This window comes from Vibrio sp. RE86 (assembly GCF_013114545.1).
GTDB lineage: Bacteria > Pseudomonadota > Gammaproteobacteria > Enterobacterales > Vibrionaceae > Vibrio.
This window is the reverse complement of record NZ_VTXI01000002.1, coordinates 115,343-230,685: the sequence shown is the minus strand read 5'-3', so window position 1 is coordinate 230,685 and position 115,343 is coordinate 115,343. Positions and strand designations below refer to the sequence as shown.

Genomic DNA, 115,343 nt, shown 5'->3' with positions numbered 1-115,343 from the left:
GAAACCCATAGTTGATGGACCGATGATCGCTACGGTTGTTGGCCCCGAAAATGAAGAAATATACTGTGATGAATTTGGTCGAGTTAAAGTACAGTTCCCTTGGGATAGGTACTCTAACGGCGATGAATACAGTTCATGTTGGATTCGTGTATCTCAATCATGGGCAGGCAGTCAATATGGAACCATCGCCCTGCCTAGGGTCGGACACGAAGTCATTGTCGAATTTCTTAATGGCGATCCTGATCAGCCGATTATCACAGGTAGAACTTACCACGCGACCAATACGCCCCCCTACCCGCTTCCTGAACACAAAACGAAAACCGTTTTACGCAGCGAGACTCACCAAGGCGAAGGGTACAACGAACTAAGCTTTGACGACCAAGGCGGCAATGAGCAAGTGTTTATTCACGCTCAAAAAGACTGGGACAAAGAAATTGGTCATGACTCCACAACGCACATTAAGAACGATGAACACATAGTAGTTGAAAATAACAATTTCAGTCATGTTAAGCGCCATTACCACGAAACTATAGAAGGCGATAAGCGCAACTATACCGCTAAAGATCAGACCTTGATCGTTGAGGGTTCACTCCATCTAAAAACGGGAACTGTGTGGGTAAACGAATCTGGCTCTGAGATTCACATAAAAGCGGGTAACAAAGTCGTGATTGAGGCTGGCTCTGAAATAACCCTAAAGGCTGCAGGCAGTTTTCTTAAAGTAGACCCTGCTGGAGTGCATTTAGTCGGCGCAGGTGTGAACCTAAACTCAGGCGGCAGTGCTGGAAGCGGCAGTGGGTTTGCAGGACAGGCTGCTGAGTTGCCAAAGTGCTTATCCAATGACACTTACGTTGAAGAGATCGATAAGCACGACGTTGTGGCAAGCCAACATACCACTGCATCTAACGTTAAAACTTCCTTTAATGCGCAAAATGAAGTGTTGTTCCCATATCAAAGTAGCTCTATCAGTTCAGTTTTAGAGGTATCGAATGCCATTCTTACCATCGACGAAAATGATCAATCAAAGGGTGAAGCTTTAAGATTAAAATCCCTCTTGCTTAAACAATCACTCACTCTCGATAAACTCGCAAACCGTGAATCTCATTCCTACAAGAAAGGTTCAAATGGGCAAGAGGTTGAATATATTCAACAAGCTCTGTTAGAACTAGGGTTGGATCTAGGCAAGTATGGGGCAGATGGTGATTATGGCTCAACGACCAAACGACAGATCAAACTGTTTCAAGAAAGCTATCAGCCAACCAACACCACACATTTAGCCTATAGCGTTGGCGCCGCAGACGGCATTGTTGGCCAAGGGACTATTTTGGGACTAGATGAAGCACTTGTGGAGGGGTGGAGATACCATCAACTCACTGTTAACTGGGCCGATAGTGAGTTTGGTTTATTTTTGGGTAATGTAGAATCAAACAATGATTACTCCGCTTACAACAAAACAAAAGGTGGATTGCGTTCATTTTATAATACAGACCTCACAAGTATGACTATTGTTCAAGTCCAAGAATTACAAAGAACAAGAGAAGCGTTTGCAGTTGGACGGTTTCAGCTAATCCCGAGTACGCTGGATGCTGCAATTAAACAACTAAATATAGATAAGAAGAAATTGTTCAATAAAACAGTACAAGATACGATTTTTAACGATTATCTAATTAGAGTTAAGCGACCACATATTATTAGTTACCTTGAAAGCGATGGATCATTAGAAGATGCTATCTATGCTTGGGCCAAAGAATTCGCTTCAGCTGGAGTGGAAAAGGGGCAAAAGATAAGTAAAAACAGAATAGCACAAGGTGGGGAATCATATTACTCTGGAGATGGTTTAAACAAGGCTCATATATCTCCTAAAGAAATGAAACAAGTACTTTTGAAATCTAAAATAAAGGCATCAAAATGAGAAAAGCATTGTTGCTTACATTGTTACTTAGCTTAAACGGATGCATGTCTGGAAATGTCTCTGCTTCAATAACGGATATTACCGAAAATGAAGAATTCTCTGATGATTTTAAGCAGGCCTTTATAAGAGTGTATGAGAAAGGGCCTAATTTTAATGCTGACGACTTCGTAATAACTTACCCTTGCGGAGGTGGCGCAATGTGCGGCAGTATTTTCGACTCTTCAAGTCAGCGCTTTATTTCACTTCCCGACGATTTTATTGGAGCCTCAGATAGACAAGAGTTTGATGCCAAATATAACGTTACATCAAATCGACTTTGCATTTGGGGGGAAAGTGCTTACACGTTGAATGTGTACAAAAACGTTTGCTACGAATACGACGGAAACGCCCTGCAGCCTATAAACTAAAAAAGCCTCGCACAGTGCGAGGCTATTAGCAATCAATACAGCTCTTCAAATTCTTCAATTCGCTCTTTGCCACGCAGTAGCAAGAAGTTGAGAAAACGTGAAGTAGAGGTCGAGATGATTTTTTCTTCATCGACTTCGTACTTTTCGAGCAAAGCTTTGGCTAAATCCAATCGTGCTATTTCTTCACAGAAGTGAGCATCTGAACCGGTGGTAAAGTAGACTCCGACCTCTTTGCCTATTCTGACAATCTCAGAACAACGAACGTCACTTCCCTTACGGCTTTTACCTGTCAGTGAGGTGTTATTCACCTCAATCGCCACATTGTGCTCCTTGGCACACTCTAATACGGCTTGAATATCGAATGGAAAGTTCGGATTGCCCAAGTGACCAAGTACATCGACTTTACCGTTTTGAATCACGTTAATGAGCGCTTGAGTGTGCACCTCTTCCGTTGACGGCGGAAACACAGGTTCATGGAAGCTCGCTATCGTCCAATCGAGGTGTTGATATGTTGAAGGAGCCAAATCTAAATCGCCTTCCACATTCAGGGTATTGGCCTCTACGCCTCGTAAAATTCCGACTCCATGTAAAAAACGGGGTAAAACTCTTTGATTGTTGAAAAACCAGTAGTGGGGGGCACCTGGCATTTCTGGAGCATGATCAGTCGTACAAAGAAGTTTTAACCCCTTATCTTTTGAGGCCTGAGCATTCTCAATAATAGTGCTGTAAGCGTGTCCGCTCGCAATTGTGTGTGTATGGCTATCGACGACAATATTCATCACGAGCTCCTACAAAGATTTAGTTAATTTCAAAGATTCACCAGTATTTTACGGTTAACTTATGGCGCTTCAAGAAGCTTAGCGAAGTAATCTAGCCCCAGCAATTCAGCTAGGGCTTTGATAAAACGAAGCTATTTCAGTTTTTATGCGGTCAGTTGCGACTCAACAATGGATTCATTAAGTAATCCAGCGTAAATGCCATTTTGAGCCACCAGCTCCTGATGGTTACCTTGCTCCACGATCTCCCCTCTTTCGAGTACAAGAATCGTATCTGAGTGACGCACGGTACTAAGCCTATGAGCAATAGCGATGACGGTTTTCTCTTTGAATAATCGCTGCATCGCTTTTTGAATAAGATCTTCAGTGATCGAGTCGACAGAGCTTGTCGCCTCATCCAGCATCATAACTTGTCCACCTTGCGCGACTGCTCGAGCAAACGAAATCAGCTGTGTTTGACCCACCGATAGGTTCGAACCGTTTTTATCCAGTTCGAAATCATAGCTATTCGGAAGCTGCTCGATAAAACGATCAGCGTACACATAGCGAGCGGCTTGTTCAATTTGCTCACGGTCGATATCGGCTTTGCCAAGTGCAATGTTGAAACCAATACTTTGTTCAAAAAGATGAACGTCTTGCATCATCATTGAGAATAAGTGCGTCGAGTCTTCAACAGAAATATCTGAAAGCTCTATGCCATTCAGCAAGATGCTGCCTTCATAGTCTTGATAAGTCTTAGAAATCAAACGCAAAATCGTCGATTTGCCAGATCCTGTCGATCCAACAAGGGCAATCTGGTGACCTTTCTCCAAAACAAACGAGACATCTCTTAACACGTAAGGCATGTCCGATTTATAACGGAAGCTCACACTCTTGAACTCTAAGCTTTCGAAAGTTTCTAACTGCTTTTTGACCTTCTCAGTCGGTAGCAATTGTCGACCTTCTTCTTCCGTAGGCTCGACAAACAACTCTTCAATGTGGTCAAAAGCGGCGAATGAACTTTGAATCGAAGCAATCTGAGAAGTAAAGTCTCGAATTGGCACAAAGACCTTCTCTAACGTATTGATGAACGCAATCAGTACACCGAGTGTCAGTGCGCCTTCCAACACTTGCTCTGACCCGTACCAGATCATCAGAGCGATCGTGATGGAAGTAATACCCGAAATAAACGAAAACAAAATCGCGTCGTACTTGTTAATCTTCTTCTGAGCATGAAGAAACTCATCAGTGTAACCTTTGAACTTGGCTTCCACTTGCGCTTCAGCGCGGTAAAACTGGACGGTTTTCGACCCAATCAATGCCTCCTGAAGGTAACCAATTCCGCGAGCTAACGCAGAGCGTGTCGTGAGATGAAGCTCACGAAGGCGGTTACGTACATAGGCCGTCAGAACCATCACTGGTGGCATTACAACAAGAACAATCAGAGTCAATCTCCAATCAATCCACATCATCATCATGATCAATGCGATGGTATTGAGTGTGTCTTTAACTAAACCAACTACTGACTGAACAAACGACTCACCGATGGTTTCTAGATCGCTGGTCAAGCGTGACAAGGTCACCCCTGTTGGCGTGTTGTCGAAATAGCTGCGTGGCAATTTCAGTACGCGCTCAAACAGTACTGAACGCATATCAGTGATCGTATATTGCCCCGTCTTTCTTAGGTTGTAAGCGTACGTCGTGTCTACAATATAGCTTGCGATCAACACCAGAACTAAATACGTGGCATACTCCAATAGCCCATTCATATCACCTTTAGTCAAATGGACATCAATGATTTGGATAATAAGCCAAGGGAACAATAAACTCGTTGCCACCGTCAGCGGTAACATCGCAATGCCGATCAGAGCCGTTCGCTTATACTTCTTGGCAAACTGGAAGAAGTGTTTGAGGTATTTAACATCTACACCTTTTAACATGCTGCTGCCTCCGTTTCATTCTGCTGTAACTGCCAAGTCTCCAGATAATAAGGACAAGTTCTAAGCAGAGTCGAATGGTCACCCTTAGCGATGATTTTGCCTTCATTGAGTACGATGATTTCATCCATGTATTCGAGCGCGTTGACTCGGTGAGAGACCACCAGCACAGACTGATTTTCTAAGCGTTCAAATAGGCCTTCTAGAATCTTACGTTCCGTTTCGTAATCAACGGCGGAGAGTACATTATCCATGATGATCAAGTCCGCGGGCTCCAATAGTGCCCGAGCAATACTCAGACGCTGTTTTTGTCCGCCAGACAACATTATGCCTTTCTCGCCTACCAAGGTTTGATCGCCATTTTCAAAGCGGGTCACATCCCCTGCAAATTGACTCAGTTCCAACACTTCATCAACCTGCTCTTTGGCGATATTGGCATCCTGACTACCGAATCGGATGTTGTCTTCCACAGTCGCAGAGAACAAATAAGGGTCTTGCGTCACGGTCTTGATATAACGGCGCAGGTCACTGCGAGAAAACATCGATACGTCTTTATCACCTAAGTAAACAGCGCCTTCAGGCAAATCCAAATGGTGGTTTAAGCAATTGACCAATGTCGTTTTACCCGAACCAATACTGCCGAGCACGCCGACTTTTTTGCCCGCAGGAATATCGAAGCTAATATCATCCAGTATCAGGCGCTCGCCCTCTTTATAAGCAAAGCTTAGGTTGCGCACCGACAATGTCGCCCCTCTTAGCTCTGCCACTTTCGACTGCTCTAACTCAGTTTCATCGGTCTCTGGCACTTTAGCGTTTAAAATTGTCTGCGCACTTGTGATGCCGACCATACCTCGCTGAAAGATGGTCGCTATTCGGCCTAACTGCATTAGCGGCATCGCAAGCAGCACTGAGTAGGTCAAAAACGCAGTAATCTCGCCCAGTGACAGCTCTTGATTCATCAACATGTAGCCGCCAAGACCCAAAATTAAGATCTTCATTAAGTTGTTGGCATAATCCAGAACAGGCATGAAGAAGACTTGAATACGGGTAATCTTCATTCGACATTGAAGCAACAGTTGATTAAGTTTTTCCGTTTCCGCCCTCACCCACGGCGACATCTGCTGGCTTTTGATTAGATCAATGCCAGACAAGTAACTCATCATTTGCGCAGAGAGGTTTTGTAGGCGGCGCATGTGCTCCATGTGAAGAGTTTTCATGCGAACAAACCCAACGCGGAAAATAACAAACGCAATCAAGATTGGAATCACAGAGTAAAGCGTCAGTTCTGGGGAAATTCGCCACATCCAGATAGGTGTCAAAGACAAGGCGAGTAATGCATTAAAGAACTGCAAGAACCCGACACCGAACATCAAACGAACCCCTTGCAGATCATTATTCATGATGGAGATTAGACGTCCTGATGCAAACTGCGCATGAAAGCTATTCGGCAAGCGATTGAGCTTATTCAATAAGGTGTTTTTTAACGCAGCTTCTGTAATACGACCTGGGTTGAGTGCGTATATTCGAGAGAGTACACGCACACCGATCATCGCCACTGACAATACAACAACCAATGCCACGTAAGTTTTTAGCTGCTCATGCCCTGATACTGAGGCGTCATCAATCAGATCAATGGCTAACTGAATATACCTAGGGATCTCGACTTGTAGCCAGTTCACAAGAAAAATGAACACGATCGCAAGCAGATAAGAGGTGCGATTTAAACGCAAATAGTGCGCGATAAATTGCTTTTTGGTCATAAGACTCTTCTTTTCATTAATTACAACGATTTCGTCGGTCAAACCAATCGTTTTATTTACAGCACAAGTTGCCAGACATCGCTTTGGTTATGCGCTCAAATGTCTGCAAGTCTTGTTCAGAAATGCCATCTGTCAGCTTGTCCGCAACCGCTCGGTCGATCGTCTTAATATGTTCAATCACGCCCTGCCCTTTTTCAGTAATCAACAAACATTGGCTGCGTTTATCATCAGGGTTTGGCGTTTTCTGAACGTAATCCAGCTCAATCAAAGTATTGATAAGACGCGTCACTTGACCTTTATCTCGGTCAAGACAAGTGGCGATATCCATCGCGGTACACACTTCTCTTTTGTTGATGATTTTAATCACCCGAACATGCATTGGTGCGATATCTAAATTGAGCTGCTCTAGCTGCCGATGCACATTACGTTTACACATGTGCATGAGCTTAAACATGCTCTCTAAGGTTTTGAGTTCTGACATCTTCATTTCCTAATCTGGCCACCGACGGCCAGATTAACTAAAAAATATAGTTGCTAATATCAACTAGTGTAACATGAAATATGAAGAGTGATCGCAAGCAGTACGATTTATTTTGGTTTACAAGCGCCCGAAGTAGACGGTGGCAAGGTGATAGATAGACGCGAGACAGTAGATGGGGAATAAAATTAAGCCTCAAGTGACTGAGGCTTAAATGGAACTACAAAGCTAGAACGGCGTTACTCATCAACCGGTAAATCAGCCATTTGTTGAAGACTGTAAGCTGTCACTGGATCGATGGTTTTCACGAGTTCTTCAACTTGCTTGATCGCTTCTACCGATGTGCTCGCTTTACGATAGCTCAGGTAAATAGGGCGATACCAATCCTCAACTCCCGTGACTTTATGCAGCTGCCCACTCGCAAGGAATGGCTCTACCAATGATGCTGGCAAATACGCACTTCCGCCTTTCTCGAGAATGAAATCTAACGCGATACGAGCCGTTGATGTGCGAAGATAAGGGGCTGGAATTTTTGGATGTCGTTCAGCATGTTCAGACGCAAATTTGGTTCCCCAATCGACATACACATACTTCTCTTGAAACACGGTTTCCAAGCTTTCTTGCTGCGTTGAGACCAGAATAAGTACCACGTCCGCCACTTTCTTACAGTTGAGCTCGTCTGCTTTAATCTGATCAAAAGCGAAAGCCATATCTAGGGTACGTTCATGCAAATTACGTGTTAGCGCCTCACGCCCCATGATCTCAGCCATAAAGCCGTAACCTTCGAATTCATCGGTCACCAAACTTAAACAGTTTTGTAAGTACGCATCCCACACGTTCGGCGTACCACCTAACGTCAGTTGAAGCGCCTTACCACTTTCAAGAGACAGTTCTAACTTAGCTTGCTGAAGTGTACTGACCATTACCTCTGCATAGCCAATCAAGCGTTCACCTGAAGAGGTCAATTTTATGTTGTTGCGATCACGGATAAACAGTTGAGTATCAAAGTAACTTTCAAGCTGTTTGATACGCGCACTGACAGCCGCCTGAGTAATATATAGATTTTCTGCGGCCTTTCCGAAATGTCTCACCTGAGCCAATTCCAAAAAGGTTCTAAAGACTTTTACGTCCATTGGATTTCCTCTACCGACGATCTTGTAAGATTAGCAAGTGCGGCGAAATTTTATAATCTTCAAGTCACTAAAGTGTTATCTAAATTTAATAAAACTATTCAATAGTGAAGATAAAAAGGTTTTGTTTTTCTTTTATGAATTTTCCGCCTACTTTTCGCTCTAGATTCCCATGTAGGTTTTTATAGAGGCTACCAAAATGTCTGACACTCAATTTCGTCATGGCAAAAAACGTTTTTACGACAACACTAAGTTTCCACGTGGCTTCGCCAAGTCTGGCGATTTTACTTTGGCTGAGGAAGAAATCCTAACGCTTTATGGCGACACAATGCTGGGCTTGGAGTCTGGTGATTTGCTGCCTGAAAACGCGGAAGAGAAACACTTCATCAAGGTGATTGCTCATCCGGGTAAAGCGAAGTCAAAGCTAGAACGAGTTTGGCTTAAGTATGTTCAGCTTGCTCGTGGTCGTAAGCGATTCCATACATTGAATGGTCGCACAAAACCTGACGCTAGCAGCATCGAAGACTACTCAGAAGATGCCAGCCTAGTCGGAGAAGACTAACACCTAAGCCCCTGATAATCTTGACTCAGTTGTCGGGGGCTTTCTTTATCGATTGAAGCAACATTTGAAGTCACTCGTAAGACTCTGCTGCCTAGGAAGCAGTACGACAAAATAGTTTGGGGGCGTCTTTTACTCTAACAATCCCCACCGCAAATGCTTTTATTTATTCGCATTCATCCGGCTAATTTTATTGTGCAAATAATTGAATGACCATTATTTGAACGATTTATCAGCCAAATTTAAGGATGAATAATGAAAGTAAAAGTGATCTCCCCTCTGATTGCAGCAACGACTCTTGCCGCCATCAGTTCATTTAATGTTTCTGCTCATGGTTGGGTAGAGTATCCAAACGCTCGTCAGAATATCTGTTATGAAGATGGCGGCTTTTGGACCAATGAAATCCCAAACCTTGCCTGTCAAGCAGCTTACGATATGTCAGGGGCATACCCATTTGTTCAACGTAGCGAGACCGCTGCGAACGTTCCAAATTATCGCGATATGGCGCATGTACAAGCGATTGTACCAGACGGCCAACTCTGCTCGGCTGGCGATGGCGCTAAAAAAGGCTTAAGTATTGCTTCGCCGCATTGGCAAAGAACCAATGTCGCGTTAGATGAGAACAATCAAATCGATTTTGTCTTCTTCGGCAAAGCACCTCACAACCCTTCTTACTGGGAGTTCTATCTAACCAAACCGAATCATGATTTTTCAAAGCCTTTAACTTGGGCGGATTTAGATCTGATCGACACGGCTGGTGACATCGCGGTTGATGCAGAGAAACGTTACCGAATGAAAGTCACCTTCCCAGCTGACCGCTCGGGAGATGCTATCCTCTACACTCGCTGGCAACGTATTGATGTGGCGGGTGAGGGTTTCTACAACTGTAGTGATATCACTTTAACGTCAACCGGTACAACGCCACCGACAGACCCAGGCGAACCAACTGATCCTGTTAATAATCTCACTTCACTTGGCTACTATGTTCCACAAGGTTTTGGCCCTGTCGAAGCTGGAGACACCATCCGCTTCCGCACATTTGATGCTAGCGGTACTGAAATTGTTGACTTAAGTCTGCCGATTTCAGCCACCAATACACAAACTTGGCCAGCGGAAATGGCCGATCAATTTAATGCTCAGCAAACTGGCGACTGGTACGTAGGTATTTGGCATCAAGAGATGAACCACTACATGTTTGATACCAACAACATTTACGCCAACCAAGTCTTTGCTCTAGATAACTCCTTTAGCTATGCCCTATCTCTAATTAAAGGGGATACCCCACCAATTGACCCCGTTAATTTATGGGATCAAGCTGCAGTCTATAACACTGGCGATGTTGTCACCCACAATGGTAGAGAGTGGACAGCGCAATGGTGGACAAAGGGCGAAGAACCAGGGACTACCGGTGACTGGGGCGTTTGGCGTTAATCCAGGGCCAATAGACCTTCCCTTTCAACCTAATTGAAACCAAAGCCGACAATCTATTTGTTGGCTTTTTTAAAATAGACTAAAAAAACTCTTTACCTCAACTTAACTTGAGGTATTAGCATGATTCGTGTTGGCAAGGATAAGAGAAAAAAGGAGATACTTATGATCCAGCTTGAACATGTAAATCTCGTCGTAAAAGATATTCCAGAGATGCTGAAGTTTTACCAAGCCGCTTTCCCACACTGGTATGTGCGTGCTGAAGGTCAGGGTGAATGGAGTGGAAAACCAAGAAACTGGCTGCATTTTGGTGATGACTACCAATATTTGGCATTGAGCGATCATGGCGAGGGTGAAAACCGTGAGCTCTCAGGTCACCAAGTTGGCCTAGCCCATTTCGCTTATGTAACTAATAGCGTTGATGCCGTCATAGAAAGGCTAACTCAAGCCGGTTTCGACATTGCGATTTCAGGGGCTGACGAGCCGTATAGAAAAAATGTCTATTTTATTGACCCAGCAGGCTTTGAAGTTGAGTTTGTTGAATATCTCAGTGATGAGCCAAAACTGCGAAACTTAACTGTCTAACCCATACAAAGAAGCCCGCGTAGAGTACGGGCTTTAGTCATTTGGCAAGTTGCGCGACTTTCTTTAAAAAACTGTCGCGTAGATGCTCTTGGTCATAATCAAGATGATACGTATTGTGAAAACCCACTTTTAGCTCAACGCCATTACCTCTGAGGTAAACGTTGTAGCCATCGTAATCAGAATAAGCTTCAACACCTTCGTATATTTTCCCATGTTCGGTGGGTGAACCGTTAGTCATCACCATTTCATAGGCTTGAAGAACTTTGGTTGGGTCTAATTCGTTTTTCATACACTGCCGTCCTTAGCTCATTACAAGCAATAACCCATATTGAGAGAGTATGGTTGGCAAGGCACGTTTTAGCCAATTGTTCCCTTGAGTCAAATCAAGCTTTATGCGCTTTTATCGTCTCGAACCAGTTCAGCGAGCGTCGCCAGTCGTTGCTGACTGTTTTTAACATATGGGTTATCTTGATCCCAAGCATAACCAGCCAAAATAGAGCTGATCATCTGCTTGATTCTAGGGTTTGGCGTTTGATAGAAAATCACATCTTGAAGCATGCCGTTGTACCAACCTTCAACGTAGGTCCTGAACGTGTTCACACCGACCATTAGAGGCTGGGCATACTCTTGCTGCCAATCGACCTCTTCACCATTTAACTGTTTTACGACGCATTCAGCCGCATATTGCGCAGACTTCATTGCAATCGTAACGCCAGATGAAAACACAGGATCTAAGAACTCCCCTGCGTTACCAAGCAGCGCATAATGTGGTGTCGCGAGATGCTTAACGTTCGCCGAATAGCCCCCTAGTTCTCCGACCGGATTCGGGTACTCTGAATTAGAGAGTAAAGTCGCTAAGCCTGGTTCTTCATTAGCAATTTGTTTTAAAGCAGCTAACTTATCATCTGGGTAGTTTTCGAAGAACGATGGTTCGCCAACAACACCAAATGAGCACACACCATTTGAAAATGGGATCAGCCAGTACCAAACGTCATTATTCTCTGGGTGGACAGAGATGAGTATTTTGTCGCGGTCGTACTCAATGGCTTGCGGGTCAATGTTATCCACTATATGGGTGAAGATCGCTTTACGTGGAGGCAAACATGACGGCTCCTCAAGATTGAGCATACGTGGTAGAACTCGGCCAAAGCCACTCGCATCTAGCACATAATCGGCTTCAATCTGGTAGTTCTCGCCATGTGCACTCTTAACCGTTAAAAGTGAACGCTCGCCAACAAACTCCAGTTCAATTAGCTCATGCTGATAACGAATTGGTACGCCTTGTTCCGCCGCACTGTCTGCAAGCACTTTATCAAAATTGCCACGCTGAACTTGGAATGTCGTTCCTGGGCCTTCAGTAAACTTATCGGTAAAATTAAACTGGGTGTAAACCCCGTTGCGACGAAATGCAGCACCATCTTTAAATTGGAAACCATAATTATTAACCGCTTCCAACATACCCGCTTGCTCAACCACTTCCATACAGGCAGGAAGTAAACTTTCTCCAATCGAGAAACGAGGAAAAAGCGATTTTTCAATCACAACAACATCAATGTTCTGCGCATGTAGCAAGGCAGAAACAGTAGAACCAGACGGGCCTGCGCCAACAACGACAACTTGGGTATTTTCTTTTTTCATGATTACTTCAACTGCTTTGGCCTCAGGTATCCCCTAGCCACTGATCATTATTTTAATTTTAGTAGTGTGTGTCCAAGACCAATATTATCGGTTCGCTCTTCTACGACAAGCCCTGCAGCTTCGATAATTTCGAGGAAATCATCACTACGATAAAAACGGCTGTTGCCATTAGCTAGGCAAGTAAAATAGAGCGAAGTTGCATTCAAACTATAAGACGCCGCTTCGTATTTTTGAGCATCCCAGAATAACTCTAAAATGTAGATGGAATCACCCTCGCGAAGCTGATTCTTCACTCGCTTCAAAATGCTTAGGATTTCCATAGGAGAGAAACAATCTAAAAACTGACTCATCCACCAAATATTGGCCGAGTCAGGAAGCGCTTGCTGTTTATCCAACATGTTGGCCGGAAAAGGATGCACACGTTCAGAGTGTCCATGCTCTGCAGCGTTCTTCATTGCCATTTCAAGCTGCTGAGGAAGGTCAACGATCGTCACTTCGACATCAGGGTTATGATTACAGCACTGCATCGCCCACTTACCCGTGTTACCACCAATATCGACAATCGTCTTAGGGCTAGACTTAAACACTTCTTCTAATAAAACTGGAAACGAACGATCGGAATAGAAGTGATCGAAATTAAACCAGCTCTGTTTCGCCTGTTCAGGCAGTTGAGACAACCCTTGATAAATCGTCTCCCACTCACCAAGCTCTTTAAGGCCAGCAGGCTTACCCTCTAAAATCGCTTCGGTTAAGTGCATCATCGCGGCGTAACAAACGTCCGCGGTAAAATCCATGTTCGCTTTGGTCATCCCATCATAAAGCAGGAAAAACCCAAGGTTTGCGAGCGAATAGTTAGGCTTGTCCCACAACACGATATCGGCGCTGATTGCCATATCGAGCAAGACTTTAACACCATACTCTGAAACACCAGTTTCTTGTGCGATTTGCTCTGCGGTAAGGCCTTGACTGCCCGCTTTATCTAACGCAGCTAACACACCAATATCACGTAATGTTCTGGCTGTATGGAATACGATTGGAGCAAAAGAGAGCTTTTGAGCTTCTGTTTTTGCTTCCAATGCATTGAAGGGATCTCTGTTTTTATCTCGCACGAAAAACCTAACTATTCATCATTTATGGAGTTACTTAGATGCCGCTACTAACGACAACTGACGCTTAATATCTACATTCAGGTTGTTAACCCAACGATTGTAGTTTCGATGGATTTTGCCACCTTCCGCTTTCAAATTATCTGAGTTGAGATAATAAATTGAGTAAAATTTCTCGTTATATGGAATTTTTACTTCCGCATAATGCGAGCGAACATGAATTTTTGCATTCAACTCAGAGTCATTAACCTCTTCAACAACCCAACCACGATTCGTCGCTGCTTGCATAATCGCCATCTTCACCTGTTTGCTTTGAAGATTATAACCAACTGGAGTATCCTCAACATTCATTACAGGCTGGACACGACCACAACCAACGAGTAATAAAGCAAGCAATAGTGAGCTAAGTAACTTAAGTGGTGACATTTCGAATAATTCCTTATTTGGTTTATAAGTCAGTAATAGTATTTCGCTGTCAAAATAACAATGCAATCTCTTATGCCAAACTCTAATCTAAACATTTCATTTAATATTGATGCCTGGCTTGCGCATTCTAACGGATTTTCACTGTCTCAGGATTGGGAAAATTGGGCAAACGACTTGCATTGGCCGGAAGAAAGCAAACTCATCACCTCTGCTATTCCTGCAATGATGCGCCGCCGAATGAGTAATTTGTCTAAGCTTGCCGTTCAAACCGCAATTGAACTGTTAAATGAACATGAGGTGGATTACTTAGTGTTTGCTAGCCGTCACGGTGAACTTCATCGCAGCATGGGGCTGATTAAAGACATTCTACAAGGCGAAGAAGCGTCTCCGATGGCCTTTTCTCAGTCGGTACATAACACCGCTGCCGGCCTTGCGACAATCGCGACGAAAAAAGCCTTACCTTTAACTTCCATCGCAGCCGCAGAAAACACGTTCCACAGTGCTTTGTTAGACGCTTGGATCTACTTGGCTGATAACCCTGAACACAAAGTGCTTGTGATTGATTTTGACGAACCTCTTCCTGAACCTTACCAGCAATTTGAAACGCAGAACTATCGCGGCTATGGATTAGGTTTGGTTTTATCTAGCGGTGACAATTATGCTGTGTCTCAAGAGCAGAATAACGATGGCTATCAAGCAGAACTCCCGCAAGGGCTAGATTTCATTCGTCATTTCTTATCCAATAATAACGACTGGACTTTGCAATCTGAGCGTCAGTTATGGAAATGGACGCGCAAATGAAAACGTTCGATCAATATTGGCGTATTTTCGCGACTGGATTCTGTTTTACTACCTTTGGTTTAGGCGGCTTATTTTTAAGCTTTGTCATCATTCCTTTAATCCGTTTATTCACCAAAGGGAAAACCGCGACCGAATATCGAGTTCAAGGTGCCATTCAGCATTCATTTAATACTTTTTGTCAGTTAATGAAGTTTACGGGCGCCATTGATTACAAAATTGTCGGTGCAGAGATCTTAAAACAAGACCGAAATTGCCTGATTGTCGCCAACCACCCGAGTTTGATTGATTACGTGCTCATCGCCTCACAATTAGAACGATGCGACTGTTTGGTGAAATCAGCAATTTGGGCGAACCCTTTCATGAAGCATATTGTCAAAGCCGCGGGGTATATCCCAAACGAAACGCCTGACGACTTGCTGTCGATATGCGAGCAACGCTTTGACCAAGGTAATGTTCTTCTGGTTTTTCCTGAAGGGACGCGCACAACGCCCGGTATTGAGTCAAAGTTGCAGCGTGGCTCTGCACAAATTGCCGTCAGAACAGAGCGTGATATGCGCGTCGTGCACATTACCGTTTCTCCGAGCTTTCTCACAAAAGAGAAAAAGTGGTATCAAGTACCCCCAACAAAGCCTTTTTTCCTTGTCGAAGTTAAGGATAAAGTTGAGGTTGCGCCCTTTATAGAGCAAACTACGTCTCCAACATTGGCTGCGCGCCGATTACAAAAGCATTTAGCTGAGACACTCTTTCCAGAAAACCAATAGTCAGAAGTAGGTAAAAGTGGAAAAACTACATAACGAAATTAAGCAACTGATCATTGATGCTCTTAATCTAGAAGATCTAACCATTGATGATATTGAAACAGAAGCGCCACTGTTTGGTGATGGCTTAGGTTTAGATTCTATCGATGCATTAGAACTGGGTTTAGCCATTAAGAAAAAGTACAACATTGTGATTGATGCAGATGACTCAAATACTCGTGAGCACTTCGCATCTGTTAGCAATCTTGCGAACTATATTTCTGCACAAACTGGCGAATAATTGGTAGGTAATTTCATGTCTGATGTAAACAAAGAACAGGTATTCAAACAGGTAAAAAGCGCCCTTGAGGAGCTGTTTGAAATTGATGCCGCTGATATTGTTCCTGAAGCTCACCTATACCAAGATCTTGATCTCGATAGTATTGATGCCGTTGACCTCGTCGTTCATCTTCAAAACGTGACTGGCAAAAAAATTAAGCCAGCAGAATTCAGCACAGTTCGTACCGTCGACGACGTTGTTAATGCTGTAACAGAGCTTCTAAAGGAAGCCTAATGCGCCAATTGCTGACAGTTCTGTCTGCAGTTGTTCTGCTTGCCTATCCCTTTGCCATCTTTTTTGGCATTGAGCGATACGGACTCTCTTTGGTGGGAGTACTGCTTATTCTCGCCTTAGGGGTCCGACTGCTCTCCGTTCAGCGAACCCAATTAAAAGAACTCAAATATGTCGCTCAAGTCAGTGCGATAACGGGTATTACTCTTGTCAGTTTAGGCGTGTTGTTCAAGCAACATGGTTGGCTAACTTTCTACCCTGTTATCGTTAACGTATGCATGTTTGCCGTATTTGCCGCTAGCTTTAAACAGCCACAGACGATTATTGAACGTTTGGCCCGATTACAAGAACCTAATTTGCCACAAAGCGGTGTGCTCTACACCCGTAAAGTTACTGCAATTTGGTGCGTTTTCTTTGTGCTTAATGGCTCATTCGCGCTGTATACCTGTTTCCATTCGCTAGAGCTTTGGACGTTATACAACGGTCTCATCAGTTATCTACTCGCAGGCTGTTTATTCGCAGGGGAATGGATCGTTCGTCAGTTTGTTCGAAAGGAAGACTCTCAATAATGCACTCTCAACACGTTGAATTCTGCGCAGTTGAACAACTGCTCAACACAACACGTGACCCTCACTCTATTGTTGCGTTTGATAATCAACACCAGATCAACTGGCAATCATTCCTAAATGATGTGAACCACTACCAGTCGTTGCTTATAAGTCACAGCGCCAAAAGAGTTGCGCTTTGTTTTGCTAACAGCTACTTGTTCTCAGTCGGCTTATTTGCCGCCATTCACGCAGGCAAAGCTTTGGTTCTGCCGGGAAACTATCAACCTGAAGCGGTCAGGGAGTTAACGCCCCATTTTGACGTGTTGCTTCACGACGAGAATATCGAGATCGCCGAAGGCGTGGAATCCCTATCGGTTAAATCTCGCTCATTAGAGCAGTACATTCAGCCGCAGGTGAAAAACCTTAATGCAGACGAAGTAGAGCTCACTCTGTTTACATCAGGTTCAAGTGGTCAAGCCAAAGCTATTCAGAAAAGTCTGACACAACTCGATTCTGAAATTGCCATTTTAGAGTCACTGTGGGGAGAACAACTTCGTTGCAGTCGCATCGAGAGCACAGTGTCCCACCAGCATATCTATGGCCTATTGTTTCGAGTTTTGTGGCCGTTATGCGCTGGTCGCCCATTTGCTATACACAATTTGGAATACCCTGAGCAGCTTGTTCATCATGCGGATAAAGATACCGTTTTGATCAGCAGTCCAGCACTGCTCAAACGCTTAACCCAAGAACATCAAAGCACGCCATTACGCGGGCTATTTTCATCTGGGGGACCACTGCCAAACTCAGCAGCAACCCATAGCGAAGCGTTGTTTGATCATCTTCCGATTGAGGTGTTTGGCAGCACTGAAACTGGCGGTATTGCTTTCAGACAACAACGCACGCCTGATACGAGTTGGAGTCTCTTCCCAGGCGTACAAGCCGAATTGAACCAAGAAAATTGCTTGCGGTTACTTGCGCCACATATCAATGGCAGCGAGTGGTATCAGACTGCCGATGAATGCCACTTTCATGATACAGTTTCATTTGAACTGAAAGGGCGTACCGACCGCATCGTTAAGATTGAAGAAAAGCGAATTTCACTGGTGGAAGTCGAGAAACGTCTCGATCAGCTAGAGTGGATTGAAGAGAGTGCTGTCATTCCTTTGGTGGACGATCAACGCCTTTCACTAAGCGCGGTAATCGTACTATCACCACTCGGTTTGACTGAACTTGAACGTATTGGCAAAGGTAAGTTTTGGATTGCCCTAAGAAAACGACTGCGTGATTGGCTAGAGCCTATTGCTATCCCGCGAAAGTATCGACTTTTAGAAGAGATCCCGCTTAATAGCCAAGGCAAACGCCAAGTTGCTGAAATAGAAAAACTCTTCCAGTAATTCGACACCAAGAAAGAACTTAAAGAAATGGAAAAACGTAAACCCACCATCATCGCAGTCGAGAACAAAGATAACAACGTGACCATCACGATGAAGGTCGACGCTGATATCTTAGATTTTCGCGGCCATTTTACCCATTTTCCGCTGTTACCAGGTGTCAGTCAGATTGATTGGGCACTGCATTATGCCATCGAGCACTTGCATACGCCGCCCACATTTAAAGGCATGGAAGTGATTAAGTTCCAAGAGCCTATCCTTCCTGACTCGACCGTCGATTTGAGCCTTGTCTGGGATGGTGAAAAACAGAAGCTTGCGTTTAAGTACAGCTCTCTACGTGATGAGCAACTGATCATCCACTCATCTGGAAAAATGAAGCTAGGTGAGTAAGTGAGCCAATATAATCCTTGTTTTCTAATCCCTTGCTACAACCATGGCAGCACCATTGCTGCTGTGGTGTCTTCGCTGAACTCTTTTAAATTCCCTTTTCTTTTAGTCGATGACGGTAGCAACGCAGAGACAAAACACGCACTCCAAATCGTTGCTCAAGAAGAGAACGTGACTTTGGTGACCCTTGCTGAAAACCAAGGCAAAGGGGGCGCGGTTATGGCGGGTATTCGCCATGCTCACGATCTTGGGTACAGTCATGTCATCCAGATTGACGCTGACGGCCAACATGATATCGAAGCACTTCCGCAACTCATTGCGCGCTCAAAAGAGAGCCCAACTCATTTAATCTCTGGTCAACCTATTTACGATGACAGTGTACCTAAAGCGCGCTTATATGGCCGCTATGCTACACACATTTGGGTATGGATAGAAACGCTATCATTTGCCATTAAAGACAGTATGTGTGGATTTCGTACGTACCCCGTCTCTTCCACCGTCGCGGTTCTCGACAAATATGACATCGGCACTCGAATGGACTTCGACATCGAGATTTTGGTGCGAATGTATTGGGAAGGCATTGAGATCGACTTTGTTGAAACTCGTGTTATCTACCCTGAAGGTGGCATCTCTCACTTTGATGCGCTCTGGGACAATGTGAAAATCAGTTGGATGCACACTCGCCTGTTTTTCGGCATGCTTCCACGTATTCCAAAATTGCTGGCACGAAAACGCCTTCGCAAAGCCTCTGACAACCAACAACATTGGTCTAAGCGTCAAGAGCAAGGCACCATCTTAGGCATAAAATTGCTCTTAGCTGTGTACAGCTTGCTTGGTCGCGGTGTTTTCAACCTGATCTTGAAAGGGGTAATTCGCTACTACCACCTAACCAGCAAAGACGCCAAACAAGCATCAGAAATCTATCTAGAGCAGTTGAAGCGTCATGCCGAGCAGCAATCTATCGCACTACCAAAGTCGCTCGATAGTTATCATCACCTGCTCTCTTTCGGCCATACCATGCTCGACAAACTGGCGGCATGGAAAGGCGATTTTAATGTCGACAACTTAACCATTCATGGCCAAGAACATTTTCAAGAGATGGTCGACAACAAGCAAGGGATACTGATCCTAGGCTCTCACCTTGGCAATATTGAACTTTGCCGAGCTCTCAGCCGCAGACACACTCATGTCAAAATCAATGCCCTTGTGTTCACCGAACATGCGGAACGTTTTAATACAGTGATGAAAGCAGTAAACCCAAACTCAGACCTGAACTTAATACAAGTCAGCACTATGGGGCCGGATACTGCCATACTCTTACAGCAAAAAATTGAGCAAGGTGAATGGGTCGTGATTGTTGGGGATAGAACCTCCACCAGTAAAGAGAGTCGCTCAGTATGGGCTGATTTTTTAGGTAAGCCCGCTCCCTTTCCGCAAGGACCATTTATGCTCGCCTCCGTATTAAAGGCGCCTGTATATCTACTGTTTGGCCTTCGTGACGACACTAGCGACAAGCCGCACTTTAATGTTTATTTCGAACCTTTTAGCGACAAGATCGTACTTCCAAGAAAAGAGCGCCAGCAAGCGCTTAACGATGTTGTTCAGCGATATGCCACACGCTTAGAGCACTACACTCTACAAGCCCCATTACAGTGGTATAATTTTTTCAATTTTTGGACTTTAAGTAATCAGAAAGATGACGACGCAAAACAATAACACCATTACGTTCGGCGCAGAGGCTCTTACCATCGAAGATGTGGTCGCTATTGCGCAAGGTGCCAACGCCAATTTAAACAACTCACCTGAGTTCACTTCTAAGATTGATCGTGGCGTGGCCTTTTTAGAGCGCTTGCTAAAAGAAGAAGGCGTTATCTATGGCGTAACCACAGGCTATGGTGATTCATGTACTGTGGCCATTCCACCAAATCTGGTCGATGAACTTCCACTGCACCTAACTCGTTTCCACGGCTGTGGACTAGGCGAAGTTCTTTCTCATGAACAGGCTCGCGCAGTTTTGGCCACACGTCTATGTTCATTGGCTCAAGGTGTGTCTGGCGTTACCCATGATTTACTGAATCAGATCGTCACTCTCATCAATCAAGATATTGCGCCGCGTATTCCTCAAGAAGGCTCCGTCGGTGCAAGTGGTGACTTAACACCGCTTTCCTACCTTGCTGCCGCACTGATTGGTGAACGAGATGTGCTTTACAAAGGCGACGTGCGCCCAACCGCTGAGGTGTATGCCGAACTGGGAATCAACCCAATCCACTTAAAGCCGAAAGAAGGCTTAGCGCTGATGAACGGTACATCGGTGATGACGGCCCTAGCGTGTCTTGCGTATAAACGCGCCGAATACCTTGCGCAGCTTTGTACCAAGATTACCGCGATGGTGTCAGTAGGTATGCACGGGAATGACTTCCACTTTGATGAAGCCCTATTTGCTGTTAAACCTCATCCGGGTCAGCAACAAGTCGCGGCATGGTTACGTGACGACCTCAAAGCGGATCGCCCGCCGCGCAATAGCGACCGTCTACAAGATCGTTACTCTTTGCGTTGTGCTCCGCATGTTATTGGTGTGGTGCAAGACTCACTGCCGTGGCTACGCTCAATGATTGAAAACGAGCTAAACAGTGCCAACGACAACCCAATTATTGATGGCGATAACGAACGTGTACTTCATGGTGGTCACTTCTACGGTGGTCACATTGCAATGGCGATGGACACACTGAAAACAGGAATTGCCAACCTAGCCGATCTGCTTGATCGCCAAATGGCACAGCTGATGGACTACAAGTTCAACAACGGCCTACCCTTTAACCTAACGGGTGCAGAAGGTGAGCGTAAACCTATCAACCACGGTTTTAAAGCCGTTCAGATTGGTATTTCCGCTTGGACAGCAGAAGCCTTAAAGCACACCATGCCTGCGAGTGTTTTCTCACGCTCTACCGAATGTCACAACCAAGATAAAGTCAGCATGGGCACTATTGCAGCTCGTGACTGTATTCGAGTGCTAGAGTTAACTGAGCAAGTAGCAGCAGCCTCTCTACTTGCGAGTATTCAAGCGGTTGAGATTCGCCGTCGTCATAACGAGCTTGATGAGCACCACATGAGTGACAACCTCAAAATGATTCGTGATGCGGTTCTGAGTGAATTCGAATTTGTCGTGGAGGATCGTCCGTTAGAAAATGACCTTCGCCACTTTATCGACCGCATTCAGCAACGCCACTGGCCACTTTACCCGGAGGCATAATGGAGCAAGCGATTGAGTTTCCGCTTGAGTCAGAGGTAACGCTGGTTACCTCTTTCCAAGACGCTGACCCTATGGGTGTTATCTATCACGGTAACTACTTCCGCTTTTTCGAGGAAGCACGCCGAGTGATGATGGAAAAGATCAACTATGGCTACCTTGCGATGAATGATTCTGGCTACATGTGGCCAATCATTGATACGCGCGTAAAGTATGTCAAAGCGATTCCTTTCAATCACAAGATTCGTGTCGCAGGTAAGTTAACCGAGTGGGAAAACCGTCTACGCATCGATTTTGTTATCTATGATGCCGAGACAGGCCAGCGGATGTGTAAGGCCTACACAACACAAGTTGCTGTCTCGATTGAATCTCAAGAGATGTGTTTCGCTTCACCCAAGGTGTTTATCGATAAAGTAGAAGAGTGGCACCAAACAGGTCGCATTGGTGAGGAAAATCAATGATGAAGAAGTGGTTCTCTTTATTGCTGCTAATCATGTCCCCACTGGTCAACGCGCAAGTTTCCGACCTAACTGCTTTGCAATCACAGTTATCGGCTAACGACATTGTACGTGGTGATTTTACTCAACGTCGTCATATTGAAATGTTTGCCCAGCCTCTCAGCTCCGAAGGGCAATTTACCTTGAGCAAAGATAAGGGCTTACTGTGGCAACAAACAACGCCGTTTCCGGTCAACCTAGTCCTGACGCAAGATAAACTACGCCAAACATTTGCAGGCCAAGAGCCACAAACCATCACCGCTCAAGATAATCCAATGGCATTTTACTTTAGCCACGTTTTCCTGGCGGTGTTCCACGGTGATACGGACGCACTTAAAGAGCAGTTTGACGTCAGTTTTAGCTCAGATGAAGCCCAATGGACCATTACATTGGCACCGATTCAGGCACCTTTAAACTCTGTGTTTGAAACTATTACGCTCTCTGGCCAAGAAGATATTAACAAACTTGTTCTGCAAGAGCTTCGTGGTGACAAAACAGAAATACTCTTCTCCAACCAAACTCATCAACCCGAAGGACTCACCGATGCTGAACAAGCGCAATTCAGCTTCTAACGAGTTATCCGCTTCGACCAACAAAGTCGCTTTAGCTTGGTTGGTCGTTGTTGTCGTGTTCCTCGTCATGCTTACTCAGCAATGGTTAGGCTCAACACGCTCTCCCATTGAAACCAATATCCTCAAGCTGCTGCCGACAAACCAGCAAAACCCAGTCGCGGAGCAGGCGTTTGAAGCCGTTTCAAACAACCTAAGTGATAAGGTGGTCTTCGTCCTTTCTAGCTCAAATAGCGACAACACCTATGCCGCTGCGGGCGACTTTGAGCAATCCCTGTCAGATACTGGCCTATTCTCCGATGTGATTGGTCAGGTCGATGCGACCCAACAGCAGGAGTGGGCAAGCTACTACTTCTCACACCGTTTTCAGCAGCTCACCGACGAGCAGCGTCAACGTCTAAGCACACAACCTCAAGTCCAAACCCAGCACGTCATCCAGTCGATATACAATCCATTTTCTGGGGTGACCGGCAACGAGCTAAGCAGTGACCCGTTTTTGATTTTTCGAGATTATCTGGCTCAGTTAACTCAGCTCAATAACGCTTTTACACTCAAAAATGGCTACTTGGTGACCGAATATAATGGCCAAGACCACCTGTTAGTAACTGCAACACTCAAGGAATCCCCTTATAGCCTTGCAGCTCAGCAAGGTGTCAGCAAGATTCGTGATATCGAGGCCAAGCTGTCTGAAAACTATCAGGTTGATACCATTCACACAGGTGTACTCTTCTATGCTGAATTTGGCACACAGAGCGCCAAGCAAGAGATCAGTACCATTGGCCTTTTTTCTCTTTTAGGCGTTGTTGTACTGATACTCGCGGTGTTTCGCAGTGCTGCACCACTTAGCCTCGCGCTACTCTCTATCAGCATCGGCCTTCTCGCGGCATTGGCCGTGACCACTTGGGTATTTGGCCGAGTGCACCTATTTAGTTTGGTGTTTGGTGCAAGTCTGATCGGCGTTTCTATTGATTATGCTTTCCACTATCTGACCGAGCGTCTCGCTGCTGGGGAGAAATGGGATAGCAAAAAAGGACTGCAACACATTTTTGCCGCGATCACGATGGGATTAGTGACCAGCTTGATTGGTTATTTGGGGATGATGATTACACCGTTCCCTGGGTTGCAACAATTGGCACTGTTTTCTTCAATCGGTCTGATCGCCGCCTATGTGACCGTTGTGGCTTGGTATCCAGTACTGGCAAGAAAACCTAGCAGCAATCGACCAATACCTGGCAAAAACATGTGGAACGCTTGGCTATCCCTTTGGGCAAAACCTTCGACTCGAATCGCATTACCGGTGCTTTGTCTTATCGCGGCTGGCTACCCGCTAGCCAATCTTCATTACGACGATGACATTCGCCAGCTTCAAGCAATGCCAGAGAGTTTAAAACAGCAAGAGCAGTTCATTGCACTGCTGAGTGGTGTCGAGTCATCTCAGCAAATGTTGGTTGTCACCGCCAACGACGATCAATCACTGCTAGAAAAACTCCAGCAACTCACGCCAAAGCTTGACCAATGGCAGCAAACGGATGTTATCACTGGCTATCAAAGCCTAACCCAATACATCAGCTCTGTGGCTCGCCAAGAAGCCGATCACAAACTGATTGAGCACCTTTATCAAAGCCAGTCTACGGCGCTGTCACAAGCACTGCAGCTTCATCAGCCCCCAGTGTTTGAGCAAGACTTCAAACCCGTCTCTTTGCAAGAGTATCTAGCCAATTCCGTTTCTGAACCTGTGCGTTTTCTCTATATCGGGCAAATCGACGACCAAGTTGCGGGGGTTATTTCTTTACGTGGACTGAGCGACTCTGACGTAGTCAAAAATTTCGTTCAAACAGACAGCCAATTGAGTTACCTAAATAAAGCCGAGGAGATCTCTGTTCTATTTGCTCAATACCGCATAAAAGTGATGGAACTCCTCGGATTGGCGCTGCTGGTCATCGCAACGCTATTGACCAAACGCTATGGCTGGAAGCACACAGTTTATATCCTATTGCCGTCGTTAATTGCCTGTCTTGCGGGATTAGCGGCCGCATCTGCGGTTGGCTCCACACTCAATCTGTTCAATTTACTCGCACTTATTCTCATTATTGGGATTGGCATCGACTACACCCTGTTTTTTGCTGAAAAAGCTCGAAGCTTGAGTACATTACTCGCCATCACTTTATCTGCACTTACAACCCTGCTGTCATTTGGCTTGCTATCACTCAGTCAAACGCACGCAATACACAGTTTTGGCATTACGGTACTCAGCGGTATTTTTGTCGCTTGGTTATTGTCTCCTTTGGCGATTCAAGAGAGGAAATCATGAGTAACTCAATTCTAAAGAAAGCGATCTTGAGAAAAACACTGTTAGCGGCACTGCTTACAAGTGTACTTTCTGCGTGCAGCATGCAGCCTCAAAGTGTCACGCCCAGCGTGAAAATTACCGAACAAGAGAAAGTAAATCTGCCAACACCCAGCTCTCTTGGCTACACTTTAACAGCAAGCCAACTGATTAGCGCCTCATGGGAACAGGGTGAACAAAGTGGAACTCAACAATTGCCGGTTCAATTGCAAGTGGATCAAGATAAGCTTGTCTTGGCTGGGTTTTCGTCTTGGGGTACACGAGTATTATCGCTGTCTTATCAAGGCGATGAGATCTCAACCGAGGTGCTGACAGGTTTGAACAACGTCTTACCTGCGCCAGAACAGGTACTATTTAACCTAATGATCACCCTCTGGCCGAGTTCTGCTTGGGAAGCCCCTTTAAATAAGGTAAGGTGGCAATTAATTGATAAAGGTAATTCTAGAGCGGTTTTTGATAAACAAGGCAATCAGGTTATCGACATACAATACGGCAACAGCGACAAGCTAAAAGGTCAAATCACCTTTCGCCACTTAGTCGACAACTACACCATCGTCATCAATACGCTTGATTATCAAAAGTAGTAGCAACGCCATAGTAAACATCATGTCGACGAACGTATCTAAACCAATTTACATCCAAGCTTGCGGCTTTCACTCCGCGATGGGCGCGAGTGCAACTGACATTCATCAATGTTTGTCCGGCCAACGAAACGCGAATATGGTTCGTGACGATCAGGCGCTCAATACAGGAGCCTCCACGATTGTCGGCAGAGTTGATGATTCGCTACCAAACATCCCAAAGCATTTAAGCCAATTCGATACCCGCAATAACCAACTGGCGTTGTCCGCTCTCAAACAGATTGAGCAAGACGTGCAGCAGGCTGTTTCGCAGTATGGTTCTTCTCGTATCGCTGTCATCGTTGGTACCAGCACATCAGGTATTTCAGATGGTGAAGTGGCTTTCAAGCACAAACTTGATGACGGCGAATACCCTCAAGAGTACCACTACCGTAAACAAGAGCTTGGTAACAGCAGTGAGTTCGTTGCTCAGTATTTTGGTATTACAGGGCCATGTTATTCCATCTCTACCGCATGTTCGTCGAGCGGCCGTGTGTTTATTTCAGCCCAGCGTCTATTAAGAAGTGGACTTGTCGATGCCGTTGTCGTAGGTGGTGCAGACACAATATGCCAATTAACACTGAATGGATTCCATGGTTTAGAAGCGCTTTCGAGCAACTTGTGCCAACCATTTAGCGATGACCGAGATGGGATCAATATTGGTGAATCAGCGGCGTTTATGTTGCTCAGCAATCAACATTCACCCGTCGCGCTACTTGGGGCGGGAGATAGCTCAGATGCCCATCATATCTCAGCACCACACCCAGAAGGCAACGGCGCTGAGCAAGCAATGAATAAAGCGCTCAATGATGCCGGGCTAACCATCAATGACATCGGCTACATCAATGCCCACGGAACAGCGACACCTCTCAATGACAGTATGGAGAGCAAAGCGATTTATCGTCTGTTTGGAAGCTCCGTTCCCGTCAGCTCAACCAAGCCTTTAACAGGACACACTTTAGGTGCCGCTAGTGCGACTGAAGCCGCCATTGCTTGGCACCTTTTAAAACACGATTTACCACTGCCTATTCAGCATTGCCAAAACAGAGCAGAAGACATTCAAGTCAACTTGGTTGAAAGCACAACCAAGCTGCAAGGCAAAGCCATTTTAAGTAACTCCTTTGCATTTGGTGGTAATAACATTAGTCTTATTTTCGGTTACACCCATGACTAACTATCCCCCTATTGGGCACTTGCTGCCTCATGATGAACCCATGATTTTAATCGATAGAGCGATCGATATTCAGCAGGATTCAATTTATTGCCAAGTTGAGATTGGCGAGAAAAACCCGTTTTTCAACGCTGAATCTCAGACGATTCCTGCTTATGTAGGTATCGAGTTTATGGCCCAATCCGTCGCAGCATGGTCAGGCTATCACGCCAAACAGAAGGGTGAAGAACCACCGATTGGTTTCTTACTTGGCAGCCGTCGTTACTCTTCACATTGCGATCGATTCCAAAACGGTCAACTGCTTGATGTGTACGCTGAAAAACTGATGGAAGATAATGGTATGGCTGTATTTACAGCGCGCATTGAATTTGAGCAACAAGTGATGGCGAGTTGCCAGCTCAACGTCTATGTTCCGTCAGAAGAAAAATTAGAAGAAATGAAGATTAGGAGTCAACAATGATCCGACAAGTATTAGTCACAGGCGCGAGTAAAGGGATCGGTAAAGCGATCGCTACTCAACTAGCGACAGATGGATTCACTATTGTTGTCCACTACATGGGCGATGAGAAAGGCGCTCAAGACACTTTAAATACAATCATTGAAAATGGCGGTCAGGGTCGCTTGATTCAGTTTGATATCAGTAATCGCGAAGAGTGTCGCACCAAATTAGAGGCTGACATCGAAGAGCATGGCGCATACTACGGTGTGGTCAATAATGCTGGTATCACACGTGACACCGCTTTCCCTGCCATGACCGAAGAAGAGTGGGATGGTGTTATCCATACCAACTTAGACAGTTTTTACAACGTTCTACACCCTTGTGTAATGCCGATGGTGCAAAAACGCAAAGGTGGCCGAATCGTCACATTAGCTTCGGTATCAGGCTTGATGGGTAACCGTGGCCAAACCAACTACAGCGCAGCCAAAGCAGGTGTGATTGGTGCGACTAAATCGCTGGCACTGGAACTTGCCAAGCGCAAGATCACCGTAAACTGCGTAGCCCCTGGTCTGATTGATACTGGAATGGTCGACGAGCATGTAAAAGAACATGCGATGCCACAGATTCCACTGCGCCGTATGGGTGAACCGGAAGAAGTCGCAGGCCTTGTCAGCTACTTAATGTCGGATATTGCAGGTTACGTAACTCGCCAAGTCATTTCCGTTAACGGAGGCCTAGTATGAGCCGCCGCGTCGTTGTTACAGGTATGTCGGGCGTTACTGCATTTGGTAATGACTGGCAAGCGATTGAACCTAAACTGCGCGCTTGTGAAAATGCCACCCAATACATGCCCTCTTATGAGCAGTACGATGGCTTAAACACCAAGTTGGCCGCACCTGTTGACGATTTTGAACTGCCAAAACATTACAAGCGCAAGCAAGTCCGTGGTATGGGCCGAGTGTCTAAACTGGCTACTGTCGCGACTGAAAACGCGCTTGAACAAGCCGGCCTAATTGGCAGCCCAGTCCTGACCAATGGACAGACAGGTATCGCTTACGGTTCGTCAACAGGCAGTACCGATGCCATTGGCGCATTTGGCGTAATGCTGAATGAAAAAACCACCAAAGCCATCACTGCAACCACTTATGTTCAGATGATGCCACACACAACCGCAGTTAACGTCGGTCTGTTCTTTGGGCTTAAAGGTCGTGTCATTCCAACCAGCAGCGCATGTACGTCAGGCAGCCAAGCGATTGGTTACGCTTTTGAAGCCATCAAGCACGGTTATCAAACCGTCATGGTGGCTGGTGGTGGTGAAGAACTTTGCCCAACAGAGTCAGCGGTCTTCGATACTCTGTTTGCCACCAGCTTAAAGAATGATGCGCCTAAGTCGACGCCTCGCCCTTACGATACGCATCGTGACGGCTTGGTGATTGGTGAAGGTGCAGGTACGCTCGTTTTAGAAGAGTACGAACATGCCAAAGCGCGCGGGGCGACGATCTTTGCGGAAATCATCGGCTTTGCTAGCAACTGCGATGCCGCTCATGTGACTCAGCCACAGATGGAAACCATGCAGATTTGTATGGAAATGGCACTGCAAAATGCAGGCATTGAGGCGGACAGAATCGATTATGTCTCAGCGCATGGTACAGCTACAGACCGTGGCGATATTGCAGAGAGTAACGCAACAGCCAACGCCCTGGGTAAAGTGCCGATCAGTTCGTTAAAGAGCTACTTTGGTCATACGCTTGGCGCTTGTGGTGCGATTGAAGCGTGGTTAAGCCTAGAGATGATGCACACAGGATGGTTTAGCCCAACACTAAACCTAGATAGCCTCGATGAGCAGTGTGGCAACCTAGATTACATTACAGGCTCAGGTCGAGAGCTTAACGTGGAATACTTGATGAGCAATAACTTTGCTTTTGGTGGTATCAACACGTCGATCATCTTCAAAAAGATCTAACCTGAAAGCCTTATCCAATAAGCCCTCAAGTGTGAGGGCTTTTTATTTCTGGCAATAAAAAACCACGCATTGAAGCGTGGCTAAAACAAAAATCAACGGCAGTGGAATGTTGGTTTTTGACTATGCGAAGCTCAAACTGAGCTCCAAAGACTATTCTTAATACGTTTCGAACACACCTGAGTTGTAGTCATGAATGGTTTGTTCGATTTCCGCCATACTATTCATAACAAACGGGCCATAGTGCACAACAGGCTCATCAATGGGCTGGCCAGAGAATACAAGTGCACCGACCGAGTCTAATGCGCTTAGCTCTGCCAACTCCCCCTTGGTCAATAGCGCCATTTCTCCTTGCTTTAACTGCTTGCCACCAATCGTCAATGATCCTTGATGGCTGTAGACCATCATGTTGAACGCTTCTGGTGTCGCAATTGACACCCTCTGACCTTGTTCTGCGCGCCAGTCGGATACGGTGAGATCAACGCCTGTTTTATCTAATGGGCCTTTAACTAACTGACTATTCGCTGTCACTGAACCCGCTAATACTCTCAGTAAGCCGAGCTCTGGCGTGGCATGTTCTGTGATCATTTCAGGTTGAAAATCAAAATATTGTGCGGGCTTCATTTTGTCGCGAGCAGGCTGGTTTATCCAAATCTGGAAACCGTGTAAATCACCCTCTTCCATAATTGGCATTTCACTGTGAATCACTCCACGCCCCGCAGCCATCCATTGAGCGCCGCCAGATCTCAGCTCACCGACATTACCCATATGGTCTTTATGTTGGAAATGGCCTTTCATCATATAGGTTAAGGTTTCAATACCGCGATGCGGGTGAGGAGGAAAGCCGCCAACATAATCTGCTCGCTGATCGGACTTAAGTTCATCCATCATTAAGAAAGGAGAAAATTCCGCATTGTTAAAACCAGCCACACGCTTGATTTTCACTCCATCACCATCGGATGTCGCATGCGCTCGAATGATTTGGTTGATTTGTCTTGAGTTGCTCATAGTAAGCCCCTTAGCTGTGCTTTAACTGAATGAAAACAGTTTAACGCTTCAACCAAGGAACTGGAGCATAGGGATTAGAGCTAGTCGTTCGAAAAAATTGAATAAGTAAAAGCTAACGAGGCAGTAAAGTATTCAAAGATTTAGGCACTATCACTTTATGTACCGGAGCAACAAAAAGCATGTAGATTTTTCCAAAGCGATTTTTGACATGGACGACCGTCGTAGCATGCAAGGTTGCCATGTTTCCCTTTGGCACAAGAAGAAACGACAAACGAACATTAAGGTGCTTATCGCAATCCTCCACCACAACTTCATTATGGCGTAGGCTGACAATAGAAAAGATCCCCACTTGATCGCCAACTTGGTAATCCTCCATAGGTTTCTTATTGTCTACATCCCCCATTCGTCCTAGGTGCTTCAAACCCAGCTTGGACACAATGCGATTACGTAAATCCATCAAGACGTTCACCCATTTAGGCGTGCGATTGACCATCTCAAAATAGATCTCTAGAGCCGACTCTCCTTGATAGGGAAGCTCAATTGAAAAGCTATCAGCAAAGTAAGCTTGCGGAAGGTAAGGATGAATATCGGCTTCAGCGGGTAAATCCATTGGCATTTCTCTCCATTTTTGAAGGTAAAGCCACCTTATCGGTTACCATGAATAAAACAAAGTCGAGGTCACTTAATCCCTCGCTTTGTCTTACATATAATACGAACTCATGATCGAATATGCTGTTGCCAGTAATGGTACAAGCCATCAATGTCTGCGCTGCTTAGTAGTTTCATTGCGCCAGCAAGTTGTTCGTCAGACCAATGCCACCACTGCATGTCACTCAACTTACTGATCTGCTCTGGCGAAAAGCGAAACTTAATATGTTTGGCAGGGTTTGAACCAACCACTTCATAAGGTTTTACATCTTTGGTCACTAACGCTCGACTTGTAATGATTGCACCATCGCCGATCGTGACTCCCGCCATGATCATCGCCTCAGAACCAATCCAAACGTCGTTCCCAATCACCGTGTCACCTGCTCGTTCAAAGCCATCTTCTGCGTCAGAGAAGTGAGTATTGTCTTGGTAAAAAAATGGGAAAGTTGTTATCCAATCGGAGCGGTGCCCTTGGTTGCCCGCCATCATAAAAACAGCGCCTGATCCAATTGAACAAAAGTTGCCAATAATCAGTTTATCGACATCATCCCTCTCTGGTGACAAGTAGCGAGCGCAATCATCAAAGCTATGGCCATGGTAGTAGCCCGAATAGTAGCTGTGACGACCCGCAATAATATTGGGGTTAGTGATTTGTTCGATCAACGATTTACCCGCAAACGGAGATTCAAAATAGTTCATAGTTTCGTTCTTTTAGTTAGATTTAAAGTCCGTGACTCTAGGTGTTTAGGATACGCCGACCTTTGACCGTGGTCACTCAACATTATGCATCGGCATACGCGCACCACAGTTACTAAAACTTACGTTGGTCTGTTAACAGCATCGGGGTAAGATACCCCATCACCACTTCATGGAAGTCAAAACAACAAAATGAATGCTCAAGAATTTATTGATTCCGGCGTAAAGTACACGCCCCACACGTTCCAGCTGCCGCTCGATTACTCAAACCCAAACAAAGGTATTATTGAGGTTTTTGCGCGTGAACTTAGCCTTGTGTCAGACGGCGACAATCAAAAGCCGTGGTTAGTTTATTTTCAAGGAGGCCCTGGCTTTCCTTCTCCACGTCAAAATGGCAACAGTGGATGGGTGAAACGTGCACTGCAAGAGTACCGTGTGCTGCTACTTGACCAACGAGGTACCGGAAATAGCTCTGTCATTACGCATCAAACACTGGCGCACCTGACAGCTCAAGAACAAGCAGAGTACCTGAGTCACTTTCGAGCAGACAACATCGTTCGCGACGCAGAAGCCATTCGTGAAAAATTTGGCGTAACTCAGTGGGCGATTCTAGGGCAGAGCTTTGGTGGATTTTGCTCGCTGACCTATTTGTCACTGTTTCCAGATAGCTTATCTCGCAGCTACATTACTGGTGGTGTTCCATCGATTTCACGTCATCCAGATGATGTTTATCAAGCGACCTTTAAACGTACTCTTGAAAAGAACCAAGCCTTCTTCGAGCAGTTTCCCAAAGCTCAAGAGTTGTGCCAAGACATTGCTGACCACTTAATTAGCAACGAAGAGCTTCTACCAAATGGCCAGCGCTTTACCGCTGAGCAGTTCCAACAAATTGGTATCAATTTTGGTATGAGCGATACGTTCTTACCAACCTACTACTTGCTTGAGAACGCATTTGTCGAAGTGAACGGTAAGCCACAGCTTCGCTACGAATTCTTAAATAGCATGTTGATGGAGCAAGGGTTTCAGACCAACCCTATCTACGCAATTCTGCACGAGTCCATTTATTGCCAAGGTTTTGCGTCACAGTGGAGTGCTCATCGCGTTCGTCAACAACATGAAGCGTTTAACTACCAACCTGGCAAGCCATTCTTGTTCACAGGTGAAATGGTATTCCCTTGGATGTTTGACCAATATGAGTGTTTAAAACCACTGAAAGAAGTAGCCGAACTACTCGCTGAAAAAACCGATTGGACGTCGCTTTACAATGCAGAAGTACTGAGCCAAAACCGAGTTCCTGTAAGCTGCGCGGTTTATGCAGATGATATGTTTGTCGAAATGGATATTAGCCGCGAAACTCTGGCTCTTATTCCGAACGCTAAAGCATGGATCACCAATGAATATGAGCACAACGGCCTACGTGCTGATGGCGAACGTATTCTTAATAAGTTGATTGCCATGGGGAATCAGACTGCGGCAACGCTAGCGTAAATTAAAGCCCAATATAAAATAGCCCCGAGGGTTTCGGGGCTAAACCTGATTATTTGACTTCTTCAATTTTAGTTTTAGCTTTAAGAACTAGGTCTTTAACCTTAGAAAGGTCTGCGAGGTTGTAGTAAGCCGCTACACCACCAATTTTCCCACTTGATACCGCAGCCATCACTTTATCACCAGAACTAAACGTCGAAATTTTCAAGTCACCTTTCGTTGAGTAGTCCGCTTGGAAGTCTTGGAACTGAGTCACCTCTGGATTTATCTTAGAAATGTAATCAATGCCCGCAATAAGAGAATCGATCTCATCATAATCAATAAAAGTAGTATGTGATTTATCGTATCGTCCATCTTCCTTAAACGCTTCGATCGTTATTCCATACTCTTTTTGACCAGTACTGACATTGGTAAACTCTTTGCTCTCAACATTAACCACCGTGCTATATAGCCCTGTTGCTGAGCCAATTTTTTCAAATCCTCGAACAAGAACCACACCTGTTTTGGCACTAAACTGCTCTAACTTCGTTTTTGGCACTGGTACTGTATCTTTTAAATTGCTTGCGAAAACACTACAAGACAAAGTCGCTAATGCAATAATGAATAGATTTCTCATAATAGGATGGTCCTAGTTTATTAAAGGTTGTGGTATACACGTTGATTTCATCGTGTGCGTAAAAGGCAGACTTCACGTTTACCCTATGGTGTTATCGAAATGCATTTAAAGTTATGCATATCGATATATGAATATTAAAACTTACTTAATCAACATAGCAGGTAGCATCAGAAACTCTCACCGAGACCAAAGTAGACCAACCACTCATCAGAATTGTTGTAGGTTACATCCATTCGTATATTGATTCGTTCATCATCTAGAACGCGATAACGCAAACCAGCACCAACCATTGCTAACGTATCAGCATCACTAAAGTTTTGCTCTTTTTGAAGAGGGTTAGCTAAACGCCCATAGGCCTTTCCTACCCCTGTCAATGTCACAAGTGTAAGGCGGTCGATATGTTCATAACCGCTCTCTTCAATGCTGTACCGATACTCCACTTCTAAACTGGTTATATTTGCGGTTGGCATGGTATTACCTACGATAAAGCCTCTTTGAAGATCCCGACCTTGCCGACCATAAAGGCTCAGAGCACTGCTTGGCGCATGCTCTGAGTCGAGTAAGTATCGGTTCAACCATCTTGCGGCTAAAAACTGATTATTCTTGTCGTTGATGCTGTGATAATAACGGAGGTCAGAATCTAACAGAGAGTATGTCGCGTCAGAGTCGTTTCCCATCCATTCTTGGTGCCCTTCATAAGTAATGGAAAACATATAGCCACCGTGCGGGTAGTAGTAATGCTCTCGAGTATCGATCAACAAAGAGATCGACGCTCCAATATCAGAACAATAAGATAGGCATCGATTTGCGGCCAATAGCTGCACTCGGTCACGATAGGTCTTTCCGCTGTATTTTTCTGTTTGGTAACTAACGCCGATGCCCATGAAAAAGGTATCTGTAAACGAATAATAGAGGTCACCAAAAAAGTTAATTTCTTCTTGAATTGCGGATGCTTTATGCCTCGCTTTATCAAAGAACTTCACGTCAAGATCAGAATAGTTAAAACCAAAATCGGTAACTAAACGAAATTTCTCCAGTAACAGATCGGTATTCCCACGCAGGCTATAGCTGTCACTTTGTGTATAAATTAAGGTCGCAGATATGGTCGAAGGGCTAGTTTGTCCATCATATGTATAAAAGCTATACATCGGTATAACTGACACGCCAGTATGAATACTAGGATCATAGAAAGGAATGGCGATTAGCTTGAATTCAGAGTCTATTGGTTGCTCAATATCTTTGCGCTGATCCTCACTCGCCATTATGGATAGCGGTACAGCAGTACAAATCAGTGGAGCAAATCTAACTAGGGACATTTCAGTCTCGCTAAACTTTGATGCTTGCCCTGTCCTCACATAACAACCTAAACATCACCCCATCAAATATCGTTATCCATATCGATATACCAATTAATAATGGTGGGATTATAGACAATCCTATAAACAAGTAAAGATTTAATTCGATTTTACATACGAATTAAATTCTCGTAATAAAATAGAGATGGAGGAGTAACTATTCTTAATCTAGAGCCATTTTAGCTTTTTGGGTCACTCTTGGGTGAAGATCTTTCCTTAGCGATTTTCATGACCGACAACCCCATCAGTTTTTGCAGCAATACTAAACCATCATCTCCGAGTGATTGAGCAACGACTTCTTCAAGGCGCCTTACTCCATAACCCGTTAAATCAACCATGAATGGATCGCTACAGTTGAGGTTGATAAGGAATCGAATAATATTCACGAAGCCATTATCTTCCAACGACTCAACCCATGATTGTTCCAAACTACACAATGAATCAAAGTTGAGTTTGCCGAGAAAATAGGGTTCGATTCTACCTCGTATTGCGGTCACTAGAGTTTCACTTTTGTGATAACTCTGAATGGTCGATTGACGCCAATTCACATAATGAGCAATGTTATAGAACGTAAGCGCATCGTAGCCTTGTTCAAGAAACAGCTGCCATATTCCATCATTCAATTGTTCTAATTTTCTCTGTCTCTCTTCTCTTGAAATCCTAGCCATATGCTACTCCTAAAGGTAATACGATAAATGTTATCCATATCGGTAAATGGAATCAATTGAACTTTAATGTAAAGAGACATACTTGGCAGCAGCCTATAAAATAAAAAGCCCCCATCGTTATCGGTGGGGGCTTTCTATTTTCAGGTATCTAATACCAACCTAACTCATCGAGTGAAGACCAATCATATTACCTTCTGTATCAGACACCATTGAGATAAAGCCGTGTTGCCCGATAGAGAATTTAGGGTGGACGACTTTACCGCCCGCAGCTTCTACTCGCCCTTGTTCTATCGCGCAATCTTCACATGAGAAGTAGACCAAGGTACTATTCCCACCTGGTGAGACCCCTTCCATTTTTGCTAATGCCCCTGCTGCGCCATATTGCTCCATGGATGAAGGGAAAGCCCACATATCAATATCCACTTTAGGCTCGTCACCAATATTTTCTAGCACAGTATTAAACACCTTTTGATAGAACCCTTTCGCACGGTCCATATCTTCGACGTAAATTTCAAACCAACCTACTGGATTCATTTCCATAACACAGTCCTTATTGCCACCAACAGTGATAATAGAAAGCTAGCTCACACAGCACATTTTCGCTCAATTAAAAACCAACTTCCGCTTCCATTCTTGAAGATGATTCAAGGCAGCACACTTTGTTTCGACCTTGCTCTTTAGCCTGATAAAGCGCTTTATCTGCCATTTGTATAACATCTTTCACTGTCAGATCTGGGTGCCCTACACAACTAGCGACACCAATAGATAAAGTGACTCGGTCACCCACTTTCGACGCCGGGTGGCACAAATCAGCTTCTTCTAGCGCGCACACTAATGTCTGTGCTTTTTGGTAGGCTGATTGAACCTCATCCCCCTGTAAAAGGATGAAGAACTCATCACCACCATAACGAAAGACGTCCCCAGAAGCGTCGAATGTATTGTGCAGTAATGCGGATAAATGGCCCAACAGTTTATCGCCCGAACTATGGCCCAATGTATCGTTGTACTGTTTAAAGTAGTCGATATCGATCATGATCATACTCAGTGACTGATCCTTTTGCGCAATATATTGCCCAGCAACCTCGTCAAATGTACGACGGTTGAGTAACCCAGTCAGCCCATCCGTTTTCGACATTTTCTCAAGCTGGCGTCGCTGGGTAATATTATTGATCGCTACTGCGATAAACTGGCCTAGTTGATCCATAATATCGAGGTGATGTTGCTCATAACGATACGTTTTACTATGTTGTAATGACATACAACCTAGCACTTCATCGCCCAAGATGATCGGCGTAAATATTCCTGAAAACGTCATCGTTTCTGTACCGGGAATATAAGTGATATTTTCAGATGCTAGATGAGGTAGATAGTAATAAATCTCTGAAGGGGTGCCTGTATTCAATAAAACAGACTTTCTTGTGCTACAGCAATATGCCGCTATGCTGCTCATGTCCGAGTAGCAGTATGAAAGAGGCGGCAACACACCATCCATCTTAACCTGATAGTCATTGTGCATCATGTCATTTTCTTCATCTAACATTGTCAGAGAAAAATACTCACACGGCAATATACGCTTAACCCCTTCTAGGATATTGGGCAGCACCCAAGCAATATCATCACAAGTTGCGATCATTTGACCGATGCCACTAATAGCGGACATGTACTCTTTCATTTGAAGGTAGTTATGTTGCTTCTGTTCTCGCTCAGTCAGCACAAGCTGCTCACTGACTAGAAAAGCTTTTTCCTCAGACTCTTTCTTTCTTAGTTCATCAAAAAGAGAACGTTGAATCTCAACCTGATTAAAAGCGGCCTCGTTCAGCCCTGTTTCTCGGTAGCACGTATAAAGCAGTTGATGAAGATGCATTTTTAGATGCAAATTTTCCTGAGTGTGACTGTGACCCTCTACATATTCTAATCGCACCAAAGCATCTTCGTAGCGGGCTTGACTGACAAGATATTCCCCATATTCAAAATACACTTCATTTATCGTATGGATCACACTGGTTTTTCCCATCTCACTCATCGCAGAGCGAAAATAGCGCTCTGCGTGTTCATGCTGCTGCTGCGCCACATGCCACTGAGCTCTAGCGAGGCTGTTGTATCCTTTGACATAGTCACTCTCAATCTCGATAGCAAGTGTTGTTGCACTATTAAGATGCTCAAGTGCCGAATCAAACTCACCCAATTTAGTTTGAGCTAGAGCAATATTGTGATGATTGATCGCCATCGCTAGAGGGCGAGACAAGGTATTTTCACTGGTGATCACTTGCTGCCCGCATTCAATCGCATGGGTGTTATCACCGAGCTTCAAATAGATATCGGATAAGAATATTTTGAGAACCATTAAGTAGGATGGCTCAAAAAGGTGCTCATTTCTCTGTGCTTTCATCAAATACTGTAACGCAACCTGATACTCGCCGAGATCACCAAATAAACGACCCAAATTTACGTAAACAACGTTTTCAAGTACTGCCTCATTCTGACTTAGGCAATTCTTTATTAACTGAGAAAACGCATCAATCGCGATGCGGTGAGGTTGAGTCCGATAAGTGTGGCACGCATCAATGAATTCACTGTAGATCGATTTAGGCTCGATATCTGCTTTTGCTGCTATTTCTTTGATTTTACGCTTTGCATCATCAAACGCTGACGGCGAATGATCGTTTTGGATATTAATGGCAGCGTATAAACACTCTTGATGAGCAGCGGTGGATATCATAGTCAAACTCAGTAATAAAATTTCCACCGATTATATAGAATGACATACCATGTAACAACTCAATACCGCGATTCGTACAATCGCCTTTTTATGAGGTACACTGAGCGAGTTTTCATTCGAATAAGTCCGCATGTTAAAAATATCTAACACCGTCACTCTCCAATCATGGGAAATTCAACTCAGTGCAATCCGCGCTCAAGGCGCTGGTGGTCAGAACGTCAATAAAGTCTCATCAGCCATTCACTTGCAGTTTGATGTCAAGCACTCCACCTTGCCTGCGATCTACAAAGAGCGAGTTTTAGCGCTCAAAGATTCTCGTATCTCAAAGGAAGGTGTGATCACGATTAAGGCACAACAGTTTCGCACTCAAGAACAGAACAAAGAAGATGCGCTAAACCGCCTTGCGGAGATGATCCAAGCGGCAATGGTGGTGCAGAAAAAGCGCAGAGAGACTAAACCGACTCGCGCTTCAAAAGAGCGCAGACTTAAAGGGAAAAACATCAAATCTCAGACCAAGTCTTTACGCGGTAAAGTTCAACACTAGACCGCAATATTGTATATGCTTGATGTTCAAGGACTGAATTCACAATGGCAGACATATGGCAGTAGTAAGAGTAAGCACACTTATTTGTTTGTGTTGGTTTTCACTCGAGGGTAGTGCGAACGCTGCTCAGCCTTGGCAATTTGATAGTGACCGAAATGGCATTTCTATTTTCACCCGTGAGCACAAAGATGGATTAGTCGAAATTCGTGCTCAGATGTTTGCAACCACAAGCTACAGTGCTTTTCTGACCCTGCTTGAAGACAGTGAAAATATCCCTAACTGGATTGATAACGCGAGCCATAGTCGTGTACTGACCCAAATTTCGCCAACAGAAAACATTGTTTACACCCAATTTACAGCACCTTGGCCAGCACGAGACCGAGATATGGTGACCTACTCTACATACGCCGTCGATGAGTTAGGGTTAACCCTGACAATAAAAGATGCACCGGTTACTGCGCTTGCTGAGCAAGAGGGTTACATCAGAATTAAGAAAGTCGATGCTAGTTGGACTCTACAAACACTGACGAATGGCTCGACCTTCATCGAATATACCGCTTACGCTGACCCAGGAGGGTTCCTCCCTAACTGGCTCAAGAACAAGCTCTCTAAGCAGAGCGCGCAAACAACCTTTGAAAACCTTCGAGATCAGCTCCCTAGCTACCAAAAGTTCACACACCCTCAAATTCGCGAGTAGCTCTTCCTCGACCGCTCCAAAAAAAAGGTCAGCGATAGACGCTGACCTTAAAGCTATTTGAAGAACAATTTTGCTATTTAAGCTTGTAGAACACGGTTGCCAGAGGAGGAATACGCAGTGACAGAGACTGCTCAAGACCTTCACTTTCTACAGCTTGCGTTTTCGCGCTGCTCACTGTTTCAAAACCGCTGCCATTGTACTTAGCGTCATCGGTATTGAGCAGAAGCTCATACGTTCCTGCCAGAGGGACACCTAAGCGGAAGTCCTCGTGCGGTACTGGCGTAAAGTTAGTGATCACGAGAATGCGCTCACCGCTATCACTTAAACGTTCGTGCGCTAAAATCGATGCTTCAGCCGCATCTTGTAGGCGCCATTCAAAACCGCGAGGTTCGCAATCCAACTCGTGCATCGCTTTTTCGCTGCTGTAGAGCTTATTCAGATCACGTGTCAGCGCTTGTACACCTTGGTGACGTTCAAATTCCAGCAAGAACCACTGCAATTGATCATCATGGTTCCATTCCGCCGTTTGACCAAACTCTGCGCCCATAAAGTTCAGTTTCTTACCCGGCTGCGCATACATGTAACCTAAATAAGCTCGCAGGTTAGCCGTTTGCTGCCATTCGTCGCCCGGCATCTTGTTATGGATAGAACCTTTTCCGTAAACCACTTCATCATGAGAGAGCGATAATACGTAGTTTTCGCTATGCGCATAAACCAACGGGAAAGTAATGGTGTTGTGGTGGTATTTACGGTGTACCGAGTCTTCTTGGATGTAAGAGAGTGAATCGTGCATCCAACCCATGTTCCACTTAAAGCCAAAGCCCAAGCCACCCATGAATGTCGGAGCAGAAACGCCAGGGAACGCCGTTGACTCTTCAGCAATGGTCATCGCATTCGGGAAGTGTTTATATACTTCTTCATTCATCCATTTCAGCGTTGCGATCGCATCATAGTTCTCGTTACCGCCATCGACGTTTGGAATCCACTGATCGTGACTACGTGAGTAATCCAGATACAACATAGACGCTACCGCATCAACGCGAATACCATCAATGTGGAATTGTTCGAACCAGTACAACGCATTCGAAACTAAGAAACGGCGCACATGCTCACGACCAAGATCGTAGATGTATGAGTTCCAATCTTGATGCCAACCACGGCGAGGATCTGGATCGTGGAACAATGGCGTACCATCAAAGTTTGCCAAACCGTGATCGTCTGAAGGGAAGTGTGCTGGTACCCAATCAAGAACGACACCAAGGCCAGCTTGGTGACACTGGTCAACAAAGAATTTGAAATCATCCGGTGAGCCAAATCGGCTTGTCGGTGCGAATAGCCCGACTGGTTGATAACCCCAAGATCCGTAGAATGGGTGTTCAGATACCGGCATTAGTTCAATGTGGGTGTAACCCATATCAACAAGATACGGGATAAGTTGCTCGGCCAACTCACGGTAGTTTAAGAAATCACCGTTTTCGTTACGACGCCAAGAACCAGCATGCAGCTCATAGAATGACAGAGCTTCTTTGCGCTTTTCCGTAATTGGGCGGTTCTGCCACTTCGCGTCTTGCCACTCATAGCGGCTATGATCGTAGGTAACCGATGAGAATGATGGGTATTGTTCAGAGTATGCGCCCCAAGGGTCCGCTTTGTGTGGTAAGCCTTCACCATTTGGGCCCTTCAGTTCGAACTTGTACTGAGTGCCTTCTGGCAAGTTTGGAATGAAAATACCCCAGATACCATAGTCTAGGCGCTGCATTGGTGTACGACGACCATCCCATTGGTTGAATTCACCAACAAGACTACATGCCGTTGCATGCGGTGCGTAAACGAGGAATCGAATACCTGAAATCTGCTTGCCGCCACGCTCTATAGTGACAAACTGTGACCCCATATGCTTGTACATCTCTTTAGGCGTATGAAGATCATCATACTCGGCATACAAGTTGTGGTATTGGTATGGGTCATCGATAAGCTGTTCGGTATCACCCCAGTTCACGGCAAGAAGATAGTGAGTCAGGTGAAGATTTTTCTCTTGCTTGAGAATAAAGCCAGAAGCATCTTCACGCTCTAGTTCAATGCGCTCATCATCAATCACCAACGAAACACTGTCAGCACCCGGCATCCACACGCGTAGCGCGCCTTGCTTTGGGTCGATGAATGGGCCAATAAAGGAAAACGGGTCAGCAAACGACGCATGTGAAAGTTGGTTATATGTCTGTATTGCCTTATCTAACGTTTTTGTTTTCAAGTTAATTCTCTCCCTAACCTAACTTTCATTAGTCCGATTTTATCGGTTGTTATAAGTCGAGGTCTATGACCCCAAAAGCCCGCAAAATGCGGGCTTAAATAATATCCGGTAAGTTTACCGAATTACGGCTTTACTTAGAGTGACCAAGTCGATCATTTTCTATGTACACCATGCAACTCAATGTCTATTTACTCACTTTAGCTCGAACTTCAGTCAGCTTATCAGCGATGCGATTAACACCCGCATGTGCAAAGACTTCATCCAAGTTCATAGACAATTTACGACGCCAGTTCGGATACTCATCCACTGTACCTGGAATGTTGACTGGTTTATCCATTTCTAACCAGTCTTCAAGTTGCACGCTGAGTAATGTTGAAGAACCAGCAGCAACATGAAGCTGCAATGCTTCTGCTAGGTAACTATCCATTGGAACGTATTGAGCGTCACGGCCTACACCTTCAGGTAGGTAACCGTGCCAAGCCACAGAATCTAAGATACCTTGTTTGCACTCAAGACGGTCGGCAAACAAGCCTTTCAGTTGTTCCGCGTCAGGGTACAGACCAATCTCTTCACCCATTTTCAAATCGTCACAGTGCCAGAAGCCACGGAGTGTTGGCATGTCATGCGTACACAATGCAGACATAGACTGCTCTGCATAATGCTTAGGTGAGATAAAGCCACCATCCTCTTCAGACGTTTCGAAGAAGAACACTTTGTATGAGTGAATACCTGCTTCACGTAGGATGCCAACGATTTCATCCGGTACTGTACCCAAGTCTTCACCAATCACACTACATTGGTAACGGTGCGATTCTAACGCAAGAATAGCGAGCATATCTTCCACTGGGTAGTAGACGTACGCGCCTTTTGTCGCGTTTTCACCTTTAGGAATCCACCATAGGCGTAGCAGGCCAAGAACGTGGTCAATACGCAGTGCACCACAGTGCTTCATGTTTGCACGCAGCAGTTTGATGTAGGCGTCATACCCCGTTGCTTGAAGCACTTGTGGGTTAAGAGGTGGCAGACCCCAGTTTTGACCAAGTGGACCAAGAATGTCTGGCGGCGCACCGATGCTTGCATCCATGATTAGGTTGCCTTCATCTGCCCATGTTTCTGAGCCAGAATCCGCCACACCAACCGCAAGATCTCGGTAAAGGCCAACCGACATGCCTTTTTCTTCAGCAAGAGCCTGCGCTTCTTTGATTTGCACATCCGCAATCCACTGCAGGTACATGTACAAGTGAACTTGGTCTTGGTTTTGCTCGATAAACTTCTGAACCGCACTGTTTTCAAAACGACGGTATTGCTCAGGGAATACTGGCCAACCCCAAACGTTCGAATCTTCGTTATGAAGCTTAGTATGCAGCGCGTCGAACGCAGCTTGGTGAACTAGGCTTTCACCACCTTCTTCAACGAAAGCCAAGAATGCTTGTGCACGCTCAGTATTCTTATCAAGGTGACGCTTTTTAAACTCTTCAAACAGTTGTGGTAGAACGCTAAGTTTTAAGTCAGCCACTTCACTGTAGTTTACCCAGTGCGATTCGCGCGCTTTTTGTAGGCGCTGCTGGAAATCCGCACTACCCACTTTTTGCTGCGCTTCAATGCTCAAAGCAAACTCAGGAACAGAGCTCACGTCAATGTATAAGATATTCAACCAACGACGTGAAGATGGGCTGTAAGGACTTGCCCCTTCAGGGTTTGCTGGGAACAGAGAATGGATTGGGTTTAGACCAACGAAATCACCACCACGCGATGCGATATCCGCCACTAATTGCTTTAGGTCACCGAAATCACCAATACCCCAGTTGTGCTGAGTTCTTAATGTATAAAGCTGAACGCTTGGGCCCCACATCTTCTTGCCGCGTTCAATATCATCTTGCTTGAAACACGCTTTTGGCGTCACGATCAACGTCATTTCATAAGGCGCTTTACGACGTTTACGAGTGATCGTCAGTTTGTGGTAACCCCAAGCAATATCGCTTGGTAGTGCAAACACTAAAGGGCCACCCTCTTTGCGCTCATCACGAACGATTTGCGACTGAAGATAGCCTTCAAGTACCTCTCCCTGCTCTGTATCAAGACGCCAGCTAAACTCACTTTCACGAGCACTGACACCTAAATTCATCGCAACTTCTACTGGCTCTCCATCACGGACGACCAGAACAGGATCCAGCACATCTTTCTTGTGCTTTTTCTCTGCCGACTTTAGAAGAGTTTCATCATTGGTTGTGTCATAGCCTAAAGACGAAAGTAGGTGACGAATCGTTTCGTCTTCGACCTTTGCTTCATCTCCCCACGCGCTAACGTAACTGTCGGCGATTTTCGCCATTTCAGCGACTTGTTTTAATGCGTTATTCTCTTTCATCGCTCTCTCCGAAGGACTGCTTACCTTCAAAATTGTAGGGTTATTTATCGTTTAAAAGAGTAGAGCCAAGACCGTTTGGCCTTGGCTTTATTCGTTTGAAATTAGCGTTTAACTGGCTCTAATTTCCAAATGTTGTTTACATAGTCTCGAATTGAGCGGTCCGATGTAAACTTACCAACCAAGGCGGTGTTAAGAATCGCTTTCTTAGCCCAGCCAGCTTGGTCTTTGTATTGCTTGTCCATGTCTTCGTGTGCTTTCACGTAAGATGCAAAGTCCGCTAGACATAGGTAAGGGTCACCGCCATCTAGTAAGCTATCAAACGTTGCACGTAGTAGACCTGGTTGACCCGGAGTGAACTCATCACCCGTTAGTAGATCAAGCGATGCCTTCAGCAGTGGGTCTGCATGGTAGTAGTCGTATGGGTTGTAACCTTGCGCACGAACTTCTTGTACACCATCAACGTCTAAACCGAAGATGTAGATGTTCTCGTCGCCAACTTCCTCACGAATCTCAACGTTTGCACCATCCATCGTACCGATAGTCAATGCACCGTTTAGCGCCATCTTCATGTTGCCCGTACCTGATGCTTCTTTACCCGCTAGCGAGATTTGTTGAGAAACGTCAGCCGCTGGAATGATGATTTCCGCCATGCTTACACGGTAGTCAGGGATGAATACCACTTTCAGCTTGTTGCCAATACGTGGGTCATTGTTGATCTTCTCTGCCACCTTGTTGACTGCAAAGATGATCTCTTTCGCTAGGTGGTAACCCGGTGCCGCTTTCGCTGCGAAGAAACATACGCGAGGCTCACACTCAAAACCAGGCTCGTTTAGGATGCGGTGGTATAGAGACAGAATGTGTAGCAGATCTAGGTGCTGACGCTTGTACTCGTGTAGACGTTTGATTTGAACATCGAAGATTGCATTAGTATCGAGTTCGATACCCATGTTCTCTTGAACCCAATCCGCAAGACGCTGTTTGTTTTGTTTCTTAACAGCCATGAATTCTTTTTGGAATTTCGCATCTGTTGCAAACTGAGCGATGCCTTCAAGCTGCTCTAGCTTAGCTGGCCACTCAGTACCAATCTTCTCAGAGATTAGGTTTGATAGGCCTGGGTTACAGAACTTCAACCAACGACGTGGCGTGATGCCGTTTGTAACGTTAGTCAGCTTGCCTGGGAAGATTTCGTTAAACTCTGGGAATAGGTCTTTCTTAACGAGCTCAGAGTGAAGCGCCGCTACACCGTTCACTTTGTAAGAACCGATCACACATAGGTTAGCCATGCGAACCATGCGGTTGAAACCCTCTTGGATGATAGAAAGCTTCGCTTGCTTCTCACCATCACCCGGCCACATTTTACGAACTTCTTGTAGGAAGCGGTGGTTGATTTCAAAGATGATTTCCATGTGGCGTGGAAGTAGACGTTGGATCAGAGATTCAGGCCATGCTTCTAATGCTTCAGGAAGTAGTGTGTGGTTCGTGTACGCGAATGTATGCGCACTGATTTCCCACGCTTGATCCCAAGTTAGACCTTTCTCGTCTAGTAAGATGCGCATTAGTTCAGGGATAGCAATTGTTGGGTGCGTATCGTTTAGCTGAATCGTTTCTTGCTTAGGAAGGTCTTCTAATGAGTAACCTGCAGCTTCGTGACGACGTAAAATGTCGCGAACCGATGCTGCCGAGTGGAAGTACTGCTGCATTAGACGCAGTGTTTTACCTTTCTCATGGTTGTCGTTCGGGTAAAGCACTTTGGTGATGTTACCGGCATCGATTAGCGAGTGTTGCGCTTCGAAGTAATCACCGTTATTGAAGCTTGCTAGTGAGAATGGTGCAATCGCCTGACATTCCCATAGACGCAGTGGGTAAACGGTATCTGACTCGTAACCTACGATTGGTAGATCCCAAGGCATCGCTTTTACTTCCATACCTGGTACCCAAGTACGCACTTCACGGCCATCAATATATTCCACATTCACATGGCCGAAGAAGCCGATGTTTTGTGCAAGCTCTGGACGAGCCACTTCCCACGGGTAGCCTTCAACACCGCGCCATGCGTCTGGTGCTTCTTTTTGACGACCTTCTTGGAAAGATTGCTTGAATAGGCCGTATTCATAGTGAAGACCATAGCCAACTGTTGGGAATTCTTGCGCAGCACATGAGTCCATGAAACATGCTGCTAGACGGCCTAGGCCACCATTACCCAGTGATGGGTCGCGCTCTTCTTCAAGTAAGTCAGTTAGATTGTGACCAAGTTCTTCCATCGCATCTGTAATCTGCTCATACAGACCCATGCTGATAAGGTTGTTACCTGTCAGGCGACCGATTAGAAATTCTAGAGATAAGTAGTTAACGCTTTTTGCGCTTTGGATTTTAGGATCTTGCTCAGTTTTAAGCAGGTCTAATGTTGTTAGCTCAGCAAGAGCACGACCCATTGCAAGATACCAATCACGCGGTGTCGCGGTTGCTTCAGTCTTAGCGTACGTAGTGGATAGATGTTGCTTAACGCTTGCTTGGAACGAAGCTTTATCAAATTGTTTTTGTTGCGTAGGTTTCATAAGAGAAATCTCACTTATTGGTTCTAATCCATTTGAGACATATCGTGCATTGATATGGCGTGCGTAACATCCTCCTACCTAGACGGCGTATTGGGAGGAGGACATAGGGCGTAGAGGGCGTACAACCAGACGCTCAGTGATCTAACTCTCATTAAACTTTCAACACGACTGAGCTCTGGTGATTAAGATCACACCGCCAACGAAATTACCCTATACCTGATGTATTAAACTTAGGTTTCGAACAAAATAGTTAATTGAAGAATATGCATACTCGATCACATTAAGATTTTACTTACGCTGCAATTTTCATAATATTTGGTGCAAATAGGTGTTTCGATCCCACTCGCCACCACACCATTAAGTGATAAACATCACAAAATTAGGGCGTAGTTCACCCCATTTTGTGAATTAAGCAAAAATCCCGTTGTTACCTCAACCCGTACTGTTCATTTCTCAAGTACCATTCTTATAAAGCGGAATAACTGCAGTTAGATTTGTCGAGACTTGCAGCACTGTTTTGCATCAACGAGCAATACATCATGGATTAAGGGAACAGAAAGATGTGGATTCCTTCGAAACTGACGCGCCCAGGTCGCCTTCACAATGCCATCGTGCGTCCTAGGGTTTTGGACTTACTGCAACAAGCCCCGTTTTATAAGCTGGTGCTGTTTCGTTCTCCAGCAGGATACGGAAAGACAACCATGGCTGCGCAGTGGCTGTCCGATAAGTCTCACGTTGGTTGGTACAGTATTGATGAAAGCGACAACGACTCGTTCCGTTTCATGAACTACCTTCTCCAAGCTTTGAATAAGGCAACCAACGGTAGCTGTCCGAATTCACAAAAACTGGCAGAGAAGCGTCAGTTCTCGTCACTTCATTCTCTTTTCGGCGAAGTTTTCACAGAGATCTCTCAATTTCATCAAGAATGTTTCCTTGTGCTCGACGACTATCACCTCATTTCAGATGATGACATTCATGAGGCGATGCGTTTTTTCCTAAAGCATATGCCAGACAATCTCACGTTAGTTGTTACCAGTCGTGCCGCACCTCCTCTAGGTACCGCAAACCTACGTGTCCGTGATTTGATGATTGAGATTGGCGATGAGCTGCTGGCTTTTGATACCGAAGAAACTACCCGTTTCTTTAATCAACGTGTTGCGGATGGCATTGATGACACAACAGCGAACAATCTACGAAATTACGTTGAGGGTTGGCCATCGGCGTTGCAGTTAATTGCCCTTCAAGCGCAACACCAACACAAAACGTTGGCACAGTCAGCGGAGTCTTTCTCGCAGTTTAATCATGCTCATTTGTGGGATTACCTTGTCGAAGAAGTGTTTGATCTGCTCGATCAAGAGACTCGTCAATTCTTGCTTCAGTGCTCTGTTCTCAACCACTTTAACGATCACCTCGTGAGTGAGCTGACGCAGCGTGAAGATGCACTGAGTATGATTGAATCCCTAAACCGTTATGGTCTATTTATTCATCCTCTTGAAGGCGAGCAAAACTGGTACCGCTTCCATAACCTGTTTGCCGAATTTTTGGCGCACGAGCGTACTGCACGTATTCCACAGCAAGAGACACAACTGCACCAGACCGCGGCTAAAGCTTGGTTGAAGCTCTCATCACCACATCAAGCTTTGCATCATGCTCAAGAGGCGAAAGATAACCAGCTCACCGCTGACATTCTGACTCAGTACGGCTGGAAGATGTTTAATGGCGGTGAACTGCAAAGCCTTGAAACGGCGATCAATAAGCTTGCACCAGAGCAACTCTACAGCGAACCTAAGCTCTGTATGCTTCAAGCTTGGCTAGCGCAAAGTCAACACAGATACAATGATGTTGGCGATCTCCTTTCCAAAGCCGATGAATACATGCAGCAATTCAATGTCGTATTGAGCGCCAAAGAACAAGGTGAATTCAACGCATTAAGAGCCCAAGTTGCGATTAACCAGAATGAGCCAGAGAAAGCACTAGAACTCGCTGAACTGGCCCTTAGCCAAGTCGATAGCACTGTCTATCGCAGCCGTATTGTTGCCACGTCAGTCATTGGTGAAGTGAACCATGTATTAGGCCACTTAAGCCGCGCTCTACCGATGATGCAGCAGACAGAAAAGCTAGCACGTCAATATCAGGTGTACCATCAAGCTCTATGGGCAATGTTGCAACAGAGCGAGATCTTGATAGCCCAAGGTTATGTCCAAGCCGCTTTCGAAATTCAAGACAACGCCTTTAAGCTGATTGAAGATCAGCAGCTACAACAATTGCCTCTTCACGAATTTTTACTGCGTGTTCGGGCACAGATTCTTTGGTGCTGGAACCGATTGGATGAAGCGGAAGAGTGTGCCTACAAAGGCCTAGATATTCTTGGAAATCACAGCCCGAGCAAACACCTGCACAGCTACTCCATGCTTGCGCGTATCGCTATTGGCCGCGGTGAAATTGATAAGGCTGGCAAATTCATCGAACAAATCTCGCACCTGTTGAAGCAATCCACTTACCACGTCGATTGGACGGCGAATGCTTCGTTGTCTCTGATCTTATTTTGGCAAGCGCGTGGTAACTTAGATTCCATTGAGCAATGGCTAGAAACAACCGTACGTCCGCAGCAAGCTTGCAACCACTTTACCCAACTACAGTGGCGTAATATCTCTCGTGCTCAGATTGCACTTGGTCATTACACAGATGCTCATGAGACGTTGGAGTTCTTACAGAATCAAGCGAGCGAAAACGAGCTACTCACAGATACCAACCGAAACCTTATCGTTAAGTCTGTGCTGGCTATATCGCAGCAAGATAAAGAGTCGGCTAGAAAACACCTGAAAGAGGCGTTAGCACTTACCAACCAGACAGGTATGTTGGGTAACTTTTTGGTCGATGGTGAGAAGATTGGTCATATCTTAGAGTCATTAAGCCAAAGTAATGAGTTAAGCGATCTTGAACGCCACCGTACTCAACAACTGCTTAAAGATATCTCAACCAACCAACGCAGTAATTCTATCCACTTTGATGAAGAGTTTATTGAAAAGCTGGTTAATCACCCGAATATTCCGGAGTTGGTTCGCACAAGCCCATTGACTCAACGTGAATGGCAGGTGCTGGGTTTGATCTACTCAGGATTTAGTAATGAGCAGATTGCCCAAGAGCTTGATGTGGCAGGAACAACCATTAAAACCCATATCCGTAACCTTTACCAAAAGCTCAATATCGCTAATCGTAAAGAAGCGATCAAAACCGCAGAGAACTTACTGCAGTTGATGGGATACTAAGTCGAAAAACCAAAAAAGCGCCATCACGGCGCTTTTTCTTTGATTCGAACTTTTACGAGTCAATTAGAACTTCTTCGGTGCGTAACCTGTCATGACTTCTATGCGTAGCTCTTTACCTAGCTTAGTCATTGGGTGTACAACCACTAGACCGCGAACCGACTTCTTCAGCTTACCCATATCCGCTTGTTCAGCTTTAGTGATCTCACGAGAAAATGGCATGTCTAGCAGGCTTTTACGCTCTTTGTTCATGTCGTAGCTCTGCTTGTACTTCATCGCATTCGCTTTTTTAGTCAGCTTTTCAATTTCATTGGTGAACTTAGAGATCATTTCATTATCACCACGGCCTTTCGCTGCTTCCAGTTTACGATTGCAGTTATCAATTCGGTTATGTAGGTTTTGCAGTTCTTTTTTAAGGCTCATGGCTAAATATCTCACAGAAACAGAAAAGGGCGGCGAGTGTAGCACAAGCCCACTCACTGCCCTAATTATAATCTCTTTTATTTTCGTTGTTCGTAGAGGTAAACAGCTCGTTGAAATCGTTGACGATAAACAGCGCCTTCTCAACCCAAAGTTGTTTTAAAAGTGGTTCATTTCTCATCTTTGGTCTCCTTCAGGCGGCAAGAGTAAGCGAATCTTAGGATTCTATGTCAGTATAAAGTAAAGCTATTTATTGATTAGAATAATAAGGCCAATCTATGTATTTTCGCTCAACCCTTTTACTTGCTGCGTTACTTAGCTCGAACGCTGCTATAGCCGCTGACAACATTACAATTCGCTATCTAGACCCACAAGGCCATGACGCGCAACAGTCGCGAGATGACATCAAGAAAAGTGGCGTTAATGAAACCATGATTGAATTAGCAGACGAACTGATGCCATTCAACAAGACGTTGACCATTGAATACGGCAGTGACGATGGTCCGCTGTATGATCCAGAAAAGCACGTCGTCCAAATGCCCTACTCTTTTTACCATGAAGCACTGACCTACTTTTCTAAAAACGACTATCAAGAGAAGTATGGAAAAACCGCGCAATCAGGTGCGATTGATACGGTGCTGCACACACTCATCCATGAAGCTGGGCATGCTTATATTGCCGACCAAAACATCCCTATTTTGGGCAAAGAAGAAGACGCAGTCGATAACCTTGCCGCGGTATTGATGATCGAATACGTCGAAAATGGCGCTGATGCTGCGATCAGTGCGGCGGATATGTTTGCCTTTGAATCCGAAGACAGACCTGATTATTACGATTTTGGCGAATATATTGATGAGCACAGTTTCGATCTTCAACGCTACTTTTCAACGCTCTGCTTAGTCTATGGCAGCGATCCAGAACAACATGCTAATTTGCTAGATGAGGTCGAGAATGACTACCTTGCCGATCGCAAAGATTTTTGTGTGTTCCAATACCAAGCGATTTCAGATAACTGGCATCGTTATCTGGCTAAACTAGACTCTGATCAATAATGCGCATTTCGTCGTAGAAACTGCCAAAAGAGGTAACCATGACTCAACTCACCATTTTCTACGACGGATACTGTCCTCTCTGTGTAAAGGAGATGACGTATCTAAAACAGCGCGACCACAACGATTTAATACAAACAGTTGATATCCATACTTCCGCTTTCAATCAATATCCGCACATCGACCCCGAAGAGGCGTCGACCATTTTGCATGCCATTAACCAAGACGGAGATCTTCTACTCGGCCTTGACGTCACCTATCAAGCCTGGCATCTCGTTGGCAAAGGTTGGCTGTATGCACCTCTAAGATGGAAGCTTATCAAACCACTTGCCGACATCGCCTATCTCCACTTTGCTCGAAACCGTTATCGCTGGTCAAAGCTCCTGACAGGCAAAAGCCGTTGTGATAACAATCAATGTAAGTAATAAATTGAACTAATGTCTAATAAGTAAGACGTGCAAACCTTTCAAGATTCACATAAACCCGCCGATAATTTAGCTAATCTTATAGAATAAACTTTTGGTCTAAAAAGAATAATCCATAAACAGGTTCCACACCCATGCGCAAACGATTGCATTTTGAGGTGAGAAGCCAACACTACAAAAACAGGATGTTTGTATGAGTCTTACTATTCGTAGCCGCCTTTATATTTTGGCACTGGTACCGCTGCTGGTTATCGCACTTGGAATGATGGGGGTAACTTACGTTAAAACCACCGAGCTGAATCAACAACAAATTGAGCTCACCCGCTCTAACATGATGAACATGAAAAAAGCGGAACTTAAGAACTACATTCAAATGGCAAAGTCTGCCATCACTCCATTTCTTGAACGAGGCGCCTCTTTTGAAGAAGCGTTACCCACCCTCAAAACTCTCGAGTATGGCGAATCAGGGTATGTCTTTGGCTACGACACAAAAGGGGTTCGTGTTGCAGTTGGTAAAAGCGACAAAGGGCTCGGGGAGAACTTCTGGAATCTACAAGATAAACAAGGTAATTACCTAATCCAAGACCTTATTCGCAATGCGAGCAAAGGCGAATTCACAACCTATTATTTTCCAAAGCCTGGTCAAACAGAAGCGTTGCCTAAGTTGAGTTACTCAATTTTGATTCCTGAGTGGGATCTGATGCTAGGTACGGGTTTTTACACCGATGACATCGACGCTATCGTCGCGGAAATGGAAGCCTCAACCAACTCTGCACTTCAAACTACGCTATCTGCCATCATTATATTCTGTTTAGTGATTGCCGCTATCGTCGCTGTCTTCGCAATCGCCGTTAACCGTACCATCATGCGACCATTGGAAATGTTTGATGAGTCGATTAGCTCTTTCGCTAGTGGTGACGCTGACCTTACGGCTCGAATGGAAGACTTTAAAGCACCCGAGTTTTCAAAGCTCAGCCGAAACTTCAACGCATTTGTCGCAAGCTTACAAGAAATTATCCGCAACGTAAGTGACGTCGGCCAGCAAGTGGTGTCAGAGACCAATAACATGTCTCAACGCGCACACAAGGTTGACGAGATTGCTTCAGGTCAACGTTCTGAAACCGAACAGGTTGCGACGGCCATGACAGAGATGACAACGACGGCGAGTGAGATTTCTAATAACGCAAGCCAAGCGGCTCATTCAGCCAAGGAAGCGGATGATAATGCCAAAGAGGCACAAGGTATCGTCAACTCAGCGGCTCAATCGGTTGAAGCTCTAGCGGAAGAAGTATCGCAAGCCAATGGCGTCATTTCTCGCTTGGAAGGGGACGTTCAGAACATTTCATCTTCACTAGAGGTGATTCAAGATATCGCAGAGCAAACCAACCTACTGGCACTTAATGCCGCAATCGAAGCTGCACGAGCGGGCGAGCAAGGGCGCGGATTTGCAGTTGTAGCCGATGAGGTGCGTAAACTTGCTAGCCGCACTCAAGACAGCACAGGTGAGATTCACCAGATGATTGAACAGCTCAAAGCCGCTTCAGATGACGCTGTGAAAGCGATGGAATCAAGCCAAAAACGAGGCGCAAGCACAGTCGATGAAGCGAATGCTGCGGCTCAAGCTCTAGTTCAAATTCAAGATTCGATCGGCACAATCATGGACATGAACTCCCTGATTGCAACAGCAACCGAAGAGCAGAGCCTTGTAGGTCAAGAGATCTCTCAACGCATCGTCGTTATCTCTGACCAAAGCTCACAATCGGCCGACCTCGCCAATGAAAACCGCGAAGGCAGCCAGGCTCTTAATCACAGAGCGAACGAACTCTACGATCTCGTCGGCAGATTTACAGTGTAATTTCACTCTCGTTCACTATTAAACCCGCACTCGAAAGGTGCGGGTTTCTTATACCTATCTGGATAAATAGGTGGTCAGATAATTGCGCAGGAACAATTGCTTAGAGCAAGGCGTAGATTGCAGCTAGCTAGTTGACCTACCTACAAAATCTACAACGAAGCTATCAGCGATTTTAACCAGCAAGAATGAACAGATATTTATTCTGATTGGTATTGCTTGTACGGGTTTTATCCTAGCTTCAACGGCGTGCCCTCGCATTTTCCTTTGTTTACGCCTTCCAACTGGAGTGTGTAGCTAGTCACCTGTATACAAAGTGAAGTATGATTGTTCTATTAAGGAAATAAATACGTTGAGGATTAAGTCCTGCTATGACCAATCTGAAAAACTCTGTGGCGAAAAACATTAAAACCAAAGTCGCCGGACAAACTCAGGACGATGTTGTCTATTGCTACATCTTTGATGCGATACTTGAGCAGCGTTTACCACCAGCAACGAAACTCAGTGAAGAAGCACTGGCAGAGATCTTTGGCGTCAGCCGCACCATCATTCGTCGTGCTCTATTACGTCTCTCTATGGAACAAGTTGTCACGATCAGACCGAATCGTGGAGCGATGGTTGCAGCACCTACAAAAGATGAAGCGAAGCAGATTATCAAAGCCCGTGAAGTGATGGAGCTTGCAATAACAGAACTTGCGGTAACCAATGCCACGGCGGAAAAACTGGAAGAGTGCCGAAAATTGGTTGTAGACGAGAACCAAGCTTTTGCCGATGGCGACTATGGTAAAGGCCTTCGCCTATCAGGTGAGTTCCACATTAAACTGGCAGAGATGGCAAACAATGCCCCTTTGCTTGCATTCCAACGCAGTCTGGTATCACAAAGCTCGTTGCTCATCGCGCAGTATGAAACGGGTAATCACTCTAACTGCTCTCAGGATGAACACACGGCCTTACTCGATGCTATTGAAGCAGGCGATCAATCGTTAGCCATAAATATGATGCAAGAGCACATCAATCATATCCGTTCGAAACTCAACCTTGATAGCAACATGGCTTCGAGCAATCTCCATGATGTTTTCTCCGACCTGTTGAGCAACCGTTAACACGCGATACTATCTATTCTCAAGCCCATCAAACCGATGGGCTTTTTAATTCTGTTCATTCTTAGGCTGACAAGGGAAGGAATAGAGAACCTCCCTAACGATTCATTGAACTAAACAGATCCCCAACTCACTCATTCTTCGTTCTTGAGGATGACATCTAGTCCTCACCCTTAAAAATTGTACACAATAAAAAGTACAATATTAAAAAACTTTACATAAAGATTCTTCAACCAGATTGGCAACAATAAGTTCTATTTTTCATTACCTTACGTAGAAACAGTCCGCCAATGAGTCCCATTAAGCCCGTCTATAATGTTGCATTTTTGTAAATTCAAAGTTGACCTTGAGGTCAAAATAACCAATTATTGACCCAAAGGTCAGAAAAATAACATTGGAATAAAGTGTCAACATACAAGGAGGTCTCTTGATTACTTTCCTACTCAATCAAGAACTCAAACAAGAAAGTGAGCTGTCACCGAATATGACAGTGCTTCAATACCTGAGAACAGAAGTACAAAAAACAGGGACAAAAGAAGGCTGTGGTTCAGGTGACTGTGGTGCCTGTACCGTGGTACTCGGTGAGGTCATCGGAGGGAAGCTTCAATACCGCTCCGTGAACTCTTGTTTGACGTTCGTCTCTAGCCTACATGGCAAACAACTGATCACCGTTGAAGATCTACAAAACAAAGACAAGCTGCACCCTACCCAGCAAGCGATGGTCGACTTCCACGGTTCACAATGCGGTTACTGTACACCGGGTTTCATCATGTCAATGTTCGCTTTAAGCAAGAATAAGCCAGAAGCAAACAAAGAAAATGTGATGGAATCACTGGCAGGCAATCTATGTCGTTGTACCGGTTACCGCCCGATTGTCGATGCAGCTTTGTCTTTAGCTTCTGATAAGCCATTGATGGATCAGTTCGTTGAGTTGGAAAAAACCACTATCGCAAGACTGCAAACCCTACAAGAACAGCCAGCAAGCCTAAGTTATGGCAACTTAACTGCATACCTTCCCCGTAGCGTTAACGAGCTGGCTGTTCTTTACTCTTCTCACCCTAACGCCAAATTAGTTGCCGGTGGTACGGATTTAGCGCTAGAAGTGACTCAGTTTCACCGTGAAATCGAAACATTGATCAACGTCACTCAAGTTGAAGACATGAAAGTGTGTGAAGAGAGTAAAGATGCGCTGCACATTGGCGCCAACGTAGCAATCAGTGACGCATACAAACTACTGACTAACCACTACGCCGACTTTGGTGAGTTACTCCACCGTTTTGCGTCACTGCAAGTTCGTAACCAAGGCACGTTGGGAGGCAACATTGGTAACGCTTCGCCAATTGGGGATGCACCGCCACTGCTTATCGCGTTGAATGCTCAGGTGAAGCTACGTCGCGGAAAACAGTCTCGCGTTATGCCAATCGAAGATTACTTCATCAGCTACAAAGTCACTGCTCAGCAAGAGAGTGAATTCATCGAGCAAGTGATCATTCCAAAGCCAAAAGACAATGAGACATTCCGTGCTTACAAGCTGTCTAAACGTTTAGATGATGACATCTCTGCGGTTTGTGGCGCATTCAATATCGAAATTGAAGAGAACAAAGTGATCAGCGCTCGAATCGCCTTTGGCGGGATGGCAGCAACGCCAAAACGCGCAACGCGCTGTGAAAATGCCTTGTTAGGTAAAGAGTGGACTCAGGCCCATGTCGACGAAGCGATGAAAGAGATTTATAACGATTTTGAACCACTGTCCGATTTCCGCGCCAGCAAAGAGTATCGATCGATGACAGCGGCCAACATGCTACGTCGTTTCTACATCGAGCAGAACCATCACAACAACCAGATTGAAACAAGGGTAACGTCTTATGTCTAACGCACACCAGCCGACACTCTCTCATGATGAGATGGTCGCCATCGTAAAGCAGGATCTTAAAACTGGCGTTGGTAAAAGCGTAAAACACGACAGCGCCCCTAAACAAGTAACGGGGGAAGCGGTTTACATCGATGACCGTTTAGAGTTCCCTAACCAGCTCCATGTGTACGCTCGTTTAAGTACCCAAGCACATGCGAAAATCACTAAGCTTGATGTCTCGCCATGTTATGAGTTTGAAGGGGTTGCGATTGCCATTACCCACGAAGACATTCCTGGCCAACTAGACATAGGCGCGGTTTTCCCCGGAGATCCACTACTGGCTGATGGCTTAGTGCAATACTACGGCCAACCGATCATTGCCGTTGCTGCTAACGATATGGAAACAGCACGTAAAGCAGCTCAAGCGGCTATCGTTGAGTATGAAGCACTGCCACCTGTTCTTGATGTCAAAGAAGCACTGGAAAAAGAGCTGTTCGTGACAGAAAGCCACCAGCAAAAACGTGGTGACTCAGCGACAGCGATTGCGAATGCCAAACACGTGATTGAGGGCGATATTGATATCGGCGGTCAAGAGCACTTCTACCTTGAGACCCAAGTGAGTAGCGTAATGCCAACTGAAGATGGTGGCATGATCGTTTACACCTCTACCCAGAACCCAACTGAAGTACAAAAACTGGTGGCCGAAGTGCTGGGTGTACCGATGCACAAAGTCGTAATCGATATGCGCCGTATGGGCGGTGGTTTTGGTGGTAAAGAGACCCAAGCAGCAGCGCCGGCGTGTATGGCCGCCGTGATTGCTCATCTTACTAAACGTCCGACTAAAATGCGCCTACCTCGTGCTGAAGATATGACCATGACGGGTAAACGCCACCCATTCTACAACCAATACAAAATTGGTTTTGATGATGATGGTGTGATTCAAGGCTCTGAGATCATTGTGGCAGGTAACTGTGGTTACTCGCCAGATCTATCAAGCTCGATTGTCGACCGTGCGATGTTCCACTCAGACAATGCCTACTACTTAGGGGACGCAACTGTAACTGGTCATCGCTGTAAGACCAACACGGCATCGAACACCGCTTACCGTGGTTTTGGCGGCCCGCAAGGCATGATGACGATTGAACACATCATGGATGAAATTGCCCTCTATCTCGGCAAAGATCCACTCGAAGTGCGTAAAGCGAATTACTACGGTGGTGAAGGACGCAATGTCACTCACTACTACCAAACGGTTGAAGATAACTTCTTACCAGAGATCACCGAACAACTTGAGCAAAGCAGTGACTACCACGCGCGTCGTAAAGCCATTGCTGAGTTCAACAAGCAAAGCCCTATCTTGAAAAAAGGCTTAGCGATTACTCCGGTGAAATTTGGTATTTCATTCACGGCGACTTTCCTAAACCAAGCAGGTGCTCTAGTACACATCTACACCGATGGCAGTATTCATTTGAATCACGGTGGTACGGAAATGGGACAAGGCTTGAATATCAAAGTGGCACAAATCGTTGCACAGGAGTTCCAAGTTGATGTTGAACGTATCCAAATCACCGCTACCAATACCGACAAAGTACCGAACACATCGCCAACCGCGGCCTCATCGGGCGCCGACCTCAACGGTAAAGCAGCCCAAAACGCCGCACTGACGATCAAACAACGTCTAATTGATTTTGCCTCTAGTCACTTCAAAGTCTCGCCAGAAGAGGTGATCTTTAAGAACGGTATGATTGTCATCCGTGATGAAATCATGACCTTTGAATCCTTTGTTCAATTGGCCTACTTCAATCAAGTATCGCTATCGAGCACTGGTTTCTACCGTACGCCGAAGATCTACTACGATCATGAGAAAGCACGTGGCCGTCCGTTCTACTACTACGCCTACGGAGCCTCTTGTTCAGAAGTTGTGGTTGATACGTTAACCGGTGAGTACAAGATCCTTCGTGCAGATATCCTTCACGATGTAGGCGCTTCGCTGAACCCTGCGATAGATATTGGTCAGATTGAAGGCGGTTTCTTGCAAGGTGTCGGCTGGCTAACCACTGAAGAGCTGGTTTGGAATGAGCAAGGCCGATTGATGACCAACGGCCCAGCAAGTTACAAAATCCCAGCGATTGCAGATATGCCAATCGAGTTCCATACCCATCTTCTGGAAAACAGAGCAAACCCAGAAGATACGGTATTCAACTCAAAAGCTGTGGGTGAACCGCCGTTTATGCTCGGTATGTCAGTGTGGAGCGCTCTAAGAGATGCTATTGCTTCTGTTGCTGTAGAGGGTGCAATTCCAAAACTGGATACACCAGCGACACCAGAGCGCGTTCTGATGGCGATAGCTAAAGTAACTCAGCCTAAAAAGACCGCACAGCAAAGCACTCAGGAAGCATAACAAAAGGCTTAACCGTTCAAGGAGAGACGCATGTTTAAGGACAATTGGATTCATGAACTGGCACAACTAGAGAAAAACGGCGAACCGTGTGTGATGGTAACGGTATTGGAAGACCGCGGCTCTGTGCCAAGGGATGCCGGAACCAAAATGCTGGTGACCCGTGACCGACTGATTGCCACTATCGGTGGTGGTCACCTTGAGCATGTAGCGACCAAAATGGCGCGTGAAATGCTGATTGCGGGTGAACGCTCACTCAAAGTCGAACGCTTTAATCTTGGTGCACAATTGGGGCAATGTTGTGGCGGTATGGCAACGCTGAGCTTCGAACCCATTGGCACCGCTCAAAAACATCTGGTTGTGTTCGGTGCGGGTCATGTTGCCAAAGCCCTTTTACATATCGTCTCCACCCTTCCCTTCCGAGTTACTTGGATTGACGAGCGTGATGACGTTTTTCCTGAAGAGCTGCCACGGAATGTCTCCAAGCTGGTCACCGATGACCCAGTGGGTGAAGTTCGTGATTTACCACCAAACAGCTACTACTTGGTGATGACTCACAACCACCAGCTCGATTTTGACCTAGCAAGAGCCATCATCGACCGTGATGACAGCGTCTACTTCGGCATGATTGGCTCACTCACCAAGCGTAAAAAGTTCGATATGCGTTTAGCGCAGCGTGGTTACACCGATGCACAGATCGACACTATGATTTGCCCAATTGGTGTCAGCATGGTGAATGGCAAGCACCCAGCTGAAATCGCGGTATCGGTTGCTGGTGAACTCATCGCACACTATCAGGGGATTCCCCTTGAACAAAAACGACCTACGACACACAGTAAAAGTAATCAACAGAGCGATTCCCAATTGGAAGAGAAAATCGCCTAACTCGATTGCACGGCAATGGAGTTTTAAAAGGAAGTAACAATGACAACGCAACGTAAAGCTTATCGTGCAGCCATTTTGCACAGCATCGCTGACCCGAAAGATGTCGGTCTGGATAATTCATATCAGTTTTTTGATGATGGGGTGATCGTCGTTGAAGACGGCCATATTGTCGATATCGGAGAAACTGAAGAAGTCCTCGCTCGCCAGCCTAAAAATATCAGCATGACTGAGTATGAAGATAAGCTGATTACCTCAGGATTTATCGATACCCATATCCATTACCCTCAAACGGGCATGATAGCCTCTTATGGTGAACAGCTACTTGATTGGCTTGAGAACTACACTTTCCCTGAGGAACGTCGCTTCAAGAACCCCGTCTACGCCCATAAAGTGGCCAAGCTCTTTTTTGACGAGCTCGCAAGCAACGGCACCACTACCGCGCTGGTTTTTGGTACCGTGCACAAAGAGTCGGTGGATGTATTTTTTGAAGAAGCGCAAAAACGCAAACTGCGCATGATCGCGGGCAAGGTGTTGATGGATCGCAACGCGCCAGATTACCTAACCGATACCCCAGAATCTGGCTACGAAGCCTCAAAAGAGCTTATCGAGAAATGGCACAACACAGATCGACTGCTGTACGCCGTAACCCCTCGTTTCGCGCCAACCAGTACACCAGAGCAACTTGCAACAGTAGGTAAACTGCTCGAAGAATACCCTGATGTGTATATGCACACTCACCTCTCTGAAAACAAGAAAGAGATTGAATGGGTATTAGATCTGTTCCCAGAGCGTGACTCATACCTTGATGTTTACGATCATTATGGTTTGCTGCACAAGCGCTCCGTGTTTGCACATGGCATCCACCTATCAGACTGTGAATGTAAACGCCTGGCCGATACCGAGTCTGCTATCGCCTTTTGCCCGACTTCCAACCTATTTTTAGGCTCTGGCCTATTTAAGCTACCAAAACTTGAAGAGCATGGCGTAAGAGTCGGAATGGGCACCGACGTGGGCGCAGGTACTAGCTTCTCGATTCTGCAAACCATGAGTGAAGCGTACAAAATCATGCAGCTTCAGCAAGAAAAGCTTCATCCATTGAAGTCTCTCTTCTTAGCAACACTCGGCGGTGCTCGATCGCTGCACCTTGAAGATAAGATTGGTAACTTAGAAGTGGGTAAAGAAGCGGACTTTGTGGTGCTTAATTTACACGCGACTCAGCTAATGCGCTTTAGAATGAACCAAGCAACCACGCTTGAAGAAAAACTGTTTGTCTTGATGAGCTTAGGTGATGACCGCACTGTGTGTGAGACCTTCATCTTCGGTGAAAAAGCTTACGACGCTAACGGGCAGATCGACGTAAAAAAGTTCGCTAGCTAGTGGCTAACTTAGACCAACTTTCCTAGACCAAAGCGCTCCTATCCTTCCCTGGAGCGCTTTGCTTTACTGCAGTGGTAATCGACTATGAGTGGCTAGGATTATGGCGTTATCTCTCCAATCGAATAAAGAACTAACTCTTCTGGGTTCATGCCCTCGCCTAAAGAATGGATATCTTCGCCTTCTGATTTAAGCTCTTGAATTGCTCTAAGGGCCGCCTCTTGTTCTACACCTATGATGATCTTCATTTCTGAAGCGGAGACACCATAGATTGTCTTGTTCAGCAACTCTTTCACTTTTTCTTTATCTGATTGCATCTTATTTCCCTAGTTTTCATTGACCTACTATATAAGCCTGAAAAGAGTATAGACGTTTAGAACAGACCAAAGTGATACCAAGATCAAGGTGATTCTTGAATTTGTTCCCAAGAATTTCAATGCCCTCTCAAAACACCTGATCGACCTAAATATTCTTGCGTACAACTCATCACCTCTAACAAGGAACGTGCAGTACCCGACTCATTAAAGGAAAACATTATGTTGAAACGTATTTTGCTCTTATCGACCGCTCTACTTGCCAGTGTGTCACTTCTTATTCCCGTCAGTGCACATGATCACGGCATGAAGAAAGCTGACATAGTTGATGTCGCTGTTGAAAATGGTTCTTTTACTACCTTGGTCGCAGCTGTTAAAGCCGCTGGTTTGGTGGATACATTAAAAGGCAAAGGGCCATTTACGGTTTTTGCACCAACAGACGAAGCCTTCGCTAAACTGCCTGAAGGCACCGTAGACATGCTGTTAAAGCCAGAAAACAAGGATAAGTTAGTCGCAATTCTGACCTACCATGTTGTTCCAGGGAAAGTCATGGCAGCGGATGTTGTGAAGCTAGACTCTGCAACGACGGTTCAGGGACAAGATGTCATGGTAAAAGTCATGGGCGACAAGGTCATGGTCGATAACGCAACCGTTGTAGCAACCGATGTAAAAGCGAAAAATGGTGTAATCCATGTGATTGACACTGTAATTATGCCGAAATAAGGAATGGTAGGGGCGTATTCTTACGCCCCTCTTAAAGCATATGCCTAATGTCACACTCTCACAGAAAGACCTAAATAGAATGGAGCACCGCAAGCGCGCTCGCCTGGTGAACTCGCTAGCTGGCTTCAAAAGCGCGAACCTTATCGGCACACGCGATAACGATGGCAAGGAAAACCTATCCGTCGTCAGTTCTGTTATTCATTTAGGGTCCAACCCACCTTTACTCGCGTTCGTTTCCCGTCCAGCAACGACTAGGCGAGATACTCTCGACAACATTTTGCAAAACGAGTATTTCACCATTAACGCCATTGGCGCAGACTTTGTCACTCAAGCTCATCAAACGTCAGCGCGTTACCCGCAGCAGGCGTCAGAATTTGAGATTGTCGGACTCACTCCCTATTATCAAGACGACTTTCCTTGTCCTTTCGTTTTAGAGAGTGCTTTAAGAATCGGACTGCGTCTCAAAGAGCATATTTCTATTGCCAGTAACAACACCGAAATGGTGATAGGGGAAGTTCTTACGATTGCAGCCCCAGAGCGCGCCTTGATGCCTGATGGGTACCTTGATATCGAGTCACTTGATCTCGTGACGATTTCAGGGCTCGACAGCTATCATGTGACTCAAAGAGTTCATCGTTTAAGCTACGCCAAGCCTGAAAAAGCACTCTTTCCTTTAACTCGTGAAGGCGAACCCACCTCTTGGGGCGCATTTGAAGTCGATATAAAATAGTCGATACCAAAGTGGCTTAAGCTGGCTGAAAATAGCTTTCAAGCGTACTGAAAGGTACTTCGTTCACAATATTAAAATGGGTTTTTAGTGCGTGATTATATGACTCTTCACTCTCCAATATTGTTTCAACGTGACCACTTTTTTGGGCGATTTTGAGACGATTGTTGAACAGCACATTAGGGCCATATTCTGTTCTAGAAACAGCAACAATGTTGGCAGTGAACAACGAGCCTTCTCCAGTAGAGGCAAAGTGATTGCCGTAATCAATATCTCCCTTACAAACGTAGCCCAAATCTAGGCTATAGAGATCTGACCAAGCCCCTTCCTCTTTACTTTGAAACATCACTCCAAAGTTCGGATCTTTCACAAATCTAAAGGTCTGTGTATCTGTAGTCAGCTCTGTCTCGTAAACCAGCGGTAGAGGTGATCTTGGAGTGCTTGCACCAAATCCAGCATCGACTAACCAAATTTGACCGTCAATTGTAACGGTATTGATTAGATGTCCACGTCCAGACGGTTTACCCGATAAGTGCACTCTCGCTAGTTTCTGTTCTACATCATAGCCGACGGCTTGGAGCACAAGGTGTAATAGCCCATTTAGTTCATAGCAGTACCCACCCCTATCGCTAAGAAGCAGCTTACTAAATAGAGCCTCTTCATCCAGCTGGACTCCTTTGCCATGAATAACATCAAGGTTTTCGAAGGGGATCGTTTGATGCTGTCGTTGGTGCAACACATAAAGCGTTTTAAGATCAGGCGTCACCGCTCCCTCAAATCCAACTTTACTCAGATACGCTTTTAACATTTGCTCATTCATATTACTCACCGCTCTAAATTGCTGAGGACGCATACGCTAGGGCTTGATTAAACTCAACTTGAGTAACCACCCCTTTGTCCAAGTCAAAATTGTCATAAAAGTTAGGTAGAGAAATTGTACCGATAACATTTGCTGCAAAATATGGTGCTGCTGACGCGGCGGAATCAAGAACGGTTTGAGCACCATTGGCGCCAGGGGAAGTAGATAACATCAAAACAGGCTTATTTTGAAATACCTTCATATCAACTCGGGACGTCCAGTCGAAGAGATTTTTATACGCGGAAGTATAGGTTCCGTTGTATTCGGCAAATGAAACAACGATAAGATCTGCGCTGCCTAGCTCGTTGTAAAACGCGTGTGCAAGTTCATGAACGCCTGATTCTTGCTCTCTATCTTCACTATAGATAGGCATTTCAAAATCATTGATATCGATGAGGGAAACATCGGCACCCTCGAATTGTTGTGCAGCATACAACGCCAACTTTTGGTTGATCGAATTTTTGCTGTTACTTGCGCCAAAAGCTAATACTTTCATGTAATGTCCTCAAATTTAGATCATGTATCGTTAGGTTGCTCAGCCTAAAGAAAGTGAAATAAGTGGCTGATAACCTAAGCTTTAGACGCGATTGTGAAACCTCAACCTAAGTTGAGGTCAAGCGAATATTTTAAAAATTTCGAATTCTTGATTCTAAAGAACGTTCATTGGTGCGAGTAAAGCAAAGAAGCGCTAATATGAATCTTCCTTCAAAATAGCTTCAGAGAGCTTTCAATGAACATAGTAAAAGTTGACGCAAGCAACACCCATGTTTATGCCAATTTGTATCAAGGCTATGGTGCCGAGTTTTCTAGAATTATTGACGACAAGCCTAATAAAGACGGTCTATTCGAGATTTATCCCAAGCTAGAGGGAAACGTCACAGGTTACTTACTTTACTTGGAAGGAGTTCCTGCTGCCCTGACGGCAATCGATGAAAAGTCTCCACAAGAGTTTGAAATCTGTGACTTTTACGTTCTGCCCTGCTTTCGTAAAAACAAAGTAGGCAAAAGATTCATCTCACAACTATTTGAACGCTTAGGTGGCTCTTGGGAAATAAAACAAGTCGCTGGCGCTGACCACGCAATTCACTTTTGGCGTGATGTCGTCGGTGATTACACCTCTGGCAACTTTGAAGAAGATATCTATCAAGATCATAAGTGGGGCACCGTTACTAGACAGCGTTTCACACACGATGCAGACCTTTAATTAAAAGAAAGGACTGACCTTTACAGCAGTCCTGTCTTAATTTCGAAATAAGAAGAGCAATGCAAAGGCCATTTTTGGGAAAGTCGCTATAAATGCTAAGCACTACTCGATGAGAACGTCTTATTCGCTGCTATAGCTTTAGTTCTAATTCGTCCATTGCTTTGCCATGGCCGCCAGCCATCAATCCGGTGATTTTTTGCTGGTGAACATTGAGCGATACGTTGATCAAACTTGGTGAGCGAGGGGTCATGTATGCTCCTTGTTCAATCGTCATTTCAGAAGAACCTTGCTCAAGGTAGTCGTATAGATAGCAAGCAAGAGGGCCAGCCGCCATGCCTGTTGCTGACTCTTCTTTGATTGAGTATCTAGGTGCAAACATTCTCGTCGTAGCTGCAATATTATTGTCGGCGTGATCTTGAGTGAAGACATAAAAACCAATGAGATCTAATTTGTTACTAATATCTTCAATCAAGTCAAAATCAGGTTTAAGGTTTTGTAAGATCGTGCTGTTTTTTACCGGAATAATGACAAAGCTATTACCAGTATTGACCTTTAAAATCGGTGCCCCTTCTATTAAATCTGAGGGAAAAAGGTCAAGTGCTGCCAGCACATCTTTTTTATCGACGACTTCACACCATTGGCTTGGTTTGTCATAGGTTGGAGCGAGTTGCTCCATATAAGCCGCGCCATTCTGAATAAGAATCTTCCTAGAACCATCAACGGTCTCTTTGCTCGCTTCACCTTCTTGAATTAGCCCCTGAGCAGCCAGGTACGAAAACGTTGCAATTGTGGCATGGCCACAGTGAGCAATACGCTGGTTAGGGGTGAAAAAATCAAGTTTGTAAGTATCACGCTGAGAACGGCTAACGAATGCGGTTTCAGATAAGCCAATCTCTTGAGCGATTCTTAACATCTCTTCCTCGGAGTATTGATCCGCATTCATTACCACCCCTGCAGGGTTTCCCCCTTTGTCGCCTTTGGTAAACCCATTAACGATCTGCGCTTTTACATATGCCATGTTCAATTTCCTTGCGAGTTTTCATTGCTGGAGTCAGTAATACTAGGGGCAACCCTACAGGATAACTACCCGTCAGAGATGGTATTAAGTTATGAATAGCAGTCGAAAAAGTTTGGGTACTCACCAATCTGAGGGTTAGCCTTACATGTATAACTTTTAGTTATTGAATGTAGAATTAACTTTCATTTTTCTCATGCATAAATTCTTCTTATAGTTTATTCAACGCAACGAAATGAGTCATTCATGAGGAGAACATTATGAATAATCTAACTAAAGCAACTTTAAGTTTAATTGCCATCAGTGTATCTAGTGCATCACTCGCAAGTGATACTGATTACTCAATATTGTTTCAGCACTTAAATCGAGAGACCACGATGAACTTTCGGAACATTGCACATAATGCACAAGTAATGTCACACGCCGAAGACGAGATTGAGTCACTACAAGTAGGCAGTGAGCATACAAGGATGATGGTTAGCCAATTGCATGACGAAAATGCTCAAATTAACACCGAGCAGAACAAACAAATAGCGGGTAACCACCAAAATATTGAGCGCAATGTAGAAGCAATGGCACACGTAAAAGATGATATTGAGTCGCTTCAGATAGGCGCTGATTATACGAGAATGATGGTAACCATAGTGCACGATGAGAATGCTTACATTAACACCGAGCAGGACAAGCAAATAGCGGGTAACCACCAAAACATTGAACACAATGCAGAAGCAATGGCACACGCCGAAGACGATATTGAATCACTACAAGTAGGAAGTGATCATACAAAAATGATGGTTAGTCAATTGCATGATGAAAACGCTCAAATCAATACCGAGCAGAATAAACAAATAGCGGGCAACCATCAAAGCATTGAATCATTACAAGGTGAAAACCAAATGATTAAGCAGGCTGTTAGTGATACGCATCAGCAAAACGTTCGCACCAACCTTCAGCAAGATGCCCAGATTCATAGCAATGCTTTGGCGAATTCAAGACAAGACCAACAGATCCTGCAAAACCACAATGAGATTCAAGGTTTGAAGCAAGATATGATTCAGATGGCGAAAGAGGTGGACGGCGCTTATGCGGAATCAGCAGCATTTGCAGGTTTGGTTGAACCTTATGGCGTGGGCAAGTTATCAATTACAGCCGCACTTGGTTACCACGGCGATGCTCAAGCGGTCGCTTTTGGTGTGAGTGAGCGTTTTAGCGGCCAGTTAACGGCGAAGTTGGGTGGTGCTTACGATACCGCAACGAAAACCGAAAGTGCCTTTGTTGGTGTTGGGTATGAGTTTTAATCATTGAGTTAGCATATCATCTTAGGGTCTTTCACCTTACTATGATGTCAGCCAATATACTGACGCAGACAAACACCTTATTGATATCACAAAGTATTCCGTGAACAAGAATGAACTTCCCTTCTTAAAAAAACGGTAAAAGAGGCGTGTGTGAAAAACTACAAACTGTTGCCGATTCTGCATGAAATTTTGCAAACTCAAAACCTGACCGAAGCAGCAGAGCGACTTAATGTAACTCAACCTGCACTGAGTAAATCTTTTCAGCAGATAAGAGATGAGTTTGGTGACCCTATCATGGTACGTGAAGGTCGCCGCTATGTTCTCACAGAGAAAGGTGAAGAGTTGCTATACCAATTGCCTCAATTGCTTGAGGCGGTAAATTCACTGTATCAAAAAGAAGCTTTTGTTCCCGAGCAGTACACTGGCAGTTTTAATCTAGCTTATACCACATACTTAGCCCCTTGCTTGATGCCGCTTTTACATCCGGTTTTAGAGACAGATGCACCAAATGCTTATTGTGAGTACCGTATTCTACAATCTTCCGCTTTGGGTGAATTAGCAAGTGATCAGCTCGACTTTGCAATAGTGATGGCGAATGACGTTCCTGACAACTTACATATGCATGTATTAGGGCAAGATAAATACGTTGCAGTCATGTCGGAACATCACCCTCTTAGCGAGGTGAAGTGGTCTCTAAAAGACTATGCGCAACAGTCTCATATCCAAGTGCATAATGTCACTGACACCAAGGGGTTCATTCAAACTGAAATGGACAAGCATGGCTATCAACGCAAGGTAGCAGGCAAGGCCCCGACGTTTTGCTCTGCGGTTCAGGCCGTCGCTAAAACACAAGCGATTGTAACGATGCCACTGCACTTAGCTGAAAATTATCATAAGCAGTATCCCGTCACTGTACGTGCGTTGCCCTTTGATTGCCCGACACACCAATATTGCCTTGTCTGGCATGCCAAAAAGCATCATAGCGCCGCGCATAAGTGGCTAAGGGGGGTGGTTACTCCGTTGCTACAGCAATATTTAAGCACTTCGATTTCTCAAGGTGAGACGCTTTTAACTGCCATCGACCGCTAAACGTTTAATTCTCCAGTTACTCAAAGCAATCAAAATTCTATCATTTCCGCTCTGCAATAAATGCTGAGCGCGGCTCTCTGCACGCTAAATTTACGGCGTCACGACTACAAAACAAAGAGGATTCATTATGTACCGATACAATGATTACATTCCTGAGCTCACGCATAAGTCTTATCAAGAAGGGCGCATTATTTATCCTGCCAAAGCTTGCAAGCCTAATTCCTCTCAGCCTATAAAAGGCAAGCTACCAACGGTCATCGTTTGGGTACTCATTATCACGCCTTTGTTGAGTTCTGCACTAACGGTCGACAACATTGTTTTAGGTCGAATACTTAACGCACTTCACATAGCTTCAAACTCCTTTTGAGACATAAAAAACCCCGGAACAGGGGCCGGGGGATCTCACATGAGATAAATAGCGGGAAATACCACGTTTGCATGAATCTCACTTATCGGACTCAACATCCGATAAGTGGGATTAGGTGAAGCGGCCCATTAATTGATCGATGAACCTTGAGCGACCCAATTTCCAATGAGCGTACGCTCGTCTTCAGTCATTTGAGTCATATTGCCAAGTGGCATGTATTTGGTCGTGACAGTTTGCGCGATACGCGGACTGTTTGCTTTGATTTCCTGTGGTGTATCTAGGATGACACCCGCAGGCGCAGCAGCAAAAGAGGCATGCGTCGGCGTCGCTGAATGGCACACTGAACAGCGCTCTTGAATCACTTGATTGATTTTCGCAAAGTTGACTCCAGTGTCCGCAGGTTGCGCCGAGGCCGTCGCTGCTTGACCATGATCTGTCGAGGCCACTTCCGTCGCAGTTTCTGATGAAGCTTCCACTGCCACAGGTGCCTTCGCGACCGGAGCGGCAGGTCTGTTCGCATAAGGCGAAGTCACAAACGCAAGCGTAATCATACCCAGTGCTGCTACAGGGACAGTCCAAGCAAACTTCTGGCTACCATGGCGCGTGTTAAAGTAATGGCGAACCAAGATACTAAAGATCGCTAGGCCAGCAAGAATTGCCCAGTTGTACTCTGAACCATAAGTGCTTGGGAAGTGGTTACTGATCATAATGAACAGAACTGGCAACGTCAGGTAGTTGTTGTGACGAGAACGCAGCAAACCTTTCGCTGGCAGTGCCGGATCAGGTTCACGACCCTCTTCAATTGCACTCACCAAGTTGCGCTGCGCCGGCATAATCACTCGGAATACGTTACCCACCATGATGGTACCGATGATTGCACCAACGTGAATATACGCACCACGTCCACTGAACACTTGAGATAGACCATAAGTCGCACCCACTAACAGTACAAATAGCACTGCGCCGAGCAACATTGGTGTTTTTCCTAATGGCGAGTCACATAGGAGATCGTAGATAAACCAACCTGCAACCAAGGCACCAATACCGATAGCGATCGCTGTTGTCGGCTCCATGCCTGAGCCTGGTGCAATTAGGTAGATTTCAGCATTGAGGTAATAAACCACAGCCAGTAGCAGCACACCTGTGATCCACGTAAAGTACGCTTCCCATTTGAACCAATGCAGGTGTTCTGGCATTTCTGGCGGCGCAAGTTTGTACTTCTCTAGGTGATAAATACCACCACCGTGAATCGCCCAAAGGTCGCCCGAAAGACCCGTTTTTGGATTGACTCTGTTCAAGTTATTTTCTAACCAAACAAAGTAAAACGAAGCACCAATCCAAGCGATGCCAACTATCATGTGAACCCAGCGAATCGCTAGATTCAACCACTCCGTGATATGTGGATCCATAATAAATTCCTTCTTACAGCACTCTACTCTGAGAGCATTACTTCCTGTCTGTTACTCGTCGGAATATCTTCTAAGTGTAGTGAAACCAAATTGGCTTCAAAGAAGACTTCATCACAGTTATGCCCTTCACCACCGCGGTCGACGACCAGAAACTGGTCTTGATCCGTCAACGCGAGAACAGGGTGATGCCAAACGCCTTTGTGGTAGTTGACACCTTGACGGCCATTGCTCCAGAAAGCACGGCACTGACTCAGTGATGGGTTATCTCCTTTCGGAGCAACAACAATAAGATACGGTTGACCAAGCAACGGAACGAAAGCCTGTGAGCCCAAAGGGTGACGCTCTAGCATTGAAATCGTTAACGGGTAGCTAAGCGGTGTCGCTTGAAAGATACTGATGATGGCTTCACCACCTTGATCTTGAACGTCCGTCTTAGCTAATTTATGGTAACGACGAGTCGATCCTTTGTTGATCATGAAGTAATCACTGTTATCCACTTCAATCACATCCCCAAACTCTGCAAAGCTTTGTTTGGTTAAAGGTTCGATCTCTAAACGGCGAATTCCATTGCTCATAATCATTCCCTCGCCTAGCTCGCTTTTGTACCAAACAAACGCAGACGGCTAATACCACCATCAGGGAAAATATTCAGACGAACGTGCGTGATTGCACCTAGGTCATTGACCTCTGACGTGAACTCGTGAATATCGTGAGCTTTGAGTTTCTGAGCTGGTAATAGCTCGCGCCAGAACAAGCTTTGCGTCGCGACTTGGTCGTCTGTACCACCTTTCACATAAGCAGCTTGAATCGAACAGCTGTCAGGGAAGTTACCCTTGAAGTGCGCAGTATCGACCACAACGCGATCAACGTTACCTGCATGACCAAGAGCGACAATCACCCAGTCATTACCTGGCGTGCGGCGACGTGCTGTTTCCCAGCCATCACCCATGTTTTCACCGCGTCCTGGACCAAGGATGTTGGACTTATTGCCGTAGTGCTCATCACTACATGCCAACGCACGGCCACCATTTTCAACCGCAGCTAAATCCACTTTTTGTTGTGAATCCACACGATCCCAATCGACGCTTGGGCGACCATAGACTCTCAAACGAGCAACACCGCCATCTGGATAGATATTTAGACGTAAGTGAGTAAACACCTCTTCGCTAGCGATCTCTTCGATATGATGATGATCGCCTTGAAGACTCATTGACGGAAGAATCTCTTGCCACTCTGTTGCATCAGTTGGGTCACCGTCTGGGGAGTAACACGCATCAATGGATGCAGAAGGCGGGAAGTTACCAGTGAAAAATGAGGTATCAATATCCACACCTGCAATCGTGCCAGCAAGACCTAAACGGATCACGCAGTAATCGTAGCCTTCACCGCGTTTACGACGACTTTCCCAGCCATCCATCCATTTGCCATTGTCATCATATACACCCTCTTTCCACTCCGGCGCTTCACGGCGTAGAAGTCGGCTTTTGTCAGCAAAGAAATCGTCTGTGGCGAAGATAGCCTCTGCGCCCAGTTTGTCGTCAGCAAGATTAATGTATTGTTCAATATCTAAGGACATGTCCTTTATCCTTCCAATTATTCAAAAATAGGTTAAGTGAGTATTTGTGTTAAAACGAAATAGTCGCCATCTCCGTGACTTACATATCTCGTAGGCGAAACAGAGCGATCTTGTTGATCTCCTGAATCGCTGTAGCAAACTCAGTGTCACTATCATTGCCTAATCGCTTCTCGAACGACTCAAGAATTTGATAACGATTGGCCCCTTTCACTGCCATGATGAAGGGAAAGTTGAAGCGGCTTTTGTAACTGTCATTGTACGTAGTGAATGTCTTGAACTCTTCAGCAGAGCATTGATCAATACCTGCGCCTGCTTGTTCAGCCGTCGATGCAGCTGTAAGTTCTCCATTGATTGCTGCACGCCCCGCTAAGTCAGGGTGCGCATTAATAAGTGCTAGTTGCTTTGTTTTTTCCGCACCCAACAGCGTTTCAGCCATTTTAAGGTGCAAATTGGCGACCACATTATCTTGGTCGTTAAGCCCTTGATCGAAAACAGATTCTGCGACCCAAGGACTGTGTTCATACACATCACCAAAATGAGAGACAAATTCCGAACGTGCCATTTCAGATGGTTTGCAAAAACGAAATTCAGTCATGTTATTTCTCCTTGTTTGGTGTGTATGGGTGGTGCTCATGCCAATGACGAGCGATATCAACACGGCGACATAACCAAACATCGTCATGTTGTTTTACGTAATCTAAAAAGCGTTTGAGTGAAGCAATACGTCCCGGACGGCCAATCAAGCGGCAGTGCAGACCAACCGACATCATTTTTGGTGCGGTTTTGCCTTCGTCGTAGAGAGTGTCGAAAGTATCTTTGAGGTACTGGAAAAACTGTTCACCCGAGTTGAAGCCTTGCACTGTGGCAAAGCGCATATCATTAACATCTAAGGTGTAAGGAATCACCAATTGAGGTTGCCCTGCTTCGGTGTGCCAATAAGGTAGATCATCATCGTACGCATCAGAGTCGTAGAGAAAGCCTCCTTCTTCTGCCACGAGTCGGCGGGTATTGGGACCAGTTCGGCCTGTATACCAACCCAATGGGCGCTCACCAGTAATCTCTTTGATGATCTCTATCGCTTTCATCATATGATCGCGCTCTTGCGACTCGTCCATGTATTGATAGTCAATCCAGCGATAACCGTGGCTACAGATCTCATGCCCCGCTTGTATCATCGCCTCGGCTACATCTGGGTGTCGTTCAATGGCCATCGCCACAGCAAACACCGTCAGAGGGATTTCATAATCATCAAACAATTTGAGCACACGCCAAACACCTGCACGGCTGCCATATTCGTATATTGATTCCATACTCATATGGCGCTCACCCTTAATAGGCTGAGCCGCCGGAATCTCGGATAGAAAGGCTTCGGATTCATCGTCACCATGAAGTAGGCAACGTTCCCCGCCTTCTTCGTAATTCAATACAAACGACACTGCAACACGAGCACCGCCTGGCCATTTAGGGTGAGGAGGGTTCGCTCCGTAGCCAATCAGATCTCGTGAATAATCCTTATCCATCTGAGCTCTCCTTAAAACAAGACCTATGTTCTGTTACTTCGTTATATTCATTGTATACAATAAAATATCTTAATGTAAAGATTTTGTTTCTAAAGTTAATCAACGTTAACAAAAGGTATTATTTCAATAACTTAGCTCAATTAGATAAACAAAACGCCAAAAATAGAGGTCACACACTGAGAAAAACGGCTCAGCCAGTAGTAACAAATTTATAACAACAGACTTTACTATCCGCATATTTTGTGTACAACTATAGGTATGGAAGACAAAACTAAAGAAAGTTTGTATACAATTTAATTTTACTTGAGCGAAGGAGAGCGCAAGGCGCAATATTCAGATATGGGAAAACTAACAACACACGTATTGGATACAATGCACGGCGTGCCAGGAGCCAATATCCAAGTAGAGCTATTCCGTGTTGAAGGAGATAGCCTCACCAAAATTAAATCAGTCACGACTAACTTTGACGGCCGTACCGATAAACCGGTATTAGAAGGCGCTGAATTCACTGTGGGAAAATACCAACTTGTGTTTCATGTCGCTGAGTACTACCAGCATCGCGACGTCGATTTAGGCGAGGTTCCTTTCCTAGACGATGTGGTCATTCGGTTTGGCTTAGGAGAGGAAGGCGCACACTATCACGTACCACTGCTTGTCTCGCCTTATAGCTTTTCTACCTATCGTGGAAGCTAACACCCAATAACATACTAATAATCTAACACTCTAACAACGAACTGTATCAGGAGAATTGAATGGCTCTTGCGGGCTTTTTTGCGCCTAAATCGAGCCAAAAGCAGTATTCAATTTAAGCAAAACATTACTAAAGGACTTGCTGACATGAATGAAAGCAAAGCGGAAGTGCTGAACGAGCAACAATCAGGTGGTTTACTTGAGCGCTTCTTCAAACTTAAAGCACATGGAACCAGTGTAAAAAACGAAATGATTGGCGGGATCACCACCTTCGCCACCATGGCCTACATCATATTCGTCAACCCGCAAATAATGGCCGCTTCTGGCATGGACTCAGGCGCTGTTTTCGTCGCGACCTGTATCGGCGCCGCGATTGGTTGTCTATTGATGGGACTGTTCGCTAACTGGCCTGTCGGTCTTGCACCCGGTATGGGCCTTAACGCGTTTTTCTCTTTCACGGTCGTCAGTGAAATGGGCTACAGCTGGGAAATTGCGCTAGGCGCGGTGTTCCTATCGGGTATCCTCTTCGTCGGAATGAGTTTCTATAAAGTCCGTCAATGGATTATTGAAAGTATTCCAGTCAGTCTACGTTACTCAATGACAGCTGGTGTCGGCCTCTTTCTTGGTCTTATCGGCCTCAAAACAGCCGGTATCGTCGTAGAAAACCCAGCAACCTTGGTCTCACTTGGTGACTTCACCAAGCCTGACGCTATGCTAGCAGCGATTGCTTTCTTAATCATTGCTGTCCTCAGCGAGCGCAAGGTGTTTGGTGCGGTTCTGATCGGTATTCTCAGCGTTACTGTGATTGGTATGATGTTAGGCCTAGTTCAGTACAATGGTTTCTTCGCCGCTCCACCAAGTATTGCTCCGACCTTTATGGCGATGGACATTGCTGGCGCATTCAACATCTCAATGGTGAGTGTCATCTTAGCGTTCTTGTTCGTAAATATGTTCGATACCGCCGGAACCCTGATGGGCGTGGCTGAGCGAGCACATTTAGTCGATAAAGAAACTGGCAAAATTAAAGGGCTTAGCAAGGCGTTAAAGGCAGACTCAATCTCCAGTGTTGCGGGCGCATGTGTTGGTTGCCCACCTGTCACCAGTTACGTCGAAAGTGCAGCAGGGGTTGCAGCAGGCGCTCGTACGGGTTTATCTGCGATTGTTGTCGCGGTACTGTTCTTGGCTGCTATTTTCCTTTCTCCGCTGGCAGGGATGATCCCCGCTTACGCGACCGCAGGTGCTCTGATTTATGTCGCGTTCGTCATGATGAGCAGTATGCAGCACGTTGATTGGAAAGACTTCACAAACGGCGCACCTGCCGCAATTACTGCACTGATGATGCCGTTAACTTTCTCAATCGCGAACGGTATTGCACTTGGCTTTATTACCTACACAGTACTTAAAGTCGCGACTGGTAAGACGAAAGATGTCTCTATCTCGATGTACATTTTGACGGTTATCTTTGTTGCTAAGCTTGTCTATATCTAAACTCACTATCAGGTCGCCTAGCCCAACGCGAGCTAGGCGGTCTAACTTAAGCGTATCAACACGAGTAGTTACGTTCAAAATACAAGCAAAACATCAATATGAGCTCAATTGCATTATGTGAGCTACAACTCACTACTAAATCCTAAAATTTGCATAACTAGCCATTCAGATCAAAATTGATAAGAAACTCAATGACGGTTAGGTGCATCTTATGAACAAAATTTTCATTTCTGCATGCGTTACGTGTGCTATTTCGTTTACCACTTTAGCAAATCAATACCCCTACATCGGTGTTGGGTATTCATCGGTAAATTCTGATATTCTGAATAGCTACTCCGTTGACAACTCGTTAGTGGGGTTAATCGTGGGTTATCAGTTCTCACAAAACTTTGCGATTGAAGCTAGAGGCTATGGCAGCGTCTCGGAAGATGAAGTTCTGGGCGTTGAACATGAAGTCGAACGAATGTTTGGTGTATATGGCAAAGGCCACGTTCCCATCGGTGAGTACATAAAAGTCTACGGCACCATTGGGTACGGCCAATTAAAAGGGGCAATATCCATTCCTGGGAGTACATTTACTGATACAGACAGTGATATTCAATATGGTATAGGTGCTGCTGTTCATAAAGGCGGCCCTGTTGAACTGCAAGTTGAATGGATGAACCTTTATAGCAGCAATGGAATTGATAGCACGTCTGTAGGTATCAATTTAGTGCACAAATTGTAATAACAAAGGCCCGTACTGTCCTTTGTTAACAAATCTAAGCGAGCAAGCGAATGAGTCTACGATAACTTTTTCCACACTCGCTTATTCTGCCCATCTACCTTATTTATGAAAGGTAACTGACAGCTTTCAATCACATTTCTCATCCATTCTTTTCGTCGTAGATCTTACGAGCGCGTCGAATTTCATCTTGATGATCATCAGCCCAGCACACTAATTGGTAGAGCGGTTTGACAATGTCTCGCCCCATCTCGGTCAGTTCATATTCCACACGAACAGGCACCTCTGGGTACACCGTTCTTTCCACGTAACCTTCACGCTCTAAGTCACGCAGAGTTTGCGTTAACATTCGCTGCGAAATCCCCTCAATGCGAGACTTTAGGGCGTTAAACCTATCAGGGCCATCCACCAACGCAAACAAAATCAGCAGTGACCATTTGTCACCTATCTGCGCAACAACGTTACGTACCGGACAATCCTCATTGTTGTAAAACTTGCGTCTCTCTTGCTGTTCTTCTTTTGCCATTTTCTTTCCCAGTTCATCACTTTCACTGCCAAGAGTTACCAAAATGTGCCTAGGGTAGGAATTGGTGCCTTCTTGTACAGTTGGTTACTATTAATTACTATAGTTACCAATGTATACCAAACAAGACAAACAGTCACGGAGTTACCTATGTTAAAAGCCATTACGACTAGCCTAATCCTGCTTGTTAGCACCGCAACTTACGCGCAAGCAAACAATCCATTGACCATTGACCTACCTTCACTGCAAAAACCGCACTGGACAGAAGAAGAACTCGCGAACGCAACCCTAATCACCGATTTTGTTCAAAACTTAATGAACAACCACAATTTTGAGTATGTGTTAGAAAACTATAACGACAGTGCTTACGTTCAGCACAACCGTAACCTACCTGACAAAGTCACCGGACTTGTTTCATTTCTCGAAGAGTTTGTCGAGGAGTACCCAGACTACACCTACGATGTGAAACACATTTACGTCGATGGTGACTATGTCATATTTCACTCACACGCGACATTAGACAAAGATGATCGTGGTAACGACCAAAAAGGGATGAATATTATAGATACTTGGCGTCTTGAAAATGGCCGTATCGTAGAGCACTGGGATTCAATTCAAGCACTCGATTTTTCAATGCGAGTATATTCCTTAATCAGTGGGGGAGATATTGCTAACGGAAATGGTGTTTTTTAAACTCCGATTATTTTAGACTGCTTTAAAAGATTGTCGGATGTAACTAAGGATTAAACATGAGCTCAAATACTATTTTAAGCCAAGCACTCGTAGAAAGTGGTCGCGATATCCCTCTAAACGAGTTGCTATTTGCAAAGCGCGTCTTAGATAACTATATATCAATCGCTCAACAAAACAGTCCAATTGAACTTATTGCTGAGATAAAAGCCGCGGCTCTGGCTGTCGAGTACTTTAAGACAAATGACAACCCTTGCGAAGCACGTAACGTAATCAGTGAAATGTTCAAAGAGATTCAATCTGTTGAATCATTTGAAGACTATCACGCGCTTGCGGGCAAACCTCGCCAAGCCCTTCACGAGCTCGTTGAAGACCGTGCAAGCCTAATCAAACATGAACGCGGTCTATTACTAGCAGCAGGTTACGATATTTCTTAATCCTATTTGCTATTCAAATCCAAAAGCCAGCAAGATTCAATGCTGGCTTTTTTATTGTTTTATAACTGCACGTATCATCGATAAATACTCCCCACTTAAACCCGTATATTTACCTCATAAATACTTCAAAATTTAACTTTGTAACTTCAGTTGCCATTTATAAATACTAAGGTATATTGCCCGCATCGGAACCAATGAATATATGGATTGCTGTGTTAACTAAAGGATTGGAAAAGTGGCTTGGTGTAAATCGAACTCAAGAAGAATTTAGGGACAGTGTCTTTGTCTTTTCTTCTCTGACGATCTTATCTTCCGTACTCTCGCTATTCATTTATTACAACACCGTCTTTATTCCAAATTATTTATTAGCGTCTATTGAAGCAGCGGGATTAGCGCTCTGCTTATTGGCTTACTTTTGGTTGTGGCAAAGTCGTAATGTAAAGGTCGCGGCAACCATCATGGTAGTAGTGATGACATCTGTCAGTTTGCTGTTTATCGTCGGCTCTGGACACAGTGAATTTGCATTAGCTTTTGCGTTCCTAACACCTGTAGTCGCCATATTTGTCCTTGGTTACAAAGTAGGCTCAGTGTTTAGTTCGGCTAGTTTCGCGATCATCTCGTACATATGCCTAATTGATATGCACAACTGGCCACCCATTCCATTCGATACCATTAGCTTTATTCACCTGTCCATCGTCTATCTGTTTTTGTTCTCGATCGCCTATTTCTATGACTCAGGACGTCGTAAAACGCTCGCCTTGTTAAGAGAATCTAATCGACAGCTTCAAGCTCTATCTCATACTGATATGCTGACTCAATTGTTTAATCGACGTCACATGGAAGAACTGTTGCTTGAATCTCAACAGGTAAAGTGGCTTGCCATCATAGATGTTGATGACTTTAAGAAAATCAATGACGACTATGGCCATGATGTCGGCGATCAAGTGCTTATCCAAGCGGCTCGTATCTTAGAAACGGAAGTTGAGGGCGCCGGAAAAGTAGGACGATGGGGAGGCGAAGAGTTTCTGATTGCTTTCGACGCCGCCGACTATGCCATTATCGAGCAGAGAATAAAATCTATCCAGATAGCCTTAGAAAGGCATGACTTTGGTATTGATCGAGCGGTAACAATCAGTTGTGGCGTAGCCCCTCATCTATCAACTGATAGCGTCCATTGTTTCCGAAAAGCAGATGAGGCACTTTATCAAGCGAAGAGTGCTGGTAAAAACTGCTTCCAAGTCTCCGCTCATTAGACGCACTGATTTACTCCCCAGCAAACCATGCATTGGGCACTTTGACCGCGACGACTTCGGCTTGGCAGCACAACTCTTCTTGGGAAAAGAGTTCACAGGTCAGCACCATTTTCTTCTCCAGCCTTTCGACAATTCTAGCCTTTAACGTCACTGTGGAATTTAATCGAACGGGTTTTAGGAATGAAAGGTTAAGATTGCCTGTCGCAAACCATACTGGCTCACCAACACCAACATCTTGTCCTTGAATCTGATAGCCTTTAGCAATCGCCATACAGACACAGTGACAGTCGATGATGGTAGAAATGATCCCACCGTTGAGAAAGTGAGTTGGCCCCGCACAATGATGTTTTTCAGGTTTGAAATCGCAGCTTGCTTCTGTCTCTGACGTCCAATAACTTTTAATCTGTAAGCCCGAGTGGTTCTCAACCCCGCAGCCATAACAGTGATTATTGGGTATTTGGTCTTGAATCGCTAACTGTTGCATCACGGTTCCTCTTTTATATCCATACCATGACTATAGTCGCTTACGCTTATATTCACTTATATTGTTGCTTTTGCTGGAAAATCAGACCTAGACGCTTAGAATAATGGCGTATGGAAACGAAGGACTGAATGGATAATGAAAACCTCACTCACACTACTCATCGCAGTATTATCTTTAGCTAGTGCCTCGGTATCGGCTTCTGAGCGAGCAGAAACAGGCTGGGAATGGATTGAACAAGGCGCTCTGATTGTCGATGTAAGAACACCACAAGAGTTTGCCGATGGGCACTTAGAGAGAGCCCAAAACTACCCACTGTCTGAGCTAGACAAGCATTTTGCTAACATCGACAAAGACGCTCAGATCGTTCTCTACTGTCGCAGCGGTAATCGCTCTGGTAAAGCTTTTCAGTATTTAACCGCTCAAGGGTTTACTAATCTGCATAACGCCGGTGGTTTGGTCGAAATGCAACAGTCAAAATAACAACTCAAACAAGGTGTGGGGTAGAAATTACTTTCCGTGGCCATACATCTTGTCGAAGTTTGGAATGTTGTTCTCCCAGACCGGCGTACCCTCGCCAACAATAGTTTTGAGTGTATCAAGGAACAGTTTCGTTTTGATTGGCGCATCTCGGTGCGGATACACGGCGTAGAAGGTACCAAAATCATCTATGTTCAAGTCAGTCATAATCGGCACCAACCTCCCTTGCTTGATTTCGTCCTGAACCATTTGCGCCGTCACTACTGCAAGTGTGTTTCCGCCTGCCGCACTTCTCGCTAACATTTCAACATCATTTACCTTGTAAGCCGCGTTCAACTCAAAGTACTGCTGTTCTCCTTGCTCATCTTGGTAGCCGAACCTGTCAAACAATAGACCCGGTGCGGAGTAGATTGTCGCGGGTAGCGACTCCAATTTCTCTAGGGAATCAATCTCACCATGCTTTTCTATAAACGCAGGAGCAGCAACAATCAACAAACGGCTTCGAGCAATCTTTCGTGTAATCAAACTCGAATCTTTAGGTCTGCCAATACGAAAACCGATGTCAAAGCCTTCACGCACCATATCAACCATGCGATCTTCTAAGCGCAGCTCAAACTCTACATCTGGATATTGCTGCTGAAACAGAGAAATCGCTTCTTGAACGTATTGGCGGCCAAACATGGTCGAACTGGTAATGCGCAACACTCCACGAGGCTCTTCATGGTAGTTCTGTGCCAAACGGTGAGTGTCACTCAGCAATGTACGAAGAGTTTGGGCTTGATTGATCATTTCATTCCCTGCTGCTGTTAACGAGAGAGACCGTGTGGTGCGATTCAGTAAGCGAACGCCTAGCTCCTCTTCCAATCGACTGATCTGTTTTGATATCACCGAACGATCGACATTCTTTTGCTCTGACACCTTAGTAAACGAGCCAAGCTCAACCACTTCCAGTAACAGTAATAAACGACTTGAGAAATCCATAACGCCCTACCTACAAAATCATTGTTGCTTTAATAGCACCAATTATGTGCCATTTTGTTTATTTTTTTCATCTTATAACAAATCTATAGTAGCTGCATACGACGGGGGAGAGAGTAGTTCCCACAACAAAACCATCAACATCGCACGCACAGCGTGAATGAGGAAAGCACAATGAAAACACTAACTATCACTGAGCAAAATGGCATCGCTACTGTTGAAATCAATAACCCACCAGTCAACGTTCTAACGATTAACTTGATCAATGAAATTAACGAGTTTGTACTTTCTCTAAAAGACAACCGTGACACTAAAGTGGTGGTGTTTAAGTCGCTTCATGATTCTTTCTTTTTGGCGCACTTAGATTTGAATGTCATCAACGGCACACAAGGTGGTCAGGCAGCTTCGATTGAGTTCAACCACATGATTGCCAACATCAAAGCGATGAAACAAGTATCGGTTGCCGTGGTTGATGGCGTGGCTCGTGGCGGCGGTAACGAGTTTGTTATGGCATGTGATTTAGCTTACGGCACCGAAAACGCCGCATTTGCTCAGCCAGAGATCCATGTAAACATTCCGACAGGTGGCCAAGGCGCGGTTCAGTTCGCTCGCCGTATGGGCAAAAACAAAGCGCTACAAGCACTGTTACTTGGCAACGACTTTACCGCCCAGCAAGCAGAGCAGTTGAACATCATTACTCAGTTTGTTCCAAAAGCAGAGTTGGATGGTTTCTTAGCCGCAACATTGGGGGTCATTAGCCAACTAGAAGTGCGTGACATCGTGATGTACAAAGAGATCATCTCAACATCGATTAAAGATGAAGAGGCCGGCGCAGAGCTAGAGCTACGCTACTTCTTAGAGCGCGCTAAAGAGCAAAAAACTGCAGCGATCATCGAAGCGTTCCTAAAACACGGTGGTCAAACCGAGCGTGAAGCGAAAGACATCCAAGGCATCTTTGTTGATACCGCCGCAGAGTTATCAAAATAGCGTCGAACAAGGGCATTCCTAAGCTCAAGAATGCCCTTTCAAACTCAGTATTAACGCTAAGCTTCAAAAATCGAGATGGTAGTTGTTATTGGATTGATTCAACGAAATTACCCAGTTTTTCTCAGGCTCACTGGCACTCATTGGTACCCACTGTGCATAGAGTTTGCTCCAATTGCCATTTACTTCTAGCTCGACCTGATTAGTACGGGTCGGGTAAATAGTCGTTATCCGGGACATGGGATCAGCAATCTCAGTGCCATCTTCAGTCGTAAACGCCGATTTGGTATAGAGGTGCAAAGCTCCATCAGCAGTGCCTTGGTAATTCATCGATAGCGTTATTTTATCCCCGATACAAAAAGCAAAATCACGCTGCGCAACAATATCTTGAGTATCAATAAGCTCTACAGATGCAGTTTGAGCTGGCGTTTGTGCTGGTGTAGAGGAAGAACCAGAGCCACTACTGCCTCCGCTACTATCACCGCCACCGCCCCCTCCACAAGCCAAGATTAGCGTGGAAGTCGACATGATGGTCAGAAGTTTGATTGAAGTATTCATGTTAAGCTCCTTGCTATTCCGTGGCTGAAATGACTTTGCCATTCGTTGGCGTGTTGTACCAGTTGGTGTCTGTTTCACCACTGCTTGTTACCCAAGTCGAAAAGTTGGTATAAGCGTGGCTGATGTCGGTGTTCTCGGTTGGGTGCTCCCATTCATCTCGAACATTGATAGCCCATGGCATATTATTGTTGGTAAGGAAGTATTTAGAGCCGCCTGTCGCATCATCATGCAAATTAAACAGAGCATTGTTCATGTCCCCTGTCCCTGAAAATGACTGAAAGTGAGTTTGCCAACTCATACCGGGGAAAGTCAGAACAAAACTGCCGTGGTAAGTTCCTTCTGACGCAAAGATAAACGAGTCATAAGGCGGGTAACCCACTTGGTCTCGTGCAACGGGAGTCGTCAACTCCACCACCATTTGATAGCTAAGAATATCGGCCGATTGCTCATCAAGGCAGCTACTTTGAGTACGATAGAAAGTACAGCTGGCTGTCAAAACACCTAATGCATCCAGCTCGGTTCGCAAATTTTCCGAAACCACTAAAACAGTCTCACTGCCCGCCTGCAAGACCTCATGTTCAACAGCCTGACCATTTTTGGTTACGGTGACAGAGGCTACGTTGGATGAGTCGACATTCGGCAGTTTCACCGCAAAGCCATTTGAGTAACCCGCTCCCATAGCTTGCAGTGTGTAATCGACCGTGATGGTTTTCAATTCACGCTGACCGTTCAAAAGCTCTGTTACTCGGTAACGCCAGACAACATCATTGAAGTCATAATCCCCCATCAAAGGCCAACGATCTTCAAATGCCATCGTGGCATAGGTGTCAGAACTAGGGTAAACCGAAGTAACCGTGACTTCTGGGTCATTTTCTTGCACTAACACTTCGTATTTTGAGTCGGTAGTACCGTCATTATTGACTCCATCTACCGCCGAAAAAGGCGAAATGTCCACGGTGAAGATTAAGTCGTTAAAATCGTTGTCACCACTAGGGCGTTTAATATCCTCAAATCCAAGTACCAAGAACTCATTCTCAGTATCCAAGAAAGCAACATTATGTCTGCGATAATCCGCTGTGCTTTCCGGGTTCAAGCTAGAAAGACTATAGAAAGGCGTATTCCAAGGACCAAGGTATGGAATGTTGTTGTATGTGCTCGCACTCCAACCATTTGGAATAACGAAAAACGCCAACGTTTGTCCTGCCGCAAGCTGCACGTCAAGGTCTATCGTGTCACCCTCTTGCATGTCCCCATCAGGTGCCTTTGAGGCATTTGGGAAGATCACCATGTGAGCTTCGATATCATCCTTGTTAGCCGGTGGGTTGTTGGTGTCATAAACAAAATAGCCCAACGTGTTGCGATACCCTGCACCTTCGTTGAGAAAGGTAACTGAAGCAGTCGCATAGTCAGCGCCGCCAAGTTCATCATCAATATCAATATTGGAATAGCGCTCCGGTGAAATAAATGCAGTATTCACATAAGTGCCTTCCGGTAACATCGAATACACGTTGGTAAGTGTGTCTTGGGGTAACTGGTCTGCAATCGAAGTAGCCTCTAACGGCTTACCCTTGTAGGTGTAGTTGGCGTTTTCACTGCCTGATTCAAACGATAGATCGTTGGTCGTAAGTGCGTAGCCAGATATCGATACGCAACAACCGGTTAGCGCTATAAATTTCGCTGCCTTCATGCTATTCCCCTCGTCGACTAAATCCTTGGTCTTAAGGGGTTAACGCAAATATGATGCCTAATTTATACTCAACAAAAACAAAGAGTTAAAATGCTATCTATGTTATTCCTATTTTGAGAATGAAGCTGGTTGGCAAAGTGATTAGAAAGAAGAAAAGCCTACTACTCTTTTTTACACTCTACCTGTTTTATTAGCTCGACAGCAGGCAGCGGCGATTGACTATGGCCTAAGCTCAGTCTTGATTATAAATATATGATTGGCCCGTCATGCACACAATCCACACCAATCCACCTTCAAAGCGAACAGTACCTGTGTTATCCACTTCGCCCCCATTTAGCACACCATCAAACTGTTTGTTGATTCCTTTGGCTACTTCCTCAGGGACACTCCAAATACACGCTGCCACATTGCAAGATTCAGAATTGGCATCACAACCTTCTGGTGTACTTCCTTTGCTCCATTGAGTATCTTGTTTCGCGAGGAGTTGAGCGGCAATGTAGTCAGGGTGACTCACGTATTGCTCAAAGCCAAACCAATCATTGTTGTATGGTAAATAAGGTCCATTCCACCCTTCAATGCCGGGATCTTCGATCAAATAGTCTATCGCGAGATACCCATACTCAACGTCTGTATCTGGGGTGATTGGCAAGGTGCGGCCTGTGTCTTGTTGATACTCAGTAACGGCCTGCAACATGGCTTTTAGCTCTTCAACGACTTGTTGCTGTTCATCCATCACAGATTCATTTGCTTGGACTGACCAACAAGCTAACGAAAATAATGATGTCAGTAGGGTATTTATAATTGTGTTCGTTTTCATAACAACTCTTATTTCATGTTAGTTCGCATCTGAGCGAGTATTGCATCACTAATCAAATGCTTTTTTTGCCGTCCCAGTTACCCAGAATTCACTTTCTCTTTGCTGAACTCGTTCTGCTAAGAAATCGACAAAGCAACGAATTCTCGCCGTCGTTCGCAGATCTCGATGCAGCAGTAACCAAATGCTGCGGTAAGGTAACGGTTTTTGAAATGGTGCGCGGACAAGGTTTGGGTGTCTATCGCCAAGGTTACACGCCAAATAGGCCATACCAAAGCCTGAAGCGGCCAATGAAATTAACGGAACCAATTCAGATACTCGATGCTTCAACGTCGCTTTAGGGTAATAGCTCTCTTTCAACCATTTGGCCGTTGTATCCCCTTCAGGTTCATGCCAACCGATAAAACTCAGCCCTTCACCTAAGTTATCTCTGATTTTCTGCGCGTACTCATGACTACAATAGGCTGCCTGAGACATTTGAACCAGACGACGCCCGACAGCATCATCGTAGACTTCATCGGCGACACGAATAGAAACATCAGCCTCGCGGCGGTTGAGATTAGCAATGTCGTTTCCAAATTGCAGGTTGAGCATAATATCTGGATAACGATCTGAAAAGGCAGCCAAATCGTCCATTAAAGACGTCATCGCCATGCCATGTGGCATCGAAACATAGATAGTGCCCACCGGATCAGCGTCTCGACCTATGATCATACGCGAAGCCGCAATCATTTCTTCTTCCACTTTTTCGGCATACGGGAGCAACTCTTCGCCGATTTGAGTTAGCACTAGTCCTTGCTTAGAGCGGTCAAAAAGGCGGCTTCCGATATGTTCTTCCATTACTGATAGGCGTCGAGTCAGCGTCGTGTGATTGATATCAATACTCTCTGCTCCTCCACGTATCGTCCCTGCTCTTACAACGGCTAAGAAGACTTTGAGATCATCCCAGTTAAACGCATATTGCTGATTATTTGGCATTTCCTTTCCATGGTTCATTTTTGACACACGATGTCCATTTTTACCTATCTACAGAGCACATTTCAACCATGGTAACTTAATCGTCAGTCAGCAATCACAGCAAAAGGGACGATCATGGACACGATAAAAACCGTTTTAATCACAGGTGCAAATGCAGGACTCGGCTTTGAGGCCGCTCGCCAGCTAGCACAGCGTTCAGACATCAAAAAAGTTTACCTAGGATGTAGAAACCAACAAAAAGCAAAGGAAGCCAAACAGCAACTTGTCACCGCTACTGGACGAGATATTTTCGACATCGTCATTATCGATGTATCCAACTCTGATTCCGTTCAAAACACGGTCAATCAGCTCAACGCCCCTATTGACGCGGTAATCCTAAATGCAGGAGGAACAGGAGGTCGCACACCGAATCAACTGACCAAAGATGGTGTCACTACGATCTTTGCCTCGAATGTATTTGGTCATGCAGTCTTGGTCGAAGCACTGATCAAACGTCAGCTCATAACCTCAACCATCCTTTACGCGGGTTCTGAAACTGCGCGAGGAGTACCTAAAATGGGTGTACCCAAACCAGAACTGAAAACCTCATCAGTCGAAGAATTTACGTCGATTGCGAATGGAAACGTGTTTGGTACCAAAGCCGATCCTTTAGAGATCTACGGCACCATAAAGTTAACTGGAGCGTTGTGGATGAGCTCTATGTCTAGACAACACCCACACCTTAAATTCATCACAATGAGTCCAGGGGGAACGACAGGAACCAATGGTATGGACGATTTGCCTTTCTTGAAGAAGCTGTTTTTCAAACACATTGGTGGCTTAGTGATGCCGATGATGGGAATGATGCACAGCGTCGAAAAAGGGGCAAAACGCTACTTAGATGGGCTTTTCGATCCTCGCTTTGAAAGCGGCCGTTTTTATGCAAGCCAAGCGGGATCTCCAACCGGACCACTTGTCGACCAAGTTTCAATTGAGCCTTCATTGGGTAACGTCGCGGCGCAAGACAACGCACGCCATGCTATCCAGCAATTTATTAATGTAAACGCATAATTTAAAGGAATTCACCATGGATATGACACTTCAAATTCTCGTCAGTTTAGCGACCTTTCTTTTAAGTGCACTAGGCTTGATGTCGATGTTCGCCCCACAAAAAATGGTAGCGAACTTTTCATTAGAACCCGTCGGTAATGCCGGTATGAATACGATACGTTCAGTCATGGGCGGGCTTTTTCTGGCCAGTGTGTTTATGCTGCTACAGGGGTTAGTGACAGGTGATACAGAGAGCTACTTCTTTGTCGCGATTATTATGATTGCCGTTGCGATTGGTCGCTTGGTTGGACTTATCTTTGATGGTTTTAACAAAGCCGTGATACCACCGCTTGTCCTAGAGATTGTCATTGCAGCAGTATTGATGTTTGCTCACTTCAAAGCAGAGGGTTTTTACTAAATCCTCCCATTCATCTGCTGCAATTAAGAAGAGCGCCTATGCCCGGTGGCGCTCTTTCTTTGTTAAATGACTGCCGTTAACGCCAGTTTAAGCTGCTTGCGGAGAATTATAGTTCCCTAATAATGCATCATAGAATTCACTGTCATTCAGCACACCGACCAACTCGCCATTTTCAACCAACAGGATAGGTTGTCCACTGCGTTGCTTGAGTTCGATGGCTTCACGCATTCCGATATTAGGGCTAGTGACGACAATTGAGCCTTGATTGACTTGCTCAATGTCACCGCTTTCACTGTCCCACTCGATTAAGGTTAGGTCGTCGCCTTTCACAAGTGACAGTTCGCTAGTCGATTGATCTACCCAAACTGGCTGAGCTGAGCAGACTTGTAGTCGATTCTGCTCTTGTTTTAGCTCCTCAACTGGCTGCATGAGTGAGCGCCCTTTGAGTACATTCAGTGGATTAGTATGAGCGACAAAGTCACGCACATAATCATTTTCAGGCGTAAGAATAATATCTTCAGGTTTGCCATGCTGAATCAGTCGACCTGACTCCATAATCGCAATGTTGTTGCCGATTTTCAGCGCTTCATCTAAGTCATGACTCACAAATAAAATCGTCTTATTGAGCTTCTCTTGCAGCATAATGAGTTCATCTTGAAGCTGTGTTCGAATCAGAGGATCAAGTGCTGAAAATGGCTCATCCATCAAGAGGATATCCGTGTCCATGGCAAAGGCTCGGGCTAAGCCTACACGCTGCTGCATACCACCAGAAAGCTCGTGAGGGTACTTATCTTCCCATTCAGAAAGCCCCACCATTTCAAGTTGTGCACGGGCTTTCTTTCGGCGTTCAGATTTCGCCATTCCTTGTAGCTCTAAACCAAAAGCCACGTTATCCAGTACGGTGAGCCAAGGCATTAAAGCAAACTTCTGAAATACCATCGACACACGGTGGGTACGCAAGCGGCGCAGGGTCTCATCATCACAGCTTGCTAGATCGACTTTCTCATCGCCATCTTTTAGCTCCAACGCGCCACGTGAAATCTCATTAAGACCATTTACCGCGCGAAGTAAGCTCGATTTGCCTGAGCCAGATAGGCCCATCAACACACAAATTTCACCTTCTTTGACAGTAAGAGAGACATTATCAACGCCAACCACTTGCGCTGTTTCATCGATAATTTCTTGACGAGTTTTGCCGTTATCTAACAGCTCTAACGCCAGTTGTGGTTTATCACCAAACACCACATCGAGGTTTTTAATGGTAATCGCGTCCATGATTAAGCTTCCTTCTGGTTTGGTGATTTACACAGACGATCAAGAATGATCGCCACAAGAACGATAGCAAGTCCAGCTTCAAAGCCTTGCGAAATATTTACTGTGTTCAGCGCGCGAACCACAGGTTTACCTAGACCGTCTGCACCCACTAGCGCGGCAATCACCACCATAGAAAGAGATAACATGATGCACTGCGTCACACCCGCCATAATGCTCGGCATAGCGGCTGGCAGCTCAACTTTGAATAGCAACTTCATTCGCGTTGCTCCAAATGCTTTACCCGCTTCGACCAGTTCTTCTGGGACTTTCGTAATACCTAGATAGGTCAGCCTAATTGGTGCCGCAATCGCAAAAATAATGGTCGAGATAAGGCCAGGAACGATACCCAGGCCAAACAACACTAACGTCGGGATTAGATACACAAACGTTGGAACCGTTTGCATTAAATCTAAGATGGGCCTTAGCACGGTATAAAGCCAAGGACGATGCGCCGCCATAATGCCAAGAGGTACGCCAATTAATACAGAAATCGTTGTCGCTGCAAACACCAGAACAAAGGTTTCTAGCATTTCTTGCCAGTAGCCGAGATTTAAAATGGTCAGTAGAGCGCCAATGACAAACAGAACCAACGGAACACTACGATGTAGATACCAAGCAATAGCTGCGGTAAATACGATAGGCATTGCCGGTGGCATCCACTTAAAAATATCTACAACAAAAAGAATGATTGTCTCTAGAAAAATAGCAATCGCATCAAACAGACCAGCAGCATTAAAAGTTAGCCAATCAACCCCTGCTTCCATCCATTGACCCAATGGGATTTTGTTGTCGGTAATAAAGTTCACAATACAGCCTTTGTGGTAATGATTATTTAGCGTATGAGAAATGGTGGGTAATCCGCCCACCATCGATAATGCTAATTAAGCTTTAGAGTTGATGTAGGTAGCCACTGCGCCCTGCGCTTCTTCACCTTTCAGAGTTTTTACTCCGTCTAGCCACGCTTCAACTTGCTGTGGGTTCGCTTTTAGCCACTGCTGAGCCGCTTTTGCTGGTTTCACGTTCTGGTTGAGGATGGCTTCCATCAGCTCGTTTTCCATCTCTAAGCTGAACTCAAGATTTTTAAGCAAGTTGCCTACGTTTTGGCACTCAGACAGGTAGTTTTGACGAACATTGGTATAAACATTTGCTCCGCCGTAGTTAGGGCCGAAGAAGTCGTCACCACCGTCAAGATAAGCCATTTCAATATTGCTGTTCATTGGGTGTGGAGCCCAACCAAGATACACAATCCATTGATTACGACGTACAGCGCGTGAAACTTGAGACACCATGCCCGCTTCGCTTGACTCAACTAAGCTGAACTCTTTTAAGCCAAACGCATCGCTGTCGATCATCGACTGAATCAGACGGTTACCATCATTACCCGGCTCAATACCGTAGATGCGGTCTTTGAATTTGTCGCCGTTTTTCGCCAAATCAGCAAAGCTCTCCACGCCCGCGTCATACACATACTTTGGTACGGCTAAGGTATATTTTGCACCTTCAAGGTTCGCGCGAACCGTCTCAACTGTGCCGGCTTCACGGTATTTAGCGATATCTCCCTCCATGGTTGGCATCCAGTTGCCAAGGAAGATATCGATATCACCGTTCGCCATCGACGAGTAAGTCACAGGCACTGACAGCAAATCCGTTTTGGTTTTATAACCCAAACCTTTTAGTAGCTCAGACGTGACCGCCGTTGTTGCAGTAATATCTGTCCAACCAACGTCAGCAAAACGGACGGTTTCACATTGGTTAGCATAAGCGTTCATCGCTAGGCTGCTAAGCGCGATGGTCGAAAGTGTTTTTGTCATCATAGACATGTTGTTTTCCTTGTAATGATTACTGACTTGGGTGTTAACCCAACTCTCTACGTGGAGAGCCATTTCTTTGTGTTGTTTGCCAGTCTGGGGCGATCCAAACTGGTTGTTCGTTCATTTCCATCGCTGGTTTACCCAAAATCATGTCAGATGCACGCTCTGCAACCATAATGGTTGGTGCATTCAGGTTACCGTTTGGAATGGTTGGAAAAATGGAAGAGTCCACGACTCGTAGACCTTGAATACCGCGAACTCGACAGGCTTCGTCAAGCACTGCCATAGGGTCATCATCTGCGCCCATTTTGCAGCTACATGATGGGTGGTAAGCGCTTTCTACGTTCTCTTTCACCCACTGGTCGATCGCTTCATCAGAGTGAACATCCGCCCCTGGCTGAATTTCTTCGCCGCGGTAGTTGTCCATAGCAGGCTGCATTAAGATTTCACGAGTTAGGCGAATACAATCACGCCAATCTTGCTTATCTTGCTCCGTCGAAATGTAGTTGAACTCTATTTTGGGTTTAGCGTGAGGATCGGCAGATGTGATAGCAATTGAGCCTCTGCTCTGCGGCTTGTTCGGCCCCACATGAACCTGAAAACCATGGCCATCAAATGCGGCTTGACCGTCATATCGCATCGCGGCTGGCAAGAAGTGGTATTGGATATTTGGCCATTTCAATCCTTTACGTGAACGAATGAAAGCGCAAGATTCAAAGTGGTTAGTCGCGCCTAGGCCCTTACGAGTCAGAATCCACTCTGTCCCAATCAAACCTTTGCTGATAAGCCCCAACTTACTGTTAAGCGTAATCGGTTGTGTACAGTGGTATTGGAAGTAAACTTCGAGGTGATCTTGAAGGTTTTCGCCAACGCCCGGTAAGTCATGCGCTACCTCAACACCCGCTTGTTCAAGAACGGATTTAGGGCCGATGCCTGAAAGCTGCAAGAGTTGAACAGAACCGACAGAACCGGCACTAGAAACAACTTCTTTATTGGCGAAGGCTTTGTTTACGACACCTGACTTTTCGAACTCAACGCCCATTGCCTGCTTATTTTCAAGTAGAACTTTATGTACAACCACACCCTTAATTAGAGTGAGATTAGGGCGTTTGAGCGCACGCCTTAAGTAGGCGTTAGAGGTTGAGGCACGCACACCACCATCGACGGTCATATGCATTGGGCCAAAGCCTTCTTGCTGGTAGCCGTTGTAGTCAGACGTTTCTGGATAACCCGCCTCTTTTCCGGCATCAATGAAGGCTTGATAGAGCGGATTTCGCTTCATATCGTTGCCATTGCAAGTACCAACAGGTCCATTGCCACCGCGATATTCATCTTCACCACCAATCCAACTTTCGGCTTTGCGGAAATAAGGCAGACATGACTGATAATTCCAGCCTTGTGCGCCATGCTCTTCCCATTCATCGAAATCACAAGCGTGGCCACGGACATAGACCATTCCATTAATCGAGGAGCTACCGCCTAATACCTTTCCGCGTGGACAATGCAGCTGTCGGCCATCAAGCCCTTTTTCAGCCACTGTCTCGAACTGCCATGCATATTTTTCAGTATTCATCGGGTAAGAAAGCGCCGTCGGCATTTGAATGAAAATGCTCTTATCTGTACCACCAGCTTCTAGCAGTAGAACATTGTGTTCGCCGCTTTCACTCAGCCGATCCGCCAACACACAGCCGGCCGAACCCGCGCCGACGATAATATAATCGTAGCGTTCCATCATTTAGTCTCTCCGTGATTTCAGTTAGGCGTACGGGCTGGCGTAGTCGCCAAGCTCAATCAATACACTCTTTGTTTGGGTGTAGTGCTTGAGTGTTTCAGGGCCATTTTCACGGCCAATACCAGAATGTTTATAGCCACCAACCGGCATTTCAGCAGGTGAGTCACCCCACGTATTAACCCAACAGATCCCAGCTTGCATTTGATGAATAACTCGATGAGCGCGCGAAAGATTTTGCGTAAATACGCCCGCGGCTAAGCCGTAGTCAGTGTCGTTGGCTCGCGCAACTACCTCTTGTTCATCACTGAAGGTAAGCACAGACATAACAGGGCCGAAGATCTCTTGCTGTACGTGAGCCATGGTGTCGTCACAATCAACAAACACGGTTGGCGCAACAAAATTACCACTTGCTAATCCATTCTCTGTGACCTGATAGCCACCCGTAAGAAGCGTCGCACCGCTTTGCTTTGCGCTTTCGATTGCGGCTAATACTTTGCCTAAATGTTCTTTTGAAATGAGCGCGCCAATCTGAGTATCCTTATCCATTGGGTTACCAACGATAAGTTTCTCAGTGCGAGCTTTGAGCTGTTCAATAAATTGCTGATAAATCGATTCGTGAACAAATACACGCGTACCGTTAGTACACACTTCACCTTGGGTATAAAAGTTCGCAACCATAGCAGCAGAAACCGCATCATCGAGCTTGGCATCATCAAACACAATCATCGGTGACTTTCCGCCAAGCTCCATTGTCACTTGCTTGAGCGTCTTCGAACTGTCAGCCATGACTAACTTACCCGTACCCGACTCACCTGTGAAAGAGACCTTGGCAATGTCCGGATGTGCTGTCAGCATTTGACCCACTCGATGGTCGCCTTGTACTACATTGAACACACCATCAGGCAGGCCAGCTTCCGTAAAGATTTCCGCTAACTTTAACGCTGTCAAGGGCGTTTCTTCAGAAGGCTTGAATATCATCACGTTACCTGCCGCTAGAGCAGGAGCAGACTTCCACATTGCGATTTGAATTGGATAATTCCACGCGCCAATTCCCGCACAAATACCCAACGGCTCGCGGCGCGTATAGAAAAATTGAGAGTCACTTAAAGGTTGTTGCTCACCTTGCATCGCTGGGGCAAGGCCTGCGAAATACTCAATAACATCAGCACCAGTTGCGATATCAACGTCAATGGCTTCTTGCAATGGTTTGCCCGTATCAGTCACTTCCAACGCCGCTAATTCATCATTGCGTTCGCGTAGAATTGCGACAGCTTTTAGCAAAATTCGGCTTCGTTCAGTAGGACTCATCGCCGACCAAACAGCAAAACCTTGCTTAGCGGCCTCAATTGCTGACTCTATGTCTTGTTGGCTTGCCTGACCAATTTCCGCAATAGGTTCGCCGTTAGCCGGGTTGTATGTAACAAAGATTTCGCCAGATGTTGCGCTGACAGCTTTGCCGTTGATGTAAAGGTTTTTCATATCCATGTGAAAGTCTGACTTAATGATTATTTTTTTGAGTAAAAGGTAAGCTGCTTATCGAGGTAGTCATTAATGATCAAGCGTGCTTTATCAGCATCAATGCCTTGTGGGTTGAGCGTTCCACGTAGCCAGATACCATCAATCAATGCCGCAATACCATGAGCGACAACTTCAGCTTGGTCGTTGGTGAAAAGAGCTTTAAGTTCGATTTTAAGATGGGTCAGTAAGCGCTTTTCATTAACGTGCTGCAATCGCTTAAGCTTTTCGTCATGCATCGAGTAAGACCAAAAAGCTAGCCAGGTTTTAGCCACTTGGTTTTCTGCTTGAAAGCCGACAAAGTTGCCATCAACAATCGCGATAATGCGCTGCTGATGTGCCTCTTTTCGCAACTTAGCAAGTTTATCCATGATCGTAGTCGAGTGCTGACGCAAGATCTCTCGCATTGTCTCCTCAAGCAAACCATGCTTACCACCAAAATAGTGATTGATGATCCCCGTCGATACACCCGCTTCTTTGCTGATCAGCGCAATGCTTGCAGCATGTAAACCGACACGATCGATCACCGCCATTGTGGCTTTTACCAGCTGAGGTTTCCTGATTTCTGGCATGCCAACTTTCGGCATTTTGCGCCCCTTTTATTTTTTATTGAACGTTCAATTAAATATAAAATGCCTCAAAATCATTTCGATCTCAAATTATTTATCTATAAATTTGATCAATTTAAACAAAATCAACCACTATCACTAACGAATTACCATACTGATTAAACTCGCTCACATCCAGTCAACCAAACCAATGCCATAGCTAACAAACCGAAATAAATACAAACAAATCAAAAACTTATATCAATATCACGCATAAACTGCCATCTTGGAATGAATCAAGCCACCAAAGATAGAATGCAGAAAATACACAGTAGAAAAACATTTAGAAGGCGAAACATTTTTTAAATCTACATTTCTGGAAAATAGAGGAGAGGAGTGAAGAAAGCGAAAGAGGTAAGAAGTGTTGTTCGAGACTTATTCAAAATTATCTATGCGTTGAGCACAAAAAAAGGCTCCAATGCTGAGCACTGGAGCCTTCAATTCTGTGTAAAAATGTTACGCGTTCGCGGCGTCTTCAACCATTGCTTTCGATAGCGCTTCCGCTACCTTAATACCGTCGATGCCTGCAGATAAAATACCGCCAGCATAACCTGCGCCCTCACCCGCTGGGTAGAAACCTTTTAGGTTAACGCTCTGGAAGTCTTTACCACGCTTGATACATACCGGAGAGGATGTACGAGTCTCAACACCAGTTAGTAGGCCATCGTCAGACGCAAAACCTTTGATCTTCTTGTCGAACGCCGGAATCGCTTCACGAATCGCTTCGATAGCGAAGTCCGGTAGCGCTTTAGAGATGTCCGTTAAGTGGATACCCGGAGTGAATGACGGCTGAACATCGCCAATCTCACTTGGATCGCGACCTTTCAGGAAGTCACCAATCTTCTGCGCTGGCGCATCGTAGTTTTCACCACCAAGTACGTAAGCACCTGACTCAAGCTCACGCTGGAAGCGGATACCTGCTAGAGGGTCTCCTGGGTAATCACGCTCTGGGTCAATACCCACAACGATAGCACTGTTTGCGTTACGCTCTGAACGAGAGTATTGGCTCATACCGTTCGTTACTACGCGGCCTTCTTCAGAGGTTGCTGCAACAACAGTACCACCAGGACACATACAGAAGCTGTAAACAGTACGACCATTCTTACAGTGGTGAACCAGTTTGTAGTCTGCCGCACCAAGAATTGGGTGACCTGCGTTTTTACCAAAGCGCGCTTCGTCGATCATTGACTGTTTGTGCTCGATACGGAAACCCACCGAGAATGGTTTTGCTTCCATGTATACGCCACGCTCATTTAGCATTTCGAACGTATCACGCGCACTGTGGCCTACCGCTAGAACAACGTAGCGAGATTTAATCTCTTCACCATTAGACAGCGTTAGGCCTGTGATTTGATCGCCATCCATGTGAATGTCATCAACACGAGTGCTGAAACGGATTTCACCACCCAGTTCGATGATTTTCGCACGCATTTTCTCGATCATTGTCACCAGTTTGAAGGTACCAATGTGCGGTTTACTTACGTACATGATCTCTTCTGGTGCACCTGCGGCTACGAATTCAGTCGTCACCTTACGGCCGTAGAAGTTTGGATCTTTAATTTGGCTGTATAGCTTACCATCAGAGAACGTACCTGCACCGCCTTCCCCAAACTGTACGTTTGATTCGGTGTTCAGCGTGCGCTTACGCCAGAAGCCGAAAGTATCTTTAGTACGCTCACGGACTTCTTTACCACGCTCAACCACGATAGGTTTAAAGCCTGCTTGTGCAAGAATAAGAGCAGCAAATAGACCACAAGGGCCAAAACCAATAACCACTGGGCGCTCTGTTAGATTCTCTGGTGCTTTCGCAACGAACTTGTACTCCATGTCTGGAGTCTCTTTTACGTGCGGGTCACTCACGAACTGCTCTAACAACGCCGCTTCATTTTCAACGATCACATCGAGTGTATAAATCAGCAGGATGTTGGCTTTTTTACGAGCATCGTAGCCACGTCTAAATACATTGTAAGAGATGACTTGGTCTTCAGAGATGCCAAGTTTCTTAGTGATGGCAGCAGTTAGCGCCTCTTCCTCGTGATCAAGAGGAAGTTTAATTTCATTTAAACGTATCATGTTTGATGTCTCGTATAGATAGGTGTCTTAGCCGAAACCGTGTGACAAACGGTCAGCTCACAATGGCGCGCATTTTACGAGAAATTGAATTGTCTGTCATACTAATTCATACACAGGAAATAACATTCACGATTTAGCATATTGAATTTTGGCTTGGGATGAGTATTATCCCCTTTCCGAAATTCTGACTACTATAAGAGCATTCATCATGGCGTTTGTCGTAACTGATAACTGTATCCAATGTAAATACACTGACTGTGTCGCTGTATGTCCGGCAGATGCGTTTCATGAAGGTCCAAACTTTATGGTCATCAACCCAATCGAATGTATTGATTGCGGTTTGTGTGTTGATGAATGTGATGCCCACGCCATCTTCCAAGAAGACGAAGTACCAGACGATCAAACTGTCTACATTTCTTTAAATGCTGAACTCGCAGAACTGTGGCCAGTACAAACGGAAGTGAAACCTGCAATGGATGAAGCTGAAAAGTGGAATGGTGTGCCTGACAAGTTAGGTATGTTGGAGAAGTAACCACTTCAACTCACTATTCCAGAGCGTAAGGCTCTTCAGTACTTGCACTCATTCATAACGCTTAAACCACAGCTCAAAAAACTCTATGAACTTATATACCTTTAGAGGAGTATAAGTTCTCTCTGGATATACGAGACTGACTGTTATTTTACCCTCTTGATAGTCTGGTAATAGTGATACCAAGTTTATTTTCTCATCTGCGCCTTTCAGAGAGGGTTTAGGCAAAAAACCGATGCCCGTCCCTTGCTCAACAATATGACGAACGAACCCAGTACTGTTAGCCCTTACCCTTCTGTTGAAAGTGACATGCTCAACCTTTCCCTGCTTTTCAAAAGCAAAAGTGTTTGAGCCTGCATAACGGTGTGAAATCAGTTGGTGGCTTGCCAGATCCGAAGCCGTAGTTGGGTGCCCATTCTTCGCCAGATATTCTGGTGACGCCACTAAATGGACGCTCAGCTCTCCAATACGCTTGTAGATAAGTGTCGAATCCGGAAACTCCGCGCTTGCTCTGATACAAAGGTCAAAACCTTCCTCTACTAAATCAACGAATCGATCTTCAACCGAAATATCCAGTTCAATGTCAGGGTACTCTTTCAAAAATGCCGCACACAAATTGGCGCTCTCTTGATCACCTAATACACTCGGCATACTGATACGCAACAGGCCAGAGGGAGTACCTCTAAGTTCGGCGATTTCACTCTCGGCAATCGATAACTGGGTATCAATTTGACGACAGTGTTTGAGAAACGAATGTCCAGCTTCAGTTAATGTCAGTACGCGTGTCGTTCTTTGCAGCAATCGCGTACCCAAAGACTTTTCCAAAGCAGAGATCTGCTTGCTGATGTAAGAGGGCGTGGTGTTCATCTCATCAGCAGTCTTCGAAAAGTTTCCAGTTTCAGTGACGCGAATAAACACCCTCATTGCGTTGAGCTTGTCCATCACATTTCCCTTATTTGTTCCAATATGGAAAAACTGTTAACCAAACGAGTGTGTTTATCAATCAATTAGGAATAAATACGATAACTCTCGATTCGTAAATGGAGAGACATCATGAAAGCAGTTCAACTCAATGAAACTGGGCAGATTGAAATTCGAGATATCGCCGTTCCAGAACCCGATCACGACGAGGTCCTGATTAAGGTGTCAGCCGTCGGCATAAACCCTGTCGATTGGAAGATAGCATCAGGGCAGTTGGAGCAGCTGATTGGCCAACCTCTTCCTCTGACCCTTGGCTGGGATGTGGCGGGTGAGGTAGTGCAATCAGGAAAAGGTTACCTTGCAGGGGACAAGGTCTATGGAATGAAAACCATCGGTCAAAATGGTGCCCTATCTGAGTATTGCACCCTAAAGCGTTCGCAAATGTCACTGGCTCCTAAGTCCTTAGATTTAAAACAAGCCGCTGCTTTACCAATGGTTAGCTTGACCAGTTGGCAAGCACTATTTAGCGCAGGGAACATTCGCCGTCATCAACGCGTATTAATCCAAGCGGGTGCAGGCGGAGTTGGCTCAATGGCTATTCAACTGGCCAAAATAATGGGAGCCTATGTTATTGTCACCACATCAGCTAAAAACCAAGATTATGTGCTTAGCCTTGGGGCGGATGAAGTGATCGATTACCGAAGAACCAATATTGTTGATGCGCTCAAAGATAATCCCGTCGATCTCGTTTTGGAATCCCAATCAGGCGATTTCCAGCTTGAAGCAATAGAAGTTCTCAAACCTTCCGGAAAGTTAGTCAGCATTTCGTGGATATCGCCTGAAATCGCCAAAGCGGCAGAAGAAAAAGGCGTAGAGACAGAGTTCGTGTTTGTTCAGTTCAATGCCGAGCACTTACGTTATATCACTGATCTGGTCGATGATAATCAACTTACAGTGAACGTCAGTGGTGAATATCATTTTAAGGACATCACAGCAGCCTATGATGAAAGTAAGCAGGGGCGTGTAAGAGGGAAGTTGGTCGCAACATTCTAAGCGATCATAGCTTGGTTGGTTCGTTATATTGTTTGATTCGCTAGCAGCAAGAAAACAACACGAAAAAGCGCAGTGATTGGCCATCACTGCGCTTCATTGTGATCTTTAAACTCGTTAACTATGTTGACGACGCAAGTTATCTAAAATAATGCCGGTTGCCATTGCTACGTTCAGCGACTCTGCGCCGCCGAATGCTGGAATCGTAATCTTATCTGTTACGAATTTCGCGGCCTGTTCACGAACACCGTGGGACTCACTGCCCATCAACAAAATTCCCTCTGCGGCAAATTCTGTTTTATGCACGCTTTCACCTTCTAAAAACGCACCGTAGACTGGTAAGTTAGACTGTTCTAAATAGCTTGGCAGATCCAATTGGCTAACAGTCACACGACCAAAACTGCCCATTGTCGCGCTGATGGTTTTCGGGTTGTACGGATCCGCGCAGTCAGTGCTCGCCACAATGTGCTTAATTCCATACCAATCTGCAACACGAATAATGGTGCCAAGGTTACCCGGGTCAGACACACCATCGAGCGCAATCATCAAACCCTCTGCTTTTGGCGTTTCAACACTTGGGATTTCTACCACGGCAATCGCAGCGTTGTTGCTCACCAATGTGCTTGCTTTGGTCAAATCATCAAGTGACGCTTCAATACATTCGAAAGCATTCAACTCATTACTGTTTTCAGCCAAGAACTCCTGAGTAGCAAAGATTTGTTTTACCGTCAGTGAGCTATTTGCCAACTCAAGTACGTTCTTTTCTCCTTGCACCAAAAATAGACCATGCGCTTTGCGCTGCTTCTTTTGGCCAAGTGCTCGAAGTAGTTTAAGTTGGTTTTTTGAAATCATAATCTGTCCAAGGTGAGTGGGCATTACCCAAATAAAAGCGCGGCAATTATAGAGTAAAGCCTTAGTGAGCTAAAGAGCGGATTAAAGATTACCCTTGCTCTGATTGAACAAGTTGGATGATTTTCACCGCCTTTTCAAAATGATCGAGTTCATGGGTTTGAATCCACCACGTGGCCGCTTCCATCAACAGATCTGGATCATCGTTCTTGTTAGCAAAGAAGGCATAAAACGAGACGCCTACCCCTTCGCCCTTTTGAGCAATTTTCTTTTGGCAAACGGCAATGATTTTATCTTGCAGTGATTGGCGCATAGTTTCTTCCTGAATGACTAAAGAAGGTCATGGTATCAGTAAGTTAGTATTGCTCCACTCGACTCGTCCTAGATTTGGGGATGAGCCCGCTTTTGAGACAAATTAAAAAGCACCTCACTGGGGGATGTGAGGTGCTTTAACTTAACGTGACTAAATTCTGTTAGCTTGCTTGATACTCTGGGTAATCAAGTAGACCTTTTTCTGCGCCACCAAATAGGGTGGCAGGGTCATGTTGCGCTAATGGGTAGTCATTACGAATACGATTTGGCAAGTCAGGGTTGGCGATAAATGGGCGACCAAAACCAACCATATCAGCTAAACCATCATTCACCGCTTGTGCAGCTTTTTCAGTGTTGTAGCGACCTGCGTAAATGATCGTACCTTGGTACGCTTCACGAACTGCCGTTTTGAACTCTGCTGGCGTATCTGGCGCATCGTCCCAATCCACTTCAGCGATGTGCATGTACACAACATTGAGTTTGTTTAGTAGTGCCGCTGCCGCCGTGTAAGTTTCAACTGGCGTTTTGTCGACTGTACCATTCAGTGAAGTGAATGGAGCAAGACGCACACCTACACGATCAGCACCGATCGCATCGCTCATTGCTTCAACCACTTCACCTAAGAAACGTAGTCGGTTTTCAATAGACCCGCCGTACTCATCGGTACGATTGTTCGCTTCAGAGTCGATAAATTGGTTGATCAAATAACCGTTCGCAGCATGCAATTCGATACCATCAAAGCCTGCTTCAATCGCGTTAAGCGCGGCCCAGCGATACTCTTCAATCACTTTTTTGATGTCGTCTTTGGTCATCGCACGAGGCTCAACCACATCGACAAAGCCCGGCTCATCGCTACCGTTATCGATAAACACTTTTACGTTTTCTGCTTTTAATGCAGACGACGAAATTGGTTGCTCGCCACCGATATTATCAGGGTGAGTCACACGGCCTACGTGCCAAAGCTGAGCGAAAATTGCGCCACCTTTTGCGTGTACCGCATCTGTCACCTTTTTCCAACCAGCGATTTGCTCGGCAGAATAGATACCTGGTGTCCAAGCGTAGCCCTGACCCATCTCAGAAATCTGAGTACCTTCTGCCACAATCAGACCCGCGCCAGCACGCTGAGCGTAGTACGTTGCCATCATATCGTTCGCAACATTACCCGGCTGACTTGCGCGTGAACGAGTCATCGGTGGCATAACGATACGGTTTTTAAGTTCAAGTTTACCTAACTGAATAGGTTGAAATAGTGCGTCTTTCATTGTCATGTGCCCCATTACTTGCTTACTTGAATAAGTTCAATTTGGTAACCGTCTGGATCAGTGATGAATGCGATATGCGTTGAACCACCTTTTACTGGACCAGGTTCGCGAGTGACGTTACCACCTAGCTCTTTGATTGAATCGCAAGCCGCATAAATATCTTCCACACCTAATGCTAAGTGACCGAACGCATTACCCATGTCGTATTGATCAGTATCCCAGTTATGGGTTAGCTCGATGGTCGTGCCGCCTTCTTTATAACCAACAAACACAAGTGTGTAGCGGTATTGGGTGTTTTCAGTACGGTCAAGAACACGCATGCCTAGCACCTTAGTGTAGAACTCAATTGACTTTTCTAAGTCAGTTACGCGAATCATAGTGTGCAGAAATTTCATCATTTACCCTTATCTAATGGCGACAACAGCTTGGATTGTTCAGAGCTATTGTGTCTCTCGTTCGTTTCATAAACTTTGCACTTACAATACGCTCAAGAACCAAAGACAGGAAATTATTGATTTTTATTATTTACATAACACTTTGTTATGACACATTGTCACGTACTTTTGTTTTGCGGTGGTGATACACCATTGGCAGTACCGCACTGGCGACAATAACGGATAAGCCCACAATCGCGATGTTGTTTGGCAACTCAGCAAACAACCAGTAACCAAAACCAACCGAATAAATGATCTTGGCGTACTCAACATTGGAAATGACGTTCGCTTCACCATATTTATACGCAGTCAGACCAATCCACTGAGCCAGCGATGAAATTGCCCCAACGCAGATCAGTAAACCTAACTCACTCCAACTCGGCCATTGCCAACTAAGTAAACTCGGGATTAACGCCATAAGCCCAACAAAGATCGCTTGATACGCGAGTAGTGTGATTTTCGGTTCTTCTTGCGCCACTTTTCTTACACATATCACCGCGACGGCTGCCCCAAATGCCGCTATCAGCCCCGTACCGGTATACATAAGCGAGGTTTGGTTAAAATCAGGCTGAACCACCAACATCACACCGATAAACCCAACCACAATGGTAAAAAGGCGAGAAACAGAGATTCGCTCTGATAAACACAACCTTGCAATACAAGCGACAAACAGGACTTGAGTGAACCCAAGGGCGGTTGCGTCTGCTAATGGAATATTACTTATGGTGACGAACCCTAAATAGAGCGCAGCAAAGGCGCCTAAAATACGTAAGGTGTGTAACTTCACCCTTTTGGGCTTGATGAGAATTTGTATGTTCTTCGCAATCGCAGGTAAGAGTAGAACAACAAAGACCAACTGGCGAAACAGTAAGATCTGGAACAGATTTAATGAGTCACTGAGCAGGCGAACAAGCACGCCGACCAAGGTAAACAAAGCCGTCGAGCATAGCGCCAATAGTACCCCTTTCCATACTTCAGGTAAGTTGGAAAACTGCGTGAACAACGCATTCATATAATGACGGTTTGAGATTTTATTTGGCATAGTGTTCGACCTTAACATAAACAGGTTCGCAGCCTAAAGGTGACACTAGTAGACGGGTCAAGAATCGATTTCTCGCCGCCCGCACATGATATGATTGAGTAAAAAGAACAACGAGTATTGTGATGCAAATAATTGAACGCTTCGAACGACCACTATTGGACTTTATCAGCCGAGAAATGGTGCAAGACCCCGCCCACGACCTGAGCCATGTTAAACGCGTGGTCAAAACCGCTTTGGAGCTCTGCCAACTCGAACATGCACGTATCGAAGTCGTCCTGCCAGCCGCTTATTTGCATGACTGCTTTACCTTCCCGAAAAACCACCCAGACAGAGCAAAAAGTTCGTCTATCGCTGCAGACAAAGCCGTAGAATATTTGGTTAGCATTGGATACCCAAATCAGTTCTTAGACGATATTCATCATGCCATTTGCGCTCACAGTTACAGTGCGAATATCTCGCCACAAAGTCTTGAAGCACAGATCGTTCAAGATGCGGATAGGTTAGATGCGCTTGGCGCTATAGGTATTGCACGCTGCTTGCAAGTAAGCACTAACTTTGGTGCAAGCCTTTATTCGATTGACGATCCTTTTTGCCAAAGTAGAGCGTTAGATGACAAGCAGTACACGGTCGACCACTTTTACAATAAGCTCTTTAAACTGGAAGCGATGATGAACACCGCTTCGGCAAAGCAAGAGGCAAAAAGACGAACTGAGTACATGAGAGGATTTCTTTCTCAGTTAGGACGTGAAATTTAATCACGGCCTAAATACACTCAATACCCCACTCAATATATATGTTAAGAAGACCCGCTGGTACACGGTCTTCAGACGTCTCGACGCGTGCAGAAACATGAACAATACCATCTGGATTAAAGAGTTTAGGGTGAAGCTCAACACCTTGCTTCCAGTAATTGATGTCACCTTCATAAATATTTGGTGCTTCGAGCTTAAAGTGCACTTGAGATGGATCAATGATCTGTTCCAAGTCCCCTAAGTGGATTTGATTAAGTTTGAAATGCACGCGAGCCCCTTTACGATTTGAAACTAACTTCAAGGTCGTGGTTCGGTTTTCGTAATCGTTACCAAACGCGAGCGCGCCAAGGTTCTCTAGTACCGTAAGTCCACACTGCTCAGGCACCTCTTTGTGGAACGTAATAGGCGCAGAGACATTGGCTAAACTGGGGCAAGCAGAGAACAATAGCGCCAACCACAAGGCTAATTTACGCATTAATTCACCATCACTCGAACCATGAAATCGATCACCGCGCGTTCAGTTACGTCAACACGGCTTAATGTCTCCATTTCAGTCGTCGCCACTTGGTAAACAGAACTGAGAGTGATCGGCTTATTTTGATAGGTGTATGAGATTATAACGTCGCAGTTTACACGTTGTTCCTCTTCTCCAATGGTAGAGGTATCGGTGTAATTAAATCTGCTTTCAATTTCCACGAGCTCAATCTCCGTCCAGTCAATGTATTCCGAGTTTGACAGTGCGTCGAATATTCTACGTTCATGATTCGCAGCGCCTTCTCGACACATTGCATCCCACTGGCGCACTTCCTCAACTTGAAAGCCATTGGCGTACACGGGATAGCTTAATGCCATTGAGAGCAATATAGGTACTCTTAGTCTCTTCATAAAATTGGTCGGTTAGCCCTGAAAAAGGGCTAACCTCTTCACTAATTAGATTAGCCGCAGTGGATTTCCCAAGTGGTGTTCACTTGATACGAATCTGCATCAAGGTTGTTCTCGTCAAACACTACGGTTGAAGCAAGGTCTACCTCATTGTCATCACGCAGGCTGTCTCTAGGTATCGTCAAGTATCCTTTCTCTTTCCACTCTGACGCCGTCCCTTCGCCAGTCCCCATAACACTAAAGGATTTAAACTTAATATCATCTTCTGTGACGTTTTGATCTTCCAACGCACCCAAATCAATGTGCTTGAGTTTCATCTCAGTATCTTTGTCATAGTTGTTGATCAGTGTAATGGTGGCAACGTCAGCGTTGTACGCCCCACCAAAACCTAATTTACCCTCTGCATCATTAACCTCGATACCGCATTGACCTTCAACTTCCGCTTGGAAGATAACGTTACCCTGATGATCATCCGGCCCTTGTGCAAACGCCGCAGAACTAAATGCAACGGTTAACACCGAAGCTCCCAACAGTTGGTTTAATTTACTCATGTTTACTCCGAAAACACTGTGTTGTTTTGTTTCATTTTAAGTAGCCGATATTTCTCAGCTTCAATCTGTAAAAGTTTGAGCTCATGTTCCGCTTGAGCTAACTCTTCCTGTCTCGCTCTATCACGAAGTTCAAACTCATAAAGTCGAGTACAGTCGACCCTGTCGTTCCCACCAAACTGGAATGTGACGGCGGCATAGACACCAGCTTCATCCTGGTTTTGGTAGTAATAATTGTTGTAATAGTTATCGCTATCCTCATTCCCTTGTGCGCCATAAGTCCCGAATTGGAAGGTTTTACCTGTAGAGATCGCTTGCTCACAGGTAGCACCCGCTGCGGTGCGCACGCGGTCCGTTCCTGAAGGATTTGAAACACTGGGTATAGGATTAGCCCAAGCCGCGCCTGTAAGGAGCGTACTCGCAATGCCAAGGACAATGAGTCGCATGAGTTAGAACCTCTTGAAGTGTAAGGTGCTGCACACCTCGTAACTGTTGGGAGAATCACTCACCATACGGGTACACACCAACTTTTCAGTTGTCTTGCCTGGCGGGGTATTCACACTAATGTCCAGTTCGATCTTTTGATTAGGACCTAGTGAGATCTTGTTTGGGAAGGACTTGTTACCGATACGCAAGTAGTAGTCAGCTGGCTTGTTGTAGCGATTCACCAAAACAAAGCTTACTTGAGTCTTATCTGAATAACTTTGAAACTCTTTGTTCTGCCATTTATGAACGTTGGCATAGGACAAAGACGTCATCGAGAAAAAGGTTAAGAATGTACAGGTGAGCTTTCTCATGGTTTGTCGTCTCCCAAAAGTGAAGACGACAAAATATCGGTAACTTATCTCGGTTACTTACCATTTTCCGCCACCCAAAAAGCCATAAGATCCTTTTGACGTGGCGTTGACATTAGAGAGGGTTGAGCCTGATTTTTAATCATCAAGCTCAATATTTACGCTAACAATCAATACTCTGATATATGAAACAACATAGATTCAGTCGATTAACAGCAACAAGAACGGTGGAGCTGTTAACCTTCTAACTCACTCGATTTGATGCGCGTATCAAAAGCAACAATGCGATCTTCGAATGCCGTTCTATCTTTTTGTGAAATGGAGCTCGCTAAAGGCAAATCAGCTTTCATCGGATCAACGGCTCGACTTCTGACCCTGACTTCAAAATGCAAATGTGGCCCTGTTAATCGGCCTGTTGCGCCAGATAAGGCGATCTTCTGCCCGCGCTTTACATACTGACCTTTCTTGACCAAGAATTTGCTCAAATGGAGATAACGAGTGGTGTACACACTGTTATGTTCAATAACTAAATACTTACCAGCGTATGGGTGGTTTCGCACACCAACAACTCGACCATCCCCTGTTGAATAGATGGGCGCCCCTACTGGAGTCGCGAAATCAGTACCATTATGTGGTGTCACCCTACCCGTCACAGGGTGCTTACGCTTAGGGTTGAAAGGCGAGGTAATGCGACGATATTGCGGATCAACAGGGTAACGATTAAATGCACGCTCTAAGCTATTTCCTTTCCTATCATAGAAGCGACCATCGTCAGCAAGAAACGCAGAGACTTCACGATTTGAAAGCTTAAACGAAATACCTTGAATCTCACTATTTCCAGTTGGGTGGTCGTCCAGATACTGCCTTTTAATCAGGACATCAAAGCGATCCCCTGCTCTCAATGTACGAGCGAAATTAATTTGATCCTTCAGTACACGTGTGATGTTCGCAATCTGCTTTGAAGATAAGCCCAACTTATGAGCTGACAGTGAAAAGCTACCATTAATCGTGCCGCTATAAAGCACCTCTCTCCACTCGCCTGGTTGTTCTGTAAATTGATAATCGAACTTGTCGTCATCGTTTCGCTGGTAGTGTGCTTGCTCAACCAAACTCAAATGGTAGGTCAAAGAGAGCAGCTCTCGACTATCGCCATCCACCGAGAGTTCTAAGTGATCCCCAGGCTTAATCGTATCGAGCTGCAAATGCTCAAGATCTGCTGCCAAGATTTCTTGCAACGTTGTATAGGGGATATTCCATGATGAAAAAATATCGCTAAGCGTGTCACCGACTTTAACAAAGTAGTGAACACGAATAATGTGACTTTCACTTGGTGTTTCTAACTCAGCTGCGGGCGTCACCGCGATTTCTGGTTCAGAGCTACCAATTTCAGTATTAGCGATTTCAAAGTGAGAGGTTTCAGGAGTTGGAATGAAAAACGCAGCGGTAAGGGCAACAACAGCAACAACGGACGCGAAAAATCTAAAGTGTTTCATCAAAAGGGATTAAGCTACGAATAGTTGTTATGTTATAACATAATAAAATACACATTTCAGCTTGAGCTGTACGTGAATAGAGTCACCACTCTATCTATCGTTGGTAACGCATTAGCCCAGCTCAACAATTTACTTTGTAACGGTTTATTAGGACGTTCAATCCAATGGAAAAACTCAATAAAATCTTGCTCGTCGCGGGTACGCATGGCAATGAGCTGTCAGGAATTTACTTGCAAAAACTTATCAAAGAGCGCCTTTATCAAGCCGATCGAACAACGTTTAGCACGACAAGCGTCATCGGTAATCCACAAGCGATGAAAAAGAATGTTCGCTTTGTCGATGAGGACTTAAACCGCCAATTTGCCGCCAGCAATGCGCTTGAGAGTAACTCGCTAGAAGCGAAGCTTGCCAAACAATGGAAAGAGAAATACGCCAGCACCAAAAACCAACTTGTGATCGATCTGCACAATACCACCAGCAATATGGGTGCGACGTTAATTCTACTCTCAGGCGATGCGTTCTATTCCAAGATGGGCGCTTACGTAAAACAGCGAATGCCTCACGCAAACATCCTTTTTGAAGATCGTAAATCTTGGGATGAACAACCCTACCTCTGCACCGCAGGTGATCGCGGCGTCATGATTGAAGTCGGCGCTCAAGCTCACGGCGCTTTGCAATACGAAACGCTCGAACTCATGAAAGAGATGTTTGGCTACGTGTTGGACTATGTAGAAAAACACAACCTAAACCAAGTCGATAACTTAGAGAGCTACGAGGCGTTTTTCTATACTGAGGAACTCAACATCCCCCTCGATCATGACGGGCTAAGACTTGCGATGGTTCATCCAACAATATGTGGAAAGGACTTTGAAGTCGTCAAACCGGGAGAGCCACTACTCGCTACCTTTTTTGGCTATGATATTCATTGGGAACAAAACCACGATATTTATCCTCACTTTATCAATGAAAGCGCCTACAGTTCATCCAACATTGCGATGGCGTTAGCTATCAAAAAGAGAGTGACAATATAAATCCTCACCTAAGAAAAGCCCGAGTACAATGACTCGGGCTCTATGGTTTTATTCTTCGCTTGGGATACTCTAACGCTCGAACGAGAGCCTCATCGCACTGCTTGGCTGCTCTAATACCTTGCCGTCATGGTAGACCTGAGTACCGTTAACCCAAGTCCCTTTCACGACCGCATTAAACTCATGGCCCGCAAACGGTGACCACTGGCAATGATATAAGCTGTTTTCATTAGTGACAGCCGTTTTGCCTTCGAAGTCCACCAACACCAAATCAGCAAAGTAGCCTTCTCGAATGTAACCACGGTTTTGAACACTGTAACGAATCGCAGGATTGTGCGCGGTCTTTTCTACAACTTGCTCCATCGTCATTCGGCCATGGTGAACATGATCAAGCAATGTTAGAAGAGCATGTTGAACCAGAGGTAAGCCTGCTGGCGCTTGACTATAGTCAACCATCTTCTCTTCCAATGTATGCGGCGCATGATCAGTCGCGATAATATCAATTCGACCAGTTTTCAGCGCATCCAGAAGAGCATCACGGTCACTGGCATACTTTACTGCAGGATTACATTTGATGAGATTGCCCTTTTCTGCGTAATCGTCAGCCGAAAACCATAAGTGGTGAACACAAGCTTCGGCAGTAATGTTTTTGCCCTCAACAGGCCCTGCTTCAAAAAGCTCTAGCTCTTTTTCTGTCGTAATGTGTAATACGTGCAGTTGACTACCGTATTTCTTTGCCAGTCCAACCGCATATGAGGAGGAGGCATAACACGCCTCGTCATCCCTTACTACCGGATGATCATGGATGGTCAGTTCCGACTTTTGGGCAAGAACATTCTCTAAATTTTTAGCGATCACAGGGCCGCTTTCGCAGTGCGTAACAATCAGAACGGGTGAGTCACGGAAAATTGCCTCTAACGCATCAGGAGCTTCAACCAACAGATCCCCAGTTGATGCCCCCATAAAGACTTTAACACCGCAGTGCTTGGTCGGGTCGAGCTGCTTAATTTCTTCTAGGTTGTCTTCAGTTGCGCCTAAATAGAATGAGTAGTTCGCGAAGGATGAATCAGCGGCTATATCAAATTTCTTCTCTAACGCTTCGATGGTCGTGGTAGCTGGACTAACGTTTGGCATCTCCATATAGCTTGTTATACCACCAGCAACGGCCGCTCTAGATTCAGAAGCGATCGTCCCTTTATGGGTTAAGCCAGGCTCACGAAAGTGCACTTGATCATCAATCATTCCCGGCAGCAAATACTGGCCTTGAGCATCGACCACGGTGTCGCCTTCCTGCGCTTGGATATCACTCGCTATTTGCTCAATTCTCTGCCCAACGATTCGAATATCTGACTCGACAATACGACCTTCATTGACGATACGAGCATTTTTGATAACGGTGGCTAACATAAACAATAATCTCCCCTTTAAAATATTGATACGTTATAACATAACAACCATTAGCAGAGATAATTTTATCAGGGCTCGAACTACCATGTAGTGTTACAGAAGATAAACAAAAAAACGGCCCTATCGATGGGCCGTTCTTATTACTTGTTTATGCTAGTGACTATTTTTTAGACCACGCGAACTTCTCAAAGACTTTATCTACTGGCGTATTCGCAACATGGTTAACGTAGTTACTGATTACTTTTTGAGACAAGCCAAGAATGACTTCAAGCACTTGCTGCTGACCATAGCCTGCCGCAAAAAACGCGTTCATTGCTTCTTCAGACACATTACCGCGCTCACGTACAACACTTAGGGTGAAGTCTTTTAGTGCTTGTAGCTTAGCGGTTGGCATCGCTTCATCGTTACGTAACGCTTCCGTTAGTGCAGGATCAACTTTCATTGAATGCGCAATACCCGTATGCGCTGGAACACAGTAGTGACATTCGTGTTCAACGTTAATGGTTTGCCATACAACCGTTAGCTCTTCGGCATCAAACGAAGTCGCTGTGAAAAGTTGGTGAAGCTGTGTGTATGCTTTCAAAAGCTCTGGTGACTCTGCCATCACAGCATACAAACCAGGAACCATCCCCATCTGTTTCTGAGCACCTTCAATGATTGCTTTACTTTTCTCTGGTGCGGTTTCTGCTGTGTGAAGTTTAAATTCTGTCATGATTACTTTCTCATTTGTCTGAAGTTACTGAAATAGTGTAGTTAGTGTTTTATAAAGTGATGTTTATTTGTTTTCTGGTTCCAATAAAACCTTAGAGACAAACAAACGCACTGTAGGAGCCACAATCGCTAACAATAGAATCGCTGAAGGCACCATTTGGGCGACTGCCGTCATCCACGCCTCAAAAAACGCATCTTCGCTGCTAACTGTTTTTGCCACCATGATGGCTGGCATACTCAACAACATTGTTGGTAATACCATTGAGACCATCAAAGGGTACTGAAACTTTCGTGGAAACTTTTTCATAATGGATTGGCTCCGTTTGACTAACTTATGCAGCTATCTTAGTCTTCTCCTTAACAATCAAAAATAGACAACATTGAATTTGAAGCATTCATAAATGAAAGCTTAATTAAAGGAGTCGATGTGAGAGCAAAAGATATCTCGAACCTCTACCTGTTTTGCCAGTCGGTTGAATGTGGGGGCTTTGCCGCTGCGAGCCTAAAAACGCACGTTTCTGCGCCGACATTATCGAGAGCCGTAGCGAGTTTAGAGGATAAACTCGGCGAAAGACTGGTACACCGCAATGCGAAGCAGTTTCAACTTACGACAGCAGGTGATGAGTACTACCACCGCTTTGCATTACTCTTTTCACAACTCAATGACGAATGGACTCAACTATCGAATAGCCAGCCCGTTCTAACTGGTGAAATTCGAGTCTCTTGCCCTGAGCCATTTGCAGATAATTTTCTTCAAAAGATGGCGATTGAATTTATGGCGTTGCACCCTGAAGTGTCAGTGTCCATCACCTTTAGTGCAGGGACAGAAAGATTCTTTGACGAGCAGATTGATCTCGCGATTGTCACAAGCCCACCCCATGCAACCCATCTTGTACAGAGGCAGCTCTTTGAATCTCCTCTGTTGATGGCCGCAGCCCCTAGTTATCTTGAAAAACATGGAGAGCCGAACTCAGCAGAAGAGCTTATTTTTCACCAATTGCTGTCAGGGAATAACTTGCCTTACTGGGAGCTACAAGAACATGGAAAATCGATTCGAGTGCCTTATCAACCAAGATACTCTATTAGCAGTTTACGCTTGAATATTGATGCGACGTTAGCGGGTGCAGGCATTTGTATGATGCCAAAAGCTGCCTTCGATAAGCGTGCTGATAAGGGAGAACTCAAGCAAGTCTTACCTCACGTAGTGTGTCCTTCAGGTAAAGCTTTTCTTGTTTGGGCAGACCGAAAACTGATTGCAGCCAGAGTGGTCGCGTTTAGAGATATGATCTTTGAGCGTTTTGGACAAAGCTCAGAATTTTTGGCATCAATCGACACCGAGCGCGAATAGAAAAACGCCAGCTTATGATTAAAGCTGGCGTTTCGTTTTATCGCTTCGAAATTTTATACAAGTAGGCATTAAGCCACGCAAGCGAGAGTATAACTAAGGTCATCACAGGCGGTTTAGACTGCAGTGGGAGCACTTCTGCTGGTACATTCGGTAGTAAGTGAACATACACAGCCACCAGCATAATTACGGTCGTAAGCAAAGTGGACAGCTGCATTACCCTATCCAAAGTTGGCTTTGTCAGCTTGTTCTGGCCAACCACAGCGAGTAAGAGTAACAAGCCCGCTGAAATCTCTCCGAGCTGCCCTGCCCATCGTGACAATGTCGGGAAAGGAAGTTCGCTAAGTGCTATTTGTTTGGCAAACATCGTAGTAAATGGGTCAAAGAACTTCACTGTGCCCGCCATCACCATAAAGGCCCCAAGTAAACCTGATAAGATCTTTTGAGCTTTCTTCGCCTTAGAGTCATTTTTGTCATAGGAACGGATAAGAAACACACCCGTTATGACAAACATAGATGCAATAAGAGAGAGTTCGAGAAACAATTGAGATGCGCTCATGGAGATACCTTCATTCAGTGAATAACCTGTCGATGTAGGTAATCTTAATGAGCATTGTTGAATTCAAAAATAGACAACATTGAATTTTAACCATTCAAATATGAATGATTAAATCAACTGAGATAAAAGCTAGATTCATCAAACTTCAACATACCAATCCACCAGTTAGAAATGAAGCTGCGTAACAGCGTCATAATTTATTCGCCTAAAACGTTGGTCTAACGCTCTACCTCTAAAGTACAAGCTATAGTTAATGACTCTAATCACTGAAAAGGAACGTGGCGATGAAAGCAATGGTGCTCAATCAATATGGTGACAACGCAAGTTTCGAGATGGCAAACGTAGACACACCTAAGCTCTCGGCTGGACAAGTGCTCATCCAAGTAGCGGCTAGCAGCGTGAATACTGTCGATACGATGATCAAACAGTTGGGTGAGAACCTCCCTTTCTCCCCTCAAACACCGGCAATACTTGGGATGGACGTCGCTGGTACCATTGTAGAGGTGGCAAGTGATGTCTCCCATTTTAACGTTGGGGATGAAGTTTATGGCTGCGCAGGCGGCTTAGGTGATTTATCAGGTTCACTGGCTGAGTTGATGCCTGCTGACGTCAACCTCATAGCGTTGAAACCCAAAAACCTTACGATGCAGCAAGCCGCCGCTCTTCCTCTGGTTGGAATAACCGCTTATGAAGGGTTGCATCGCGCTGGTATTACTCAAGGGCAAAAAGTATTGGTACACGGCGGCGCAGGTGGTGTGGGTCACATCGCGGTTCAACTAGCGAAACATTATGGCGCAGATGTTTACGCGACCATTGGCCGAGATGAGCACAAAGACTTAGTAGAAGGACTCGGAGCCACCACCATCAATTATCGAACCAGCCAAGTTCAGGACTATGTTGATGAGCACACGAACGGCATTGGTTTTGATGTCATCTTTGACTCGGTCGGCGGTGCCAACATGGCGAACTCATTTTTGGCGGCCAAACTCAACGGGCAGATTGCATCGACAGTTGCCTTGCTTGAAATGGACTTGTCGATGGCGCACATGAAAGGCTTGTCACTGCATGTAGTATTTATGTTGATTCAGATGATTCACGATGTACGCCGCGAAGAACATACGCACATCTTGGCTGAGTTAGCCAAAATAGCTGAATCAGGAAGCTTAACCCCAATACTTGATGAAACAGTGTTTGGACTTGAGCAAGTCAATGACGCCTACCAGCGCCTTGCTAGCGGAGCCGCGACAGGGAAAGTCGTGATATCGAATCAGTAAACCGTATTCATAGCATCGCTGTAATACGTTAAAGAAAGCGAACTATTGAGTTCGCTTTCCTACTTTATTATCCCTGTAAAAGGGCGGAGGTAATGCACGTACCAAACAACTTATCCGTTCACTATCACCAGTCGGATAGCTAGTATTTAAACCGTCTATTGGCTCATTTTATTACGACTCGTATTCCTATCTCGCATTAACATTATTTCTAATCAATTTAATTAGTTACTTGAATAGCGAAGTGTGCATTTCTGTACTTTACTGAAAGGTAACTAGTTACATATGAGCAGGGAAAGTGAATGGCAACGCAAGATAAGAAAACAGACAAGCTAAATGTCCCAAAAAAAGGCGAAGCGAGTACATCTAAAACGAACAAGCGCACCGACAAAGTAAGACTGTTTTCACAGGTTAATGTCAACGTTCCTATACCCCGTGAGCTTGCAATGATATTGCCATCAATGGCACTCAATAGTAACGATTCCTCCTCACCTGCCGATGAATCAGCTGCCGACACACTGCAAGCACCTACTGAGGCTGTACCTACTTCAACCCAAGATGGGCAGAGTGCCGCGCCCTCAAACACACAGCAAGGCGCTCATCATGACCGCGATATACATATCGAAGAAACGGACAGTAATGACAACCTAGTAACCCTGACGCACAGCTCTTCTCATCACCTATCGACAAAACTGCACCCTGTGATTCACCACATCACAGGAGGTATTCCAAATAAAGTAGGGGTAAACCAGCCTTCAATCCCTCATCAAACAGGGAATCATAGCCCAATGGGATCGGGCACCCCACAACCACCCTCTCCGCAACAGCCACAAGCTCCCGTAACCTATGTGGATGAAACTCTTCAAGGAAAGTATGGTTCGCTTCATGTCAGCAAAGACGGCCAATACACCTTTACACTCGATCCAAAGTCTCCGGCTTATATCCTGCTTCAAAAACAAGAGCCTGGAACAGATACGTTTACTTTGCATCTTTCAAATGGCTCTAAGGTTATTGTTCAGATTCCAGTTCAAGGGCATCAGGATTCACCGAACATCAGCGGCGATTTAACGGGGACGGTGACCGAAGATCATCAGGTCGATTCAAATGGCTTGATTGCCACCTCAGGTAAAATTGATGTCGTTGACCCTGACCATGAT

116 protein-coding genes (2 of these 116 running past the window's edge) are annotated in these 115,343 nt (G+C 45.2%); 56 read left to right on the top strand and 60 right to left on the bottom strand.

Translation table 11 applies throughout. From position 1 onward, the window contains the following. Both tssI and F0231_RS03290 read left to right on the top strand, forming a co-directional pair. A protein-coding gene (gene tssI, locus F0231_RS03295; RefSeq protein ID WP_171758284.1) for a type VI secretion system tip protein TssI/VgrG crosses the window boundary here: on the top strand, positions 1 to 1,909 show its 3' portion. 1,106 nt of this gene lie to the left of the window's left edge; only the last 1,909 of its 3,015 coding nucleotides appear in the window; its start codon lies off the left edge, out of view; it ends in the stop codon at positions 1,907 to 1,909. Next, positions 1,906 to 2,316 (top strand): hypothetical protein, encoded by a 411-nt coding sequence (locus tag F0231_RS03290; protein WP_171758283.1) that lies wholly within the window; start codon positions 1,906 to 1,908, stop codon positions 2,314 to 2,316. The genes tssI and F0231_RS03290 overlap by 4 nt, the downstream gene beginning before the upstream one ends. 32 nt (positions 2,317 to 2,348) lie before the next feature. Here the strand turns inward: F0231_RS03290 and F0231_RS03285 are convergent, their stop codons facing one another. The 5 genes from F0231_RS03285 to F0231_RS03265 form a co-directional block, all read right to left on the bottom strand. Next, positions 2,349 to 3,095, bottom strand: a complete 747-nt coding sequence (locus F0231_RS03285) for a phosphatase (protein WP_171758282.1) — start codon at positions 3,093 to 3,095, stop codon at positions 2,349 to 2,351. Between the two features lie 143 nt (positions 3,096 to 3,238). After that, a complete protein-coding gene (locus tag F0231_RS03280) occupies positions 3,239 to 5,011 on the bottom strand; it encodes an ABC transporter ATP-binding protein (protein WP_171758281.1) in 1,773 nt (590 codons plus the stop codon). Next, on the bottom strand, positions 5,005 to 6,768 hold the full coding sequence (locus F0231_RS03275) for an ABC transporter ATP-binding protein (RefSeq protein ID WP_171758280.1): 1,764 nt from the start codon (positions 6,766 to 6,768) through the stop codon (positions 5,005 to 5,007). The genes F0231_RS03280 and F0231_RS03275 overlap by 7 nt, the downstream gene beginning before the upstream one ends. 52 nt (positions 6,769 to 6,820) lie before the next feature. Continuing rightward, on the bottom strand, positions 6,821 to 7,249 hold the full coding sequence (locus F0231_RS03270) for a MarR family winged helix-turn-helix transcriptional regulator (RefSeq protein ID WP_171758279.1): 429 nt from the start codon (positions 7,247 to 7,249) through the stop codon (positions 6,821 to 6,823). Positions 7,250 to 7,485: 236 nt separating this feature from the next. Beyond that, positions 7,486 to 8,379 carry a LysR family transcriptional regulator gene (locus tag F0231_RS03265; RefSeq protein ID WP_171758278.1) on the bottom strand — a complete coding sequence of 298 codons (894 nt, stop codon included), beginning with the start codon at positions 8,377 to 8,379 and terminating at the stop codon, positions 7,486 to 7,488. A 196-nt stretch (positions 8,380 to 8,575) separates the two neighbouring features. Here F0231_RS03265 and F0231_RS03260 point away from each other — a divergent pair, with 196 nt between their 5' ends. The 3 genes from F0231_RS03260 to F0231_RS03250 all read left to right on the top strand — a co-directional run bounded on the left by F0231_RS03260 (position 8,576) and on the right by F0231_RS03250 (position 10,948). Continuing rightward, the gene (locus F0231_RS03260) at positions 8,576 to 8,938 is read left to right on the top strand and encodes a DUF413 domain-containing protein (RefSeq protein ID WP_171758277.1); all 363 of its coding nucleotides are present in this window, start codon (positions 8,576 to 8,578) and stop codon (positions 8,936 to 8,938) included. A gap of 252 nt (positions 8,939 to 9,190) precedes the next feature. Next, positions 9,191 to 10,366: a lytic polysaccharide monooxygenase gene (locus tag F0231_RS03255; protein ID WP_171758276.1), complete on the top strand. Its 1,176-nt coding sequence runs from the start codon at positions 9,191 to 9,193 to the stop codon at positions 10,364 to 10,366. Between the two features lie 162 nt (positions 10,367 to 10,528). After that, positions 10,529 to 10,948, top strand: a complete 420-nt coding sequence (locus tag F0231_RS03250; RefSeq protein WP_171758275.1) for a VOC family protein — start codon at positions 10,529 to 10,531, stop codon at positions 10,946 to 10,948. Between the two features lie 37 nt (positions 10,949 to 10,985). Here the strand turns inward: F0231_RS03250 and F0231_RS03245 are convergent, their stop codons facing one another. The 4 genes from F0231_RS03245 to F0231_RS03230 all read right to left on the bottom strand — a co-directional run bounded on the left by F0231_RS03245 (position 10,986) and on the right by F0231_RS03230 (position 14,118). Then, positions 10,986 to 11,237, bottom strand: a complete 252-nt coding sequence (locus tag F0231_RS03245) for a DUF3081 domain-containing protein (protein ID WP_171758274.1) — start codon at positions 11,235 to 11,237, stop codon at positions 10,986 to 10,988. A 101-nt stretch (positions 11,238 to 11,338) separates the two neighbouring features. Next, entirely contained in the window at positions 11,339 to 12,586 is a 1,248-nt protein-coding gene (locus F0231_RS03240) for an NAD(P)/FAD-dependent oxidoreductase (protein ID WP_171758273.1), read from the bottom strand. 47 nt (positions 12,587 to 12,633) lie between these two features. Beyond that, positions 12,634 to 13,695 carry a methyltransferase gene (locus F0231_RS03235; RefSeq protein ID WP_171758272.1) on the bottom strand — a complete coding sequence of 354 codons (1,062 nt, stop codon included), beginning with the start codon at positions 13,693 to 13,695 and terminating at the stop codon, positions 12,634 to 12,636. Between the two features lie 30 nt (positions 13,696 to 13,725). Further along, complete coding sequence (locus F0231_RS03230) at positions 13,726 to 14,118, bottom strand: hypothetical protein (protein WP_171758271.1); 393 nt, start codon at positions 14,116 to 14,118, stop codon at positions 13,726 to 13,728. A gap of 72 nt (positions 14,119 to 14,190) precedes the next feature. Here F0231_RS03230 and F0231_RS03225 point away from each other — a divergent pair, with 72 nt between their 5' ends. From F0231_RS03225 to F0231_RS03145, 17 genes are read left to right on the top strand one after another with little or no spacing between them, the layout of a single operon-like run. Beyond that, positions 14,191 to 14,919 (top strand): beta-ketoacyl synthase chain length factor, encoded by a 729-nt coding sequence (locus tag F0231_RS03225; RefSeq protein ID WP_171758270.1) that lies wholly within the window; start codon positions 14,191 to 14,193, stop codon positions 14,917 to 14,919. After that, the gene (locus tag F0231_RS03220) at positions 14,916 to 15,680 is read left to right on the top strand and encodes a 1-acyl-sn-glycerol-3-phosphate acyltransferase (RefSeq protein WP_171758269.1); all 765 of its coding nucleotides are present in this window, start codon (positions 14,916 to 14,918) and stop codon (positions 15,678 to 15,680) included. The genes F0231_RS03225 and F0231_RS03220 overlap by 4 nt, the downstream gene beginning before the upstream one ends. 16 nt (positions 15,681 to 15,696) lie before the next feature. After that, on the top strand, positions 15,697 to 15,957 hold the full coding sequence (locus tag F0231_RS03215; protein ID WP_171758268.1) for a phosphopantetheine-binding protein: 261 nt from the start codon (positions 15,697 to 15,699) through the stop codon (positions 15,955 to 15,957). 15 nt (positions 15,958 to 15,972) lie between these two features. After that, the gene (locus F0231_RS03210) at positions 15,973 to 16,230 is read left to right on the top strand and encodes an acyl carrier protein (RefSeq protein ID WP_171758267.1); all 258 of its coding nucleotides are present in this window, start codon (positions 15,973 to 15,975) and stop codon (positions 16,228 to 16,230) included. Beyond that, positions 16,230 to 16,796, top strand: a complete 567-nt coding sequence (locus tag F0231_RS03205) for a hypothetical protein (RefSeq protein WP_171758266.1) — start codon at positions 16,230 to 16,232, stop codon at positions 16,794 to 16,796. The genes F0231_RS03210 and F0231_RS03205 overlap by 1 nt, the downstream gene beginning before the upstream one ends. After that, entirely contained in the window at positions 16,796 to 18,169 is a 1,374-nt protein-coding gene (locus F0231_RS03200) for an AMP-binding protein (protein WP_171758265.1), read from the top strand. The genes F0231_RS03205 and F0231_RS03200 overlap by 1 nt, the downstream gene beginning before the upstream one ends. Before the next feature lie 27 nt (positions 18,170 to 18,196). Then, entirely contained in the window at positions 18,197 to 18,556 is a 360-nt protein-coding gene (locus F0231_RS03195; RefSeq protein WP_171758264.1) for a 3-hydroxyacyl-ACP dehydratase, read from the top strand. Then, on the top strand, positions 18,557 to 20,269 hold the full coding sequence (locus F0231_RS03190; RefSeq protein ID WP_171758263.1) for a glycosyltransferase family 2 protein: 1,713 nt from the start codon (positions 18,557 to 18,559) through the stop codon (positions 20,267 to 20,269). It begins immediately after the preceding gene. Further along, entirely contained in the window at positions 20,250 to 21,803 is a 1,554-nt protein-coding gene (gene hutH / locus F0231_RS03185; protein WP_171758262.1) for a histidine ammonia-lyase, read from the top strand. The genes F0231_RS03190 and hutH overlap by 20 nt, the downstream gene beginning before the upstream one ends. Continuing rightward, entirely contained in the window at positions 21,803 to 22,261 is a 459-nt protein-coding gene (locus tag F0231_RS03180) for a thioesterase family protein (protein ID WP_171758261.1), read from the top strand. The genes hutH and F0231_RS03180 overlap by 1 nt, the downstream gene beginning before the upstream one ends. Beyond that, the gene (locus tag F0231_RS03175; RefSeq protein ID WP_171758416.1) at positions 22,261 to 22,869 is read left to right on the top strand and encodes an outer membrane lipoprotein carrier protein LolA; all 609 of its coding nucleotides are present in this window, start codon (positions 22,261 to 22,263) and stop codon (positions 22,867 to 22,869) included. Before F0231_RS03180 ends, F0231_RS03175 begins: the two co-directional genes overlap by 1 nt. Then, complete coding sequence (locus F0231_RS03170) at positions 22,841 to 25,177, top strand: MMPL family transporter (protein WP_171758417.1); 2,337 nt, start codon at positions 22,841 to 22,843, stop codon at positions 25,175 to 25,177. Before F0231_RS03175 ends, F0231_RS03170 begins: the two co-directional genes overlap by 29 nt. After that, positions 25,174 to 25,797: a DUF3261 domain-containing protein gene (locus tag F0231_RS03165; RefSeq protein ID WP_171758260.1), complete on the top strand. Its 624-nt coding sequence runs from the start codon at positions 25,174 to 25,176 to the stop codon at positions 25,795 to 25,797. The genes F0231_RS03170 and F0231_RS03165 overlap by 4 nt, the downstream gene beginning before the upstream one ends. 22 nt (positions 25,798 to 25,819) lie before the next feature. Continuing rightward, entirely contained in the window at positions 25,820 to 27,007 is a 1,188-nt protein-coding gene (locus tag F0231_RS03160) for a beta-ketoacyl-[acyl-carrier-protein] synthase family protein (RefSeq protein ID WP_171758259.1), read from the top strand. After that, positions 27,000 to 27,464, top strand: a complete 465-nt coding sequence (locus F0231_RS03155) for a hotdog family protein (protein WP_171758258.1) — start codon at positions 27,000 to 27,002, stop codon at positions 27,462 to 27,464. Before F0231_RS03160 ends, F0231_RS03155 begins: the two co-directional genes overlap by 8 nt. Next, on the top strand, positions 27,461 to 28,186 hold the full coding sequence (locus tag F0231_RS03150; protein WP_171758257.1) for a 3-ketoacyl-ACP reductase FabG2: 726 nt from the start codon (positions 27,461 to 27,463) through the stop codon (positions 28,184 to 28,186). Before F0231_RS03155 ends, F0231_RS03150 begins: the two co-directional genes overlap by 4 nt. Continuing rightward, positions 28,183 to 29,406 (top strand): beta-ketoacyl-ACP synthase, encoded by a 1,224-nt coding sequence (locus tag F0231_RS03145; protein ID WP_171758256.1) that lies wholly within the window; start codon positions 28,183 to 28,185, stop codon positions 29,404 to 29,406. Before F0231_RS03150 ends, F0231_RS03145 begins: the two co-directional genes overlap by 4 nt. A 156-nt stretch (positions 29,407 to 29,562) precedes the next feature. Here F0231_RS03145 and F0231_RS03140 read toward each other — a convergent pair whose 3' ends face one another. The 3 genes from F0231_RS03140 to catB form a co-directional block, all read right to left on the bottom strand. Continuing rightward, complete coding sequence (locus F0231_RS03140; RefSeq protein WP_171758255.1) at positions 29,563 to 30,411, bottom strand: pirin family protein; 849 nt, start codon at positions 30,409 to 30,411, stop codon at positions 29,563 to 29,565. Positions 30,412 to 30,523: 112 nt separating this feature from the next. Then, complete coding sequence (locus F0231_RS03135; protein ID WP_171758415.1) at positions 30,524 to 31,021, bottom strand: DUF2867 domain-containing protein; 498 nt, start codon at positions 31,019 to 31,021, stop codon at positions 30,524 to 30,526. A gap of 107 nt (positions 31,022 to 31,128) precedes the next feature. Further along, positions 31,129 to 31,758 (bottom strand): type B chloramphenicol O-acetyltransferase, encoded by a 630-nt coding sequence (gene catB / locus F0231_RS03130; RefSeq protein ID WP_171758254.1) that lies wholly within the window; start codon positions 31,756 to 31,758, stop codon positions 31,129 to 31,131. Positions 31,759 to 31,947: 189 nt separating this feature from the next. Here catB and F0231_RS03125 point away from each other — a divergent pair, with 189 nt between their 5' ends. After that, a complete protein-coding gene (locus F0231_RS03125) occupies positions 31,948 to 33,243 on the top strand; it encodes an alpha/beta fold hydrolase (protein ID WP_171758253.1) in 1,296 nt (431 codons plus the stop codon). A gap of 49 nt (positions 33,244 to 33,292) precedes the next feature. Here the strand turns inward: F0231_RS03125 and F0231_RS03120 are convergent, their stop codons facing one another. The 5 genes from F0231_RS03120 to F0231_RS03100 all read right to left on the bottom strand — a co-directional run bounded on the left by F0231_RS03120 (position 33,293) and on the right by F0231_RS03100 (position 38,598). After that, a complete protein-coding gene (locus tag F0231_RS03120) occupies positions 33,293 to 33,856 on the bottom strand; it encodes a hypothetical protein (RefSeq protein WP_171758252.1) in 564 nt (187 codons plus the stop codon). Positions 33,857 to 34,023: 167 nt separating this feature from the next. Next, the gene (locus F0231_RS03115) at positions 34,024 to 35,172 is read right to left on the bottom strand and encodes a BamA/TamA family outer membrane protein (RefSeq protein ID WP_171758251.1); all 1,149 of its coding nucleotides are present in this window, start codon (positions 35,170 to 35,172) and stop codon (positions 34,024 to 34,026) included. Positions 35,173 to 35,390: 218 nt separating this feature from the next. After that, positions 35,391 to 35,879 (bottom strand): hypothetical protein, encoded by a 489-nt coding sequence (locus tag F0231_RS03110; RefSeq protein WP_171758250.1) that lies wholly within the window; start codon positions 35,877 to 35,879, stop codon positions 35,391 to 35,393. A gap of 159 nt (positions 35,880 to 36,038) precedes the next feature. Further along, positions 36,039 to 36,419, bottom strand: coding sequence for a VOC family protein (locus F0231_RS03105; RefSeq protein WP_171758249.1), 381 nt, complete (start codon positions 36,417 to 36,419; stop codon positions 36,039 to 36,041). Between the two features lie 67 nt (positions 36,420 to 36,486). After that, positions 36,487 to 38,598, bottom strand: coding sequence for a diguanylate cyclase (locus F0231_RS03100; RefSeq protein ID WP_171758248.1), 2,112 nt, complete (start codon positions 38,596 to 38,598; stop codon positions 36,487 to 36,489). Positions 38,599 to 38,728: 130 nt separating this feature from the next. On the opposite strand from F0231_RS03100, the gene arfB reads away from it, so the two are divergent. Beyond that, the gene (gene arfB, locus F0231_RS03095) at positions 38,729 to 39,142 is read left to right on the top strand and encodes an alternative ribosome rescue aminoacyl-tRNA hydrolase ArfB (protein ID WP_171758247.1); all 414 of its coding nucleotides are present in this window, start codon (positions 38,729 to 38,731) and stop codon (positions 39,140 to 39,142) included. Between the two features lie 55 nt (positions 39,143 to 39,197). Further along, entirely contained in the window at positions 39,198 to 39,839 is a 642-nt protein-coding gene (locus tag F0231_RS03090; RefSeq protein WP_171758246.1) for an START domain-containing protein, read from the top strand. A 73-nt stretch (positions 39,840 to 39,912) separates the two neighbouring features. Here the strand turns inward: F0231_RS03090 and glgB are convergent, their stop codons facing one another. The 3 genes from glgB to F0231_RS03075 form a co-directional block, all read right to left on the bottom strand. Then, the gene (glgB, locus tag F0231_RS03085) at positions 39,913 to 42,090 is read right to left on the bottom strand and encodes a 1,4-alpha-glucan branching protein GlgB (protein ID WP_171758245.1); all 2,178 of its coding nucleotides are present in this window, start codon (positions 42,088 to 42,090) and stop codon (positions 39,913 to 39,915) included. Positions 42,091 to 42,274: 184 nt separating this feature from the next. Beyond that, complete coding sequence (malQ, locus tag F0231_RS03080; protein ID WP_171758244.1) at positions 42,275 to 44,455, bottom strand: 4-alpha-glucanotransferase; 2,181 nt, start codon at positions 44,453 to 44,455, stop codon at positions 42,275 to 42,277. A gap of 101 nt (positions 44,456 to 44,556) precedes the next feature. Further along, positions 44,557 to 47,010: a glycogen/starch/alpha-glucan phosphorylase gene (locus F0231_RS03075; RefSeq protein WP_171758243.1), complete on the bottom strand. Its 2,454-nt coding sequence runs from the start codon at positions 47,008 to 47,010 to the stop codon at positions 44,557 to 44,559. Between the two features lie 560 nt (positions 47,011 to 47,570). Between F0231_RS03075 and malT the strand changes: the two genes are divergently transcribed. Beyond that, positions 47,571 to 50,279, top strand: a complete 2,709-nt coding sequence (gene malT / locus F0231_RS03070) for an HTH-type transcriptional regulator MalT (RefSeq protein ID WP_171758242.1) — start codon at positions 47,571 to 47,573, stop codon at positions 50,277 to 50,279. A gap of 63 nt (positions 50,280 to 50,342) precedes the next feature. Here malT and F0231_RS03065 read toward each other — a convergent pair whose 3' ends face one another. Then, complete coding sequence (locus F0231_RS03065; RefSeq protein WP_171758241.1) at positions 50,343 to 50,699, bottom strand: YibL family ribosome-associated protein; 357 nt, start codon at positions 50,697 to 50,699, stop codon at positions 50,343 to 50,345. A gap of 275 nt (positions 50,700 to 50,974) precedes the next feature. On the opposite strand from F0231_RS03065, the gene F0231_RS03060 reads away from it, so the two are divergent. The 8 genes from F0231_RS03060 to guaD all read left to right on the top strand — a co-directional run bounded on the left by F0231_RS03060 (position 50,975) and on the right by guaD (position 61,634). Then, complete coding sequence (locus F0231_RS03060) at positions 50,975 to 51,748, top strand: DUF4344 domain-containing metallopeptidase (RefSeq protein ID WP_171758240.1); 774 nt, start codon at positions 50,975 to 50,977, stop codon at positions 51,746 to 51,748. Positions 51,749 to 51,786: 38 nt separating this feature from the next. Continuing rightward, positions 51,787 to 52,170, top strand: coding sequence for a thiol-disulfide oxidoreductase DCC family protein (locus F0231_RS03055; protein ID WP_171758239.1), 384 nt, complete (start codon positions 51,787 to 51,789; stop codon positions 52,168 to 52,170). A 193-nt stretch (positions 52,171 to 52,363) separates the two neighbouring features. Next, positions 52,364 to 54,025, top strand: a complete 1,662-nt coding sequence (locus F0231_RS03050) for a methyl-accepting chemotaxis protein (RefSeq protein WP_171758238.1) — start codon at positions 52,364 to 52,366, stop codon at positions 54,023 to 54,025. A 368-nt stretch (positions 54,026 to 54,393) separates the two neighbouring features. Continuing rightward, a complete protein-coding gene (locus F0231_RS03045; RefSeq protein ID WP_171758237.1) occupies positions 54,394 to 55,125 on the top strand; it encodes a GntR family transcriptional regulator in 732 nt (243 codons plus the stop codon). A gap of 424 nt (positions 55,126 to 55,549) precedes the next feature. Beyond that, positions 55,550 to 56,995 (top strand): xanthine dehydrogenase small subunit, encoded by a 1,446-nt coding sequence (gene xdhA, locus F0231_RS03040; protein WP_171758236.1) that lies wholly within the window; start codon positions 55,550 to 55,552, stop codon positions 56,993 to 56,995. Beyond that, positions 56,988 to 59,375 (top strand): xanthine dehydrogenase molybdopterin binding subunit, encoded by a 2,388-nt coding sequence (gene xdhB, locus F0231_RS03035; RefSeq protein ID WP_171758235.1) that lies wholly within the window; start codon positions 56,988 to 56,990, stop codon positions 59,373 to 59,375. Before xdhA ends, xdhB begins: the two co-directional genes overlap by 8 nt. A 30-nt stretch (positions 59,376 to 59,405) precedes the next feature. Then, positions 59,406 to 60,257, top strand: coding sequence for a xanthine dehydrogenase accessory protein XdhC (gene xdhC, locus F0231_RS03030; RefSeq protein ID WP_171758234.1), 852 nt, complete (start codon positions 59,406 to 59,408; stop codon positions 60,255 to 60,257). 39 nt (positions 60,258 to 60,296) lie between these two features. Next, positions 60,297 to 61,634, top strand: a complete 1,338-nt coding sequence (gene guaD, locus F0231_RS03025; RefSeq protein WP_171758233.1) for a guanine deaminase — start codon at positions 60,297 to 60,299, stop codon at positions 61,632 to 61,634. 98 nt (positions 61,635 to 61,732) lie between these two features. On the opposite strand, the gene F0231_RS03020 is transcribed toward guaD, so the two are convergent. Then, the gene (locus F0231_RS03020) at positions 61,733 to 61,948 is read right to left on the bottom strand and encodes a hypothetical protein (RefSeq protein ID WP_171758232.1); all 216 of its coding nucleotides are present in this window, start codon (positions 61,946 to 61,948) and stop codon (positions 61,733 to 61,735) included. 219 nt (positions 61,949 to 62,167) lie between these two features. Between F0231_RS03020 and F0231_RS03015 the strand changes: the two genes are divergently transcribed. Both F0231_RS03015 and F0231_RS03010 read left to right on the top strand, forming a co-directional pair. Next, positions 62,168 to 62,668: a fasciclin domain-containing protein gene (locus F0231_RS03015; RefSeq protein WP_171758231.1), complete on the top strand. Its 501-nt coding sequence runs from the start codon at positions 62,168 to 62,170 to the stop codon at positions 62,666 to 62,668. A gap of 40 nt (positions 62,669 to 62,708) precedes the next feature. Beyond that, entirely contained in the window at positions 62,709 to 63,398 is a 690-nt protein-coding gene (locus F0231_RS03010) for a flavin reductase family protein (RefSeq protein ID WP_171758230.1), read from the top strand. A gap of 16 nt (positions 63,399 to 63,414) precedes the next feature. Here F0231_RS03010 and F0231_RS03005 read toward each other — a convergent pair whose 3' ends face one another. Continuing rightward, on the bottom strand, positions 63,415 to 64,215 hold the full coding sequence (locus F0231_RS03005; RefSeq protein WP_171758229.1) for an arylamine N-acetyltransferase: 801 nt from the start codon (positions 64,213 to 64,215) through the stop codon (positions 63,415 to 63,417). Between the two features lie 13 nt (positions 64,216 to 64,228). Beyond that, on the bottom strand, positions 64,229 to 64,750 hold the full coding sequence (locus F0231_RS03000; protein WP_171758228.1) for an NADPH-dependent FMN reductase: 522 nt from the start codon (positions 64,748 to 64,750) through the stop codon (positions 64,229 to 64,231). A 234-nt stretch (positions 64,751 to 64,984) separates the two neighbouring features. Between F0231_RS03000 and F0231_RS02995 the strand changes: the two genes are divergently transcribed. Next, a complete protein-coding gene (locus F0231_RS02995; RefSeq protein WP_171758227.1) occupies positions 64,985 to 65,458 on the top strand; it encodes a GNAT family N-acetyltransferase in 474 nt (157 codons plus the stop codon). A 130-nt stretch (positions 65,459 to 65,588) separates the two neighbouring features. On the opposite strand, the gene F0231_RS02990 is transcribed toward F0231_RS02995, so the two are convergent. Next, a complete protein-coding gene (locus F0231_RS02990; RefSeq protein ID WP_171758226.1) occupies positions 65,589 to 66,476 on the bottom strand; it encodes a PhzF family phenazine biosynthesis protein in 888 nt (295 codons plus the stop codon). A gap of 257 nt (positions 66,477 to 66,733) precedes the next feature. Here F0231_RS02990 and F0231_RS02985 point away from each other — a divergent pair, with 257 nt between their 5' ends. Beyond that, positions 66,734 to 67,771 (top strand): YadA C-terminal domain-containing protein, encoded by a 1,038-nt coding sequence (locus tag F0231_RS02985; RefSeq protein ID WP_171758225.1) that lies wholly within the window; start codon positions 66,734 to 66,736, stop codon positions 67,769 to 67,771. 150 nt (positions 67,772 to 67,921) lie between these two features. Beyond that, positions 67,922 to 68,860: a LysR family transcriptional regulator gene (locus tag F0231_RS02980; protein ID WP_171758224.1), complete on the top strand. Its 939-nt coding sequence runs from the start codon at positions 67,922 to 67,924 to the stop codon at positions 68,858 to 68,860. 495 nt (positions 68,861 to 69,355) lie between these two features. Here the strand turns inward: F0231_RS02980 and F0231_RS02975 are convergent, their stop codons facing one another. From F0231_RS02975 to puuE, 5 genes are all read right to left on the bottom strand, one after another. After that, a complete protein-coding gene (locus tag F0231_RS02975; RefSeq protein WP_171758223.1) occupies positions 69,356 to 70,636 on the bottom strand; it encodes a urate hydroxylase PuuD in 1,281 nt (426 codons plus the stop codon). A 23-nt stretch (positions 70,637 to 70,659) separates the two neighbouring features. Beyond that, a complete protein-coding gene (locus F0231_RS02970; RefSeq protein WP_171758222.1) occupies positions 70,660 to 71,211 on the bottom strand; it encodes an ureidoglycolate lyase in 552 nt (183 codons plus the stop codon). Between the two features lie 14 nt (positions 71,212 to 71,225). Then, positions 71,226 to 72,212 (bottom strand): allantoicase, encoded by a 987-nt coding sequence (gene alc / locus F0231_RS02965; protein ID WP_171758221.1) that lies wholly within the window; start codon positions 72,210 to 72,212, stop codon positions 71,226 to 71,228. Between the two features lie 79 nt (positions 72,213 to 72,291). Beyond that, entirely contained in the window at positions 72,292 to 72,807 is a 516-nt protein-coding gene (gene uraD / locus F0231_RS02960; RefSeq protein WP_171758220.1) for a 2-oxo-4-hydroxy-4-carboxy-5-ureidoimidazoline decarboxylase, read from the bottom strand. Position 72,808: 1 nt separating this feature from the next. After that, positions 72,809 to 73,732 (bottom strand): allantoinase PuuE, encoded by a 924-nt coding sequence (gene puuE, locus F0231_RS02955; protein WP_171758219.1) that lies wholly within the window; start codon positions 73,730 to 73,732, stop codon positions 72,809 to 72,811. Positions 73,733 to 74,071: 339 nt separating this feature from the next. Between puuE and uraH the strand changes: the two genes are divergently transcribed. From uraH to F0231_RS02940, 3 genes are all read left to right on the top strand, one after another. Then, a complete protein-coding gene (gene uraH / locus F0231_RS02950) occupies positions 74,072 to 74,425 on the top strand; it encodes a hydroxyisourate hydrolase (protein ID WP_171758218.1) in 354 nt (117 codons plus the stop codon). Positions 74,426 to 74,569: 144 nt separating this feature from the next. Next, entirely contained in the window at positions 74,570 to 75,910 is a 1,341-nt protein-coding gene (locus F0231_RS02945; protein WP_171758217.1) for an NCS2 family permease, read from the top strand. A 211-nt stretch (positions 75,911 to 76,121) separates the two neighbouring features. Next, on the top strand, positions 76,122 to 76,637 hold the full coding sequence (locus tag F0231_RS02940) for a porin family protein (protein ID WP_171758216.1): 516 nt from the start codon (positions 76,122 to 76,124) through the stop codon (positions 76,635 to 76,637). Positions 76,638 to 76,776: 139 nt separating this feature from the next. On the opposite strand, the gene F0231_RS02935 is transcribed toward F0231_RS02940, so the two are convergent. Continuing rightward, positions 76,777 to 77,160, bottom strand: a complete 384-nt coding sequence (locus tag F0231_RS02935) for a helix-turn-helix domain-containing protein (RefSeq protein WP_171758215.1) — start codon at positions 77,158 to 77,160, stop codon at positions 76,777 to 76,779. A 147-nt stretch (positions 77,161 to 77,307) separates the two neighbouring features. On the opposite strand from F0231_RS02935, the gene F0231_RS02930 reads away from it, so the two are divergent. The 3 genes from F0231_RS02930 to F0231_RS02920 all read left to right on the top strand — a co-directional run bounded on the left by F0231_RS02930 (position 77,308) and on the right by F0231_RS02920 (position 79,537). Further along, positions 77,308 to 77,850 (top strand): nuclear transport factor 2 family protein, encoded by a 543-nt coding sequence (locus tag F0231_RS02930; protein WP_171758214.1) that lies wholly within the window; start codon positions 77,308 to 77,310, stop codon positions 77,848 to 77,850. A 56-nt stretch (positions 77,851 to 77,906) separates the two neighbouring features. Then, the gene (locus tag F0231_RS02925) at positions 77,907 to 78,284 is read left to right on the top strand and encodes a hypothetical protein (RefSeq protein ID WP_171758213.1); all 378 of its coding nucleotides are present in this window, start codon (positions 77,907 to 77,909) and stop codon (positions 78,282 to 78,284) included. A 194-nt stretch (positions 78,285 to 78,478) separates the two neighbouring features. Then, positions 78,479 to 79,537 (top strand): GGDEF domain-containing protein, encoded by a 1,059-nt coding sequence (locus F0231_RS02920; RefSeq protein ID WP_216611966.1) that lies wholly within the window; start codon positions 78,479 to 78,481, stop codon positions 79,535 to 79,537. Positions 79,538 to 79,547: 10 nt separating this feature from the next. Here F0231_RS02920 and F0231_RS02915 read toward each other — a convergent pair whose 3' ends face one another. Beyond that, complete coding sequence (locus F0231_RS02915) at positions 79,548 to 80,024, bottom strand: PaaI family thioesterase (protein WP_171758212.1); 477 nt, start codon at positions 80,022 to 80,024, stop codon at positions 79,548 to 79,550. A gap of 132 nt (positions 80,025 to 80,156) precedes the next feature. On the opposite strand from F0231_RS02915, the gene F0231_RS02910 reads away from it, so the two are divergent. After that, entirely contained in the window at positions 80,157 to 80,501 is a 345-nt protein-coding gene (locus F0231_RS02910; protein WP_171758211.1) for a rhodanese-like domain-containing protein, read from the top strand. 27 nt (positions 80,502 to 80,528) lie between these two features. On the opposite strand, the gene F0231_RS02905 is transcribed toward F0231_RS02910, so the two are convergent. Further along, a complete protein-coding gene (locus F0231_RS02905) occupies positions 80,529 to 81,479 on the bottom strand; it encodes a LysR family transcriptional regulator (protein WP_171758210.1) in 951 nt (316 codons plus the stop codon). Positions 81,480 to 81,650: 171 nt separating this feature from the next. Between F0231_RS02905 and F0231_RS02900 the strand changes: the two genes are divergently transcribed. Further along, positions 81,651 to 82,463, top strand: coding sequence for an enoyl-CoA hydratase/isomerase family protein (locus tag F0231_RS02900; protein WP_171758209.1), 813 nt, complete (start codon positions 81,651 to 81,653; stop codon positions 82,461 to 82,463). Positions 82,464 to 82,526: 63 nt separating this feature from the next. Here the strand turns inward: F0231_RS02900 and F0231_RS02895 are convergent, their stop codons facing one another. The 4 genes from F0231_RS02895 to F0231_RS02880 all read right to left on the bottom strand — a co-directional run bounded on the left by F0231_RS02895 (position 82,527) and on the right by F0231_RS02880 (position 86,497). Further along, complete coding sequence (locus F0231_RS02895) at positions 82,527 to 83,018, bottom strand: hypothetical protein (protein ID WP_171758208.1); 492 nt, start codon at positions 83,016 to 83,018, stop codon at positions 82,527 to 82,529. Positions 83,019 to 83,031: 13 nt separating this feature from the next. Beyond that, positions 83,032 to 84,705, bottom strand: a complete 1,674-nt coding sequence (locus F0231_RS02890; protein WP_171758207.1) for an LruC domain-containing protein — start codon at positions 84,703 to 84,705, stop codon at positions 83,032 to 83,034. Positions 84,706 to 84,937: 232 nt separating this feature from the next. Continuing rightward, the gene (locus F0231_RS02885) at positions 84,938 to 85,522 is read right to left on the bottom strand and encodes a type II secretion system protein (RefSeq protein ID WP_171758206.1); all 585 of its coding nucleotides are present in this window, start codon (positions 85,520 to 85,522) and stop codon (positions 84,938 to 84,940) included. Positions 85,523 to 85,570: 48 nt separating this feature from the next. After that, positions 85,571 to 86,497, bottom strand: coding sequence for a LysR family transcriptional regulator (locus F0231_RS02880; RefSeq protein WP_171758205.1), 927 nt, complete (start codon positions 86,495 to 86,497; stop codon positions 85,571 to 85,573). A 114-nt stretch (positions 86,498 to 86,611) separates the two neighbouring features. Between F0231_RS02880 and F0231_RS02875 the strand changes: the two genes are divergently transcribed. Together F0231_RS02875 and F0231_RS02870 are read left to right on the top strand one after the other, a co-directional pair. Then, positions 86,612 to 87,547, top strand: coding sequence for an SDR family NAD(P)-dependent oxidoreductase (locus tag F0231_RS02875; RefSeq protein WP_171758204.1), 936 nt, complete (start codon positions 86,612 to 86,614; stop codon positions 87,545 to 87,547). Positions 87,548 to 87,563: 16 nt separating this feature from the next. Beyond that, positions 87,564 to 87,944, top strand: a complete 381-nt coding sequence (locus tag F0231_RS02870) for a DUF4345 family protein (RefSeq protein ID WP_171758203.1) — start codon at positions 87,564 to 87,566, stop codon at positions 87,942 to 87,944. Positions 87,945 to 88,031: 87 nt separating this feature from the next. Here F0231_RS02870 and choV read toward each other — a convergent pair whose 3' ends face one another. The 7 genes from choV to F0231_RS02835 all read right to left on the bottom strand — a co-directional run bounded on the left by choV (position 88,032) and on the right by F0231_RS02835 (position 96,997). After that, the gene (gene choV / locus F0231_RS02865) at positions 88,032 to 89,219 is read right to left on the bottom strand and encodes a choline ABC transporter ATP-binding protein (protein WP_171758202.1); all 1,188 of its coding nucleotides are present in this window, start codon (positions 89,217 to 89,219) and stop codon (positions 88,032 to 88,034) included. A gap of 2 nt (positions 89,220 to 89,221) precedes the next feature. Then, positions 89,222 to 90,064, bottom strand: coding sequence for a choline ABC transporter permease subunit (choW, locus tag F0231_RS02860; RefSeq protein ID WP_171758201.1), 843 nt, complete (start codon positions 90,062 to 90,064; stop codon positions 89,222 to 89,224). Between the two features lie 75 nt (positions 90,065 to 90,139). Further along, complete coding sequence (locus F0231_RS02855; protein ID WP_171758200.1) at positions 90,140 to 91,078, bottom strand: choline ABC transporter substrate-binding protein; 939 nt, start codon at positions 91,076 to 91,078, stop codon at positions 90,140 to 90,142. A 34-nt stretch (positions 91,079 to 91,112) separates the two neighbouring features. Beyond that, entirely contained in the window at positions 91,113 to 92,804 is a 1,692-nt protein-coding gene (gene betA / locus F0231_RS02850) for a choline dehydrogenase (protein WP_171758199.1), read from the bottom strand. A gap of 21 nt (positions 92,805 to 92,825) precedes the next feature. Next, positions 92,826 to 94,286 carry a betaine-aldehyde dehydrogenase gene (betB, locus tag F0231_RS02845; protein ID WP_171758198.1) on the bottom strand — a complete coding sequence of 487 codons (1,461 nt, stop codon included), beginning with the start codon at positions 94,284 to 94,286 and terminating at the stop codon, positions 92,826 to 92,828. A 20-nt stretch (positions 94,287 to 94,306) separates the two neighbouring features. Next, a complete protein-coding gene (gene betI, locus F0231_RS02840) occupies positions 94,307 to 94,903 on the bottom strand; it encodes a transcriptional regulator BetI (protein ID WP_171758197.1) in 597 nt (198 codons plus the stop codon). A 477-nt stretch (positions 94,904 to 95,380) separates the two neighbouring features. Next, positions 95,381 to 96,997: an NAD(P)/FAD-dependent oxidoreductase gene (locus F0231_RS02835; protein WP_171758196.1), complete on the bottom strand. Its 1,617-nt coding sequence runs from the start codon at positions 96,995 to 96,997 to the stop codon at positions 95,381 to 95,383. A gap of 208 nt (positions 96,998 to 97,205) precedes the next feature. Between F0231_RS02835 and fdxA the strand changes: the two genes are divergently transcribed. Next, positions 97,206 to 97,529, top strand: coding sequence for a ferredoxin FdxA (gene fdxA / locus F0231_RS02830; RefSeq protein ID WP_126572553.1), 324 nt, complete (start codon positions 97,206 to 97,208; stop codon positions 97,527 to 97,529). Positions 97,530 to 97,577: 48 nt separating this feature from the next. On the opposite strand, the gene F0231_RS02825 is transcribed toward fdxA, so the two are convergent. Continuing rightward, positions 97,578 to 98,468, bottom strand: a complete 891-nt coding sequence (locus tag F0231_RS02825; RefSeq protein WP_171758195.1) for a LysR family transcriptional regulator — start codon at positions 98,466 to 98,468, stop codon at positions 97,578 to 97,580. Between the two features lie 111 nt (positions 98,469 to 98,579). Here F0231_RS02825 and F0231_RS02820 point away from each other — a divergent pair, with 111 nt between their 5' ends. Continuing rightward, on the top strand, positions 98,580 to 99,500 hold the full coding sequence (locus tag F0231_RS02820) for an NADP-dependent oxidoreductase (protein ID WP_171758194.1): 921 nt from the start codon (positions 98,580 to 98,582) through the stop codon (positions 99,498 to 99,500). A 114-nt stretch (positions 99,501 to 99,614) separates the two neighbouring features. Here the strand turns inward: F0231_RS02820 and F0231_RS02815 are convergent, their stop codons facing one another. The 5 genes from F0231_RS02815 to F0231_RS02795 form a co-directional block, all read right to left on the bottom strand. After that, positions 99,615 to 100,349 (bottom strand): RNA methyltransferase, encoded by a 735-nt coding sequence (locus tag F0231_RS02815; RefSeq protein WP_171758193.1) that lies wholly within the window; start codon positions 100,347 to 100,349, stop codon positions 99,615 to 99,617. A gap of 88 nt (positions 100,350 to 100,437) precedes the next feature. Continuing rightward, positions 100,438 to 100,659, bottom strand: coding sequence for a DUF6500 family protein (locus tag F0231_RS02810; protein ID WP_171758192.1), 222 nt, complete (start codon positions 100,657 to 100,659; stop codon positions 100,438 to 100,440). A 160-nt stretch (positions 100,660 to 100,819) separates the two neighbouring features. Then, positions 100,820 to 101,920: an alkene reductase gene (locus tag F0231_RS02805; protein WP_171758191.1), complete on the bottom strand. Its 1,101-nt coding sequence runs from the start codon at positions 101,918 to 101,920 to the stop codon at positions 100,820 to 100,822. Between the two features lie 14 nt (positions 101,921 to 101,934). Next, the gene (gene gloA / locus F0231_RS02800) at positions 101,935 to 102,315 is read right to left on the bottom strand and encodes a lactoylglutathione lyase (protein WP_171758413.1); all 381 of its coding nucleotides are present in this window, start codon (positions 102,313 to 102,315) and stop codon (positions 101,935 to 101,937) included. Positions 102,316 to 102,460: 145 nt separating this feature from the next. Further along, the gene (locus F0231_RS02795; RefSeq protein WP_253825710.1) at positions 102,461 to 103,396 is read right to left on the bottom strand and encodes a DMT family transporter; all 936 of its coding nucleotides are present in this window, start codon (positions 103,394 to 103,396) and stop codon (positions 102,461 to 102,463) included. Positions 103,397 to 103,524: 128 nt separating this feature from the next. Between F0231_RS02795 and F0231_RS02790 the strand changes: the two genes are divergently transcribed. Beyond that, positions 103,525 to 104,151, top strand: coding sequence for an HD domain-containing protein (locus F0231_RS02790; protein ID WP_171758411.1), 627 nt, complete (start codon positions 103,525 to 103,527; stop codon positions 104,149 to 104,151). 7 nt (positions 104,152 to 104,158) lie between these two features. Here the strand turns inward: F0231_RS02790 and F0231_RS02785 are convergent, their stop codons facing one another. From F0231_RS02785 to F0231_RS02760, 6 genes are all read right to left on the bottom strand, one after another. Then, positions 104,159 to 104,623, bottom strand: a complete 465-nt coding sequence (locus tag F0231_RS02785) for a hypothetical protein (RefSeq protein WP_171758190.1) — start codon at positions 104,621 to 104,623, stop codon at positions 104,159 to 104,161. Further along, positions 104,623 to 105,033 carry a hypothetical protein gene (locus F0231_RS02780; protein WP_171758189.1) on the bottom strand — a complete coding sequence of 137 codons (411 nt, stop codon included), beginning with the start codon at positions 105,031 to 105,033 and terminating at the stop codon, positions 104,623 to 104,625. Before F0231_RS02780 ends, F0231_RS02785 begins: the two co-directional genes overlap by 1 nt. Before the next feature lie 50 nt (positions 105,034 to 105,083). Then, a complete protein-coding gene (locus tag F0231_RS02775) occupies positions 105,084 to 105,581 on the bottom strand; it encodes a hypothetical protein (protein WP_171758188.1) in 498 nt (165 codons plus the stop codon). A 2-nt stretch (positions 105,582 to 105,583) separates the two neighbouring features. Beyond that, complete coding sequence (locus F0231_RS02770) at positions 105,584 to 106,024, bottom strand: hypothetical protein (protein ID WP_171758187.1); 441 nt, start codon at positions 106,022 to 106,024, stop codon at positions 105,584 to 105,586. Positions 106,025 to 106,027: 3 nt separating this feature from the next. Then, on the bottom strand, positions 106,028 to 106,375 hold the full coding sequence (locus F0231_RS02765) for a hypothetical protein (RefSeq protein ID WP_171758186.1): 348 nt from the start codon (positions 106,373 to 106,375) through the stop codon (positions 106,028 to 106,030). Between the two features lie 233 nt (positions 106,376 to 106,608). Then, complete coding sequence (locus F0231_RS02760) at positions 106,609 to 107,865, bottom strand: peptidoglycan DD-metalloendopeptidase family protein (protein WP_171758185.1); 1,257 nt, start codon at positions 107,863 to 107,865, stop codon at positions 106,609 to 106,611. A gap of 164 nt (positions 107,866 to 108,029) precedes the next feature. Between F0231_RS02760 and F0231_RS02755 the strand changes: the two genes are divergently transcribed. Beyond that, complete coding sequence (locus F0231_RS02755; RefSeq protein WP_171758184.1) at positions 108,030 to 108,896, top strand: aspartoacylase; 867 nt, start codon at positions 108,030 to 108,032, stop codon at positions 108,894 to 108,896. Positions 108,897 to 108,965: 69 nt separating this feature from the next. On the opposite strand, the gene F0231_RS02750 is transcribed toward F0231_RS02755, so the two are convergent. From F0231_RS02750 to F0231_RS02740, 3 genes are all read right to left on the bottom strand, one after another. After that, the gene (locus F0231_RS02750; RefSeq protein ID WP_171758183.1) at positions 108,966 to 110,300 is read right to left on the bottom strand and encodes a dihydroorotase; all 1,335 of its coding nucleotides are present in this window, start codon (positions 110,298 to 110,300) and stop codon (positions 108,966 to 108,968) included. A gap of 160 nt (positions 110,301 to 110,460) precedes the next feature. Next, positions 110,461 to 111,012 (bottom strand): carboxymuconolactone decarboxylase family protein, encoded by a 552-nt coding sequence (locus F0231_RS02745; RefSeq protein ID WP_171758182.1) that lies wholly within the window; start codon positions 111,010 to 111,012, stop codon positions 110,461 to 110,463. A gap of 63 nt (positions 111,013 to 111,075) precedes the next feature. Continuing rightward, positions 111,076 to 111,318 (bottom strand): DUF2798 domain-containing protein, encoded by a 243-nt coding sequence (locus tag F0231_RS02740; protein WP_171758181.1) that lies wholly within the window; start codon positions 111,316 to 111,318, stop codon positions 111,076 to 111,078. Between the two features lie 120 nt (positions 111,319 to 111,438). Here F0231_RS02740 and F0231_RS02735 point away from each other — a divergent pair, with 120 nt between their 5' ends. Next, entirely contained in the window at positions 111,439 to 112,359 is a 921-nt protein-coding gene (locus F0231_RS02735; protein ID WP_171758180.1) for a LysR substrate-binding domain-containing protein, read from the top strand. A gap of 37 nt (positions 112,360 to 112,396) precedes the next feature. Here F0231_RS02735 and F0231_RS02730 read toward each other — a convergent pair whose 3' ends face one another. Beyond that, entirely contained in the window at positions 112,397 to 112,915 is a 519-nt protein-coding gene (locus F0231_RS02730) for a DoxX family protein (RefSeq protein WP_171758179.1), read from the bottom strand. 284 nt (positions 112,916 to 113,199) lie between these two features. Here F0231_RS02730 and F0231_RS02725 point away from each other — a divergent pair, with 284 nt between their 5' ends. Continuing rightward, complete coding sequence (locus F0231_RS02725) at positions 113,200 to 114,189, top strand: zinc-dependent alcohol dehydrogenase family protein (protein ID WP_171758178.1); 990 nt, start codon at positions 113,200 to 113,202, stop codon at positions 114,187 to 114,189. A 299-nt stretch (positions 114,190 to 114,488) separates the two neighbouring features. Further along, a protein-coding gene (locus tag F0231_RS02720) for a VCBS domain-containing protein (RefSeq protein ID WP_171758177.1) crosses the window boundary here: on the top strand, positions 114,489 to 115,343 show its 5' portion. 7,176 nt of this gene lie beyond the right edge of the window; the window shows 855 of its 8,031 coding nt (coding positions 1–855); the start codon lies at positions 114,489 to 114,491; the stop codon falls past the right edge of the window.

What these genes read in the sequence shown, in the direction of transcription:
- F0231_RS03255 (WP_171758276.1), top strand. Translation starts at nt 9,191, where the DNA reads ATGAAAGTAAAAGTGATCTCCCCTCTGATTGCAGCAACGACTCTTGCC.
- F0231_RS02870 (WP_171758203.1), top strand. Translation starts at nt 87,564, where the DNA reads ATGGATATGACACTTCAAATTCTCGTCAGTTTAGCGACCTTTCTTTTA.
- F0231_RS02755 (WP_171758184.1), top strand. Translation starts at nt 108,030, where the DNA reads ATGGAAAAACTCAATAAAATCTTGCTCGTCGCGGGTACGCATGGCAAT.
- F0231_RS02835 (WP_171758196.1), bottom strand. Translation starts at nt 96,997, where the DNA reads ATGATACGTTTAAATGAAATTAAACTTCCTCTTGATCACGAGGAAGAG.
- xdhB (WP_171758235.1), top strand. Translation starts at nt 56,988, where the DNA reads ATGTCTAACGCACACCAGCCGACACTCTCTCATGATGAGATGGTCGCC.
- F0231_RS03285 (WP_171758282.1), bottom strand. Translation starts at nt 3,095, where the DNA reads ATGAATATTGTCGTCGATAGCCATACACACACAATTGCGAGCGGACAC.
- F0231_RS02730 (WP_171758179.1), bottom strand. Translation starts at nt 112,915, where the DNA reads ATGAGCGCATCTCAATTGTTTCTCGAACTCTCTCTTATTGCATCTATG.
- hutH (WP_171758262.1), top strand. Translation starts at nt 20,250, where the DNA reads ATGACGACGCAAAACAATAACACCATTACGTTCGGCGCAGAGGCTCTT.
- F0231_RS03135 (WP_171758415.1), bottom strand. Translation starts at nt 31,021, where the DNA reads ATGGATTTACCCGCTGAAGCCGATATTCATCCTTACCTTCCGCAAGCT.
- F0231_RS02815 (WP_171758193.1), bottom strand. Translation starts at nt 100,349, where the DNA reads ATGATTTCAAAAAACCAACTTAAACTACTTCGAGCACTTGGCCAAAAG.
- F0231_RS03290 (WP_171758283.1), top strand. Translation starts at nt 1,906, where the DNA reads ATGAGAAAAGCATTGTTGCTTACATTGTTACTTAGCTTAAACGGATGC.
- gloA (WP_171758413.1), bottom strand. Translation starts at nt 102,315, where the DNA reads ATGAAATTTCTGCACACTATGATTCGCGTAACTGACTTAGAAAAGTCA.
- F0231_RS03225 (WP_171758270.1), top strand. Translation starts at nt 14,191, where the DNA reads ATGCCAAACTCTAATCTAAACATTTCATTTAATATTGATGCCTGGCTT.
- F0231_RS03230 (WP_171758271.1), bottom strand. Translation starts at nt 14,118, where the DNA reads ATGTCACCACTTAAGTTACTTAGCTCACTATTGCTTGCTTTATTACTC.
- F0231_RS03205 (WP_171758266.1), top strand. Translation starts at nt 16,230, where the DNA reads ATGCGCCAATTGCTGACAGTTCTGTCTGCAGTTGTTCTGCTTGCCTAT.
- F0231_RS03165 (WP_171758260.1), top strand. Translation starts at nt 25,174, where the DNA reads ATGAGTAACTCAATTCTAAAGAAAGCGATCTTGAGAAAAACACTGTTA.
- catB (WP_171758254.1), bottom strand. Translation starts at nt 31,758, where the DNA reads ATGAACTATTTTGAATCTCCGTTTGCGGGTAAATCGTTGATCGAACAA.
- F0231_RS03250 (WP_171758275.1), top strand. Translation starts at nt 10,529, where the DNA reads ATGATCCAGCTTGAACATGTAAATCTCGTCGTAAAAGATATTCCAGAG.
- F0231_RS02910 (WP_171758211.1), top strand. Translation starts at nt 80,157, where the DNA reads ATGAAAACCTCACTCACACTACTCATCGCAGTATTATCTTTAGCTAGT.
- F0231_RS02990 (WP_171758226.1), bottom strand. Translation starts at nt 66,476, where the DNA reads ATGGCATATGTAAAAGCGCAGATCGTTAATGGGTTTACCAAAGGCGAC.
- F0231_RS03195 (WP_171758264.1), top strand. Translation starts at nt 18,197, where the DNA reads ATGGAAAAACGTAAACCCACCATCATCGCAGTCGAGAACAAAGATAAC.
- F0231_RS02855 (WP_171758200.1), bottom strand. Translation starts at nt 91,078, where the DNA reads ATGTCTATGATGACAAAAACACTTTCGACCATCGCGCTTAGCAGCCTA.
- F0231_RS02805 (WP_171758191.1), bottom strand. Translation starts at nt 101,920, where the DNA reads ATGAAAGACGCACTATTTCAACCTATTCAGTTAGGTAAACTTGAACTT.
- malT (WP_171758242.1), top strand. Translation starts at nt 47,571, where the DNA reads ATGTGGATTCCTTCGAAACTGACGCGCCCAGGTCGCCTTCACAATGCC.
- guaD (WP_171758233.1), top strand. Translation starts at nt 60,297, where the DNA reads ATGACAACGCAACGTAAAGCTTATCGTGCAGCCATTTTGCACAGCATC.
- uraH (WP_171758218.1), top strand. Translation starts at nt 74,072, where the DNA reads ATGGGAAAACTAACAACACACGTATTGGATACAATGCACGGCGTGCCA.
- F0231_RS02895 (WP_171758208.1), bottom strand. Translation starts at nt 83,018, where the DNA reads ATGAATACTTCAATCAAACTTCTGACCATCATGTCGACTTCCACGCTA.
- F0231_RS02935 (WP_171758215.1), bottom strand. Translation starts at nt 77,160, where the DNA reads ATGGCAAAAGAAGAACAGCAAGAGAGACGCAAGTTTTACAACAATGAG.
- F0231_RS03265 (WP_171758278.1), bottom strand. Translation starts at nt 8,379, where the DNA reads ATGGACGTAAAAGTCTTTAGAACCTTTTTGGAATTGGCTCAGGTGAGA.
- F0231_RS03200 (WP_171758265.1), top strand. Translation starts at nt 16,796, where the DNA reads ATGCACTCTCAACACGTTGAATTCTGCGCAGTTGAACAACTGCTCAAC.
- F0231_RS02825 (WP_171758195.1), bottom strand. Translation starts at nt 98,468, where the DNA reads ATGGACAAGCTCAACGCAATGAGGGTGTTTATTCGCGTCACTGAAACT.
- F0231_RS02740 (WP_171758181.1), bottom strand. Translation starts at nt 111,318, where the DNA reads ATGAAAAAGTTTCCACGAAAGTTTCAGTACCCTTTGATGGTCTCAATG.
- puuE (WP_171758219.1), bottom strand. Translation starts at nt 73,732, where the DNA reads ATGGATAAGGATTATTCACGAGATCTGATTGGCTACGGAGCGAACCCT.
- F0231_RS03075 (WP_171758243.1), bottom strand. Translation starts at nt 47,010, where the DNA reads ATGAAACCTACGCAACAAAAACAATTTGATAAAGCTTCGTTCCAAGCA.
- F0231_RS03170 (WP_171758417.1), top strand. Translation starts at nt 22,841, where the DNA reads ATGCTGAACAAGCGCAATTCAGCTTCTAACGAGTTATCCGCTTCGACC.
- F0231_RS03055 (WP_171758239.1), top strand. Translation starts at nt 51,787, where the DNA reads ATGACTCAACTCACCATTTTCTACGACGGATACTGTCCTCTCTGTGTA.
- F0231_RS03010 (WP_171758230.1), top strand. Translation starts at nt 62,709, where the DNA reads ATGCCTAATGTCACACTCTCACAGAAAGACCTAAATAGAATGGAGCAC.
- F0231_RS03020 (WP_171758232.1), bottom strand. Translation starts at nt 61,948, where the DNA reads ATGCAATCAGATAAAGAAAAAGTGAAAGAGTTGCTGAACAAGACAATC.
- F0231_RS02995 (WP_171758227.1), top strand. Translation starts at nt 64,985, where the DNA reads ATGAACATAGTAAAAGTTGACGCAAGCAACACCCATGTTTATGCCAAT.
- F0231_RS02775 (WP_171758188.1), bottom strand. Translation starts at nt 105,581, where the DNA reads ATGAGTAAATTAAACCAACTGTTGGGAGCTTCGGTGTTAACCGTTGCA.
- F0231_RS02725 (WP_171758178.1), top strand. Translation starts at nt 113,200, where the DNA reads ATGAAAGCAATGGTGCTCAATCAATATGGTGACAACGCAAGTTTCGAG.
- F0231_RS03145 (WP_171758256.1), top strand. Translation starts at nt 28,183, where the DNA reads ATGAGCCGCCGCGTCGTTGTTACAGGTATGTCGGGCGTTACTGCATTT.
- F0231_RS02930 (WP_171758214.1), top strand. Translation starts at nt 77,308, where the DNA reads ATGTTAAAAGCCATTACGACTAGCCTAATCCTGCTTGTTAGCACCGCA.
- F0231_RS03120 (WP_171758252.1), bottom strand. Translation starts at nt 33,856, where the DNA reads ATGAGAAATCTATTCATTATTGCATTAGCGACTTTGTCTTGTAGTGTT.
- F0231_RS03150 (WP_171758257.1), top strand. Translation starts at nt 27,461, where the DNA reads ATGATCCGACAAGTATTAGTCACAGGCGCGAGTAAAGGGATCGGTAAA.
- F0231_RS03115 (WP_171758251.1), bottom strand. Translation starts at nt 35,172, where the DNA reads ATGTCCCTAGTTAGATTTGCTCCACTGATTTGTACTGCTGTACCGCTA.
- F0231_RS02925 (WP_171758213.1), top strand. Translation starts at nt 77,907, where the DNA reads ATGAGCTCAAATACTATTTTAAGCCAAGCACTCGTAGAAAGTGGTCGC.
- F0231_RS02945 (WP_171758217.1), top strand. Translation starts at nt 74,570, where the DNA reads ATGAATGAAAGCAAAGCGGAAGTGCTGAACGAGCAACAATCAGGTGGT.
- F0231_RS02760 (WP_171758185.1), bottom strand. Translation starts at nt 107,865, where the DNA reads ATGAAACACTTTAGATTTTTCGCGTCCGTTGTTGCTGTTGTTGCCCTT.
- arfB (WP_171758247.1), top strand. Translation starts at nt 38,729, where the DNA reads ATGTTAAAAATATCTAACACCGTCACTCTCCAATCATGGGAAATTCAA.
- F0231_RS03060 (WP_171758240.1), top strand. Translation starts at nt 50,975, where the DNA reads ATGTATTTTCGCTCAACCCTTTTACTTGCTGCGTTACTTAGCTCGAAC.
- F0231_RS03105 (WP_171758249.1), bottom strand. Translation starts at nt 36,419, where the DNA reads ATGGAAATGAATCCAGTAGGTTGGTTTGAAATTTACGTCGAAGATATG.
- betI (WP_171758197.1), bottom strand. Translation starts at nt 94,903, where the DNA reads ATGCCGAAAGTTGGCATGCCAGAAATCAGGAAACCTCAGCTGGTAAAA.
- F0231_RS02770 (WP_171758187.1), bottom strand. Translation starts at nt 106,024, where the DNA reads ATGCGACTCATTGTCCTTGGCATTGCGAGTACGCTCCTTACAGGCGCG.
- F0231_RS02985 (WP_171758225.1), top strand. Translation starts at nt 66,734, where the DNA reads ATGAATAATCTAACTAAAGCAACTTTAAGTTTAATTGCCATCAGTGTA.
- F0231_RS03220 (WP_171758269.1), top strand. Translation starts at nt 14,916, where the DNA reads ATGAAAACGTTCGATCAATATTGGCGTATTTTCGCGACTGGATTCTGT.
- F0231_RS03245 (WP_171758274.1), bottom strand. Translation starts at nt 11,237, where the DNA reads ATGAAAAACGAATTAGACCCAACCAAAGTTCTTCAAGCCTATGAAATG.
- F0231_RS02970 (WP_171758222.1), bottom strand. Translation starts at nt 71,211, where the DNA reads ATGAGCAATGGAATTCGCCGTTTAGAGATCGAACCTTTAACCAAACAA.
- F0231_RS02745 (WP_171758182.1), bottom strand. Translation starts at nt 111,012, where the DNA reads ATGACAGAATTTAAACTTCACACAGCAGAAACCGCACCAGAGAAAAGT.
- F0231_RS02765 (WP_171758186.1), bottom strand. Translation starts at nt 106,375, where the DNA reads ATGAGAAAGCTCACCTGTACATTCTTAACCTTTTTCTCGATGACGTCT.
- F0231_RS03100 (WP_171758248.1), bottom strand. Translation starts at nt 38,598, where the DNA reads ATGATATCCACCGCTGCTCATCAAGAGTGTTTATACGCTGCCATTAAT.
- F0231_RS03110 (WP_171758250.1), bottom strand. Translation starts at nt 35,879, where the DNA reads ATGGCTAGGATTTCAAGAGAAGAGAGACAGAGAAAATTAGAACAATTG.
- F0231_RS03015 (WP_171758231.1), top strand. Translation starts at nt 62,168, where the DNA reads ATGTTGAAACGTATTTTGCTCTTATCGACCGCTCTACTTGCCAGTGTG.
- F0231_RS03000 (WP_171758228.1), bottom strand. Translation starts at nt 64,750, where the DNA reads ATGAAAGTATTAGCTTTTGGCGCAAGTAACAGCAAAAATTCGATCAAC.
- F0231_RS03155 (WP_171758258.1), top strand. Translation starts at nt 27,000, where the DNA reads ATGACTAACTATCCCCCTATTGGGCACTTGCTGCCTCATGATGAACCC.
- F0231_RS02975 (WP_171758223.1), bottom strand. Translation starts at nt 70,636, where the DNA reads ATGGATCCACATATCACGGAGTGGTTGAATCTAGCGATTCGCTGGGTT.
- F0231_RS03175 (WP_171758416.1), top strand. Translation starts at nt 22,261, where the DNA reads ATGAAGAAGTGGTTCTCTTTATTGCTGCTAATCATGTCCCCACTGGTC.
- F0231_RS02795 (WP_253825710.1), bottom strand. Translation starts at nt 103,396, where the DNA reads ATGCCAAATAAAATCTCAAACCGTCATTATATGAATGCGTTGTTCACG.
- F0231_RS03240 (WP_171758273.1), bottom strand. Translation starts at nt 12,586, where the DNA reads ATGAAAAAAGAAAATACCCAAGTTGTCGTTGTTGGCGCAGGCCCGTCT.
- malQ (WP_171758244.1), bottom strand. Translation starts at nt 44,455, where the DNA reads ATGAAAGAGAATAACGCATTAAAACAAGTCGCTGAAATGGCGAAAATC.
- F0231_RS03160 (WP_171758259.1), top strand. Translation starts at nt 25,820, where the DNA reads ATGTCGACGAACGTATCTAAACCAATTTACATCCAAGCTTGCGGCTTT.
- F0231_RS02880 (WP_171758205.1), bottom strand. Translation starts at nt 86,497, where the DNA reads ATGCCAAATAATCAGCAATATGCGTTTAACTGGGATGATCTCAAAGTC.
- F0231_RS02900 (WP_171758209.1), top strand. Translation starts at nt 81,651, where the DNA reads ATGAAAACACTAACTATCACTGAGCAAAATGGCATCGCTACTGTTGAA.
- F0231_RS02905 (WP_171758210.1), bottom strand. Translation starts at nt 81,479, where the DNA reads ATGGATTTCTCAAGTCGTTTATTACTGTTACTGGAAGTGGTTGAGCTT.
- F0231_RS03270 (WP_171758279.1), bottom strand. Translation starts at nt 7,249, where the DNA reads ATGTCAGAACTCAAAACCTTAGAGAGCATGTTTAAGCTCATGCACATG.
- F0231_RS02940 (WP_171758216.1), top strand. Translation starts at nt 76,122, where the DNA reads ATGAACAAAATTTTCATTTCTGCATGCGTTACGTGTGCTATTTCGTTT.
- F0231_RS02890 (WP_171758207.1), bottom strand. Translation starts at nt 84,705, where the DNA reads ATGAAGGCAGCGAAATTTATAGCGCTAACCGGTTGTTGCGTATCGATA.
- F0231_RS03090 (WP_171758246.1), top strand. Translation starts at nt 39,198, where the DNA reads ATGGCAGTAGTAAGAGTAAGCACACTTATTTGTTTGTGTTGGTTTTCA.
- F0231_RS03140 (WP_171758255.1), bottom strand. Translation starts at nt 30,411, where the DNA reads ATGAGCAACTCAAGACAAATCAACCAAATCATTCGAGCGCATGCGACA.
- F0231_RS02780 (WP_171758189.1), bottom strand. Translation starts at nt 105,033, where the DNA reads ATGAAGAGACTAAGAGTACCTATATTGCTCTCAATGGCATTAAGCTAT.
- F0231_RS02875 (WP_171758204.1), top strand. Translation starts at nt 86,612, where the DNA reads ATGGACACGATAAAAACCGTTTTAATCACAGGTGCAAATGCAGGACTC.
- F0231_RS02750 (WP_171758183.1), bottom strand. Translation starts at nt 110,300, where the DNA reads ATGTTAGCCACCGTTATCAAAAATGCTCGTATCGTCAATGAAGGTCGT.
- F0231_RS03125 (WP_171758253.1), top strand. Translation starts at nt 31,948, where the DNA reads ATGAATGCTCAAGAATTTATTGATTCCGGCGTAAAGTACACGCCCCAC.
- F0231_RS02785 (WP_171758190.1), bottom strand. Translation starts at nt 104,623, where the DNA reads ATGCGTAAATTAGCCTTGTGGTTGGCGCTATTGTTCTCTGCTTGCCCC.
- fdxA (WP_126572553.1), top strand. Translation starts at nt 97,206, where the DNA reads ATGGCGTTTGTCGTAACTGATAACTGTATCCAATGTAAATACACTGAC.
- F0231_RS03005 (WP_171758229.1), bottom strand. Translation starts at nt 64,215, where the DNA reads ATGAATGAGCAAATGTTAAAAGCGTATCTGAGTAAAGTTGGATTTGAG.
- alc (WP_171758221.1), bottom strand. Translation starts at nt 72,212, where the DNA reads ATGTCCTTAGATATTGAACAATACATTAATCTTGCTGACGACAAACTG.
- betA (WP_171758199.1), bottom strand. Translation starts at nt 92,804, where the DNA reads ATGATGGAACGCTACGATTATATTATCGTCGGCGCGGGTTCGGCCGGC.
- F0231_RS03180 (WP_171758261.1), top strand. Translation starts at nt 21,803, where the DNA reads ATGGAGCAAGCGATTGAGTTTCCGCTTGAGTCAGAGGTAACGCTGGTT.
- F0231_RS03260 (WP_171758277.1), top strand. Translation starts at nt 8,576, where the DNA reads ATGTCTGACACTCAATTTCGTCATGGCAAAAAACGTTTTTACGACAAC.
- xdhC (WP_171758234.1), top strand. Translation starts at nt 59,406, where the DNA reads ATGTTTAAGGACAATTGGATTCATGAACTGGCACAACTAGAGAAAAAC.
- F0231_RS02920 (WP_216611966.1), top strand. Translation starts at nt 78,479, where the DNA reads ATGAATATATGGATTGCTGTGTTAACTAAAGGATTGGAAAAGTGGCTT.
- F0231_RS03050 (WP_171758238.1), top strand. Translation starts at nt 52,364, where the DNA reads ATGAGTCTTACTATTCGTAGCCGCCTTTATATTTTGGCACTGGTACCG.
- F0231_RS02810 (WP_171758192.1), bottom strand. Translation starts at nt 100,659, where the DNA reads ATGCGCCAATCACTGCAAGATAAAATCATTGCCGTTTGCCAAAAGAAA.
- F0231_RS02820 (WP_171758194.1), top strand. Translation starts at nt 98,580, where the DNA reads ATGAAAGCAGTTCAACTCAATGAAACTGGGCAGATTGAAATTCGAGAT.
- F0231_RS02885 (WP_171758206.1), bottom strand. Translation starts at nt 85,522, where the DNA reads ATGAAAACGAACACAATTATAAATACCCTACTGACATCATTATTTTCG.
- choV (WP_171758202.1), bottom strand. Translation starts at nt 89,219, where the DNA reads ATGGACGCGATTACCATTAAAAACCTCGATGTGGTGTTTGGTGATAAA.
- F0231_RS03210 (WP_171758267.1), top strand. Translation starts at nt 15,973, where the DNA reads ATGTCTGATGTAAACAAAGAACAGGTATTCAAACAGGTAAAAAGCGCC.
- betB (WP_171758198.1), bottom strand. Translation starts at nt 94,286, where the DNA reads ATGGATATGAAAAACCTTTACATCAACGGCAAAGCTGTCAGCGCAACA.
- F0231_RS03045 (WP_171758237.1), top strand. Translation starts at nt 54,394, where the DNA reads ATGACCAATCTGAAAAACTCTGTGGCGAAAAACATTAAAACCAAAGTC.
- uraD (WP_171758220.1), bottom strand. Translation starts at nt 72,807, where the DNA reads ATGACTGAATTTCGTTTTTGCAAACCATCTGAAATGGCACGTTCGGAA.
- F0231_RS03065 (WP_171758241.1), bottom strand. Translation starts at nt 50,699, where the DNA reads ATGAGCCTTAAAAAAGAACTGCAAAACCTACATAACCGAATTGATAAC.
- F0231_RS03275 (WP_171758280.1), bottom strand. Translation starts at nt 6,768, where the DNA reads ATGACCAAAAAGCAATTTATCGCGCACTATTTGCGTTTAAATCGCACC.
- F0231_RS03280 (WP_171758281.1), bottom strand. Translation starts at nt 5,011, where the DNA reads ATGTTAAAAGGTGTAGATGTTAAATACCTCAAACACTTCTTCCAGTTT.